Origin of the sequence: Cellulophaga baltica (assembly GCF_018861125.1) — a bacterium.
Classification (GTDB): Bacteria; Bacteroidota; Bacteroidia; order Flavobacteriales; family Flavobacteriaceae; genus Cellulophaga; species Cellulophaga baltica_A.
In genome coordinates, this window is record NZ_JAHKQN010000020.1 from 322,276 (window position 1) to 437,618 (window position 115,343).

General features: G+C 32.1%; 96 protein-coding genes and 2 tRNA genes (2 of these 98 only partly in view). 40 read left to right on the top strand and 58 right to left on the bottom strand.

Annotated elements, in window-relative coordinates:
• From KO500_RS11790 to KO500_RS11825, 8 genes are all read right to left on the bottom strand, one after another.
• Positions 1–621, bottom strand: the 5' portion of a protein-coding gene (locus tag KO500_RS11790) for a sensor histidine kinase (protein WP_215956745.1). Its footprint begins 447 nt before the window's first position; 621 of the gene's 1,068 nt are visible here — the first part of the coding sequence; it begins with the start codon at positions 619–621; the stop codon falls past the left edge of the window.
• Between the two features lie 343 nt (positions 622–964).
• Positions 965–1,102, bottom strand: a complete 138-nt coding sequence (locus tag KO500_RS11795; RefSeq protein ID WP_215956746.1) for a hypothetical protein — start codon at positions 1,100–1,102, stop codon at positions 965–967.
• A 203-nt stretch (positions 1,103–1,305) separates the two neighbouring features.
• Positions 1,306–1,695, bottom strand: coding sequence for an ankyrin repeat domain-containing protein (locus KO500_RS11800; protein WP_215956747.1), 390 nt, complete (start codon positions 1,693–1,695; stop codon positions 1,306–1,308).
• A 221-nt stretch (positions 1,696–1,916) separates the two neighbouring features.
• Entirely contained in the window at positions 1,917–2,306 is a 390-nt protein-coding gene (locus KO500_RS11805) for an ankyrin repeat domain-containing protein (protein WP_215956748.1), read from the bottom strand.
• A gap of 209 nt (positions 2,307–2,515) precedes the next feature.
• Entirely contained in the window at positions 2,516–2,878 is a 363-nt protein-coding gene (locus tag KO500_RS11810; protein ID WP_215956749.1) for a hypothetical protein, read from the bottom strand.
• Positions 2,879–3,020: 142 nt separating this feature from the next.
• Positions 3,021–3,542 carry a DUF4136 domain-containing protein gene (locus KO500_RS11815; protein WP_215956750.1) on the bottom strand — a complete coding sequence of 174 codons (522 nt, stop codon included), beginning with the start codon at positions 3,540–3,542 and terminating at the stop codon, positions 3,021–3,023.
• Between the two features lie 66 nt (positions 3,543–3,608).
• Positions 3,609–4,610 carry a GTPase ObgE gene (gene obgE / locus KO500_RS11820; protein WP_215956751.1) on the bottom strand — a complete coding sequence of 334 codons (1,002 nt, stop codon included), beginning with the start codon at positions 4,608–4,610 and terminating at the stop codon, positions 3,609–3,611.
• Positions 4,611–4,652: 42 nt separating this feature from the next.
• Positions 4,653–5,762, bottom strand: a complete 1,110-nt coding sequence (locus tag KO500_RS11825) for an adenylate kinase (protein WP_215956752.1) — start codon at positions 5,760–5,762, stop codon at positions 4,653–4,655.
• 122 nt (positions 5,763–5,884) lie between these two features.
• Here KO500_RS11825 and KO500_RS11830 point away from each other — a divergent pair, with 122 nt between their 5' ends.
• From KO500_RS11830 to KO500_RS11920, 19 genes are all read left to right on the top strand, one after another.
• Positions 5,885–7,057, top strand: a complete 1,173-nt coding sequence (locus KO500_RS11830; protein ID WP_215956753.1) for a 5-(carboxyamino)imidazole ribonucleotide synthase — start codon at positions 5,885–5,887, stop codon at positions 7,055–7,057.
• A gap of 6 nt (positions 7,058–7,063) precedes the next feature.
• Positions 7,064–7,552 carry a 5-(carboxyamino)imidazole ribonucleotide mutase gene (purE, locus tag KO500_RS11835; RefSeq protein ID WP_215956754.1) on the top strand — a complete coding sequence of 163 codons (489 nt, stop codon included), beginning with the start codon at positions 7,064–7,066 and terminating at the stop codon, positions 7,550–7,552.
• A 65-nt stretch (positions 7,553–7,617) separates the two neighbouring features.
• Positions 7,618–9,633, top strand: coding sequence for a M3 family metallopeptidase (locus KO500_RS11840; RefSeq protein ID WP_215956755.1), 2,016 nt, complete (start codon positions 7,618–7,620; stop codon positions 9,631–9,633).
• Between the two features lie 409 nt (positions 9,634–10,042).
• A complete protein-coding gene (locus KO500_RS11845) occupies positions 10,043–10,801 on the top strand; it encodes an alpha/beta hydrolase family protein (RefSeq protein WP_215956756.1) in 759 nt (252 codons plus the stop codon).
• Between the two features lie 115 nt (positions 10,802–10,916).
• On the top strand, positions 10,917–11,651 hold the full coding sequence (locus KO500_RS11850; protein WP_215956757.1) for a CPBP family intramembrane glutamic endopeptidase: 735 nt from the start codon (positions 10,917–10,919) through the stop codon (positions 11,649–11,651).
• Positions 11,652–11,733: 82 nt separating this feature from the next.
• A complete protein-coding gene (locus KO500_RS11855) occupies positions 11,734–12,003 on the top strand; it encodes a hypothetical protein (RefSeq protein ID WP_215956758.1) in 270 nt (89 codons plus the stop codon).
• Positions 12,004–12,128: 125 nt separating this feature from the next.
• Positions 12,129–12,818, top strand: coding sequence for a TapB family protein (locus tag KO500_RS11860; RefSeq protein WP_215956759.1), 690 nt, complete (start codon positions 12,129–12,131; stop codon positions 12,816–12,818).
• 103 nt (positions 12,819–12,921) lie between these two features.
• A complete protein-coding gene (locus KO500_RS11865) occupies positions 12,922–13,359 on the top strand; it encodes a hypothetical protein (protein WP_215956760.1) in 438 nt (145 codons plus the stop codon).
• 69 nt (positions 13,360–13,428) lie between these two features.
• Positions 13,429–14,304: a YegJ family protein gene (locus KO500_RS11870; protein WP_215956761.1), complete on the top strand. Its 876-nt coding sequence runs from the start codon at positions 13,429–13,431 to the stop codon at positions 14,302–14,304.
• An 89-nt stretch (positions 14,305–14,393) separates the two neighbouring features.
• A complete protein-coding gene (locus KO500_RS11875) occupies positions 14,394–15,587 on the top strand; it encodes an MFS transporter (protein WP_215956762.1) in 1,194 nt (397 codons plus the stop codon).
• A 207-nt stretch (positions 15,588–15,794) separates the two neighbouring features.
• Positions 15,795–19,031: a S41 family peptidase gene (locus KO500_RS11880; protein ID WP_215956763.1), complete on the top strand. Its 3,237-nt coding sequence runs from the start codon at positions 15,795–15,797 to the stop codon at positions 19,029–19,031.
• Between the two features lie 108 nt (positions 19,032–19,139).
• Positions 19,140–20,090 carry a sugar phosphate isomerase/epimerase family protein gene (locus tag KO500_RS11885; protein WP_215956764.1) on the top strand — a complete coding sequence of 317 codons (951 nt, stop codon included), beginning with the start codon at positions 19,140–19,142 and terminating at the stop codon, positions 20,088–20,090.
• A 137-nt stretch (positions 20,091–20,227) separates the two neighbouring features.
• A complete protein-coding gene (locus KO500_RS11890) occupies positions 20,228–21,250 on the top strand; it encodes a YHYH protein (protein WP_215956765.1) in 1,023 nt (340 codons plus the stop codon).
• A 41-nt stretch (positions 21,251–21,291) separates the two neighbouring features.
• On the top strand, positions 21,292–22,065 hold the full coding sequence (locus KO500_RS11895; RefSeq protein ID WP_215956766.1) for a HipA family kinase: 774 nt from the start codon (positions 21,292–21,294) through the stop codon (positions 22,063–22,065).
• Positions 22,055–22,438 (top strand): DUF3037 domain-containing protein, encoded by a 384-nt coding sequence (locus tag KO500_RS11900; RefSeq protein WP_215956767.1) that lies wholly within the window; start codon positions 22,055–22,057, stop codon positions 22,436–22,438. The genes KO500_RS11895 and KO500_RS11900 overlap by 11 nt, the downstream gene beginning before the upstream one ends.
• A gap of 105 nt (positions 22,439–22,543) precedes the next feature.
• On the top strand, positions 22,544–23,554 hold the full coding sequence (locus KO500_RS11905) for an LLM class flavin-dependent oxidoreductase (protein WP_215956768.1): 1,011 nt from the start codon (positions 22,544–22,546) through the stop codon (positions 23,552–23,554).
• Positions 23,555–23,686: 132 nt separating this feature from the next.
• Positions 23,687–24,289, top strand: coding sequence for a TetR/AcrR family transcriptional regulator (locus tag KO500_RS11910; protein ID WP_215956769.1), 603 nt, complete (start codon positions 23,687–23,689; stop codon positions 24,287–24,289).
• Positions 24,290–24,298: 9 nt separating this feature from the next.
• A complete protein-coding gene (locus KO500_RS11915; RefSeq protein ID WP_215956770.1) occupies positions 24,299–25,117 on the top strand; it encodes a haloacid dehalogenase type II in 819 nt (272 codons plus the stop codon).
• Between the two features lie 45 nt (positions 25,118–25,162).
• Complete coding sequence (locus KO500_RS11920; protein ID WP_215956771.1) at positions 25,163–26,086, top strand: ketopantoate reductase family protein; 924 nt, start codon at positions 25,163–25,165, stop codon at positions 26,084–26,086.
• 13 nt (positions 26,087–26,099) lie between these two features.
• On the opposite strand, the gene KO500_RS11925 is transcribed toward KO500_RS11920, so the two are convergent.
• A complete protein-coding gene (locus tag KO500_RS11925) occupies positions 26,100–27,299 on the bottom strand; it encodes an esterase-like activity of phytase family protein (protein WP_215956772.1) in 1,200 nt (399 codons plus the stop codon).
• Between the two features lie 122 nt (positions 27,300–27,421).
• On the opposite strand from KO500_RS11925, the gene KO500_RS11930 reads away from it, so the two are divergent.
• The 3 genes from KO500_RS11930 to KO500_RS11940 are packed head-to-tail and all read left to right on the top strand — an operon-like array spanning position 27,422 to position 29,320.
• Positions 27,422–27,925: a GbsR/MarR family transcriptional regulator gene (locus KO500_RS11930; RefSeq protein ID WP_215956773.1), complete on the top strand. Its 504-nt coding sequence runs from the start codon at positions 27,422–27,424 to the stop codon at positions 27,923–27,925.
• Positions 27,926–27,979: 54 nt separating this feature from the next.
• Positions 27,980–28,420 (top strand): hypothetical protein, encoded by a 441-nt coding sequence (locus KO500_RS11935; protein ID WP_215956774.1) that lies wholly within the window; start codon positions 27,980–27,982, stop codon positions 28,418–28,420.
• A 12-nt stretch (positions 28,421–28,432) separates the two neighbouring features.
• A complete protein-coding gene (locus KO500_RS11940; protein WP_215956775.1) occupies positions 28,433–29,320 on the top strand; it encodes a methyltransferase domain-containing protein in 888 nt (295 codons plus the stop codon).
• Between the two features lie 24 nt (positions 29,321–29,344).
• Here the strand turns inward: KO500_RS11940 and KO500_RS11945 are convergent, their stop codons facing one another.
• Positions 29,345–29,710, bottom strand: a complete 366-nt coding sequence (locus KO500_RS11945) for a rhodanese-like domain-containing protein (RefSeq protein ID WP_215956776.1) — start codon at positions 29,708–29,710, stop codon at positions 29,345–29,347.
• Positions 29,711–29,787: 77 nt separating this feature from the next.
• Between KO500_RS11945 and KO500_RS11950 the strand changes: the two genes are divergently transcribed.
• Both KO500_RS11950 and KO500_RS11955 read left to right on the top strand, forming a co-directional pair.
• Positions 29,788–30,348, top strand: coding sequence for a sigma-70 family RNA polymerase sigma factor (locus KO500_RS11950; RefSeq protein WP_215956861.1), 561 nt, complete (start codon positions 29,788–29,790; stop codon positions 30,346–30,348).
• A complete protein-coding gene (locus KO500_RS11955) occupies positions 30,345–30,581 on the top strand; it encodes a hypothetical protein (RefSeq protein ID WP_215956777.1) in 237 nt (78 codons plus the stop codon). The genes KO500_RS11950 and KO500_RS11955 overlap by 4 nt, the downstream gene beginning before the upstream one ends.
• A gap of 8 nt (positions 30,582–30,589) precedes the next feature.
• Here the strand turns inward: KO500_RS11955 and KO500_RS11960 are convergent, their stop codons facing one another.
• Positions 30,590–31,414 carry a hypothetical protein gene (locus KO500_RS11960; RefSeq protein ID WP_215956778.1) on the bottom strand — a complete coding sequence of 275 codons (825 nt, stop codon included), beginning with the start codon at positions 31,412–31,414 and terminating at the stop codon, positions 30,590–30,592.
• A gap of 138 nt (positions 31,415–31,552) precedes the next feature.
• On the opposite strand from KO500_RS11960, the gene gcvP reads away from it, so the two are divergent.
• The 3 genes from gcvP to KO500_RS11975 all read left to right on the top strand — a co-directional run bounded on the left by gcvP (position 31,553) and on the right by KO500_RS11975 (position 36,168).
• Positions 31,553–34,405 carry an aminomethyl-transferring glycine dehydrogenase gene (gene gcvP / locus KO500_RS11965; RefSeq protein ID WP_215956779.1) on the top strand — a complete coding sequence of 951 codons (2,853 nt, stop codon included), beginning with the start codon at positions 31,553–31,555 and terminating at the stop codon, positions 34,403–34,405.
• A 171-nt stretch (positions 34,406–34,576) separates the two neighbouring features.
• A complete protein-coding gene (locus KO500_RS11970) occupies positions 34,577–35,635 on the top strand; it encodes a 3-oxoacyl-ACP synthase III family protein (protein WP_215956780.1) in 1,059 nt (352 codons plus the stop codon).
• Between the two features lie 11 nt (positions 35,636–35,646).
• On the top strand, positions 35,647–36,168 hold the full coding sequence (locus KO500_RS11975; protein ID WP_215956781.1) for a methyltransferase: 522 nt from the start codon (positions 35,647–35,649) through the stop codon (positions 36,166–36,168).
• 69 nt (positions 36,169–36,237) lie between these two features.
• Here KO500_RS11975 and KO500_RS11980 read toward each other — a convergent pair whose 3' ends face one another.
• The 3 genes from KO500_RS11980 to KO500_RS11990 form a co-directional block, all read right to left on the bottom strand.
• Positions 36,238–36,867 carry a response regulator transcription factor gene (locus tag KO500_RS11980; protein WP_215956782.1) on the bottom strand — a complete coding sequence of 210 codons (630 nt, stop codon included), beginning with the start codon at positions 36,865–36,867 and terminating at the stop codon, positions 36,238–36,240.
• Positions 36,868–37,677: 810 nt separating this feature from the next.
• A complete protein-coding gene (locus KO500_RS11985) occupies positions 37,678–39,468 on the bottom strand; it encodes a PorP/SprF family type IX secretion system membrane protein (protein WP_215956783.1) in 1,791 nt (596 codons plus the stop codon).
• 70 nt (positions 39,469–39,538) lie between these two features.
• Positions 39,539–40,747 (bottom strand): cell envelope biogenesis protein OmpA, encoded by a 1,209-nt coding sequence (locus tag KO500_RS11990; protein ID WP_252732488.1) that lies wholly within the window; start codon positions 40,745–40,747, stop codon positions 39,539–39,541.
• Positions 40,748–40,992: 245 nt separating this feature from the next.
• Here KO500_RS11990 and KO500_RS11995 point away from each other — a divergent pair, with 245 nt between their 5' ends.
• Complete coding sequence (locus KO500_RS11995; protein ID WP_215956784.1) at positions 40,993–41,844, top strand: glycosyltransferase; 852 nt, start codon at positions 40,993–40,995, stop codon at positions 41,842–41,844.
• On the opposite strand, the gene pafA is transcribed toward KO500_RS11995, so the two are convergent.
• Positions 41,845–43,536 (bottom strand): alkaline phosphatase PafA, encoded by a 1,692-nt coding sequence (gene pafA / locus KO500_RS12000; protein ID WP_215956785.1) that lies wholly within the window; start codon positions 43,534–43,536, stop codon positions 41,845–41,847.
• Between the two features lie 155 nt (positions 43,537–43,691).
• Here pafA and KO500_RS12005 point away from each other — a divergent pair, with 155 nt between their 5' ends.
• Complete coding sequence (locus tag KO500_RS12005; protein ID WP_215956786.1) at positions 43,692–44,429, top strand: MlaE family ABC transporter permease; 738 nt, start codon at positions 43,692–43,694, stop codon at positions 44,427–44,429.
• Positions 44,429–45,196, top strand: a complete 768-nt coding sequence (locus KO500_RS12010) for an ABC transporter ATP-binding protein (protein WP_215956787.1) — start codon at positions 44,429–44,431, stop codon at positions 45,194–45,196. The genes KO500_RS12005 and KO500_RS12010 overlap by 1 nt, the downstream gene beginning before the upstream one ends.
• Here the strand turns inward: KO500_RS12010 and KO500_RS12015 are convergent.
• The 10 genes from KO500_RS12015 to porV all read right to left on the bottom strand — a co-directional run bounded on the left by KO500_RS12015 (position 45,193) and on the right by porV (position 55,117).
• The gene (locus KO500_RS12015; protein WP_215956788.1) at positions 45,193–46,707 is read right to left on the bottom strand and encodes a DUF389 domain-containing protein; all 1,515 of its coding nucleotides are present in this window, start codon (positions 46,705–46,707) and stop codon (positions 45,193–45,195) included. The two genes, KO500_RS12010 and KO500_RS12015, sit on opposite strands and share 4 nt — an antisense overlap.
• Before the next feature lie 3 nt (positions 46,708–46,710).
• Entirely contained in the window at positions 46,711–47,790 is a 1,080-nt protein-coding gene (locus KO500_RS12020) for a mannose-1-phosphate guanylyltransferase (protein WP_215956789.1), read from the bottom strand.
• A 5-nt stretch (positions 47,791–47,795) separates the two neighbouring features.
• Complete coding sequence (locus KO500_RS12025; protein WP_215956790.1) at positions 47,796–48,398, bottom strand: SprT-like domain-containing protein; 603 nt, start codon at positions 48,396–48,398, stop codon at positions 47,796–47,798.
• Between the two features lie 85 nt (positions 48,399–48,483).
• Entirely contained in the window at positions 48,484–48,705 is a 222-nt protein-coding gene (locus KO500_RS12030; protein WP_215956791.1) for a hypothetical protein, read from the bottom strand.
• A gap of 70 nt (positions 48,706–48,775) precedes the next feature.
• On the bottom strand, positions 48,776–49,456 hold the full coding sequence (locus KO500_RS12035) for an SDR family NAD(P)-dependent oxidoreductase (protein WP_215956792.1): 681 nt from the start codon (positions 49,454–49,456) through the stop codon (positions 48,776–48,778).
• A 2-nt stretch (positions 49,457–49,458) separates the two neighbouring features.
• The gene (locus tag KO500_RS12040; protein WP_215956793.1) at positions 49,459–50,466 is read right to left on the bottom strand and encodes a M28 family metallopeptidase; all 1,008 of its coding nucleotides are present in this window, start codon (positions 50,464–50,466) and stop codon (positions 49,459–49,461) included.
• An 81-nt stretch (positions 50,467–50,547) separates the two neighbouring features.
• Positions 50,548–52,155: a pyruvate dehydrogenase complex dihydrolipoamide acetyltransferase gene (locus tag KO500_RS12045; RefSeq protein ID WP_215956794.1), complete on the bottom strand. Its 1,608-nt coding sequence runs from the start codon at positions 52,153–52,155 to the stop codon at positions 50,548–50,550.
• Positions 52,156–52,159: 4 nt separating this feature from the next.
• Complete coding sequence (gene pdhA / locus KO500_RS12050; RefSeq protein WP_215956795.1) at positions 52,160–53,158, bottom strand: pyruvate dehydrogenase (acetyl-transferring) E1 component subunit alpha; 999 nt, start codon at positions 53,156–53,158, stop codon at positions 52,160–52,162.
• 194 nt (positions 53,159–53,352) lie between these two features.
• Positions 53,353–53,835 carry a cytidine deaminase gene (gene cdd, locus KO500_RS12055; protein ID WP_252732489.1) on the bottom strand — a complete coding sequence of 161 codons (483 nt, stop codon included), beginning with the start codon at positions 53,833–53,835 and terminating at the stop codon, positions 53,353–53,355.
• A gap of 133 nt (positions 53,836–53,968) precedes the next feature.
• Entirely contained in the window at positions 53,969–55,117 is a 1,149-nt protein-coding gene (gene porV / locus KO500_RS12060) for a type IX secretion system outer membrane channel protein PorV (protein ID WP_215956796.1), read from the bottom strand.
• Between the two features lie 417 nt (positions 55,118–55,534).
• Here porV and gldJ point away from each other — a divergent pair, with 417 nt between their 5' ends.
• Positions 55,535–57,196, top strand: coding sequence for a gliding motility lipoprotein GldJ (gene gldJ, locus KO500_RS12065; protein ID WP_215956797.1), 1,662 nt, complete (start codon positions 55,535–55,537; stop codon positions 57,194–57,196).
• A gap of 68 nt (positions 57,197–57,264) precedes the next feature.
• Positions 57,265–58,542 (top strand): UDP-N-acetylmuramoyl-tripeptide--D-alanyl-D-alanine ligase, encoded by a 1,278-nt coding sequence (locus KO500_RS12070; RefSeq protein ID WP_215956798.1) that lies wholly within the window; start codon positions 57,265–57,267, stop codon positions 58,540–58,542.
• Between the two features lie 2 nt (positions 58,543–58,544).
• Here KO500_RS12070 and KO500_RS12075 read toward each other — a convergent pair whose 3' ends face one another.
• The 8 genes from KO500_RS12075 to nhaB all read right to left on the bottom strand — a co-directional run bounded on the left by KO500_RS12075 (position 58,545) and on the right by nhaB (position 64,691).
• Positions 58,545–59,282 (bottom strand): SDR family oxidoreductase, encoded by a 738-nt coding sequence (locus tag KO500_RS12075; RefSeq protein ID WP_215956799.1) that lies wholly within the window; start codon positions 59,280–59,282, stop codon positions 58,545–58,547.
• Positions 59,279–59,689 carry a DoxX family protein gene (locus KO500_RS12080; RefSeq protein ID WP_215956800.1) on the bottom strand — a complete coding sequence of 137 codons (411 nt, stop codon included), beginning with the start codon at positions 59,687–59,689 and terminating at the stop codon, positions 59,279–59,281. The genes KO500_RS12075 and KO500_RS12080 overlap by 4 nt, the downstream gene beginning before the upstream one ends.
• Before the next feature lie 127 nt (positions 59,690–59,816).
• Positions 59,817–59,891: transfer RNA gene (locus tag KO500_RS12085), tRNA-Val, on the bottom strand.
• Between the two features lie 81 nt (positions 59,892–59,972).
• The gene (locus KO500_RS12090; protein WP_215956801.1) at positions 59,973–61,184 is read right to left on the bottom strand and encodes a bifunctional folylpolyglutamate synthase/dihydrofolate synthase; all 1,212 of its coding nucleotides are present in this window, start codon (positions 61,182–61,184) and stop codon (positions 59,973–59,975) included.
• 4 nt (positions 61,185–61,188) lie between these two features.
• The gene (locus KO500_RS12095; RefSeq protein WP_215956802.1) at positions 61,189–62,076 is read right to left on the bottom strand and encodes an energy transducer TonB; all 888 of its coding nucleotides are present in this window, start codon (positions 62,074–62,076) and stop codon (positions 61,189–61,191) included.
• A complete protein-coding gene (locus KO500_RS12100; RefSeq protein WP_215956803.1) occupies positions 62,076–62,462 on the bottom strand; it encodes an ExbD/TolR family protein in 387 nt (128 codons plus the stop codon). The genes KO500_RS12095 and KO500_RS12100 overlap by 1 nt, the downstream gene beginning before the upstream one ends.
• Before the next feature lie 11 nt (positions 62,463–62,473).
• Positions 62,474–63,166 carry a MotA/TolQ/ExbB proton channel family protein gene (locus KO500_RS12105; RefSeq protein ID WP_215956804.1) on the bottom strand — a complete coding sequence of 231 codons (693 nt, stop codon included), beginning with the start codon at positions 63,164–63,166 and terminating at the stop codon, positions 62,474–62,476.
• A 49-nt stretch (positions 63,167–63,215) separates the two neighbouring features.
• Positions 63,216–64,691 carry a sodium/proton antiporter NhaB gene (nhaB, locus tag KO500_RS12110; protein ID WP_215956805.1) on the bottom strand — a complete coding sequence of 492 codons (1,476 nt, stop codon included), beginning with the start codon at positions 64,689–64,691 and terminating at the stop codon, positions 63,216–63,218.
• A 439-nt stretch (positions 64,692–65,130) separates the two neighbouring features.
• Here nhaB and KO500_RS12115 point away from each other — a divergent pair, with 439 nt between their 5' ends.
• From KO500_RS12115 to KO500_RS12125, 3 genes are all read left to right on the top strand, one after another.
• Entirely contained in the window at positions 65,131–66,273 is a 1,143-nt protein-coding gene (locus KO500_RS12115) for an acyl-CoA dehydrogenase family protein (protein ID WP_215956806.1), read from the top strand.
• Positions 66,274–66,601: 328 nt separating this feature from the next.
• Complete coding sequence (gene gltB, locus KO500_RS12120) at positions 66,602–71,110, top strand: glutamate synthase large subunit (protein ID WP_215956807.1); 4,509 nt, start codon at positions 66,602–66,604, stop codon at positions 71,108–71,110.
• 9 nt (positions 71,111–71,119) lie between these two features.
• Complete coding sequence (locus KO500_RS12125; protein ID WP_215956808.1) at positions 71,120–72,589, top strand: glutamate synthase subunit beta; 1,470 nt, start codon at positions 71,120–71,122, stop codon at positions 72,587–72,589.
• 76 nt (positions 72,590–72,665) lie between these two features.
• Here the strand turns inward: KO500_RS12125 and KO500_RS12130 are convergent, their stop codons facing one another.
• From KO500_RS12130 to KO500_RS12150, 5 genes are all read right to left on the bottom strand, one after another.
• Entirely contained in the window at positions 72,666–74,012 is a 1,347-nt protein-coding gene (locus KO500_RS12130; RefSeq protein ID WP_215956809.1) for a DUF4302 domain-containing protein, read from the bottom strand.
• 12 nt (positions 74,013–74,024) lie between these two features.
• The gene (locus KO500_RS12135) at positions 74,025–74,906 is read right to left on the bottom strand and encodes a substrate import-associated zinc metallohydrolase lipoprotein (RefSeq protein ID WP_215956810.1); all 882 of its coding nucleotides are present in this window, start codon (positions 74,904–74,906) and stop codon (positions 74,025–74,027) included.
• A 19-nt stretch (positions 74,907–74,925) separates the two neighbouring features.
• The gene (locus KO500_RS12140; protein ID WP_215956811.1) at positions 74,926–76,404 is read right to left on the bottom strand and encodes a RagB/SusD family nutrient uptake outer membrane protein; all 1,479 of its coding nucleotides are present in this window, start codon (positions 76,402–76,404) and stop codon (positions 74,926–74,928) included.
• Between the two features lie 11 nt (positions 76,405–76,415).
• Positions 76,416–80,030 carry a SusC/RagA family TonB-linked outer membrane protein gene (locus tag KO500_RS12145; RefSeq protein WP_215956812.1) on the bottom strand — a complete coding sequence of 1,205 codons (3,615 nt, stop codon included), beginning with the start codon at positions 80,028–80,030 and terminating at the stop codon, positions 76,416–76,418.
• A 173-nt stretch (positions 80,031–80,203) separates the two neighbouring features.
• Complete coding sequence (locus KO500_RS12150; RefSeq protein WP_215956813.1) at positions 80,204–81,367, bottom strand: FecR family protein; 1,164 nt, start codon at positions 81,365–81,367, stop codon at positions 80,204–80,206.
• Positions 81,368–81,514: 147 nt separating this feature from the next.
• Here KO500_RS12150 and KO500_RS12155 point away from each other — a divergent pair, with 147 nt between their 5' ends.
• Positions 81,515–82,021 (top strand): RNA polymerase sigma-70 factor, encoded by a 507-nt coding sequence (locus tag KO500_RS12155; RefSeq protein WP_303488678.1) that lies wholly within the window; start codon positions 81,515–81,517, stop codon positions 82,019–82,021.
• On the opposite strand, the gene queG is transcribed toward KO500_RS12155, so the two are convergent.
• From queG to ruvB, 3 genes are read right to left on the bottom strand one after another with little or no spacing between them, the layout of a single operon-like run.
• Positions 82,022–82,942: a tRNA epoxyqueuosine(34) reductase QueG gene (queG, locus tag KO500_RS12160; protein WP_215956814.1), complete on the bottom strand. Its 921-nt coding sequence runs from the start codon at positions 82,940–82,942 to the stop codon at positions 82,022–82,024.
• A 2-nt stretch (positions 82,943–82,944) separates the two neighbouring features.
• A complete protein-coding gene (locus KO500_RS12165) occupies positions 82,945–84,273 on the bottom strand; it encodes a cytochrome P450 (protein ID WP_215956815.1) in 1,329 nt (442 codons plus the stop codon).
• Positions 84,273–85,295, bottom strand: a complete 1,023-nt coding sequence (ruvB, locus tag KO500_RS12170) for a Holliday junction branch migration DNA helicase RuvB (RefSeq protein WP_215956816.1) — start codon at positions 85,293–85,295, stop codon at positions 84,273–84,275. Before ruvB ends, KO500_RS12165 begins: the two co-directional genes overlap by 1 nt.
• Positions 85,296–85,378: 83 nt before the next feature.
• Here ruvB and KO500_RS12175 point away from each other — a divergent pair, with 83 nt between their 5' ends.
• Positions 85,379–87,646, top strand: coding sequence for an acyl-CoA dehydrogenase family protein (locus KO500_RS12175; protein ID WP_215956817.1), 2,268 nt, complete (start codon positions 85,379–85,381; stop codon positions 87,644–87,646).
• Between the two features lie 3 nt (positions 87,647–87,649).
• Here the strand turns inward: KO500_RS12175 and KO500_RS12180 are convergent, their stop codons facing one another.
• From KO500_RS12180 to KO500_RS12220, 9 genes are all read right to left on the bottom strand, one after another.
• Positions 87,650–88,498 carry a GIN domain-containing protein gene (locus tag KO500_RS12180; RefSeq protein WP_215956818.1) on the bottom strand — a complete coding sequence of 283 codons (849 nt, stop codon included), beginning with the start codon at positions 88,496–88,498 and terminating at the stop codon, positions 87,650–87,652.
• A gap of 157 nt (positions 88,499–88,655) precedes the next feature.
• Positions 88,656–90,485, bottom strand: a complete 1,830-nt coding sequence (locus KO500_RS12185; protein WP_215956819.1) for a cytochrome c oxidase subunit I — start codon at positions 90,483–90,485, stop codon at positions 88,656–88,658.
• A gap of 39 nt (positions 90,486–90,524) precedes the next feature.
• Positions 90,525–91,586: a cytochrome c oxidase subunit II gene (locus KO500_RS12190; protein ID WP_215956820.1), complete on the bottom strand. Its 1,062-nt coding sequence runs from the start codon at positions 91,584–91,586 to the stop codon at positions 90,525–90,527.
• Positions 91,587–91,613: 27 nt separating this feature from the next.
• On the bottom strand, positions 91,614–92,963 hold the full coding sequence (locus KO500_RS12195) for a quinol:cytochrome C oxidoreductase (protein ID WP_215956821.1): 1,350 nt from the start codon (positions 92,961–92,963) through the stop codon (positions 91,614–91,616).
• Positions 92,964–92,979: 16 nt separating this feature from the next.
• Positions 92,980–93,540: a c-type cytochrome gene (locus KO500_RS12200; protein WP_215956822.1), complete on the bottom strand. Its 561-nt coding sequence runs from the start codon at positions 93,538–93,540 to the stop codon at positions 92,980–92,982.
• A gap of 11 nt (positions 93,541–93,551) precedes the next feature.
• Entirely contained in the window at positions 93,552–94,073 is a 522-nt protein-coding gene (locus tag KO500_RS12205; RefSeq protein WP_215956823.1) for a DUF3341 domain-containing protein, read from the bottom strand.
• 4 nt (positions 94,074–94,077) lie between these two features.
• Entirely contained in the window at positions 94,078–95,826 is a 1,749-nt protein-coding gene (gene nrfD, locus KO500_RS12210; RefSeq protein WP_215956824.1) for an NrfD/PsrC family molybdoenzyme membrane anchor subunit, read from the bottom strand.
• Between the two features lie 41 nt (positions 95,827–95,867).
• Positions 95,868–98,987, bottom strand: coding sequence for a TAT-variant-translocated molybdopterin oxidoreductase (locus KO500_RS12215; protein ID WP_215956825.1), 3,120 nt, complete (start codon positions 98,985–98,987; stop codon positions 95,868–95,870).
• A gap of 36 nt (positions 98,988–99,023) precedes the next feature.
• On the bottom strand, positions 99,024–100,355 hold the full coding sequence (locus KO500_RS12220) for a cytochrome c3 family protein (RefSeq protein ID WP_215956865.1): 1,332 nt from the start codon (positions 100,353–100,355) through the stop codon (positions 99,024–99,026).
• A gap of 233 nt (positions 100,356–100,588) precedes the next feature.
• On the opposite strand from KO500_RS12220, the gene KO500_RS12225 reads away from it, so the two are divergent.
• Positions 100,589–100,948 (top strand): SPOR domain-containing protein, encoded by a 360-nt coding sequence (locus tag KO500_RS12225; protein ID WP_215956826.1) that lies wholly within the window; start codon positions 100,589–100,591, stop codon positions 100,946–100,948.
• Between the two features lie 80 nt (positions 100,949–101,028).
• On the opposite strand, the gene infB is transcribed toward KO500_RS12225, so the two are convergent.
• From infB to KO500_RS12245, 4 genes are all read right to left on the bottom strand, one after another.
• On the bottom strand, positions 101,029–103,887 hold the full coding sequence (gene infB / locus KO500_RS12230; protein ID WP_215956827.1) for a translation initiation factor IF-2: 2,859 nt from the start codon (positions 103,885–103,887) through the stop codon (positions 101,029–101,031).
• Between the two features lie 43 nt (positions 103,888–103,930).
• On the bottom strand, positions 103,931–105,163 hold the full coding sequence (gene nusA, locus KO500_RS12235; protein ID WP_215956828.1) for a transcription termination factor NusA: 1,233 nt from the start codon (positions 105,161–105,163) through the stop codon (positions 103,931–103,933).
• 12 nt (positions 105,164–105,175) lie between these two features.
• Entirely contained in the window at positions 105,176–105,637 is a 462-nt protein-coding gene (gene rimP, locus KO500_RS12240; RefSeq protein ID WP_215956829.1) for a ribosome assembly cofactor RimP, read from the bottom strand.
• A gap of 188 nt (positions 105,638–105,825) precedes the next feature.
• Positions 105,826–105,897: transfer RNA gene (locus KO500_RS12245), tRNA-Gln, on the bottom strand.
• 167 nt (positions 105,898–106,064) lie between these two features.
• Here KO500_RS12245 and KO500_RS12250 point away from each other — a divergent pair.
• A complete protein-coding gene (locus KO500_RS12250; RefSeq protein ID WP_215956830.1) occupies positions 106,065–109,412 on the top strand; it encodes a glycosyltransferase family 117 protein in 3,348 nt (1,115 codons plus the stop codon).
• Between the two features lie 54 nt (positions 109,413–109,466).
• Here the strand turns inward: KO500_RS12250 and KO500_RS12255 are convergent, their stop codons facing one another.
• From KO500_RS12255 to KO500_RS12265, 3 genes are all read right to left on the bottom strand, one after another.
• Positions 109,467–109,763, bottom strand: a complete 297-nt coding sequence (locus tag KO500_RS12255) for a thioredoxin family protein (protein WP_215956831.1) — start codon at positions 109,761–109,763, stop codon at positions 109,467–109,469.
• A gap of 90 nt (positions 109,764–109,853) precedes the next feature.
• Positions 109,854–111,083, bottom strand: coding sequence for a metallophosphoesterase (locus KO500_RS12260; protein ID WP_215956832.1), 1,230 nt, complete (start codon positions 111,081–111,083; stop codon positions 109,854–109,856).
• A 58-nt stretch (positions 111,084–111,141) separates the two neighbouring features.
• Complete coding sequence (locus KO500_RS12265; protein WP_215956833.1) at positions 111,142–111,867, bottom strand: copper homeostasis protein CutC; 726 nt, start codon at positions 111,865–111,867, stop codon at positions 111,142–111,144.
• Positions 111,868–111,990: 123 nt separating this feature from the next.
• Here KO500_RS12265 and polA point away from each other — a divergent pair, with 123 nt between their 5' ends.
• Complete coding sequence (polA, locus tag KO500_RS12270) at positions 111,991–114,825, top strand: DNA polymerase I (RefSeq protein WP_215956834.1); 2,835 nt, start codon at positions 111,991–111,993, stop codon at positions 114,823–114,825.
• A gap of 57 nt (positions 114,826–114,882) precedes the next feature.
• Here polA and KO500_RS12275 read toward each other — a convergent pair whose 3' ends face one another.
• Positions 114,883–115,343, bottom strand: the 3' portion of a protein-coding gene (locus KO500_RS12275) for a hypothetical protein (protein WP_215956835.1). 1 nt of this gene lie beyond the right edge of the window; only the last 461 of its 462 coding nucleotides appear in the window; the start codon is cut by the window's right edge — 2 of its three bases fall inside, at positions 115,342–115,343; the stop codon is at positions 114,883–114,885.

A 115,343-nucleotide genomic window follows, 5' to 3' on the forward strand; every position in this document is an offset into this window, starting at 1 on the left:
TTCTGATAATGTAGTTAACATTTCTCTTGAAGCTGTAACATCTTCTAGCATTAAGCCTTTGATATTATTTAATGATGTAAATACAAATTGAGGGTTTAAATGACCTTTTAAAGTATTTATTTGTGCTTGTTTCAACTCATCTTTAAGTCTTAAACGCTTTAGACGTTCTTGATTTGATTTCCGAAGTAACTTAATAATGTAAAAGAAGATAGTCCAACCAATTAATATAATACCATGTATTAAATATTTAAAGAATCCTATTGGGTCTTTCGCTGGTAGATCATCAACATCAAGGTCTATTTCTAAAATTCTAGATATTCTTCCAAATATATAACCTAACCAATATAACACCTCAGGAATTAATAATATGACAATAACTATAAAACCTAATACTTTTAATACGCTGATAAAATTAAAAGTATCTAATGGCGCAAACTTATTTAGGGCTAATCGTAATAAAGAACTGAGACACAAAAGAGTTGAGGTATACACTAATGCAATAATTAAAAGGTCTGCTAATGGCATATGTTTTTTAGCTACCAACCCTATAAAGCCCGAAAAAGAAAGCCAACCTATTAATTGAAGAATCCAAAATAAATTTTTAGAAATAAATTTTTGCATTATTTGGTTTGTATGGTAAAAGGGCTAGTAAGTATTTAGTTTTTAAAAATAACTAAATATTATTGGATTATAACATTGATTACAATTTCTATAATGATTTTGACGAGTACAATCATGATGGTCTTTTTTTGTTTAGAATTATTTTTTAAAGCTATTTAAAAATTTACATGCATAACCGTGTAATATGCTAAACGGTAAAATTGAATTAGTGAACGGTTTTAGACAAATTTATTCGGTTTAAAATAAAGACGCCTGTAGAATTCAATGCAATTATTGTCTACATTATAACTTATATATTTCATAATTTTACTGGTTTAGTGGTTATTATTTTTTGTTCTTTATTTTAAAATCCTAATTGAAATAATAGCTTTCCAACGTAATAGCCGATTACAAATAGTAATGCAGAAGCCAAAACGCCTCCAATTATTACATACGGTATTTGTTTAGACTTAATAACATATTTACTTTTTAATAGTGCCATGACTTCTTTTTTTTTGATTATATGATAAATATAAAGAGCTAATTATCCTTTTTAAATCAATATATGACCAACGGTAAAATTTCAATACTGAACGGAAATACATATACAGCAGTTTTAATTCTCATCATCTAAATTTAATTTTTAGACACAAAAAAAGCGAGTCTTTAGACTCGCTTTTATAAGATTGATTGATGAAATATATTTTACATACTCAAGTATGCTGTAGCATCATTTGCTCCTGATAATTTTGCATAATCTAAAGCTGTATATCCTATTTTAGATTTTGCTTTATCATCTGCGCCATTTGCTATTAACACTTTTAATAACTCCACATTATTATAACGTGCTGCATACATTAAAGGTGTCATTCCGTTTGCTGCAGATTTTACTTCTAAGTTTGATCCGAACTCGATAAATTTCTTAACCGTTGCAACATCGTTTTTGGCAACTGCTATACTTAAAGGAGCTACATTTTTAATACTCGTGGTTTCAATTTTTTTAGCTACTTCCTTTGTTGGTGTAACATTTGCATTTGCAACGTTTGCTACTGTCATACTAATAATAAGTCCGAATGTAAAGATTGATTTTCTCATGATGTTTATTTTTTAATTATTGATGATTGATTATTAATTACACTGTAAAGATATACTGATTATCAAGGTTTTGAAACTATAATATGACCAACGGTAAAATTTCAATACTGAACGGGAGAGCATAATTGATGAGTTGAAAATCATCCTTTTATAAAAACATAACGCATAAAAAAAGCGAGTCTGTAGACCCGCTTTATAATGATTGATTGATGAAATATATTTTACATACTCAAGTATGCGGTAGCATCATTTGCTCCTGATAATTTTGCATAATCTAAAGCTGTATATCCTATTTTAGATTTTGCTTTATCATCTGCGCCATTTGCTATTAACACTTTTAATAATTCTACATTATTATAACGTGCTGCATACATTAAAGGTGTCATTCCGTTTGCGACAGATTTTACTTCTAAGTTTGATCCGAACTCGATAAATTTCTTAACCGTTGCAACATCGTTTTTGGCAACTGCTATACTTAAAGGAGCTACATTTTTAATACTCGTGGTTTCAATTTTTTTAGCTATTTCCTTTGTTGGTGTAACATTTGCATTTGCAACGTTTGCAACTGTCATACTAATAATAAGTCCGAATGTAAAGATTGATTTTCTCATGATGTTTATTTTTTAATTATTGATGATTGATTACATGACAAACTTAAAATAACTATTAGGGTTTTAAAATGATTTTATGACCAACGGTAAAATATGATTACCGAACGGGAATCAATAAATGATGAATTGAATTTTACTGTAGTATGAAAACACAACGCATAAAAAAAGCGAGTCAATTGACTCGCTCTTAACATTTTACTACAAATTGATTACATGGATATATGCCATATAATCTCATATAATTTTAAACCTACCATAAAACCTAAGGATAAACCTAAAACGATTACAAGTACAAAAATACTTGTTACATTTTGTCCTTTTCTATAATCTAAACTAATAGGTAAGCTATTTTTAAGAATTTTCAAATCTTCTTTTTTAAAACTAAAAAAACGTCTTTTTAATTGGATGTAATAATTCTCTCCGTGAATAGTTAAATAATGCTCTGGGTTCAAAAAAGAACGCTTTTCTGATACTGTATTACCATTTAACAACACACGTTGTTTCCCCCCTATTAAGGAATTAAATATTTCAATTTTATTTTTGTCTAAATAAAATTCAGCAGCTTTCTTCATTTCAATTTACTATAGCTTAACACATTAGCCATTGTAACATAATTTGTAGGTAATAAAATTTGGTTGAGGGGTTAATTATATACGACCGATATTAAAATTTGGATTTTAATATTTTTTAAATTCTAGCAAATTTAATATTATCTTAACTTTTAGGTGGATATTTCTCAAATACTTTATTAACAATCTCTTGCAATTTCTTCTCTTTAGCTTCAGGTGAAGCGTTTTCGTTATAATTACTAGTACTTGTTGCCTGCCAAAATAAAGATTCTTTGTGACTATCAACCAAATCAAAACTAATTTGACGTTCTTCACCAGATTGTCCTAATGGTAAACCTATAGAAATTCCGCCACCAAGATTACGGCCTCCGCCACCTAAACCAACACCTACTGTACTGTTTTGTGGTGTTCTGTAAGCATCACTAATAATATTAATATAAAAATCTGGCTCTTCAGAAAATCGTATACCTTTTATTTGCATTGTAGCATCTACCGCTGCAATAATACGATTGGTATCAAATTCCGATAAACCTGTTTGCATGTCAGGGTAATAGCCATATGTACTATAATTTGAATAATTTGTAGTGCTATCATAATCGTAATTTACACGAACAGCACTACAAGACATCAAAAAAACAACTGATAAAAAGGCAACTAACTTTTTCATTACTTAATATAATTTAAAGTAAAACTATAAAAAAATAAAAAATTAGAATATATAATTAACACAACGTTAATCATTTAACATGCTCCACAGCTTATCTTTCAATTCGGTAAGTCCTAATTGCGCAACAGATGATATAAACAAATAAGGTACTCCTTTTAAATCTTTATCAAGTTCAGTTTTCATTTCCTCTTTTAGTTCATCATCAAGCATGTCACTTTTTGATATCACTAGCAAACGCTCTTTATCAAGCATTTCAGGATTGTAACGTCGTAACTCATCTAAAAGAATCTCATACTCTTTCTTAATATCCTTACTATCAGCAGGAATTAAAAACAATAAGGTAGAATTACGCTCAATATGTCTTAAAAAGTAATAACCTAAGCCTTTACCTTCCGCTGCACCTTCAATAATACCGGGAATATCAGCCATTACAAAACTCTGAAACTCACGATATTTTACAATTCCTAAATTAGGTTTTAAGGTTGTAAACTCATAATCAGCAATTTTAGGTTTTGCTGTAGTTAAAACAGATAATAAAGTAGACTTACCTGCATTAGGGAAACCCACTAAACCTACATCGGCAAGTAGTTTTAGCTCCATAATTATAGACAATTCACCACCAGGAATTCCTGGTTGCGCATATCTAGGGGTTTGGTTTGTTGATGTTTTAAAGTGCCAATTACCACGACCACCTAAACCACCAGGTAGTATTACTTTTTCTTCACCATCATAGGTGATTTCCATAAGTACTTCTTCTGTATCTGCATCTTTTATAACAGTACCTAATGGCACTTCTAAATACACATCTTCACCATCAGAACCAGAGCTTCTGCTCTTAGCTCCATGCCCACCGTGACCTGCTCTAAAACTACGTTTAAATTTATAGGTCAACAGTGTCCATAAATCTTTACTACCTCTAATAATAACATGACCACCACGGCCACCATCACCACCATCAGGGCCACCTTTGGTAATAAATTTTTCGCGGTGTAAATGCACAGATCCTTTTCCGCCATTACCCGATTCTAAATTTATCTTTACATAATCTACAAAATTACCTTCCGTCATGTGTATCTATTATTGGTACTACTTGCTACTGTTTATTGATTGTTATAGTTTATCAATAACAGTCTTTATTCTTTCTGTAATCTCAGCTATTTCGCCAATACCATTTACGCTGTAAAATTTGTCTTTACCTTCGTAATACGTAATTAACGGAGCTGTTTTTTCATTATACTCATCAAAACGGTTACGTATTTTAGCTTCATCTTGATCGTCTGATCTTCCGCTTACTTTACCACGTTCTAACAAACGCTGAATCAAAACCTCATCATTAGCTTCTAATGCAATGGTTGCATCTATTTTCATGTCTTTAGATTCTAAAAAAGTATCCAAAGCTTCTGCTTGCGCAGTAGTTCTTGGGAAACCATCAAAAATAAAACCGCTTGCATCTGCATTTTTCTCAACCTCGTCTTGTAACATTTTTATAGTAACCTCATCAGGTACAAGCTCTCCTTTATCAATAAATGATTTTGCTAAAGTGCCTAATTCTGTTCCATTCTTAATATTATATCGAAAAACATCTCCTGTAGAAATATGCTTTAAATTGTAAGCCGACTTTAAAAACTCCGCTTGTGTGCCCTTGCCAGCACCTGGTTTTCCGAAAATCACAAGATTAATCATAGTATTTATGTTTAATTGATAAACTTCTTTTAAATTTCTTCCTAATTCGTTGTAATCTAAACCGTAACCTACAATAAATTTATTCGGAATATCCATTCCTATATAATCTATTTTGTACTCGCCATTATAAACTTCTGGCTTATGGAATAATGTTGCAATTTTAAACTCTTTTACATTTGTATTAGAGAATAGATGTATTAATTCTTTTAATGTACGGCCTGTGTCAATAATATCTTCTAAAATAATAACGCTTCTACCTTCAATTACATCTTCAGGTACATCTAATAAAGTTTCTACAATACCTGTTGATGTTAAACCGCTATACGAGCTCAATTTTACAAAAGAAACTTCACAAGGGTGTTCGTACTCTTTTAATAAATCGGCCACAAACATAAATGAGCCATTTAAAACCCCAACAAATATTGGTGTTTCATCTTTGTAATCCTTCGCAACTTCAGTGGCAACTTTTTTAACTGCTGCTTGTATTTGCGCTTGACTTAAATAAGGTTTGAAATATTTGTCGTGTAGCTTTATCACCGTTATTTTTTTTGAAGTGACAAATATAGCGTTTTTGATTTCTCTTTTTGTAACTAAGATAAGTTGGTTTTAAGAATTCGGTGTATTTTTGTATTTAAAGCATAATTACATACTAGAATACTATGTCTCATCACAATACAAAAAACTATTTTTCATCAGATTTTAAACTCGGAATACTTGGAGGCGGACAATTAGGAAAAATGTTACTGTATGAAACTCGAAAGTTTGATATACAAACTAAAGTACTTGAAAAATCTACCGATGCACCTTCAAAAATTGCATGTGACGAGTTTATTTTAGGTGATCTAATGAATTTTGATGACGTATATAACTTCGGAAAAAAGGTTGATGTTTTAACTATTGAAATAGAAAACGTAAACCTTGACGCTTTAGAAAAGCTTGAAGGTGAAGGTTTAAAAGTATATCCACCAACAAAAACACTAAAAACTATTCAAAATAAAGCAACTCAAAAATTGTTTTATGTGGATAATGACATTCCCACAGCTCCATTTTCTCGTTTTGCTTATGCTAGTGAAATTAAAGATAGTATTGAAAATGGCGGGTTAGAATTCCCTTTTGTGTGGAAAGCGGCTCAATTTGGTTATGACGGACAAGGCGTAAAAGTGGTTCGTTCTTTAGCTGATTTAGAAGGTTTGCCTGATGGTGAATGTATTGCTGAAAAAATGATACCATTTAAAAATGAATTGGCTGTAATTGTAGTACGTAATCCAAGTGGTGATGTTGTTACATACCCAGTAGTTGAAATGGAATTTCACCCAGAAGCAAACCAAGTAGAATATGTTATTTGTCCTGCACGCATTGATGCTTCTGTTGCAAAAAAGGCTAATGATATTGCATTAAAAGTATCAGAAAAAATGAATCATATTGGTATTCTGGCTGTTGAAATGTTTCAAACTATTGATGATGAAATTTTAATAAATGAAGTAGCTCCTCGTCCACACAATAGCGGTCATTATAGTATAGAGGCTAGCTATACCAACCAATTTGAACAACACATTAGAGCCATTTTAGACATGCCTTTAGGTAGTACCGCAAGTAAAGTTGCGGGTATTATGGTAAACTTAGTTGGTGCCGAAGGTTATACTGGTGGTGTTGTTTATGAGAATATGGAAAATATTATGCGCCTTGAAGGTGTTACACCACATATTTATGGTAAAAAACAAACACGTCCTTTTCGTAAAATGGGACATGTAACTATTGTAAATAAAGATATTAGCGTTGCCCGTAGTATTGCGCAACAAGTAAAAGAAACGATTAAAGTTATTAGTAAATAAAAAAACATGAGTAAAGTAGCCGTGGTAATGGGAAGCACAAGTGACCTTCCTGTAATGCAAGATGCAATTGATATATTAAAAGGTTTTGATATTGAGGTTGATGTAGATATAGTTTCTGCTCACCGTACACCAGAAAAACTTTTCGATTTTAGTAAAAATGCTCACATTAGTGGGTATAAAGCAATTATTGCTGGTGCTGGCGGCGCTGCGCATTTACCAGGTATGGTAGCATCAATGTCTCCACTACCTGTAATTGGTGTTCCTGTAAAAAGCAGTAACTCTATTGATGGTTGGGATTCTGTTTTGTCTATTTTACAAATGCCTGGTGGTGTACCTGTAGCTACTGTTGCCTTAAACGGAGCTAAAAATGCAGGTATATTAGCGGCTCAAATTATTGGCGCAAGCGATAAGTGTGTTTTAGATAAAATTATACTTTATAAAGAAGGGTTAAAAGCTAAAGTTATCGAAGGTGCAAAATCTGTGAACGGTAAATAGTGATACTAAAATTCACTACAACTCTTCTATTTTAATAATTAATAACATTTAGACATTCATACATTATGAATCCATTATTATCCCCATTTGATACTGCCCCATTTTCAGAAATAAAGAATGAGCATTTTATGCCTGCCATTACGCAAGCAATTGCTGATGCACGTGCCGAAATAGATGCTATTACAAACAATACGGAAACTCCAACTTTTGAAAATACTATTGCAGCACTTGACTACTCTGGTTATCAATTAGACCGTGTATCTAGTGTTTTTTTCAATCTAAATTCCGCAGAAACAAATGAAGAGATTCAGAAAATTGCACAAGAAGCTTCTCCGCTATTATCAGAATTTGGAAATGACATTACATTAAATGAAGCTTTGTTTAAAAGAGTAAAAGCAGTTTACGATCAAAAAGATAGTTTAACGCTTACTATTGAAGAACAAACGCTGTTAGATAAAAAATATAAAGGTTTCAGCCGCAATGGAGCTAATTTACCGGAAGATAAAAAGGTACGTTTACGTGAGATTGATGCACAACTCTCTAAACTAAGTTTAAAATTTGGAGAGAATGTATTGGCTGAAACTAATAAGTTTGAGTTACATATTACCGATGAGGCTGATTTAGATGGCTTACCTGAAGGTGAAAAAGAAGCTGCCGCTCAAATGGCAAAAGCAAAAGATAAAAGTGGCTGGTTGGTAACTTTAGATTACCCTAGCTATATTCCTTTTATGAAATACGCTACTAATAGAGCGTTGCGTAAACAACTATCATTAGCTTTTGGTAGCAAAGCTTTTCATAACGATGAGCTAGACAACCAAAACAATGTTCTTGAAATTGCAAAATTACGTTTTGAGCGTGCTAACCTTTTAGGCTATAAAACGCACGCACATTTTGTATTGGAAGAGCGTATGGCACAAACACCAGAAAAAGTGCACGAGTTTTTAAATGAATTGCTTGAAAAAGCAAAACCTGCTGCACAAAACGAATTTAAGCAACTAGAAGATTTTGCTAAAGAATTAGATGGTATTGACCGACTTGAAAAATGGGATAGCGCTTATTATTCTGAAAAATTAAAACAGAAATTGTTTGATTTAGATGATGAAAAACTAAAACCATATTTTAAATTAGAAAATGTAATTGCAGGTGTATTTAAAGTAGCAGAAAAATTATTCGATTTACAGTTTGAAGAAGTTTTTGATGTAGATAAGTATCATGAAGATGTAAAAACATACCGTATTTACGATGCTGCAAAAAACTTTATCGCTTTATTTTATGCCGATTTTCACCCAAGATCAGGCAAACGTGGTGGCGCCTGGATGACCTCTTTTAAATCGCAATTTGTATTGGAAGGTGAAAATGTACGTCCGCATATATCAAACGTATGTAATTTTACTAAACCGACTGAAAGCAAACCATCATTATTAACATTCAATGAGGTAACTACATTATTTCATGAATTTGGTCATGGCTTACACGGCATACTTGCAAATACTGTTTACCCAGGTTTATCGGGGACTTCAGTATATTGGGATTTTGTTGAATTACCAAGTCAAGTATTAGAAAACTGGTGTTACCAAAAAGAAGCACTTTCGCTTTTTGCTACGCATTATAAAACTGGAGAAGTTATTCCGATGGAATTGGTACAAAAAATAAAAGATTCTGCCACTTTTCAAGAAGGCATGCAAACCTTACGTCAATTAAGTTTTGGACTATTAGATATGTCTTGGCACGGAACTGACCCTACTGCGGTTAATGATGTAAAAACGTATGAGGAAAAAGCTTTTGCTGGCACTAATTTATATCCTGACACTCCAGAAACATGTATGAGTACATCATTCTCACATATTTTTCAAGGTGGTTATTCTTCAGGATACTACAGTTATAAATGGGCAGAAGTTTTAGATGCTGATGCATTTGCTTACTTTAAAGAAAAAGGAATTTTTAATAAAGAAGTTGCTACAAAGTTTAAAGACTTTGTGCTTTCAAAAGGTGGTACTGAAAACCCTATGGAATTGTACAAAAAGTTCAGAGGTGCTGAACCAAAAATAGAACCTTTATTAGAACGTGCTGGTTTGTTGTAAATAATGCAACAAAAAATTATAAAACAGGAGTTTGAATTTTCATGCTCCTGTTTTTTTGTTTTAAACTTTACGACTATTTACAAAATGTTTATCATATCAATTTACTACCTCGGTAAAGGTAAGCGTGATACCAATCTAAAATTATTTACGTACAATAAGCACTTTAATTATAATGATATTATCGATTTAAACAATAAAAATTTACTAGGAAGATTTGTAATCTAAATTATTGAATTGAATGAAAAAACATATTACAAACCTCTACATTTTCAGTTGCTTCGTAAAATAAGCTTAACTTAAATTGTTTTAATCTGTATTATAAATAACTAAATAATTTTTATTTTGTGAGTTTCTTACGATACTAACGACCAACAAATAAGTTGTTGTAAAATCATAAAAAATTAGCAAGATGAAAAACCAAAAAATAACTTTTAAAAACAACCGTGGGCAACAATTAGCAGCAAGAATTGAGTTCCCCGAAGAAACACCTAAAAGTTATGCCATTTTTGCGCATTGTTTTACTTGCAACAAAAACTTAACTGCTATTAGAAATATCATTAGAATATTAAACAAAAGTGGTATTGCTGTTTTGAGTTTTGATTTTACGGGTTTAGGTGAAAGTGAAGGTGATTTTGCTGATACCAACTTCTCATCTAATGTTGACGACTTAATTGCAGCCGCTACTTTTTTAAAATCTAACTTTGTTGCTCCTTCCATTTTAATAGGTCACTCTCTTGGTGGTGCCGCTGTTATTTTTGCTGCAAAACAAATACCAAGTATTGAAGCTCTTTCAACTATAGGCGCTCCATCAAACCCTAAGCATGTATCACATTTACTAAAATCTGGTATTGATGAGATTAATGCAAAAGGTGAAGCTGTTTTAGAAATTGGTGGTCGTGAATTTAAAATACAGAAACAATTTTTGAATGACATTAACGAGCAAAATATGACCAAAACTTTAAAGGAATTAAAATTGCCGTTGCTAGTTTTTCATTCCCCACAAGACGCTACCGTTGGTATTGAAAACGCAGCACAAATCTATAAAGCTGCATGGCATCCAAAAAGTTTTATTTCACTAGATGGCGCTACACACATGCTTACAAATAAGAACGACTCCATTTATGTTGGTAAAATGATTGCTAATTGGGCAGATCGTTATATTAATTAATATAGATTTAAGCATTTTAAAATAACATCATTAGACTAACACATTTTTTTTAAAATTTTAAGTAACAAAAAACACATTACTTCGTCTTAAAAGAACAACCAACAAAATATCTTTTATGTCATTACTTACGCCATTAATTTGGCTAGCTATTAGTATTCCTCTTTTAATTATTGCGTATTTTACTTCAAAAGAAACCAACTTTAAATATATTTTACTTTTCGGAGCTTATTTTTTAGTAGACTGCTATGCCAGAATTTTAGGGTATGAGTATATAAAACTTGATTTTATGGGACTAAAAGGTAATTGGAGTGGTAATTACTTAAGCTTTATTATTGCGCTAATATTTATACTTTATCATAAAAAAGAAATTAGAGAAGCTATGGGTTTCACAACCAAATTTACTAAAAAAACGGTAGTAATTGGAGTGTTATTCTTTTTAGTATTTCTAGTTTTTGATTTTATTTTTAAAATGAATATCTACCCAAAAGGCGGTCAATTTGATTTACAATCGTTTCTATTTCAAGCCACAACTCCTGGCTTAACTGAAGAAATTGTTTTTAGAGGTATATTATTATGGATTTTAAGCAAAGCTTTTGTTCCTAAAAAGAAAATTAAAGGTGTTGCCTTTGGCTGGGGTTTTATAATCGTTACTTTTTTATTCGCAATGATTCACGGAGTAATCTTAACCAAAAACATGAATTTTATGGTTGACTATGTGACCATTATTTATTTAACACTAGTAACCTCTTTAAGCTTAGGTGTATTACGAAAGTTCTCTGGTAATTTAATTTTACCAACTTTAGCACATAATGTTGTAAACTTAATGAACTTCTTTATTAGATTGTTATAATATTGACATTTAATGTTAATTATTTACTTTATTGTAACATTTTACACAAAATTACGACCCATGGTATATAGACTATAATATTATGAGTGGAGCAGGACAGATGTTGCATGCATTTAAAAGCATAAAATTTAATAGAGATCAATTCAAAAATAAACGCTCTGAGAAGAAAAATAGCTTCACAATTTCTAATACTCGCAAAACAAAATTTAAAAAAGTTAGTCCGGAAGAATTAGAAATTATCACTTTAGAAATTAAAGAAGATGCCAAAAAAGAATTTAAAAGAGAAATAATTTTTTATGGCAGTATTACATGTTTTACTATTGCAATCGCTGTTTTAGTATTCTTACTATAACCGATAAACCAAAAATTGCCCATACTGAAACTATCTATTTTACATTTTGTATATTTTTGAAAATGAGATTTTTACCAACAAAATCTTTTTTTTAACATAACTTTGGACTATAAACACTCAAAGTCATGAAAATTAAATTATTAATACTAATATTAGGTTTTTCAATTCAGGGAATAATTTCTCAAAATTGTGAAGCAATTTCTCCTTATAAACAAGGCACTACTTTAGAATACACCAATTACAATAAAAAAGGCAAAGTAAAATCGGTTGATAATTACACCGTAAAATCTGTTACAACAGAAAATGGTGAAATGCTTATTACTATTGACACTACTACAAAAAATAAGAAAAACGATTCGGCTACTAATACACAAATACTTAGGTGTGTAAATGGTGATTTTTATGTTAGCTTGTCTGATTATTTATCACACCAGAATGATAATCAAGAAAGCACTTTAGAACTTAAAGCTGAGGGTGATTTTGTAGAATTCCCTGATGATATTAAAGAAGGTTATGAATTAAAAGATGCTACAATTGATTTAAAAATGGGTGGTGGTGATGATACTTCTGGGGTTTCTTTTGCCAATATGGAAGTAAGAAACAGGAAAGTTTTACAAGAAGAAAATTTTACAATAAATGACTACGAATTTAATGCTTACAAAGTTTCTTTCGACTATGTATTTACAATGAGTATTCTTAAAATAAGAGGTTCAGGTATTGAGTGGTATGTAAAGGGAGTTGGCATTGTAAAAACAGAAAGTTATAGCAAAAAAGGCAAATTAAAATGGACTAGAGAATTAACTAAATTAAATTAGACCCAAACTTAAAATTACCAATATTATTTAACCAAAAGACATTACAATTTTACTATAAAATTATCGTTATAAATTTTAAAACTCAACCATTAAAAGTTATAAAATGAGTAAAGTTCTATTTGGTTTTATTATTACTTTTTTACTATTATCATGTTCATCTGACGACACTACTCAAACAGAAGAAACAAATGTTTTAGACGGAATATGGTATTTTCAAAGATATGAAACTGGCACCTGTACAGAGGAAGATTCTTCCGGCTGTGGAAATGCCTATGAGTTTCAATTTTTAACAGACAACACTATTGAATTTACTGAAGAAAATGCACAAACATACTCTCAGTATAGTTTTGATGGCGACATTTTAAATCTAGAAATAATTTACATGACAAATGTTCGCATCTACCAACATATTGGTATTTACAGTTATTCTGAAACTGATGACAGTTTTTCCGGAACCTTAGAAATTATTGCTTACGATGGCTTTACTACTGATGCTGAAGTAAACTATACTTACGAAGAAGAAACAATCATATTTAGATGAAAACCAAAATATATAGAGCTATCAAATAACTTGATGGCTCTTTTACACCTATAAACTATACAACCACACATGGGATTTTTAAATAAACTATTCGGCAAAAAAGATAATGTTAGAAAACGTAAAGGAAACCCTGATGTTTATGATATGCCAAATGAAAATGAACGAATGAATTGGGCTATGGAAAAAGCGCGATTAACATTACATTATTTTAAAAAATGTTTAGCGAACCCAAAACCAAGTCAAGACTACTTTTCTGTAAAAGCAAAAATAGAGGACGGCACAAAAGTAGAACACATATGGCTTATGAATCCAAGTTTTGATAATGAAGGAAATGTCTACGGAACTATAGGAAACGAACCTATTGATGTGAAAAATGTAAGTATAAATGAGAAAATAGGCATTCCGTTTGAAAAGGTATCTGATTGGATGATTATTGAGCAAGGAAGATTAATTGGCGGTTATACTATTAGAGCAATTAGAGAGGGTTTAAGCGGTGAAGCTATAACAAACTTTGACAACACAATTGGTGGTTTACACATTGATGATGGTGAAGATTACTTTTTATCCAATCTTGATACTCCTGAGGGTGCTATTCTAATGTTAGAAGATGCCTATGACAATGATGATTTAGAAAAATGCATTAGCTGTAAAGACTTTAACAAAGAAGCTGAATTTATGTTAAAAAAAACGGTGTCAGTAGATATTGATACTAAAATTATAAACAGCACTGCCGAAGTACTCAAACTGTCATTTATAAAAAGTATGCAAGAGCATGGAATGCCAAAATTTAAAGGTATTAAAAGAGCATTTAAAAGACAGAAAATATCAAACGAACATTATATCATAACAGAAATTTGTTATTACCCTGATGGCGGAATATCAAATCAAAAACTTAACACTTACAAAGTAAATAACCAATGGAAAGTTTTAGGACTTGAAAATTAAAAAACAGGCTTTTGTTTTTTTAAAGTAATGAAGCATCTTTTTTATCGACACTTGTATAGGAAACAACCTTTCTATACAAATTCAGATTCATGAGTTCTCAAAAATTAGTTTTACCCATAATTGTTTTAGCTCAATTCTGCTGTACTTCACTTTGGTTTGCTAGTAACGGTGTCATGGGTGATCTTATTACTAATTTTAATCTTGACACTAACGCATTAGGCAATTTAACTGCTGCAGTGCAATTTGGATTTATATCAGGAACATTAATCTTTGCTATTTTTACAATTGCAGATCGTTTTTCACCCTCAAAAGTATTTTTTATAAGTGCATTACTAGGTGCTTTTCTTAATAGCTGTATTATTTGGGAAGGCAATAGCTTAAGTACATTATTAATATTACGTTTTTCAATTGGGTTTTTTCTGGCGGGCATTTATCCTATCGGGATGAAAATAGCCACTGATTATTTTGAAAAAGGCTTAGGAAAATCATTAGGTTTTTTAGTTGGCGCTTTAGTTATTGGTACTGCGTTCCCTCATTTATTAAAGGAAATTACAGGCGATTTTTCTTGGAAAACTGTAATTATCACAACATCGCTACTTGCTATTTTTGGTGGTTTACTCATCTTTTTATTAGTACCTGATGGTCCGTTTAGAAAAGGTAGCACCAATTCAGATGCAGGTACATTTTTTAAAGTATTCAAAAACAATAAATTTAGAAGTGCTGCTTTTGGGTATTTTGGGCATATGTGGGAACTATATACCTTTTGGGCTTTTGTACCGTTAATGCTAAAAACATATAACGAACTGCATGCAAGCACATCATTCAACATACCCTTATTATCCTTCGTAATTATTGGTTCTGGCGGGTTAGCTTGTATTGTAGCTGGTTTTATTTCTGAAAAAATAGGCGCTGAAAAAACAGCTTTTATAGCCTTACTCCTTTCTTGCTTTTGCTGTTTAATATCAGGTATGATTTTTAGCAGCACTTCTGATATTTTATTTGTCGCATTTCTAATTTTCTGGGGTATTGTTGTTGTTGCGGACTCTCCCCTATTTTCTGCACTCGTAGCTCAAAATGTACCTGCAGAAGCTAAAGGAACTGCTTTAACTATTGTAAATTCTATTGGTTATTTAATCACAATTATTAGCATTCAACTTATAAGTTTAGTGAAAGAATTTGCACTTTCAAACAATATTTATGTGTTACTCGCAATCGGCCCTATTCTTGGTTTAATTGCATTATCAAAAAAGAAAATGAATAAAAAAATACAGTTTAAAACATAAGCTAAGAATGAAAAAACCAGTTTATTTGAGGTTATGATTTTCATTCTAAAGAAATTAAATACATAGCGCATATTGCGCTAAAAGCAAAAAAATAGTAACACTCTTCTGCTTTCTTAAACACTTAATAAAAACGTAAATATGTAAAAAATATATACTTTTAAAATCAAAAAAAACAAACTGCTAACATTCACTAAACTCATCTTTATCATGAAAAATTTAATACTATTTTTTTTTATTTTTTGTTTTGCGCTACATGCACAAAATGAAGACTATCTTGTACACAATCCAACTATAAGTCATCAAGGGAATCAAATTGCTTTTTCATATCAAGGTGATATTTGGATGGCAAATAAAGATGGATCAAACCTAAAAAGACTTACCATACATGAAGCTTATGAAGGTAATCCATATTTTACAACAGATGATGCAAATGTTGTTTTTCAAAGCAACAGATTTGGAAACAATGACATCTTTATAGTTTCTATAGATGGAGGGATTCCAAAACGTCTAACTTATGCTTCTTCTAATGATATTATTACAGATGTAACACCTACAAGTGTTATTTTTAATACTAGAAGAGATTTTGTTCAGGTAGAGGCTGATCAAGAAATATTTGAAATACCTTTATCTGGAGGAACGCCAAGCCGATTATTAAATAGTTTAGGATTTGATGCTACTATTTCACCCAACGGTAAATTGGTAGCTTTTACTAGAGGTAGTTGCCGTATAGCAAGAGAAGAATACCAAGGGTCTGCAAATAGAGACATTTGGCTTTATGACATTGAAAAAGATAGCTATCAACAATTAACCACTTTTAAAGGGAATGATTTTTATCCTTATTGGTCAGGAAATAATACTATTTATTTTCAATCTGCATCAACTGGTAAATATAATGTTCATCGTGCTCAATTAAATAATGATAATTCATTAAATAAAACAGAAGCGATTACCAATTTCACTGATTTGGGTATTTTTTCTTACCATATCGGAGATAACGGTAAAACTATTATTTTATCACAAATGGATAAGTTATTTCTAATAGATACTAAATCAAACAAAACTACTCAAATAAAACTCAATTTAAGTTCTGATTACAAATTCTACCCTGAAGAGAATAAAACATATACAAGCGATGTTAGAAATATTGTTCCTTCACCTAATGGAAAATATAGTATTTTAAATATTAGAGGCGAATTATTCCTAACTGAAAATAACAAGGAACAAAAAAGGACAATCAATTTATCTAACTCGCCATATAGAGATCAAAATGCATTTTGGTTAAATGACGAGACTATAATTTTCACCTCTGATCGAAATGGGGTTCAAAACTTATTTAAGGTCACTTCTTCTGACCCTAAACAGAAAGATATTTTCTTCTCGTTAAAACATAGTATTACACAAATTTCTAATTCTAAAGCTAAAATAGATAATCCCGTTTTATCTCCTAATAGAAAATCACTTGCATATACTATTGGCCGAGGACAATTAAATGTTGTTAATATATCTGAAACTGGCAATCTATCTAAAAAAGTAACTCTAAATAAAAATGGATGGTCATTACCTTCTGGTTTATCGTGGTCTCCTGATAATAAGTGGATAGCTTATAGTATTCAAGATTTAGAGTTTAATGCAGAAATTTTTATACAAAAAATAGACAATTCAGCTCCAGCAACAAATATTTCAATGCACCCAAAAGCTGATCGCAATCCAATTTGGTCTGATGATGGAACAAAAATCGGTTTTACATCAAACAGAAATAATAGTGATTACGATGTGTGGTTTGTATGGTTACAAAAAGAGAATTGGGAAAAAACACCTTTAGACTGGAAAGAGACTACTTTTGATAAATTTAAAAAAGTAGATAACTCTGATAGTAAAAGCAAAAAAGAGGAGAGTAAAGAAAAGGAATTTATTCCTATATCGATTGACCTAGACAAAATCTATGAACGCCAAGTTCAAGTTACACGATATAGTGGTGGTGAATTTTTACAAGGTATCTCTAAAGATGGTGAAACCTTCTATTACACTACAGGCAATGGCACTCGCACCAATATTGACGTAAGCTCTGATCTATACAAAATAAAATGGGACGGTAAAGATAAAGAAGAGATTACAAAAGGAGACACTGACCCTAATAGTATATCACTAGACAATAAAAAAGAATACCTTTATTATACTGCATCAGGAAAACCAAAACGCATAAAACTTGCTAAATCTTCAGATAAACCAGAGCCTATTCTATTTACGGCAAAGATGAAAATCAATTATTCAGAAGAAAGTAATCAAATTTTTGAAGAAGCTTGGAGTGCCATTAATAATGGCTTTTATGATCCAAATTTTCACGGTCATGATTGGAGTTTATTAAAATCTCAATTTAAACCTTTGGCAATAAAAGCATCGACTAGAAATGATTTCACCTTTATTTTTAATTGGATGTTAGGTCAAATAAATGCTAGCCACATGGGGTTAAGACAGGGTGAGAAAAGAGAAGACATTCAACATGAGCGCACAGGACAACTAGGAATAGAGGTTTCTCCTTTAGAAAATGGTAATGTAAAAATTACTGCCAAAACGATAAATATGCCAGCTGACAAAACAACTAGTTTTTTAGAAATCGGTAGTGTTATTACTGCTGTAAATGGTGAAAAATTAACTCCTACCACCAATTTTTACAGCTTACTAAATGGCATGGTAGATGAGAAAATTTATCTTTCTACCAAAACACCCAAAGGTAAAGTCAAAGAAGTTGTGATTAGACCAAGCCAAACTAATAGAGCAGAAAATTATCTGACTTGGGTAAACGAACGTAAACGCCTTACAGATAAATATTCAAATGGTGAATTAGGATATATACATATTCAAGGAATGAATTGGCCCAGTTTTGAACGTTTTGAAAGAGAGCTAACTGCTGCTGGCTATGGAAAAAAAGGTATTGTGATTGATGTTCGCTATAATGGAGGTGGATGGACTACTGATTATTTGATGTCTATTTTAACTGTAAAACAACATGCTTACACCATTCCTAGAGGTGCCTCTACAGATTTAAGTAAAGACCACACCAATTTCTCAAAAACCTATCCTTACAGCGAAAGGTTACCCTTGGCTGCTTGGACAAAACCATCTATTGCTTTAATAAATGAACGAAGCTATTCTAATGCAGAAATATTTGCACATGCTTATAAATCCTTAAATATTGGTACGCTAGTTGGTCTACCAACTTTTGGGGCTGTGATTTCGACTGGCTCACAACGCCTTATCGACGGATCTACTGTAAGAATGCCATATAGAGGATGGTATGTTAAAAACACAGGATTAGATATGGATTTTCAACCTGCTACTCCAGATATAACAGTGGCTAACACACCTGATTATAAAGTAAAAAAACAAGACAAACAACTAGAGACTGCTGTAAAAGAACTATTAAGACAATTAAATTCTAAATAGATTTTTTCGAGTATAAAATATATGCTGTCAACGATAATTTATCGCTTGACAGCATGTATTGTTTATAACTAGTTTATTTTGTGTATTTATAGATATAAAAGAGTTACCATGAAAAAATTAGATAACTCAAGAAGAGATTTTATTAAAAAGTCTGCTATGGCTAGCTCAAGCTTAGTTTTACCTACTAATTTAGTATTTAAAAAGCACGTTACTGAAAATAACATTCCAAAGGTTTATATTTTCTCAAAACAACTTCAGTTTTTAAATTATATTGATATGTGCGATGCAACCAAAGAAATGGGTTTTGATGGTCTTGATTTAACAGTAAGGGCAAAAGGGCATGTTTTACCTGAAAAAGTTGCTGATGATTTACCTAAAGTTACTGAAGTAATGCATCTTTATAAGCTTACACCACAATTAATCACAACCAAAATAAGTGATACACAATTGCCTAGCACCAAATTGTTATTAAAAACTGCAAGTGATTTAGGGTATACGCATTACAGACCATCTTATTTTAAATATAAAAAAGACACTCCTGTCTTAAAAACTGTTGAAACAGTTCAAAATTCTTTCATACAACTTGAAAAACTCAACAATAAATTTTCAATAAACTTGGCTTACCAAAATCATTCTGGTCATTATTTTGGCGCTTCTATTTGGGATTTACACCAAGTGTTAGCTAAAATGACGGTTAATAATATAGGTAGCCAGTATGATATTATGCATGCTACAGTTGAAGGTGGCAAAAATTGGGAAGTAGGTTTTCACCTCATCAAACCTTATATAAATTCTGTTGTTCTTAAAGATTTTAAATGGGTAAAAACAAATAATAAATGGGAGATTAAATACACACCTTTGGGTGATGGAATGGTTGATTTTGATCGTTTTTTCAAGCTTTTAAAAGAAAATAAAATTAATGCTCCAATATGCTTGCATGCAGAATATGATTTGGGTGGTGCAGAACATGGGAACACTCCTAGCATATCACAACAGGAAGTCTTTAAACGATTAAAGCAAGACTTAAATTTTATTAAAAGAAAATGGAATCATATTTAATAATCCTCTCTTTACTGATTAAAAGTTATATTCTAATATAAAGCCTAATTCTTTCACTTAAAAAGAAAGCTAATTGAATACAAACGAAGCCATTAAAGCATAGTATTCATTAATTTTGACTGTTTAAAATTTGAAAAATGAAAGCCTTAAAAAATTACTTCCTATTAAGTTTAAGTATTCTCTATATTAGTTGTGGTTCATCTTCAAAAAAAAAGAAAATAAGCGTAGATTCAGATGCTAATATTTCAAATATTGATTTTACGAAAAGTTATGATATTTCGAGCAAAAAATATGGAACTGAAACCCATATGGTAGTAAATGATTCTACACGTATTTTAAAAACAAATTCGTTACCTAATCATGAAATAGGTGTATTTCCTAACCCAGGAAACCCTAACAGTATTAAAGCACAAGACATTACCTATACATTCCCCTTAGTTCCTAAATTAACTGGTAAATCAAGATGGGCAAGACAACCTGGTGTGGCAGTTAATGGTATTAAATTTGAACCAGAAACAGCTGAGAGGTTTGTATGTGAAACCGGTGAGGTATACAGAATTGAAGCTTTTCAAGATATCGTAGATTTTGGACTGGATGAAAATAATGCACATGTACAACCTACAGGAGCATACCACTATCACGGTGTACCAACAGAATTAATAAAAGAACTTGATAAAGGTGAAGACCTAATTTTGGTAGGCTACGCAACTGATGGTTTTGCAATTTACTACTCAAAAAGCGGTAAATATAAGCCAAGTTATAAGTTAGGGGTAACACCAAGAACTGGTGAAGTTTGTGAATACAAAAAACCAGGATTTACCACTGAAAAAGAAATTAACAATACAAACCCCGATGGCACTTTTGTTTCTGATTGGTCTTACGTTAAAAACTCTGGAGATTTAGATGAGTGTAATGGTATTGAAATTGATGGAGAATACACTTATTTACTTACCGATGAATATCCATATGTAGGTCGATGCCTTAAAGGAGAGTTTGTTGAGCACCACGGCGGTGGTGGCAGTGGACCAAGACCTAGAGGTGGCGGTGGCTCTGAAGGAGGAGGCAGACCAGAAGGCGGAAGACCGGGTGGCCCAGGCGGACCTGGAGGTCCAAATGGAGATAGACCAGAAGAAGAACACTCACATGGTGGAGGACAATAACTTAATCGTTAAATTTACATTTCAAAACTTAATGTAAGTACATGAATGCAATTAGAACAGTAAACGTTGTTCAATACATAAAACCTTTGCGCGAAGGCGGATCTATGCCTGCAATAGTTAAAGCTGATGATGAGTTTTTATATGTTCTAAAGTTTAGAGGTGCTGGCCAAGGTAAAAAGGCTCTGATTGCGGAACTTATCGGTGGTGAACTAGCTCGCCTTGTTGGTTTAAAAGTACCTGAATTGGTATTCATGAACTTAGATGACACTTTTAGTAAAACTGAACCTGATGAAGAAGTTCAAGATTTATTAAAGTTTAGTGTTGGGTTAAATTTAGGTTTACATTTTTTAACAAGCGCTATTACGTACGATCCGTTAGCTTCTAAAATAGATGCGCTTACTGCTTCAAAAATTGTATTACTTGACAGTGTTATTAGTAATATTGACCGTACTGCAAAAAACACCAATTTATTAGATTGGAAAAATGAATTATGGGTTATTGATAACGGCGCAAGTTTTTACTTTCATCATAACTGGAATACGTGGGAAAATCATTTAACAAGAACATTCCCTTTAATAAAAGACCATGTGCTTTTACCAAAAGCCAAACAATTAAAAGAAGTTTCTGAAATATTTAAAAAAATAATTACTCCTGATAAAATTGCTGAAATTATTAATATAATTCCTGAAGATTGGTTGTTGAGTGATGAAGATACTTTCTCTCCTTCAGAGATAAGAACGGCATATAATACGTACTTAAAGGCAAAATTAGAAATGATAGATTCACTTGTAAAAGAAGCTCAAGATGCAAGATAGAATCAAATACGAATATGCCATTGTACGCGTACTACCCAAAGTTGAACGTGAAGAATTTTTTAATGTTGGAGTTATACTTTTCTCTAGACAAAAAAAATTCTTAAAAATAAAATTTCATATTGATGAAGCTAAACTTTCTTGTTTCTGTTGTGAAAAAGACAGCTCTGGTTTAAAGGATTATTTAAATGCTTGGCAACAAGTTTGTGAGGGCGAACCAAATGGTGGAGCAATAGGTAAATTAGATTTATCTGATAGATTTCGTTGGTTAACAGCTTCACGAAGTACTATTATACAAAGTTCACCTACACACACAGGTTTATGTATAAATCCTGAAGAAGAATTAGATAAAATATTTAAAAACTGTGTTTTATAAAGCAACCGTTAAGCATTCCTTAATACGGTAGAACATTAAGTTTCCTTTAAGTAATTTTGCCTCTTGTTTTTCGTCTAATTAGTACGATAAAAAATAAAGAGACTTATGAAATCAACATATAAATATTCAGTTCTAGATTTAGCTATTGTATCAAAAGGAAACACATATAATGACACCTTTAAAAATAGTGTTGCCCTAGCTCAAAATGCTGAAAAAAATGGTTTTTTCCGTTATTGGTTAGCCGAACATCATAATTCAGATCATATTGGTAGTGTAGCAACTTCAGTTTTAATAGGTCATGTTGCTGAAAAAACAAATACTATAAAAGTTGGTTCTGGTGGTATAATGCTACCCAACCACTCCCCTTTAATTATTGCAGAACAATTTGGAACCTTAGGTACTCTGTACTCAAATCGTATAGATTTAGGCTTAGGTAGAGCACCAGGAACAGACCAAGAAACTGCTCATGCAATTAATCCAAATCATAATCATTCTGCAATTTCATTTCCTTCAGAAGTAACAAAAATTCAAAACTATTTTTCTGAAGCTAATTTAAATGGAAAAGTAAGAGCGAATGTTGCCGAAGGTGTAAATGTTCCTTTATATATTTTAGGATCTAGTGCAGATAGTGCACATTTAGCCGCTAAAAAAGGATTACCCTATGCTTTCGCAAGTCATTTTGCTACCGCTAAATTATTTGATGCTTTAAAAATTTATCATGAAGAATTTGCACCATCTGAAGTGTTAGAAAAACCATACACTATGTCTGGTGTAAATATTATTGTTGCTGACACAGACGAAGAAGCTGAAAGAATTTCAACCTCACTAGTAAAAGTAATTGTTGGGCTTTTAACAGGAAAAAGAGATTACATGCAACCGCCTACCGAAATGACTCCAGATTTAAAAGAAATGTTCAAACATCCTGCGGTTGATCAAATGCTTAAATACTCATTTATTGGTAGTAAAGCAACCGTAAAAAATCAAGTAGAAGACTTTTTAAAGCAAACCCAAGTAGATGAACTTATTGCTGTAACTAATATATATTCGCATACTGATCGCATTAAATCATACCAATTATTTGCTGAAATAATGAATGAAATTAATAATGAGAAATAGTCTATTTTTCTATTAATCTATTTTACTCATAATTAGAAACCCAATTAACTAAAGTAATTTTAGCGAATTGGGTTTTATTATTGTTTTGTTAAAAAACATACTATCTAGTATGTTTTTTTATAACTTTAAGGCATGGATCAAAGAATAAAGTCTGAACATACACGACATTTAATCATCGAGAAGTCTTTTTTACTGTTCTATGAAAATGGTTTTAAAACTACTAGTGTTGATACGATTATGAAAGCTACAAAGCTTACTAAAGGTGCTTTTTATCATCATTTTAAAAATAAATCTGAGATAGGCCATGCCGTTATTGCACAAAAAGTGCAAAAGCGAATTCATGATAGTATGATTAAACCGCTTTATGAAAATAAAAATGCTATTGAACTTTTAAAGACAACATTTTCAAACCGATTAAAATCGTTCTCTTCATTTGAGAAAGAACATGGTTGCCCTGCAAATAATTTGATAAATGAGATTGGTGATACAGAAGAAGGTTATCAACTTGCCTTAAAAGAAATTATAAATGACTGGAAAAAAGCCTTAATTCTTCTTATTGAAAAAGGAAAAAAAGAAAATGAGATAAAGAAAAATATCAATAGCGAAGCTACTGCGATATATCTGATAAGCTCTTTTGAAGGTGTTAGGGGTATTCGAAAACTATATAAAGATGATACAATTCTTGATACATACATAACAGGACTCACACATTATATAGAACAATTAAAAAAATAAAATTGCAATATGAGTAACGACAACAAAAACAGAAGAAATTTTATAAAAAAAGGAGCCATTTTAGGAATGACTGGCATGGCTTTGCCAAATAACATGTTTGCTAATAAAACGGCAACAACTATAAACACAAATACATTTGATATGAATATAAGACCTAAAGTATTATTTTTTGACGTAAACGAAACTTTACTTGATTTAACAACAATGAGAAAAAGTGTTGGTGAAGCATTAGGTGGAAGAGAAGATCTATTATCGCTTTGGTTTACAACCATGCTACAGTATTCATTAGTAAACACGGTTGCAAGACAGTATGATGACTTTGCTGTTATTGGTACTGCTGCATTACAAATGGTAGCTGCTAATCATGACATTACACTAAGTGAAGAAAAAGCAAAAACAGCTATTGTAACCCCTTTACGTTCAATCCCTGCACATCCTGAAGTTAAAGATGCATTGAAAGCTTTAAAAGCTGACGGTTATAAACTAGTTTCATTTACGAACTCTTCAAACATAGGTGTTAAAACTCAATTTGAAAATGCTGGTTTAATTGAATTATTTGATGAAAGATTGAGCATTGAAGATATAGGTAAATACAAACCAGATGCGGATGCTTACCAATGGGCGGCACGTAAATTGGAAGTACAACCTAATGAGTGTTTTATGATTGCTGCACACGGCTGGGATATTGCGGGAGCAGTTTGGGCAGGATGGCGCGCTGCTTTTATCAGCAGACCAGGTGCACAACTTTATCCGTTAGCTCCAAAACCAGAAATGAATGAATCTGACTTGAAAAAGATTGCTGAAAAGTTAATCTCTCTGAAAAAATAGTAGTTATTAAATAATAATTTTTGATAAACCATTAAATAGCATAGAATGAGAATAGGAATTTTAGGATTAGGTGGGATCGGCGGCTTTATTGGAGCCAAACTTGTTGAAAATTACAAAGACAACCCAGAAATTAAAATCGTTTTCATCTCTCGTGGAGCAACAAAAACCGCTATTTTAAACAATGGCTTATCATTAAATTCTGGAGGTGAGACAGTTAATATAAAACCTAATTTAGTAAGTGATAACTCAACAGAAATTAGAGTTTTAGATATTTTAATTATTACTACAAAAGCTTATTCACTTACAAATGTGATAGAGCAATATAAAGATTGTATTAGCGACGAAACAGTTATTATACCTTTACAAAATGGGGTAAACTCTAAAGATGTTATTGTTGAGAATAGTGATATTGAAGCTACAAATATTCTTGAAGGTTGTATTTATATAGCTTCAAACATATCTGAGCCAGGTGTTGTTAATCACGTTGGTGGACCCGGTAAAATAGTTTTTGGTAACAGTGATGACAAAGATTTTTATTGGGTACAAGAACTTTTAGAAAAAGGCGGTTTAACTATTAAATACACCAAAAGCATTAAAGAGGTTTTATGGAAGAAATTCTTATTTGTATCTCCACTTGCTACTATGACCACAGCACTGAATGTAACTTTTGGTGAAGTACTTGATAGTGATGAATTAATGGCTACTCTTAAAAGTTTAATGATTGAAGTACAACAACTCGCCAACAAATTTGAAGTAACTATTACAAATGAAAATATTGAAGAGTCATTAGCAATGCTTTCAAATTTTCCTTCAAATTCAAAATCTTCTTTACAATTAGATTTTGAACAAAAAAATGAGAAAAATGAGAAATCTATTTTTGTAGATTATGTTATTAACAACGCAAATAAATACGGCATTAGTGTTGAATATTACAAAACAATGAATACAAAAATAAGCGCTAATAATTAACGCTTATTTTCTTTTACTCTTGAATAAGTTCAAAAGCGATAAACTGATTTAGTTGTGGCGTAATTGAACTAAAATTATTATCTGAAACCACAACAATTGATTTGTTTCCATTTTCTAAATCTGGACCAAATGTTATTCCTTCAATATTATCAACAATATGATCATCTCCCCCCGATATTGTTGATAATTGCGATCGAATATATTCAAAATCTAACACCAATGTTTTTTCTACTGCGGTATATGAAGCATCTGATAAAGCTGCTATTTCTGAAACATCAGTAGCGTTAGAACTATCTACATCATAAATTTTTAAAGTAATACCTCCATCAGTTGTTCCTGTTGTAAAAGAACGCTCCATTACTAAAAATTTATGCTCTTCATACTGCAAAATATCAGTAACACCATTTACAGTAAACACCCCAGAATCAGAATCTACTTTTCTAGCAACTTTATCCAATTCGTAAGCAATTTGTGTTTGAAAAGTTCCTGTAGCTTTATCAATATATAAAAAACGTACTGGAGAATCAGTCTCATTTTCAAAAACTGGTTCTTCTCCATCTTGTATTAAAGGTAATTCTGTAGCCACCCAATAACCAGTATCATCATAGCTTAATGACAAACCTTCAAAAACTCCGTTTGCTCTTGGCCCCGCTGAAGCAGTGGCATCAGCTTGAAAAATTGAAGGTATTTCAAATTCGTTCAAAAATGTACCATCTATGTTAGCCGTTCTAACAAAAGGATTTAAACCATCATTTGCATAACCTTCACTAGACCAAACTATACTGTTTGTGGCAACATCATAAATTATAGATTCTGGATCAGCCATATTAGCCTCAAAAGAATTCCCCTCTTTATCTAATAATTCAATTTGAGCAGTAATTTCAACACTTGAAAAACTATTAGCATCAAAAATCAATTCAGCCTTATAATACCTTATTGGACTAACATGACTATCACAAATCAAATAATATGCACCATTTTTATAATCAATACCCGACAAACCACCGACAAGTTCACCATTAAACATTTCACCATCAGGTATAATTTGTTCGCCAATAAATTTTAGTGATAGCGTTTTAGCTTCACTAATAACCTCTTCATCTATAGGAAGTTCAGTAACTAAGTCATCAACCACATCTTTTTCTGTCTTACTACTACTGTCACATGAAAATACTCCTAGACTAATTACTACAATAAAAAAATACTTCAACATCACTCCTCTTTTTTAGGTTTGTAAGGTATAGAATTTCTTAGTTAAATTCTAAAATTATAATAACAACAAATAAACTTTCAATAATTACTGAAAGTTTAAAAACTTTAATATACATTTGTATTATGGAATTTGAAGAAGCAAAAATAAAATTTATTAATACTTGGGGTAGTTTAGGTACACTGTGGGGTATTAACAAAGCAATGGCACAAATACAAGCTTTGTTATTTATTGCAACAAAACCACTTTCTACAGAAGAAATTATGGCAGAGCTTCAAATATCCAGAGGAAATACAAGCATGAACGTACGCCAGCTTATTGAATGGGGAATTGTAACAAAAGAACTAATACCTGGTGAACGAAAAGAGTATTTTTCAACGGAAAAAGATGTACAGGAATTAGCGCGTGTGATAGCTAAAGAACGGAGCAGAAGAGAGATACAACCAGTTATAAAAACGCTAAAAGAAGTATCATCAATTAAAGACGATGGTACTCAAAAAACAAAAGAATTAATTAAACAAACTAAAGCTTTACATGAATTAGCTGAAACAGCTGATACTATGCTTAACAAACTTGTAAGTCAAAATCAAAATTGGTTGACTAAATCATTACTTAAAATGTTTAAATAAAAAAATTTAAAATATACTTTCAATATTTTCTGAAACTTTAAAAATATTAAAATTATGAAATATCATATTCCAAATTGGATAATTATTCTTGGTGGTTTAGGTCAAATTTTTACTGCATTAATTTACCCCTATATAAGACATAAAGTTTTTGATTGGTATACTGATGTAAAAAAATTAAAACCTTTAAACCAAGAGATTGCAAAAACCTATGGTAGGTATATTCAAGGTTTAAATTTTTCATTTGGCTTAATTGCTATTTTGTTGACAGCTGAGCTACAAAACGGAAGTAAGCTCGCTATAGCAATAACAACACTAATAGCGGCTTATTGGATTGGAAAAGTAGCAACACAAATAGCATATTACCCTATGTATGAAATTCCTAAAAAAATGATTTTTAAAATTGGCGGGTACTTTATGAATCTACTCTTTACAATTTTTGCACTAGTGTATACTTGGCTATTAATAAGCAATTGCTTTCAATATTTTAATCTATAAAACTTATCAACTATGGAAACCACAGCAATAAATATTTCTAAAAATTTAGACAGAATAGCTAACGAGAATAACATTGAAATGACTGATTTTTACAATGAAGCTACCGAAGATTATGAGTTTTGGAGTAAAGATTTTAATATGCATTTTGGATATCATATTCCTTTTAAAACAAATATTTTTAAAAGAGATGCTATGCTTAATGAAATGAATAAGCAAGTAATAAAAAGATTATGTATTAATAACAGACCAGCAATACTTGCCGATTTAGGATGCGGTATGGGTGGCACTATGCGTTATGCTTTAAAAAGCAATGAGTACTTAACTGCTTTTGGTGTTACACTATCTGATTTTCAAGTAAAAAAAGGAAATGAGTTATTAAAAAATAAAAATGGGATTATTCTTAAAGAGAATTATAATATAACCTCATTTAAAGCCAATCATTTTGATGCAGCAACAGCAATAGAAAGTTTTTGTCATTCAGGTCATAGTAAAAATTCATTTAAAGAAGCTTTTAGAATATTAAAGCCCGGAGGAAAATTAGTCATTGCCGATGCATTTTTGAAGAAAGATGAAAACGAATTATGTTACGGTGGTGCATATGCTTATAAAAAACTATGTAATCATTGGAGCCTAGAACGCTTAGGGAATATTGAAAATGTAACCACTACATTAAAAAGTATTGGTTTTTCAAAAGTTAATATAGAAGATATTTCTTTTAAAGTTGCCCCTTCAGTATTGCATGTGCCATTTGCAATAATTGGTTTTACATTAAAAAAATTTTTTAAAAATCAAGGCTTAAAATTAGAAAGTTTGCACAACCTAAAAGGCTCATTTTTTGCATTATTATCTGGTTTACATATGCAAAGTTTTGGCTATTACGTAATCACTTGCACCAAATAAAAAAAAACAAAAAGCTATTGAAAGTTATTTTTCTTCTTCAATAGCTTTTTTAAAAGCTAAATAACCTCCTAAAAGATCAACTACTGAAAAACCTAAAGAATCAATTTTTTTAGATGCTTTAGCACTTCTTCTACCTGATTTACAGTACACAAATACTTTTTTATCTTTTGAAACCCGTGAATTTACTTGAGCTACAAAATTTTCGTCAAACAAATTAATATTCAACGCATTAGGCAAATGGCCTTCTTCAAATTCCTCAGGTGTTCTAACATCAAGAAGTGTTACATTTTGAATATCATTTTGTGAAACTTCTGTGATAGGTTTTGTTTTTATTTGTGAATATCCAAATTGGATAAACAACATAAATACTAAGATATTGTGATACTTCATAAAATTGACTTAAACGTTAAAATTACAATATTTTGTTTTCAAAAAAATAAGTAAATTTGAAAAGATATAAAACTCATATGACCTCTCATACTTTAAATCCTGATATTTGGGTTGACCAATATGCAGATTACTTATTCAATTATGCCGTTGGTAGAGTTAGCGACGCTGAAATTGCCAAAGATATTGTTCAAGAAACTTTTTTAGCTGGTTTAAAATCTGCTAAAAATTTTAAAGGGGACGCCTCTGAACGTACATGGCTCATTGCAATTTTAAAAAGAAAGGTCATAGATCATTATCGAAAAATAAACTCAAACAAAGGCAAAGCTGAAGTTAGGATGTCTTACAGTTCTAATGTTGATAGCGAAGGTGATTGGCTTGAAGAACAAGTTGCAGACCCATTTAGTCTATTAGAAAATGATGAAATTGAAAATGAAGAGTTAGGCTTAGCTATTCAAGATTGTATTGTTAAATTACCAAAAAAACAAGCACTCGTTTTTCAAATGAAAACTATTCAAGGTATAAGTACTGAAGATATTTGTAATGAACTAGGAATAAATCCGTCAAACTTATGGGTAATGATCCATAGGTCTAGGGGGGCGCTAATGGATTGCCTTAATAAAAATTGGTTCAGCATATGAATTCTTGTGAAAAAGCAGCTATTATTTGTAATAAATCACAATACAATGAAGCTACATTTATTGAAAAAATTAAATTAAAACTTCACATACTTATTTGTGATAAGTGCCTTAAGTTTTCTAAGAAAAATGGAGAACTTACTAATCTTTGTGATAAAGCGAAATTAAAAAGTCTTTCTATAAATGAGAAAGAAGCATTAAAAGAGAAATTAAAAAATATTGATGATAAATTTTAGGAATTTGGTCATAGTTGCAATATAGTTATGTGCAAAATAATTAACCAAAATATTGGAATTGCTTCTACCCAAAAAGAAGCAAAATATTTTTTTTGATCTCTTCTTGTAAAAAACATTAAAAAACCTAAGCTTAAGAAAAGTGTCCCTTTTCCTATAATATCAATAATTAATATTTCCTCTTTTAAGAAAGTAAGGGTGTAAAAAACTATGGTTGTAAAAGAACCGAATAAAATAGTTTTTGTTACGCCATATCGCTGTGGAAGGGTCCTAAGTGAAGGGTTGTCATAAGCCAAATCACGAATTTCAAACGGCACTAGTAAAATTAGCACTAGTAAAAAACGTTGTAAACTTTCTATTAAAATATCTCTTGAAATTGGCGTTAATGATTCTACAGCAGGAAGTATTACTGTAGCTCCAGCCCATACAAAAGCAACAATAAAAATTTTTAAACCACCTAAACTTCTTAAGTTTTTAGCTTTTGGTAACACTGGTATTGCATACAGAGCTGTCATTATAACTACAACAGCCATAAAGATCAATGCGTTTTTATGTAAAAAAAACACATGATACATAGCAATCACTAAAGCAATGATACTAACTATTTGAATTTTTTTATGATTTTTATTTGAAACCATAACGTACTTTTTAGCCTCAACACCATATTTAACAAAATTGTAAGCCGCAACAGTACCAAAAAAAACAAAATAATTTAAATGATAATCAAGTTCAATATTTAAAAGTATATCTGTAGCATATAATAATGACAGTACTGATAATGCGACATGAAAACTAGCATCTAAATAAAAATTAAAAAGCTGTTTTATTACCTTCATACCGCTAAAATAAGTAAACTGTTCATAAACTCTATTTTAAGTTAAAAACTTTAGCTCCTAGGCTCTTTAAATTGAATAAAAAAACGATAATTAATCGTTATTTTTGCTTGACTAAATTTACGAAAAATTACTTGCTTAATGAAGACAGACGTTTTTGCATTGCGCCACATCGGTATAAGAGAAGAAGACCTTCAACATATGTTAAAAACAGTTGAAGTTGATGATCTTGATCAATTAATATTTGAAACAATTCCTGACGATATTCGTTTGAAAAAACCCTTAAACTTAAACAAAGCTTTAAGCGAATATGAATTTTCAAATCACCTACAAGAACTTGCTAATAAAAATAAAGTTTTTAAAACTTATATAGGCTTAGGATACCATGAAAGCTTAACACCCGCAGTAATTAAAAGAAATATTCTTGAAAACCCAGGTTGGTATACTGCTTATACACCGTATCAAGCAGAAATAGCGCAAGGTAGGCTCGAAGCTTTACTTAATTTTCAGACAATGGTTTGTGACCTTACGGGTATGGAGTTAGCAAATGCATCACTTTTAGATGAAAGTACTGCTGCCGCTGAAGCTATGACTATGCTTTTCGAAGTTCGAAGTAGAGAACAGAAAAAAAGTAATATTGTTAAGTTTTTTGTTTCTGAAGAAATACTACCACAAACATTGTCATTATTACAAACAAGGTCAACACCTTTAGGCATAGAACTTGTAGTTGGCAATCATGAAGATTTTGATTTTAGTACTGATTTTTACGGAGCTATTTTACAATACCCTGGTAAACATGGTCAAGTAAATGATTATGCTAGTTTTGTATCTCAAGCAAATAAAAACAATATAAAAGTTGCTGTTGCTGCTGATATTTTAAGTTTAGTATTACTGACACCTCCTGGTGAATTTGGTGCTGATGTTGTGGTAGGTACAACACAACGTTTTGGTATTCCATTAGGTTATGGTGGGCCACACGCTGCTTTTTTTGCTACAAAGGAGACTTATAAAAGAAATATTCCTGGTCGTATAATCGGTATTACAAAAGATACTGATGGCAACCCTGCATTACGTATGGCATTACAGACTAGAGAACAACATATAAAAAGAGATAAAGCCACTTCGAATATTTGTACAGCTCAAGTTTTACTAGCTGTTATGGCAAGTATGTATGCCGTATATCACGGACCTAAAGGCCTAAAGTATATTGCAAATAAAGTTCATACCACTACTGTTACTTTAGCTAATGCTTTAGAGAAAGTTGGTTTATACCAAATCAATTCTTCTTATTTTGATACTATTGTTATTAAAGCTAATGCAATTAAGGTAAAAGAGTTAGCAGAAGGTCAAAAAGTAAACTTTTTATATATTGATGATGAAACAATCGCAATTTCTGCTAACGAAGCTACTTCAATAAATGATGTAAAACAGATTGTTGCTATATTTTCTAAAGCTTTAGGTAAGAATGATTTTATAATTGAAGAACTACTAGAGAACAATACTATTCTTAATGGAGTAACAAGAACAAGTCCTTTCTTAGAAAACGAAGTATTCAACTCGTATCATTCTGAAACAGAAATGATGCGTTATATTAAAAAACTAGAGCGTAAAGATTTAGCATTAAATCATTCAATGATTTCATTAGGTTCTTGTACCATGAAATTAAATGCGGCTTCTGAAATGTTACCACTGAGTAATGCAAATTGGGGTAACATTCACCCTTTTGCACCTATTGATCAGGCCGAAGGTTATCAATTAATGCTTAAAGAGCTTGAAAAAGACTTAAATATAATTACTGGTTTTGCTGGCACATCATTACAACCAAATTCTGGTGCTCAAGGTGAATATGCTGGTTTAATGGTTATTAGAGCATATCATGAATCTAACAATGAAGCGCATAGAAACATCTGTTTAATCCCTGCTTCGGCACACGGTACCAATCCTGCATCAGCAGTAATGGCAGGTATGAAAGTAGTAGTTACCAAAACTGATGACAAAGGTAATATTGATGTTACTGATTTAGAAGACAAAGTTGTTAAATATTCTGATAATCTTGCTGCTTTAATGGTAACTTACCCTTCAACTCACGGAGTTTTTGAATCATCAATAAAACACATTACTAAACTTATTCATGATAACGGTGGTCAAGTGTATATGGATGGTGCAAATATGAATGCACAAGTAGGACTTACAAACCCTGCTACAATTGGTGCTGATGTTTGTCACCTAAATCTACACAAAACATTTGCTATACCGCATGGTGGAGGTGGTCCAGGTGTTGGTCCTATCTGTGTAGCACCTCAACTCGTACCATTTTTGCCAAGTAACCCTGTAATAAAAACAGGAGGAGAACAAGCAATTTCGGCAATTTCTGCAGCTCCTTGGGGTAGCTCTTTAGTATGCTTAATATCTTACGGATACATAAAAATGTTGGGAGAAAAAGGATTGAAAAACTCTACTATAAATGCCATTTTAAATGCTAATTATATTAAAAATCGATTAAAGGGCAGCTATGATGTGTTGTATACTGGCGAAAAAGGTAGAGCGGCTCATGAAATGATTATCGATTGCCGACCATTTAAACAAAAAGGCGTTGAGGTTACTGACATTGCTAAACGATTAATGGATTATGGTTTTCATGCTCCAACAGTATCATTCCCTGTTGCAGGAACTTTAATGATAGAGCCTACAGAAAGTGAAGGTTTAACAGAATTAGATCGTTTTTGTGATGCAATGATTGCCATAAGAAAAGAAATTAATGATGTAACTGATACCAGTGACACTGACAATATTTTGAAGAATGCACCGCACACTTTAAAAATGCTTACAGGTAGCACATGGGACTTTCCATACACTAGAGAAAAAGCTGCTTTTCCATTAGATTATGTATCTGAAAATAAATTTTGGCCATCAGTAAGAAGAGTTGATGATGCCTATGGAGATCGTAATTTAATGTGTACTTGTGCTCCAATTGAAGCCTACGTAGAAAATTAAAAACCTCAATAAAATTAACAGTTATACCCGCTTTTTTCATTAAAAAGCGGGTGTTTATTTTTAATAGATTTCACTATACACCTAACTGAACATCGTTAAAATTATTATGCACGCATAACAACTATGCTTTAAATTCATACATTTATATATAATTACTCGAAGAATAAAAAAATGAAAATTGGAATTACTGGAACAGGTTCATATATACCTTCTGTTTTAACTAAGAATGATAGTTTTTTAAACCACAACTTTTTAAATAACGACGGTTCTACATTTGCTTATACAAATGATATTATCATAGAAAAATTTAAAGCCATAACTGGCATAGCTAACCGAAGGTATGTAACTGATGATTTGAACACTTCCGATATTGCTTTTTTTGCAGCTGAAAAGGCTATTGCTGATGCAAATATTGATAAAGAAACTCTAGATTATATTATTGTTGCTCATAATTTTGGTGATGTTGATCATGGCCAAAATCAAGGAAATACATTACCTAGTTTGGCAACAAGAGTTAAGCATCTTCTAAAGATCAAAAATCCTAAATGTGTAGCTTACGATATTCTCTTTGGTTGCCCTGGTTGGGTACAAGGAATAATACAAGCTAATGCATTCATAAAAAGTGGTATTGCAAAAAAATGTTTAGTCATTGGTGCTGAAACCTTATCAAGAGTTGTTGATGATTACGATAGAGATACTATGATTTATTCTGATGGTGCAGGCGCTACTATTCTTGAAGCAACAGAAAGTGACGGTGAAATTATCGCCCATGCATCAGAAACATATGCTTATGATGAAGCCAATTATTTATTCTTTGGAAAATCATATGCTAAAGACGATACATCAGGCACAAAGTACATAAAAATGTTTGGCCGTAAAATTTATGAATTTGCGGTTACAAATGTTCCTAAAGCCATGAAAGAATGTTTAGATAGTAGTGGTATTGACATTCAAGAAGTTAAAAAAATATTTATTCATCAGGCAAATGAAAAAATGGATGAAGCTATAGTAAAACGTTTTTACAAAGCCTATAGTTTACCAATGCCTGAAGGAGTTATGCCAATGAACATTAAAGATTTAGGAAATAGCTCTGTAGCCACCGTTCCTACCCTATTTGATATGGTAAGACATGGAAAATTAGAAAACCAGAGTATTACAAAAGGAGATGTTGTTATATTTGCAAGTGTTGGCGCAGGTATGAATATAAACGCCATAGTTTATAGATATTAACACACTTTTTAATGTACGAAAATAATTTTCCGAGTAAGCGTTTTAAACATACATTACAATTTCTTGAAAAACATATTACAACTGAGCATTCAATTTTAGATTTAGGTGTTGAAAATCCTTTTTCAAAAATAATGACAGAAAAAGGATATGCTGTTGAAAATACAAAAGGAGAAGATTTAGACCTCAATTTTTCATCAGTATTAAACTCTAATGCCCAGGTAGTTACTGCTTTTGAAATATTTGAACATCTGATAGCACCTTTTAATGTTTTAAGGGAAATAAAAGCTAATAAATTGGTCGCTAGTATACCTATGCGTTTATGGTTTTCACCTGCTTACCAAAGCAAGACTGATAAATGGGACAGACATTATCATGAGTTTGAAGATTGGCAGTTTGATTGGCTTTTAGAAAAAGCTGGTTGGAAAATAATTGATCGCGAAAAGTTTACCAATCCTACAAAAAAAATAGGTGTAAGACCTTTACTTAGAAAGTTTACACCTAGATATTATATTGTTTATGCTGAAAAAATATAAAAAAGCCTTTCCGAGCATTTATGGCCAAATACTCAAAAAAGCAATTTTCAACTGAAATTAATATTTTAATTAAAATGCCTCAAGCTCTCTTAATTTTATTAAAGCTTCAGATTTTGAGTTAACATTTAACTTCAAATAAATATTTTGAATATGAAAATTAACTGCACTTGCCGTAATAAATAAGCTTTCAGCAATAGATTTATAAGTACCACCTTGGCTTAAAAAATCAATAATTTGATTTTCTCTTTTTGAGAATGATGCATAATTTTTACGCTGAAACATTGCCATTATTTTTTTTGCGATATCACTACTTATAGCCGCTCCTTCTTCTTTGACGCCCTCTAAGGCACTATAAAGCCTATGCTCGTTGATTGGTTTAGATAAATAACCATTTGCACCATTTTTAAAAGCTTTTTTTACTAGTTCAAAATCATTATTTGTACTTAACATTACCACTTTTACACTTGGGTCTAATTTCTTAAATTGATGTATAGCCTCAATACCGTCGACATCAGCTCCGGCAACTTCTGTTAGTATTATATTTGGTTGTACTTCATTATAATGTAATAACGCTCCATTAACTGAAGTATACATACCAGCTAATGAATAATCTACATAATTATTGAAATAGGTTTGATAATTTTGGTGAAAACTTAGATCACTATCTATTACCATAATTTTAAGGTTACTTGATTTCATAATGTGGGGGATTTGGTCACTATCACAACTACACTAAAATAGCATGACAACAACATTAATAATAAAATAAATTACTTAAAATCAAGACAATAGAATCTAAGGTCAGCATCGAACAAAACGCTAACTAAAGAAAATAATATACTACAGCACATATAAAGATATTGGACCGATACCTTTTTATGACTTGCTATAAAATTAGATTATTTATTGTCTTTGATTTACAAAAACTATTGATCTATTTAAAAGTTAAAGGGATTAACTTGATCAATATTATCTTTAAAAAGTTCTAAAGATTTTTTCTTTTTTAGAAAAAGAATTTGGGATTCTTTTTTTAGGTTTCGAGGGGTAAGATTTTTCATAATTTGGGGTTTTGGGGTTTTGGGTTAAAATTCTGTAATTTTTTACTATACGCTCTTTTTGTAATTAATTATTAAACTGTTTACTATTAAATTTAATTGGTCTTATTAATATTAGTAACAAGACTTATTATCTATTTAATATTGAATAAAATTAATAAAATAGTCGTATTCTCAAAACAAAAAAGGTAAGTTTTTTCTTACTGATATATTTTTTGAAGAAAATACGTACGTAGTTCATCTATACAGCAAAGCTATACAACGGCTTATAGATGAAATTCAAAGGCTTACCGTTCATCGAAAAGTTTTTAGGCAAAATCTTAAAATCCCAAAAATTCGCTAAAAAACATCTAAATAGCTAAATACTATTATTGACGTTCTAGCGAATTTTTACCAAACCAACCTAATTAATTAGTTCCCATAACACTAATTAAATTCATAAATATTATTATTACTAATCTTCATACATATTTGATGCTGTAGCAGTGCCAAGGTTATCAACTTGCATAATCCACTTTTCATCGTTGTATTTCCCATTTAAATTAGTTCCATAAGCCATTTCTGCATCTTGTCTAAAATCAAAATCTGCCAAGTAAACATAGTATAAACCGTTTTCTTTATTGTAGAACTGCTTAGCGTTTAAGCCTTTCTTCTTTAAATTGTCCATAAAAGCAGTTAAATACTTTTTAGTCTTATACACATTTGCAATTACATAATAACCTGATTTTACCCCAATAATATCAGATTGATTAAGCACTTTTATTGGTAATTTCTCATATACCTTAGTTGGTGCATTGTTTTTAGTGTTATTCAAAGTGTAAGACTTTTTGTTTCCTTGATTAGATGCAATTGTAGAACTAGCCCCCTGCTCTTTCTCTTTTGCACTCTTAATCTCGTTTTTCAAGATGCGTACTATAGCTTCAAATCTTTGATCAAATTCTTCATTTCTAGCAGCTTCAATAGAATCTTGTCTTAATAAGATTTCATCTAAAATTAAGCTGTTACGGTATGCCAATGAATTATGATCTTCAGTAACATTAGTATCATTGCTAGCAACTCCAACCCCAGAGTTTCTGCTAGGCATAGATCTAGTGCCTCTTCTTCTCTTTTTATGTGTTTTCGGCGTACTCTTTTCAATTGGTTCTGTAGAAATAGTTTCTTTTACTTCTGGTTGTACTTCTTCTATATCATTACTTTGCTTTTTTTCTTCCATTAACCTTAATATCTGCTCTTCATAGTTTCTAATGATAGCGTCAACTTTACTATCTTGAGAACTATCAGCATAATCTGCTAAGGTTTTCTTGTTATTTTTAAATGTATATGCTACAGATATTTCGTGGTTCCATCCTAAATCAGCCTCTTCTTCAACAACATCTTTCTCCATTAAATATCCTAAAGACATTTTATTACTTAAGTTAAATCCAAAACCCATTGATAAACCATATTCATCATCTAACGTAGTTTGTAACCAACCAAATTCAGGCATTTCTAAGACAACAGAACCTACATAAGCAATACTATTATTTTCACTACCACTAATTTGTAATAATGGTGTTAAACGTGCATTAGCAAACAAACCTCTTGTTGCGCCAAACATATGAGTGTATTGTACTGATGCCTGTACGCTTTGTGTAGAAAAATTTGTTAAAAATTCATTTGTTGTTTGATTATACTTGAATAAATCTTGCGCATAAACACTAAAGTCAAATTTACCTACTGACAATGTTACTCCTGGTTGAATAGCAATTTTACTTTGCTTTTCGGCATTTGCTAAAGCAGGATCGCTCGGATCTGCCACCACACGGTTACTATCTAAACCATCACTAAAATATGTTACATTAGTACCAAAAGTTAAAGAACTATTGCTACTTAATTGAACTGCAGTTGCATAGTTGGCATTAAACCCAAACTCTTGAACAACACCAGACCACTGACTGTAAACACCTAAACCTAAAGCCGTATGATCATTTAATTTATTACTAAAACCTATAAAGTAGTTTTGATTATTATCATCAAAAGTCGTGTATTGGTTTCTATGTAAAATATTAATGTATGACTTGTTTTCTCTAACCAATGAGAATGTAGGGTTAATTAAAAACCTGTTAAAAAACAATTGGTTATGGTATGTAGTCTTAGTACTAAAATCTGAAGCTGTTTCTTGCGCAAATATAGTTTGCATACTAAACAATAATCCTAAAGCAAGTAGTATGAAAAATTTATTCGACTGTGGGGCTGCGTTGTTCATGATTACAAATTTTAATGTGAGAATGTATTTTATAATTACCAGTTATAGTTGTGGGGCAAAAATTTCTGGTTTATTTATCTTCAAAAACTGATGTTGAATATTTAATATTAGCATCCATATTTAAAGCCTCAAGACTGTTATAATCTTTACGGTTATCATTTGATTTAGAGTATGCATAGCTAACCTTTTCAGCTACACCATTATCTTTACCTCTATTCAGTTGTACATAACCTACACCTTTTTCATTCATTATATCTAGTGAAAAATCATCTTGATTACTATTGATGGGACTTCCAAGGTTGACACTCCAGCCAACCTTGTTCTTTGCTACTTCAGCCAAATAGACATCTAGTCCCCCATAACCTTTATGTCCATTTGATGCGAAGAATAGCGATGTCCCTCCCACAATATTTGGATACAAATCGTCCTCATTTGTATTCACTTTTTTACCTAAATTTTTAGCTACACCAAAACTTCCATCTCTTTTAATATCAGCAACGTAGATATCAAACTTACCAAAGCTACCAGGCATATCAGAAGCAAAAAACAATCTTTTACCATCTTCGGAAATTGCGGGGTGCATTGAAGATGAATTCGTAGGACTAAGTGCAACCTCAGCAACGGTTTGCCACTCTCCTGCTCTTTTTTCTGCTTTAAATATTTTATGAACTGTTTCTTTTTTAGAAAACACCCCGTATAAAGGCTTAATCTTTACTGCTTTAGTGTAGTATGCAGTTCTACCGTCAGGTGTTACAGCAATTTGGGCTGTATTTTCATTCATCTTTTTTGATGTCTTTTTAACTTCATTAGCAACAAATGCTTCTAAGTCTTCTGTTGAAAAACTATTACCAGCATCTAATGGCTTAAATTTTGAAGGTTTTTTAACTTTATAATCAGATTTCATTTCTGCTAACCAATCACCAGTATCTTTGCTGTTACCAAATACTGTATTACTTACCACTTGCTTTGCATAATTGAAACGTTTGTAATAACCTTCACTAATTGTATCATCATTATTCATTTCAAATAATTTCATATACCAGTATACTGAAGCTTCATAATTTTCACTTAAGAAATTTGCATTACCTAAATCTTCATATATTTCTTTTTCTTTATAGCCCAATTTTTTAAGCTCTAAATAGTTCTGTTCTCTTTTTTCTCTCTCAATAATCTCTGCTCTTGTTAATGAAGCTTTGTGAGAATTTTGTGCTAAAATAGCTGTATTACAGCTTGTAATAAATGCTATTAAAATCATGGGATACTTAAATAGGTTTTTCATAATAATATCGATAAAGGGGTTAATATCTGGGACAAAATTCACTAAATATTTCTGAGTAATCCCTATTAATATTTCATAGGTTTTATCACAAAAAGTGTATTTCATCGAAAAAATACACCTTTAAGCGGATATTTTAACAAAAAACAGCCTAAAACTGAGCAAAAAACTGGTGATTTTTAAATTAATTTCATCGATTATACACAAAAACAGTTGTTTCATATATATCTTTGATTTTTTATATAAATATGGACTATTATATCATTATTCCCGCGCACAACGAAGAAGCTTTTTTAGAAGGTGCTTTAAATACTATTTTATCGCAAACGCTTGCTCCAAAAAAAGTAATATTAGTTAATGACAATTCTACTGATTCTACCGAAGCTATTATGGATAAGTTTATTGAAAAAGCTTCTTTTTTCAATAAACTAAACACTACTTCTTCAACAGAACATATGCCAGGAAGTAAAGTTATTAATGCCTTTAATAAAGGGTTAAACCTACTTGATGATAATTTTGACTTTATTGTAAAGCTTGATGCTGACATTCTTTTACCTGATAATTACTTTGAAACTATAGCTACAACTTTTAAATTAAATAAAAACGCAGGTGTTGTTGGTGGCTTTATTTATGAGAAAAACAAAAAAGGAGAATGGAAACTTAACCACCCAATGAACAAAGATCATGTTAGAGGTGCTTTTAAAGCATATTCTAAAAAATGTTTTAAAAGTATTGGTGGTTTAAAAAATGCTATGGGTTGGGACACTGTAGATGAACTTTTAGTTCAGTACCATGGATATAAAATAGTTACACTTGATAATTTACATGTAAAACATTTACGCCCAATAGGTGGTGCTTACAATAAAAAAGCAAAACTATTACAAGGTAAAGCTATGTACACTATGCGCTATGGCTATTTAATTACACTTATAGCTTCAATTAAAATGGCAGTTAAGCAAGGAAAAACAAATGCTTTTTTTGATAATATGAATGGTTTTAAAAAAGCTAAGAAAGAAAAAGCCCTCTATCTAGTTACACCAGAAGAGGGCCAATATATTCGCAACCTTCGTTGGAAGGGTATTAAAAAGCAAATTTTTTAATTATTTTATAACCTTGCTAATTGGGTTACCTGTTGTTCCACTAGGAAATTCAACACCCAACAATGATGCTATAGTTGGTGCTATATCAGGAATTTCGGTACGCTCATAAGTCTCCCCTTTATTTATTCCTTTACCAAAAAACAATAATGGAACATGTGTATCATAAGAGTAAGCAGAACCATGTGTTGATCCTGTTGTTGAATAACTAATATAATCTGGCTTATAAACTAAAAGCACATCACCTGATCGTTCTTGGTTGTACCCCATTTGCAGTATTGAAGGTATTCCTTTAGTATATTCATTATTCCACATTTGCTCACCTGTGTAAACTCTATTACAAATACCATACGACATAATTTCTTTGGCCAATTGCTCTTCAATCTCACTCAACGATAAATCTAAGTTTTTTACAATTTTATGATCTAAAAATATTTGACCATTTGAAATGTTTTTAACAATGTCAGTAGTTCCATAATTATATTTTACGAACTCATCTAACTTTGCTTTTATTTGATTATTATCAACATAACCCGCAGGTACTTTTTGATCTTTTAAATAAGAAGGCACATCAACAGCTCCGTGATCTGCCGTTAAAAAAACGGTGTATTCACCTTTACCTACTTTTTCATCTAAAGTATTTAAAATTCTTTGTAAATCAACGTCAAGCCTTATATAAGTGTCTTCTATTTCTTTAGAGTTTACACCAAATTTATGCCCTACATAATCGGTACTTGAAAAACTAATTGCTAGAAAATCTGTAATAGCATCAGTTCCTAATTTTTCACCTTCTAAAGCAGCCAAAGCAAAATCAGCAGTAATACTATTACCATATGGTGTCGCCTTAATAATATCAAACTGACCATTTTCTTCCCATAAGGCCGGTAAATCATGCGGAAATGCAGAATTAGCTTCACCTTTAAAAAGCCCTTCGTAAGCATTAGAATCTAAACCACTATCCGTATAACTTGCAATGTTTTTTAAAGTATTCCAAGGTTTTTTATAGCCTTCTGCCACATTAGAATTATTAAAGTCTTTCACCCATTTTGGTAATTCATTCATATAAAATGAGCTTGTTACCCAATTACCTTCATTTTTTCCGTTAAACCAATAAGCACCATTTGCCGTATGCCCCCCTGGTAAAACTGCTCCTCTGTCTTTTATTGCTACAGCAATAACCTTACTTTTCATTTGATTATGTAATCTCAACTCATCAGTAATTGTTGTAACATTATTACGGAACGGAGACATTTTACCTGCATCAGTTTCTGTTCCAACAGAATTAAATGAATCATCTTGGACACAGTACACACTTTCATCTAATTTTTTATCATACCAATTATTAGCAATTATACCATGTGTTGCTGGAGTAGTACCAGTATAAACCGAAGCATGACCAGGACCTGTATATGTTGGCGCATAATTAAAATGATTGTTCTTACAATTAAAACCATCATTCACTAATCTTTTTATACCTCCATCACCGTATTGATCCCAAAAACGAGTAACATAATCAAACCTCATTTGATCAACAATAATACCTACCACCAATTTTGGTGAGGTATATGGTGCTGTTTTTGTTACCGCGACAACCTCTTCTTTGTTCTTTTTCGATTTACGTTGCGCTTGTAATGAAGCACTAGTAATAAACATAAACGCAGTTACAAATAATACTGCAAAATTATTCTTATTCATGAAATAGATTTTATGTGCTAAAATTAGTTAATTATATACATTCGTAATTGAATAAATAGTTAAATGAATTTTAATAGTTGCTGTTCTTTTTAATAATTAGAACACACTTACGGTTTAATATTATTATTTTTACAATAACTAGATTAATTTTACCAATGAACTACCTAGCATCTATTGGGAGTTATTTTATTATGATTCGTGAGGTTTTTAAAAAACCTACGAAATGGAGAATAATGAAACCCCTTATATTAAAAGAGATAGACGAGTTAATTTTTGGCTCTCTTGGCATCATCATATTTATTTCTTTCTTTATTGGAGGTGTTGTATCTATACAAACAGCATTAAATATCACAAATCCTTTAATACCTAGAAATTTAATAGGTTTTGCCACAAGGCAATCTGTTATATTAGAATTTGCACCAACTTTCACTTCTATTATTATGGCTGGTAAAGTAGGCTCATACATTACATCAAGTATTGGTACAATGCGAGTTACTGAACAAATTGATGCTCTAGAAGTAATGGGCGTAAACTCACTTAATTACCTAGTTTTTCCTAAAATTATAGCTCTTTTATTTTATCCATTCGCGATAGCTATAGCTATGAATGTTGGAATATTTGGTGGTTGGGTTGCCGGTGTTTTTGGTGGTTTTAGCACAAGTGCTGATTTTGTTGAAGGTTTGCAATTAGATTTTATTGCTTATCACGTTACATACTCTTTTATAAAAAGTATATTATTTGCGCTTATTATTGCAACTATACCTTCATACCATGGTTATTATATGAAAGGTGGTGCTTTAGAAGTTGGTAAAGCGAGTACAACATCATTTGTTTGGACGAGTGTTGCTATTATTATTACAAACTATATACTAACTCAACTTTTATTAGGCTAATGATTCAAGTAAACGATTTACATAAATCTTTCGGAGAAAATAAAATTTTAAAAGGGGTTACCACTTCTTTTGAAAAAGGAAAAACAAATCTAATTATTGGACAGAGTGGATCAGGTAAAACTGTTTTCTTAAAATGTTTGCTTGGTTTGTTTGAGCCAGAAACTGGATATATTTGTTATGATGACAGAACCTACTCTAGCCTTTCTGCTGATGAAAAACGTGATTTACGCCAAGAGATGGGAATGGTTTTTCAAGGGAGCGCTTTGTTTGATTCTATGACTGTTGAAGGTAATGTAATGTTCCCGTTAGAAATGTTTACGAAACAATCAAAATCTGAAATGCAAGACAGAGTGAATACTGTTTTAAAACGTGTTAATCTTGATAATGCTCATGAAAAATACCCGGCAGAAATATCAGGAGGTATGCAAAAAAGAGTTGCTATTGCCAGAGCGATAGTAATGAACCCAAAATATCTTTTTTGCGATGAACCAAATTCTGGCTTAGATCCTAAAACAGCTATATTAATTGATAACCTTATTCAAGAAATTACAGAAGAATACGACATTACCACTGTGATAAATACACATGATATGAATTCAGTTATGGAAATTGGCCAGAAAATATTATTCTTAAAGAATGGCCATAAAGAATGGGAAGGCACAAACAAAGAAATATTTAAGACGGATAATGAAGCTGTAACTGACTTTGTTTATTCCTCTGAATTATTTAAAAAAGTAAGACAAATGTATATTGAAGAACGCAACTAGTCTGTTACTTCTCTTACCTGAATTTTATTGTTTTTCAACCTTAATTTTAACCACTCAGATATTTTTTTAAGGTCAGCGTCTTTATCTTTTCGTTTTGTTTTTTCTTTCCAATTAATTTCAAAAACCGGAATAGTATCCATTTTTTCAAAATCTGTTCTTATAGTGTATGAATACCCCATTGAAGCTAGGCTTTCATAATTAGCTTTAGCTTCTACACTAACATCTTTAAATGGTATTTGTGTTGAAACTAATTTCTTTAGCTGGACTAATTCTTTTTCTAACAAAACAATTTTTTCTTCCTTACCTAACAATTCCGATTTCTTAGATTGGTAAAGTTCTTCAACATACTTCATTTGATCTATTTCTTTATTTTTAGATCCTTGAATTATCTTGAGTTTAGTATTTTTTAATTCTTTATACTTTTCATTTTTAGCATCATTCCAAGTAGAAATTATATTATCTGGGACTAATTCTTCACCCATAAACATTACCTCAATAACCGATTGCTTTTTTTCTTCATCACTACCAAAAATCATTTCGTATAACGATTGATCTCCACCATGATATTGAATATTAGTTAAATTATCCAAATACAAACCATTACCTGAAAACTGATATTTAGCAATATTTTCTGAAATAAATTCCCTGGCTTGACTTTTATAATTTGACTCTTTCCAAGCTTTATAAAAAGTCCAACTTGCAGGAACCATAACTAATATTGCAACGAGTGAGGCTACTCTACTAATGAACCTACGACGCTCTGAATTAGCATAACGAACCATTGGAAAACGCAATATTTTTATTACTAAAAACGTAGCTAAACCAATAAATATAGTATTAATAGTAAACAAATACATAGCACCACTCGCGTAATCCCAATTGCCAATTGCCAGTCCAAAACCAACTGTACATAAAGGTGGCATTAAAGCTGTTGCAATTGCTACACCAAAAATAACACTCGCTATTGTTCCTTTTTTAGCACGAGCAATTACCAATGCCAAACCACCAAAAAAGGCAATTAAAACGTCACGAATATCCGGTGCTGTACGTGCTAACAACTCAGAAGATTCGTCTCGTAAAGGAAAAAACTTAAAAAATAAAAATGCAGTTAGGATACTTAAAACTACCATTACACCAAAATTCTTTAAAGAACGTCTTAGCGTATCAATATCATTGATTGCTAATGACAACCCCATACCTAAAATAGGCCCCATTAGTGGCGATATAAGCATGGCTCCAATTACCACTGCTGTAGAATTTGCATTTAAACCTATAGATGCAATAAATATAGAACAAATCAAAATCCAAGAGGTGTGTCCTTTAAAAGGTATATCTGCTACTATAGATTCTCGTGTAGCTTCTTGATCTGTATTATTTCGAATATCTAATAATTCAGAAAGAAACTCTTTTGTAGATTCTATTAACCCCTTAAAGTCCTTTTTTACCTCATCACCTTTAGCTTTTTCATCGCTATTCGGCGTGATATGATCTTTATCTAATTTTTTATTCATTTTTTAGGTATACTGTTTCCCAAATTTATCCTTTACCTTTACAAGTACTTGCTTAATATCTTGCTCTTTAGACTTTGGGTATATTAACAAAACGTCCTCTTTATCAACTATAATGTAATCGCTTAAACCATCAACAACAACAACTTTGTCTTTCTCTGATCTAATCATATTACCATTAGCATCTTCAGTTAATAATTTACTGTTTACTACAGCATTATTAGCATCGTCTTTATCTAACTTATCATAAAGAGAACCCCAAGTACCTAAATCGTTCCAGTCAAATGTAGCTGGCTGCACATAAATACTTTTTGAATTTTCTAAGATTGCATAATCAATAGAAATATTTTCTGCTTTAGGATAGTTTTCATTTATAAACGCCTGTTCTTCACTTGTATTGTAAACCGGCAATCCTTTTTCAAATAATTCAAACTGTGAAGGTTGGAAATTTTTAAAAGCATCAACAATAGTTTTTACACTCCACATAAAAATTCCTGCATTCCAAAGAAAATTACCTTGTGCTAAAAAATCTTTAGCAGTTTCATAATCAGGTTTTTCTCTAAACTGATTTACTTTCTTTAAACTATCTGTACTGTTTTTATCAAATTCAATATAACCAAAACCTGTATTAGGAAAAGTTGGTGTGATACCCAAAGTGCATAATGAGTTTTCTTCTTCACACTTATCAAAACAAGCTTTTACATCGTTCGCAAAAGCAGTTTCATCCTCAATCCAGTGATCACTTGGTGCCACAATCATTACAGCATCAGGATTTTGTTTTTGTATTTTTAATGAAGCATATAAAATACAAGGAGCTGTATTACGCATAGCTGGCTCTAAAACAACTTGCTCTTGTTTTACCATTGGTAATTGCTCTAAAACTAAATCATTATAACGTTCATTCGTAAGAATTAAAATGTTTTCAATGGGAACAAATTTATTTAAACGTTGAAAGGTTTTTTGAATTAAAGTATCACCAGTACCCAACATATCATGAAATTGTTTAGGGTATTCTGATGTACTTATAGGCCAAAATCTTGAACCTACTCCACCTGCCATTAAAACTGCGTAATAATTCTTATTCATAACTTTTAGTTTTTTATCAATTCTACTTCTGCATTGGGTTGAAACAAGTAGGTTTTACCTGAATTTACTTCAACACATTCATATCGTTTAATTTTTCTATTTCCTTTTTGAAATATTCGTCCATTATTAATTCTAAAAATACTACCAATGGGCAATTCAAAAACATGCGTACTATCTTTATAGGTTGCATCATATTGCTTTAAAGCTAATGACAATTTTGCATCTGTATCGCTACTTGCAGATGGGTTTCTAAAATGATTCGCTACTAATGGTAATACTTTACTAGGAAAAACTTCAGGATGTATTAAAGGCAACATTAATACTTGAAAAGTTTTTTTCCACTCTAAACCGTGGGGTTTAATAGTTCGTCCGTATTTTTCAAAAGCAACTAAGTGAGCTATCTCATGAACCAATGTAATTAAAAACCGATACTTATTTAAAGATGAGTTTACTGTTATTTTATGTGTACCATCGGGTAATCTTCTATAATCACCATGGCGCGTAACACGTTGATTTACAATTTTTAAATTAACACTATTTTCCTTTATTAATCCAATGCATAAATCTACAGCTCTTTCAGGAAGGTATTTTTCAAGTGTCCTACGCATAAAACAAAAATAACATAAATATCAAATAATAAGCGATATACATTTTATTTAATATAAATATAATAATAGACTTCTTTGACTCGGTTTAGTTATTGTAAAAGCGGACTAGAACATAACCATTCTTTGTTTTTCTATAATGATTTCCGTTCCAAAAATAGTATCGTTTTCCTTTTACTTTTACAACCTTATAAACTGTAGGCCTGTTTTTAATTACAACTCTGTTTGTTGAAGGTGATGCAACTCTTTGAGTACATGAAGCTAAACCTATTACTAATAAACTAAAAACAGTTATTACATAAATTTTCATTATATAAATATTTAATTTTTAAACACATATACCAAATAGCATGTGAAGTTTTAAAATGATTTTTATTTTACTAAGGAGTTGTACTACTTACTTGTAGCATTTTACCATTATAAAATTTATTTCCTGTTAAAGCAAATTCTTTTATATAAGATGCTATTTCTAATGCTGTATTGGGTGCTTTATAACCAGGGAAAGCTTCTTCTAACATTTCAGTTTGAACAGCGCCTAAGGCTAACACATTAAATGAAGGCCCATTTTCTTTAAATTCTTCTGCCCAAAGCTCTGTGAGCGTAATAACAGCTGCCTTACTAGAGCTGTAAGCTGTTAAACCAGGAAATTTCATACTACCTTGAACACCCCCCATAGAACTTATAGTTACTACATGTCCTGTTTTGGGCATATTCGGTAATACAAGTTGTGTAACATTTGCCACACCAAACACATTAACCTTATACACTTCTTCAAATTCTGAAGGGGAAATTTCTAAAAATGGTTTATTTAATAATTTACCAGCATTATTAATTAAAACATCAACTTGTTTCCAATTTTCAGATACATAATTTTGAAGCTTTTGTAAATCTTCTTGTTGCGATAAATCAAAAGAAAAAGTATGAATATTTTTATGATTCAAACTTAAAATAGGTTTTTCATTTCTTGATAATGCTAAAACCTGGTGCCCATCATCAGCGAAAAGCTTTGCCATTTCAAAACCAATTCCTCTACTTGAACCTGTAATAATAATATTTGCCATTCTTAAAATTTAATTTCTTTTGTTGGTGCATTCGTAATTCCTTCAACCATAGGAATCACCTTATTTACCAAGCCAGCTATAAAAGAGAAATCCATAAGCTCAACCTCATCATCAACACCATGATAATGGTTGAAATTTGTAAAATCAAAAGTACAAAATGTTTGAGAAGGCACGTTAAATGCACTATAAAATGGATAATTATCTGAACGCTTGAATAAATTATACTTTTTTGCTTCTGGCAAAAAACCTACTAATTTACCTTTAGCATATTTATTAGCAATAGCAGCCATATTTGATTCTTCATAACCTGTCAAATACATGGTGTAACTTTTATTTACTAGTGGCACCCCAACCATTTCAAAATTGAGCATCACATATAAATCTAAATTTTCTTCTTTTAATTTTTTAGACAGGTGTTTTGACCCCAAGAGCCCTTTTTCTTCTGCACTAAACAAAGAAAAAATCAATGTTCTTTTATTTGTTTTTGTATTGCCAAAATAACGAGCTAATTCCAATACTGTACTTGTTCCTGATGCATTATCGTTAGCTCCATTTGCAATATCATCTCCATTAACAGCTTTAATATGACCGATATGATCATAATGAGCACCAATAATTATAACCTCATTTTTTAAAACTGGATCATTACCTTCTATTACACCAACAACATTATATGATGTCTTATTATAATTAGACAAAGTGTCTTTATAGATTTTAAAATAAGGCTTTACATTATTTTCTTTAAAAATATTTTCAATAAAATTAGCCGCTTTCTCTATTCCTTCGCTTCCCGAGTCCCTACCTTCTAAATCATCAGAAGCTAAAAAACTCATCAACTCTTCAATTCTATCTGAGCTTGAAAATTGTACTTCATTAGAAGATATTGCCACAGGAGTTACTTTTTCTTTTTCTGTTACCGGTGTGATATCAGCCAGATTAGTTTCTTTCATTTTTACAGTTCCGCAACTTAAAAACAAAGCTAATGGAATAGTACAGATTAATGTTTTCATATAAATCATTTAAGAATTAAAGATAAAAAAGCACCCTAATTACTTAGGATGCTTTACATATAAATTCGCTTTTATTATTAATTACGCCAGCATTGTCACTGGGTTTTCAATAAATGCTTTTAATGTTTGTAAAAATTGAGCTGCTGTTGCACCATCAACTGTTCTATGATCACAAGCTAAAGTAAGTTTCATCGTGTTACCTACAACAATTTGACCATCTTTAACAACAGGCTTTTCTATAATAGCACCTACTGATAAGATTGCAGAATTTGGTTGATTGATAATAGAAGTAAAACTTTCAATACCGAACATACCAAGGTTAGACACTGTAAATGTACTACCTTCCATTTCTGCAGGAGTCAACTTTTTATTACGTGCTTTACCTGCTAGCTCTCTAACAGAACCTCCAATTTGAGATAATGCCATTTGATCTGTAAACTTGAGTACAGGAACAACTAAACCATCTTCTACAGCTACAGCTACACCAACATGAACATGCTTATTGAACATAGTTGTATCACCTTTCCAAGAAGTGTTTATTTGCGGATGCTTAATTAAAGCCATAGCACATGCTTTAACCACCATATCATTAAATGATACTTTAGTATCTGGCAAGCTATTAATTTGAACTCTTGAAGCTTTTGCATTATCCATATCCACCTCAATGTTAAGGTAGTAATGAGGAGCCGTAAATTTAGATTCACCTAAACGCTTAGCAATAACCTTACGCATTTGGTTGTTCTTAACTTCTTCAAAACCTTCTTGACCAACAGGAACTGCAACAGAAGCTGATGCACTTGCAGTAGGAGTTGCTGGTGCAGGAACAAAGTTCTCAACATCTTTCTTTACAATTCTTCCATTATCACCAGTTCCTTTAACTTGAGTTAAGTTTACTCCTTTTTCAGAAGCTATTTTTTTAGCTAATGGCGAAGCAAAAACACGTTGTCCGTCATTAGTATTAACAGGTGCTGTCGCAGCAACTGTTTCTGCTTCTTTTTTAGCCGGAGCACTAGGTGCATCTGTTTTTGCTGGAGCTTCTTTTTTAGGAGCTGAAGCCGGTTTTGAATTTAAAATAGCATCAACATCTGTTCCGTCAGGACCAATAACAGCTAAAACAGCATCAACAGGTGATGATTCACCTTCTTGAATACCTACGTATAATAAAGTACCAGAGTAGAAAGATTCAAACTCCATTGTAGCTTTATCAGTTTCTATTTCTGCAAGAATATCACCTTCTTCAACTTTATCACCTACTTTTTTCAACCAAGTAGCTACAGTACCTTCTTCCATAGTATCACTAAGGCGAGGCATTTTAACAACTTCAACTCCCTCAGGAATTTCAGTTGTAGCTTCAGATGAAGTAGTTTCTTCCGCAGGAGTTTCTTCTTCAGCAACTTCTGGTGTTTCAGCAGGAGCACTAGCACCATTAATTAATGCTGAAATATCTTCACCTTCTTCACCAATTATAGCTAAAAGAGTGTCAACTGGCGCACCATCACCTTCTTGAATTCCGATATGCAGTAAAGTTCCTTCTTGAAAAGATTCAAACTCCATTGTAGCTTTATCTGTTTCAATTTCAGCTAATATGTCGCCTTCTTCAACTTTATCTCCTACTTGTTTTAACCACTTAGCGACTGTACCTTCTTCCATGGTATCACTAAGTCTTGGCATATTAATTATTTCAGCCATCTAACTATAATTTATGTTGTAAAAATGGATAATCTTCTTGTTCGTAAACCATATCGTACATTTGGTTTACCGGAGGGAAATCTGATTCTTCTGCAAATTTCTCACATTCAGAAACTAAAGATTTCACTTTTTTATTGATTGCTTCAATTTCATCTTCAGAAGCATATTTTTTATCTTTAATTACATCAAGTACTTGAGTAATTGGATCTATTTTTTTGTATTCCTCAACTTCATCTTTAGTTCTATAATGTTGAGCATCTGACATAGAATGACCTCTATATCTATATGTTTTCATTTCTAAGAAAGTTGGTCCGCCACCAGTTCTTGCTCTTTCAATAGCTTTACTCATTTCTTTTGCTACAGTTACAGGGTCCATTCCGTCAACTGGCCCACATGGCATTTCATAACCAAGACCTAATTTCCAAATATCTGTAGAATATGATGTTCTTGCTACTGAAGTACCCATTGCATAACCATTATTTTCACAAATAAATACAACTGGCAACTGCCATAACATTGCTAAGTTAAAAGATTCGTGTAATGAACCTTGTCTTACAGCACCATCACCCATGTAGCACAAAGTAACAGCATCACTTTTTTTGTACTTATCAGCAAAAGCTAAACCAGCTCCTAATGGAATTTGACCACCTACAATACCGTGACCTCCATAAAAACGGTGTTCTTTAGAGAAAATATGCATAGACCCCCCCATACCTTGAGAAGTTCCAGTAACTTTTCCAAATAATTCCGCCATAACTCTTTTAGGATCCACACCCATACCAATTGGCTGTACGTGATTTCTATAAGCAGTTATCATTTTATCTTTAGAAAGATCCATTGCATGAAGTGCTCCTGCTAGAACAGCTTCCTGACCGTTATAAAGGTGTAAAAAACCTCTAACTTTCTGTTGAATATAAACAGCTGCTAGTTTGTCCTCGAACTTTCTCCAGAACAACATATCTTCATACCATTTTAGGTAGACCTCTTTTGTGATTTTTTCCATTAAATGCGAATTTTTATAGAACTTGAATTACTTCTATTTCAACTTTAGAAGCAAAGATTGAAAACAAAAATACACATAGTAAATCAATCAGTGAAAAAAATTATTGAAAAACCGCTTCAACAATTAGAAAATAAACGAATCCTATAAGAAAAGTGAAAATTCTACTTAGAAATAAACAGCTAATTATAAAACACTTACAAAAAGCTATTATCAAAAGCCAAAGGAAGTATATCTGAAAGCGAATTAAACTTAATTACATTTCCTTTTTCCCCCATCATTAAAATTTTTACAGGCGTTTTTTGTTTTTGCTCATACTCTATCATTGCCTGCCTACAATTACCGCATGGTGCAGCAGGCTCATCAACTACGAAGTTTTTTGAAGTCGCTGTAATTGCGATAGCTTTAATTGTTATCCCTGGAAATTTAGCTCCTGCATGAAAAATTGCTACACGCTCAGCACACAATCCTGATGGGTACGAAGCATTTTCTTGATTATTACCTATAATAACTTCGCCATTTTCTAACAAAACAGCTGCTCCTACTTGAAAATTTGAATATGGTGCATATGCATTTGACCTTGCTCCAACAGCTTGCTCCATAAGAGTAATATCTTCTGACTCCATATCACTTAAAGTAGCGTACACATTATAGTCAATTACTATTTGATGTTTTTTCAATATTTCTATATTTAATTTTTTTGGATAGGAAAGTTAATGATTTTTATGTTTCATAAAACCATGTTAAATAAAAAAATCCAAATTCGAATATTAAAATTCAAATTTGGATTCTTGTTTTATAGCTTTTTAACTCTTAATCATTATATAATTCTTCACCTAAATTAAAGGTTAAACCAAAGCGAAGTGTGTTTTCTAACGGACTAGTTACATTAGACGTTGAGAACAAATATGATAAATCCACTTGTGCCGCCTTAAATTTAAACCCTGCACCTAAAGAAAAGAACTTTCTTGCTCCTTTTTCTTCACTCTCGTTGAAATACCCTGTTCTTAACATAAATGCATCTTGATATACGTATTCCGCACTTAAAGCCCATGTTGTTTCTTTTAACTCTTCAGAAAAACCATCTGGCGCATCACCAAAAGATTTAAAAACACCTTCTAAAAATCCTATTTGTTGGTATTCAATATTATCTTCAGAGTCAATAACACCATCCTCATCAAAATCTTGAGGTGTTGGCACTAATAATTTATTAAATTCTGATGTAATTGCAATGGCATTATCAGCATCAAGTATAAAATCAAAACCAACCCCAAATCTTAAATTCGTTGGCATAAAGTTTTCTTGACCACCTTCATCATAAGAAAGTTTATTTCCTAAATTAGAAACATTAAAACCCGCTCTCCATCGACCATCAAAATTATTATACGCAATTTCTCTTGAACGATAAAAACCTGCTATATCAACCGTAAAACCAGTTGCCGCTTGCGCATCTACATTCGCTTGATCTTGAAATTTTAAATTTGAACTAATGAAACGACCTGCTACCGCCATTGAAAAGGTTTCATTCAACTTTAAAGAGTAAGAACCGTCTAAAGCCAATTCATTTGGCTTTACAATACTACCTTCTTCACCTGCAGTTTGCCTTAATTCAATCTCACCTAACGTAAAATATCTTAAACTTACTGCAAAAGCACTTCGATCATTAATTTTATTATAAAAGTTTGCACTTAACAAACCTATATCATTTACTATACTTTCTAAATAAGGTGTATAACCAACACTTATTCCCATTTCTTGTTCTGCAAAAGCAAACTTTGCAGGGTTCCATTGTTGTGAGAAAGCATCAACAGATGTTGCAACACCCATATCTCCCAAACCTGCTGAACGTGCGTCCGCTGCAATTGTTAAAAATGGAACTGCGGTTGTTATGGCTCTATCATCATCTTGAGCAACCATTTTAGACGCAATTAATAATAAGGTAACTAATGCTATTTTTTTCATTTTTATAATTGTGAAACTTCAAAAAAATCATAGTGCAAGAAATACACTACAAATCTTGGTGAATCATTTATAAACTACATAACGGTGATTTTACAAAAAACTTGTACTAATAAAATAAAAAATTATCATTTATTAAAAGAGCCAACTTATTGAGCTTATAATGAGTGTTTGCCGCGTCCTAAATTTTATCTATTAAAAATAGGTTCAAACTATACTAAGCTATATTTTTATGCGTTATTTTAAATGTAAAAGCAGTTTTGGCTCTCAACGATAAAAATATTTCAATTTTATAGCAACTAATGAAATATTTAAACAAATTCATCGTTTTAATGCCGAAAGCAATATTTGCAAACCCAAAAAATTGAATTACTAGACTACAAAATATGTAGTTTATTTTATTGAAATCAAGTTCTAATTATGAAAAAACAATTCATCAAAGTTGTACTCTCTTGCGCTGTAATAGCTGGCGGATTTAGCAGTTGTAAAAACTCTTCGTCATCTAAAAATACATCTAGAGCTACAGGTTGGAAAATAAATGCTAAGGAAGGTGGTTTTCAACACAATACAGATTATAAAGAACAAGAAACTGCTCCTGGTCTTGTATTTGTTGAAGGTGGTACTTTTACAAAAGGAAAGGTGCAGGATGATGTTATGCATGATTGGAATAATACACCTACACAACAACACGTACAGTCATTCTACATGGATGAAACTGAGGTAACAAACTCTATGTATTTAGAATATTTAGATTACCTTAAAAGTGTTTACCCACCAGAAGACCCAAGGTATTCTAATATTTACTCAGGCGCTTTACCTGATACATTAGTTTGGAGAAATCGTTTAGGTTTTAACGAAACAATGACCAATAACTATTTACGTCACCCTGCATATGCAGAATATCCTGTAGTTGGTGTAAACTGGGTTCAAGCAGTACAATTTGCTGAGTGGAGAACAGACCGTGTAAATGAAATTATGTTAGAAAGAGAAGGTTATCTTTCTAGCGAAGCTAAATACAAAGCCTTAAATGGTGAAGCTGAAGGTACTTTTAGCACAGAAGCTTACTTAAACAGACCAGAATCTGTATATAATGGTCAAATTGACTCATTACAAGGTAAAATGAAAAAAGATTCTGTATCTAATTTCGCATCAAGAAGTACTGGTATTATTTTACCTGAATACAGATTACCAACTGAAACTGAATGGGAATATGCAGCTCAAGCTCAAGTTGGATCTAGAGAATATAATAATTATAGAGGTAGAAAAAAATATCCTTGGGAAGGTGATTACACGAGAAACGGTCAAAGACTTGGTCGTGGTGATCAATTAGCTAACTTTAAGCAAGGTAAGGGTGATTATGGCGGAATCGCAGGTTGGTCTGATGATGGTGCTGATATTACTGCAGAAGTTAAATCATACAAGCCTAATGATCTTGGTTTATATGAGATGGCTGGTAACGTTGCTGAATGGGTTGCTGATGTTTACAGACCTATTGTTGATGATGAAGTAAGTGACTTTAACTACTATCGTGGAAACATCTATATGAAAACCGCAATTGGTGAAGATGGTAAAGTAAACGTAATTAGAGATTCTATTATGTATGACACATTACCAAACGGAAAAATCGTAGCGGTAAATTTACCAGGAGAAATTAAAATGGTTCCTGTTGATGAGCAAGAAACATACTTAAGAACAAATTTCTCTTCAAGTGATAACAGAGGTTATAGAGATGGCGAACCTGGTTCTTCTAGATTCTATGATCAATTTAATGACGAAGAAGATGAAGAGAATAAAAAGAAAATGTATAACTCTCCAACTTTTAAAGTAGAGCAAGATTCTACAGGGTCAATGAAGAGAGAATATGACAAATCTAACTACAGAACTACATTAATTAACGATGAAGTTAGAGTTTTCAAAGGTGGTTCTTGGAGAGACAGAGCTTACTGGCTAGATCCTGCACAACGTAGATTCTTACCACAGTATATGGCTACAGATTACATCGGGTTTAGATGTGCAATGTCTAGAGTTGGCTCTAAATCTAAAACAAAAAACAAAACTGTTAGAAGCAAAAAAGTGAGATAACAGTAAATAAATAGAATTCTTTAAAAGTCCTGATGCAACCATCAGGACTTTTTTTATACTTTAGTTTCATGAAAATAGAAGAACTACACAAACTGTTTTTACAGTTTCCCACAATTTGCACTGATACTAGAAAAATTACCCCTGATTGTATCTTTTTCGCTTTAAAGGGAGATAATTTTGACGGAAATAAATACGCAAAACAAGCCATAGAGAAAGGTGCTAAATATGCCATCGTTGATGATGAAAAATTTTCAATTGATGATAACACTATATTTTTAGTCTCCGATGTTTTAAAAACACTACAAGAATTAGCTAACTTTCACAGGAAACACTCCAAAGCAAAAGTAATTGGCTTAACAGGAAGCAATGGTAAAACTACAACTAAAGAGCTTATAAACTCTGTTTTATCCACTAACTACAAAACTATTGCCACACTTGGCAACCTCAACAATCATATTGGCGTTCCTTTAACTTTATTATCTATTAAAGCTGATACTGAAATAGCTATTGTTGAAATGGGTGCTAACCATCAGAAAGAAATAGAATTTTTATGTAGTATAGCCGAACCTGATTTTGGATACATAACCAATTTTGGAAAAGCACACTTAGAAGGTTTTGGTAGTGAAGAAGGAGTTATCAAAGGAAAGAGTGAACTTTATGATTTTCTAATCTCAAATAACAAACACATTTTCTTTAATGCTGATGACACTATTCAATTAGACAAACTAAAATTTTACATAAAAAAATATGGTTTCAGTGAGTCGAACTCTAAATTCTATCAAATTAAACTACAAACCGCAGATCCGTTTGTAACCATTTCTGTAGAGGGTAAGTTGATTACATCAAACCTAATTGGAGCTTACAACTTTATTAATTGCGGCGCCGCAATTATTATGGGCAAATACTTTAATGTATCGCTAGACAATATTCAATTAGGAATCGAAAACTACACTCCAACCAACAATCGTTCACAAATAATTGAAAAAAATGATCATAAAATTATATTAGACGCTTACAATGCAAATCCAAGCAGTATGACTGTGGCGTTAGAAAATTTCAACAACTTAAATGCTTCATCTAAAATTGTCTTTTTAGGCGATATGTTTGAATTAGGAAGTGTTGCCGAAACCGAGCATCAAGCTATAGCAGATTTAGCATCATCAATGAATTTTAATAAAACTTTTTTAATCGGCGAAAATTTCAGCAAAACAAACACTCAAAAAAATGTATTTATTTCTTTTGACAGCTTGGCTTCTTTTTTAAAAAACGAAGATTTACCTAAGAGCACAATTTTAATAAAAGGTTCTCGCGGCATGGCTTTAGAACGAATTTTAGAGCTATTGTAATATTAAACAATAGCTCCGTTTACAGGAAGTATTTGACCTGATATCCATTTAGACTCGTCAGAGGCTAAAAACAAAATAACATTTGCAATATCACTAGGCTCACCAATACGATTAAAGGCACTCATAGATTTTAATTTATCTATAAACTCTTCTGATTTTCCTTTTGTAAAAAGCTCTGTATCTACTGGGCCTGGAGCTATTGCGTTAACTGAAATATTCCTACCTACTTCTTTAGAAAAAACTCTTGTCATCTGCTCTACTGCAGCCTTAGAAGACGAATACAATGAATATCCCGGCAACATCATCTTAACCGTACTAGAAGACACATTTATAATATTACCGCCATCAGATAGCTTTGAATAAGCCTCTTTCATTGTATGATACACACCTTTTGCATGGATATTATACACTTTATCAAAATCATCTTCCGAAGATTCTGATAATTCTTTCATATCCATCACACCTGCATTATTAACAAGAACATCTACCCTACCAAACTGATGAATAGTTTCATCAAAAAGCATTGCAACCTCATCTTTTTTACTTACATCAGCTTTTACAGCTATAGCATTACCATTTTTGCTTTTAATTAAATCGACAGTTTCTTTAGCCTCTTTTTCACTGGATGCAAAATTAACTACAACCTCAGCGTTATTTTCCGCTAACAACAATGCCATTTCTCTACCTATACCACGAGATGCTCCCGTAACAATTATTACTTTATTTAGTGGTTTAATCATTTTATTATTTTTTTCAAATTATTATCAAGCGCCAAATAATTATAGTTGATAGTAATTAACAACCCTGAAAAAACAAGTGCATGGATTAACTGAGAATCAATAATACTCCAATTCTCTATCATTGTACTACCGAAGACCAAAGCTATCATTAGAACACAACCAACAACTAGAGCTTGCTTTGTAAAAAAACCTAAAATTAGTAATACACCTACCACAAATTCAATTATTGGAATACTGTACGCAAAAGGCGTTGTCAAAAAACCAGGAATCATCGAATCTTTAAAGTTACCTACAATATGACTTACAAAGCCTGAAAGTTTTGGCAGTCTCACTAATCCGTGACCAAACATACTAACACCTATAGCCAATCTAATTAATAAATAAGCTAAATTGTAATTTTTACTCATAACTTTTTATTCTTAAAATTAAGAGGACAAAATTGATTTACAAGCCAATATCTTGTTAAAAGATCTTTTAAAGAATTACATAAAAACAAAAAAGACTTTCAAATTAATGAAAGTCTTTTTGTTACTGTGGGCCCTACTGGATTCGAACCAGTGACCCCCTGCTTGTAAGGCAGGTGCTCTAAACCAACTGAGCTAAGAGCCCGATTTGCTAAACGTTGTTTTGCTAAGCGAGTGCAAATATATAACAGTTTTTCATTTCTCCAAAATAAAAAACAATATTTTTTTATAAAATTTCTGCAACGACAAATGTGCTTCCTCCAACATAAATAAAATCGTTTGAATTTGACATTTTTTTAGCGGAATTAAACGCTTCATTTACAGAGTCATAACACACACCATTGAAACCATAAGCCATACTTTTACTTTTTAAAAGATGAACATCTAAACCTCTTTCTATTGAAGGTGAACAATAATAATAAATTGCATTTTTTGGTAGCAAAGCTAAAACAGCGTCTAAATTTTTATCTTTTACAAAACCTAAAACCATATGCAGTTGGTCAAATTCTTGCTTTTTTAATTGCTCTACTATTAATTTTATACCCTCAGTATTATGCGCTGTGTCACAAATTATAGTTGGTCGTTTTGACAATACCTGCCAGCGACCTAACAAACCTGTATTTTCAACTACTTTTAAAAGGCCTGCTTTTATATGCTTTTTTTTAATTTTAAATGAATTGAGTTGCTTTATTACCCCCAATACACCTTTTATATTCTTAGATTGATATATGCCTAATAAGGATGTTTTATAGTCATCTTCAACAACTGTATCCGCAAAAGTTATTAAAGCGTTCTTTCTCTCTGCTATTACACTAAAGACAGGTTCTGTTTCTTTTTGTGTTTCACTAATAACAACAGGGACATTACTTTTAATTATACCTGCCTTTTCTGAGGCTATTTTTTCTAAGGTATCACCAAGCATATCAACATGATCAAAACTTATATTGGTAATTAGAGATACTTCTGGTGTGATAATATTTGTAGAATCTAATCGACCACCTAGACCAACCTCAACAATTGCTATATTAACATTCTGATTTGCAAAATAATCAAAAGCCATACCCACTGTCATTTCAAAAAAAGACAATTCATTTGCTTTTAAATAAGGTAAATGTCCTTCTATAAAGTTCACTACTTCCTTTTCAGAGATACAATTACCGTTAATTTTAATTCTTTCTCTGAAATCTTTTAAATGAGGTGAAGTATATAACCCGACCTTATAACCTGCTTCTTGTAAAATGGAAGCAAGCATATGACTGCTCGAACCTTTTCCATTAGTTCCTGCAACATGTATACTTTTAAATTTTTTATGTGGATTTCCTAAAAAAGAGGAAAGTTCAATAATTGCATCTAATTTACCTGAATGAGCTAATTTACCTTTTTGTTGATACATAGGCAATTGTACAAACATCCAGTCTAAAACCTCTTGGTAAGTCATTTATTTACTCGCGTACTTTAAAGTTAACAACGACAAAGCCGACTTGTTGACTAGGCGCATTAGCATCAGCTTTCCATGTATGAGAACGAGCAGTTAACTCTGCTGGTTTCAATAAACAAGGACTCGTATTGGTCGTCCCTTTTACTCCTGGAGTAGCTTTAATTACTTTTCCACTTCTATCAACTACAATTTGCACCACTACTCTACCCTGTTCATTACAGTCTGGCTGCACAGAACCTTTACCAGCTAAAGTACGACCATTTAAATAACCACCAGAACCGCCACTTCCTGAGCCTGGAGCTCCATAATATGTAGTAGAATATGGATTCCCGTTGGGACTACCCTTATCCCCTGATTTATTAGCGTCATCACCTTCACTGCCTGAAGCCGTCCCAGTTGATTTGTTTAGACCACCCATAAGCTCATCAAGCTTTTTCTTTTTAGCGTCTTTTTCTCTTTGAGCTTTCTCTTGTGCTTCTTTCTTTTCTTTTGCAATTTTATCCGCCTTAGCTTTTGCTGCTTTTTCCGCAGCTTCAGCTTTACGTTTAGCTTCTTGTTGCTTTTTAATAACAACAGACTCTTCATTATCTTGAGTAACTACTTCCTCCGCAACTTCACTTGAGGCAGCAGTTTCCGGAACAACTTCTTCAATTTTTTCTTGCTGAACAGGAGGAGTTATTGGCCTATTTAAAGGTTCTGACCGTATACGCTCGGTAGGTTGCACGCGACCACTACCATAATCTGTAGTTCCAAAATTTATTGAAATACCATTTTCTTCAGGAGGATCAAGATAAGTAAGACCTACATAAAATAGCAAAACCAGCAACACACTTAACAATATAGTTGTAAGTGTAAATGATTTTTTCTTGTGTTTTGTGTCTAGTAATGACATTAATTAGGGCGCACAGCTAAAATTACCTTGTAACTATTCTTATTTGCTATATCCATAACATGAACTGCTTCTTTTATAGCAACACTTTCTTCTGCTCTAAGAATAATTGTAGGGCTCTCTTGTCCTTCTAGTGCTTTTTTTAATTCAATTTCAATATATTCTCCGTTAATTTTCTCACTATTTACGAAGTATTCTAAATTTTTATTAATACTAACTGATACATTTTGCGTATTAGTAGATTTACCTTTTGCTTTTGGCAATAAGAGATCTAATGCATTTGGCGAATTTGATGTCAACATGAAAAACACCAATAACAGAAAGACAATATCTGTCATTGAAGACATACTAAAATCTGGACTTACTTTATTTCTACCTTTTAGTTTCATAGCTAGAAATATTAAAGTGGTTCATTTAATAAATCTAAAAAGTCAACTGCATTTGCTTCCATTTTATGAACAACTTTGTCTGTACGGTTCACTAAATGGTTATACCCGATATAAGCAATAATACCTACAACTAAACCAGCTACCGTAGTTGTCATAGCTGTATAAATACCTGAAGCCAATGACCCCATTTCAGCCTGACCTCCACTTGAAGCCATTTCATGGAAAGCAAGTATCATACCAATCACAGTTCCTAAGAAACCAATCATTGGTGCTGCACCTGAAACTGTTGCCAATATACTTACATTCTTTTCTAGCTTATACACTTCAAGCGTACCTGCATTTTCAATTGCTTTATTGATATCTTCTAAAGGCTTCCCTATACGAGAAATACCTTTTTCCGTTAAACGAGCAACAGGAGAATCTGTTTGCGCACAAAGAATTTTAGCCGCATCTAATTTACCATTTGTAACATGATCTTTAATTTGATTCATGAAATTTTTATCAATCTTAGACGCCGCCTTTATAGCAAATATTCTTTCAAAATAAATGTATAATGCTACAAATAGCATAACGAATAAAACCAATATAATAATAATACTACCCGTACCTCCATTTACAATTAAATCAATAATTGAAAGTGTTTTTTCTTCAGGTATAGCCTCTCCAATTTGAGCTTCCTCTACAAGGTCTTGAAACAATAACATATAATTCTCCTATTTAAGTTGCCTTTATAACGCAGTTTTTGTTAGAAAATTATACCAATATTAATTTTACCATCAAATAACCTAATCCACCTAAAACAATAGTATAAGGTAAAGCCATTTTTACCATTTTACCATATGATAAATTAATTAACGGAGCCAAAGAAGAAGTTAACAAGAATAAGAAAGCCGCTTGACCATTTGGCGTAGCAACACTAGGTAAATTAGTACCTGTATTAATAGCAATCGCTAATTTTTCAAAATGTTCTTTATCAATTGCTCCACTCTTAAATGCCGCTTGCACCTCACCAATATATACTGTAGCAACAAATACATTATCACTAATAGCAGACAATACTCCATTAGCCATATAAAATAAACCTGGTTGTGTTTGAGGATCTTGCTCTAATGCCCAGTGAATAATTGGACTAAACAAATGCTGATCATGAATCATCGCAACAATTACAAAGAATACCACTAATAAACCTGTAAACGGTAATGCCTCTTCAAATGCGTGACCTAAACTATGCTCATCAATAATACCCATAAATGCTGTTTGTACAATTATAAGAGCTAAACCAATAAAACCCACTGGCGCAACATGCATTGCCAAACCTGCAATTAATAATAAAGCAGCCACTCCTTGAACTACTAAAGCATATTTTTCTTTATCACTTCTTTTAGCATCCTCTTCAATAGTATAATTTTCAATTATATCAGCTACAACCGGTGGCAACTTATCTCCAAAACCAAACCAACCTGTCAACTCTAAAACAACAGTTGTAATTAAACCTCCAAATAATACTGGAATTGTTATAGGAGCCATTTTTAAGAAAAACTCAATAAAATCCCAACCCATTCTTTCCCCTATCAATAAGTTTTGAGGCTCACCTACTAATGTACAAACACCACCTAAAGCAGTACCTACAACACCATGCATAATTAAACTACGTAAAAAGCTACGGAACTGCTCTAAAGTCTCTCCACTTAATTCTTTTCTATCCGCAACACCAGAATCATCATAATCTGCCGTTTCACTTGAGTGAATTTTGTGATAAACACCATAAAAACCAACAGCAACACTAATTAATACAGCTGTTACCGTTAATGCATCTAGAAACGCTGATAATACTGCTGATAATATTACAAACAGTAATGATAACACTACCTTTGATTTAATCTTAGTAAACACCTTACTAAAAATATACATCAATAAAGGTTTCATAAAATATATACCTGCTACCATGAATACTAATAATAGCACTACTTCAAGGTTTTGATCAACCTCATGATATGCATTTTCAGGACTCGTTAACCCTAGAAGAAAAACCTCAATTGCAAGCAAACCTCCTGATTGTAATGGGTAACACTTCAATGCCATTGCTAAAGTAAAAATAAACTCAGCAATAAAAAGCCAAGATGTTACAGTTTTACCTAAAATGAATAATGAAAAAATATTAAAGATTAAAAAACTGATCATGGTTAACTTGAACCATTTTGGACTGTTACCTAAAAAATACTTTAACATATGTGTTTATTTTAAATTAATTGTTTTTAAAAGCGTTATAAAACGCAGTTTTATATAAATGTTCAGTTGTTGAATTTTGTTCAAATATATTTAAAAATGATTTCTTATTTGTTGTTGACCTATCATTTAATATTAATTCATTATTTAATGATGCCATATCTTAAATAAAACAAGCAAATATGTAGTTATCTGTTGTATAATATTAGATTACCAAAACTTATTATATTTTCAAAAAATCAATTTCTAAAACGATTGAGAAAAAATCATCTAGCAAATATAAAAATATTGTTCTGCATCTATTTAAACTAAATATGAAATTTAAGACTTATAGCTTTCCAAAAGCATAATTAGCAAATTCATTAAATTGGGTGTATAATTTTACAACAAAAGCAATATTTAGCTATATTTGATGTAGTTTTTTATTTAAACTGTAATTAATATGAATTTTAAATTATCAGAAGAACAATTAATGATTCAGCAAGCGGCAAAAGATTTTGCTCAAAATGAATTATTACCGGGAGTTATAGAGCGTGACGAAGAACAAAAGTTCCCAGAAGAGCAAGTCAAAAAACTAGGAGAATTAGGTTTTTTAGGAATGATGGTGGATCCAAAATACGGAGGAAGTGGTCTTGATACCCTTTCTTATGTTATAGCTATGGAAGAACTTTCTAAAATAGATGCTTCTGCTTCTGTAGTAGTTTCTGTAAACAACTCATTAGTTTGCTGGGGTTTAGAAGAATTTGGCAATGAAGCTCAAAAAGAAAAATATTTAACCCCCTTAGCTTCTGGAGCTAAACTTGGCGCCTTTTGTTTATCTGAACCTGAAGCTGGTAGTGATGCAACTTCACAAAAAACTACAGCAATAGAAAAAGATGACCATTATATAGTTAACGGAACTAAAAATTGGATTACGAATGGTGGCACAGCAGATTTTTACTTGGTTATCGCTCAAACGCATCCTGAAAAAGGACATAAAGGTATCAATGTTTTAATACTTGAAAAAGGAATGCCTGGTTTTGAAATTGGTCCTAAAGAAAATAAGTTAGGTATTAGAGGTAGTGACACACATTCTTTAATGTTTAATGATGTAAAAGTTCCAAAAGAAAATAGAATTGGTGAAGATGGCTTTGGTTTTAAATTTGCCATGAAAACTTTAGCTGGCGGAAGAATTGGAATTGCAGCTCAAGCATTAGGAATTGCTGCAGGAGCTTACGAACTTGCTTTAAAATATTCAAAAGAACGTAAATCTTTTGGTACAGAAATATGTAATCATCAAGCAATTGCATTTAAACTTGCAGATATGCATACACAAATTGAAGCCGCTAGACATTTAGTTTACAAGGCCGCTTGCGACAAAGATAATAATGAAAATTATGATTTATCTAGCGCAATGGCCAAATTATATGCCTCTAAAGTTGCAATGGACGTAACTGTAGAAGCAGTACAAATTCATGGTGGCAATGGGTTTGTAAAAGAATATCATGTAGAACGATTAATGCGAGATGCTAAAATTACTCAGATTTACGAAGGCACATCTGAAATACAAAAAATAGTGATTTCAAGGAGTATTTTAAGAGATTAATCTAAGTTAAAATTCAACAAAATTAAAATCAACCCCAAAAAAACAGGGGTTGATTAATAAAAACAATCGCTTTACATCACTAACCCCTATTATTTACCCTTAATTAACTTAAAATATAATCTTTTAGCAAAAACACCCCTAAACTACTGAGGGTATAACCAAAACTAATAGATAGCAATTATCATAATCTTAAATTAACATTAACATAAAATTAAATATTGATAATTTTTATCAATTTATTCCAAACGCTACTTTTTTTGTGAAATTAAGGTAGATACTTTATATATAGTTCAACAAAAGTGATATTTTTGAGGAAATACAATATTATATGGCGTTGAAAAAGCAAGGGTTATACCTACCGGAATTTGAGCATGATAACTGTGGAGCAGGATTTATTTGCAGCCTTAAGGGAAAAAAATCTAACGATATTATTCATAAAGCTCTTGAGATACTTGAAAAACTAGAACATAGAGGTGCTGTTAGTTCTGATGGAAAAACAGGAGATGGAGCTGGTATTTTAGTAGATATTCCTCATGATTTTTTTAATGAAGTTTGTGAATTTGAACTTCCTGAAGCTGGTGAATATGCAACCGGTAATATCTTTTTACCTCAAAAAGATAACCAAAGAGATTTTTGTGTTTCCGTTTTTGAAGAAAATATTAAAAAACAAGGTTTAAAACTATTAGGTTGGAGAGATGTTCCCATAAACAAATCTGTGCCTGGTAGAATTGCAATGGAAACTGAGCCATTTGTAAAACAAATCTTTGTTGGCAAAGAAAATGCAGATCAAAGCTACTTTGAATTCAACTTAAAATTATATATCGCTAGAAAAACAACAGAACATACTATAATTGACTCTAAGTTATCAGAAAATAAATTCTTTTATGTTCCTAGTTTATCTACCAAAATAATTATTTTCAAAGGTTTATTAATGCCAGAAGATATTAGTCTTTACTACAAAGATCTAATGGATCCTAGAGTTGTAACTAGACTAGCCTTAGTACACCAACGTTTTTCAACAAACACGTTCCCTACTTGGGATTTAGCGCAACCATTTAGATACATGTGTCATAATGGTGAAATAAACACTTTAAGGGGTAACGTTAGCCGTATGCGTTCTCGTGAAGAGTTATTAGCTAGTGATTATTTTAATGATGAAATAAAAAATATACTACCTGTAATTTTACCAGGTAAATCTGATTCTGCTACTATGGACATGGTAGTTGAATTATTATTGATGACAGGAAGGTCATTACCAGAAGTAATGATGATTTTAGTACCTGAGGCTTGGGAGAAAAATCCTGAAATGTCTGAAGCTAAAAGAGCATTCTACGAATACAATTCTTGTCTATCTGAACCATGGGATGGTCCTGCATCTATACCATTTACTGACGGTAATTATATTGGTGCTGTACTAGACCGTAATGGTTTAAGACCTTCTCGTTACACTGTAACCAAAGATGGTTATGTAATTATGTCATCAGAAACTGGTGTTGTAGATGTTGAACCAGAAAACATTGAACTTCATGGTCGTTTAGAACCAGGAAAAATGTTTTTGGTAAACATGGAAGAAGGCCGTATTATCAATGATGAAGAAATCAAAGAAAATATTGCTAAAAAACATCCTTATAAAAAATGGTTAGATAATAACCTAGTTCATTTAAAAGATATCCCTTATAATGATTGTCCTTTATTTTTAAATGAAGCTTCGTTAGAAAAGAGAAAAGCTACATTTGGTTATACTATTGAAGATATTAATACTATAATCTTACCAATGGGTAAAACTGCTAAAGAGCCATTAGGTTCAATGGGTAGTGATACACCAATTGCCATATTATCTGAACGCCCACAATTAATATACAACTACTTTAAACAATTATTCGCTCAAGTAACAAACCCACCATTAGATGGTATTCGTGAAGAGTTGATTACAGATATTAGTTTAACATTAGGTAGTGACCATAACGTTTTTGACTTTACAGAATTACACTGTAGAAAGTTAAAAATCCAGAATCCTGTAATATCTAAAGAAGATTTAGACAAGATTAAAAATTACGACGCAAGTCCGGATTATAAAGTAACCTCTATCCCTATTTTATATGAAATAAATAAAGGGAATAATGGTTTAGAAGATGCATTACAATCAATTTTAGACCAAGCTAGCAAAGCTATTGATGAAGGCACAAATATTATTATTCTTTCTGATAGAAATGTTAGTAAAGATATGGCTCCAATACCAGCTTTACTTGCTTGTTCATTTGTAAATAGTGGTTTACAAAGACTTAAAAAGCGTTCTAAATTAAGTGTTATTATAGAATCTGCAGAACCAAGAGAAGTACATCACTTCGCTTTATTGTTTGGTTTTGGCGCAAGTGCGATTAACCCTTACTTGGTTAATGAAATTATTGCTGAGCAAATTGAAGAAAATAATATTACTGAATTTACTACTGACGAAGCTATTAAGAATTACAACAAAGCTGTTGGAAAAGGAATTCTAAAAGTAATGAACAAAATAGGAATTTCTACTCTTAACTCTTATAGAGGTTCTCAATTATTTGAATGTATTGGTATTAACACTAAGGTGGTTGAAAAATACTTCCCTAATACTGCTACGAGAATTCAAGGAATTGGACTTTATGAAATAGAAAAAGAAATTGCTAAACGTCATAAAAAAGCATTTAATAGTCATGATGTAGCTGCCAATTTAGATTTAGAAATGGGTGGTGAATACAGATGGAGAAGAAATGGTGAAAAACATATGTTTAATCCATTAACAATTGCTAAGCTTCAAAAATCTGTTAGAAATAACGAACCAGAATCTTATAAAGAGTTTTCTAAAATGGTTAATGAGCAATCAAAAAGCTTAATGACTATTAGAGGTTTATTTGAATTTTCAAACTACGATCCAATTCCTTTAGACGAGGTAGAACCATGGACCGAAATTGTAAAACGTTTTAAAACGGGTGCAATGTCTTACGGGTCTATTAGTAAAGAAGCACACGAAAACTTAGCAATTGCAATGAACCGTATTGGCGGTAAGAGTAATTCTGGTGAAGGTGGTGAAGATGCTGAACGTTTTTACAAGAGCCAAAATGGAGATTGGAGAAACAGTGCAATTAAGCAAGTTGCTTCGGGTCGTTTCGGTGTAACATCAAACTTCTTAACTAACGCAAAAGAAATACAAATTAAAATGGCTCAAGGAGCCAAGCCTGGTGAAGGTGGTCAATTACCTGGCCCAAAGGTGAATCCTTATATAGCTAAAACAAGAAATTCTACACCTTATGTAGGTTTAATTTCTCCTCCTCCGCATCACGATATTTATTCTATTGAAGATTTATCTCAATTAATTTTTGATTTAAAATCTGCAAATAGAGAAGCTAGAGTTAATGTAAAACTAGTTTCTGAAGTTGGTGTTGGCACGGTTGCAGCAGGTGTTGCAAAAGCAAAAGCTGATGTAATTTTAATTTCTGGTTTTGACGGTGGTACTGGAGCATCTCCATTAACATCATTAAAACACTGTGGTTTACCATGGGAACTTGGTGTTGCTGAAGCACAACAGACATTAGTAATGAACGATCTTAGAAATAGAATTGTTCTTGAATGTGATGGCCAACTTAAAACAGGTCGTGATGTAGCTGTTGCTTGTTTATTAGGTGCTGAAGAATTCGGTTTTGCAACTGCGCCATTAGTAGCTTCTGGTTGTATTATGATGCGTGTATGTCATTTAAATACTTGCCCAGTAGGTATTGCAACTCAAAATCCTGATTTACGTAAGAAATTTAAAGGTAAGCCAGAGCACGTAGTAAACTACATGTATTTTGTTGCGCAAGAGCTTAGAGAGATTATGGCACAACTTGGTTTCAGAACTATTGAAGAAATGGTTGGTCAGGTTCAAAAATTAGATCGTAAAAAAGCGATTCAACATTACAAAGCTGCAGGAATTGATTTAACACCAATTTTATATAAAGTTGATGTACCTGCAGGAACTAAATTTTACAATACGCAAAAACAAGACCACAATATAGAAAGCTCAATTGAGTTTGACATTATTGCAAAAGCTCACCCTGCATTATTTAGAAAAGAGAAAATTAGCATTGACTCTCCTATAAATAATTTAGACAGAGCTGTAGGTGCAATTATAAGTAATGAAATTTCAAAAATTTACGGTGCCGAAGGTTTACCTGAAAATACTTTAAAATTAAACTTCACAGGTTCTGCTGGTCAAAGTTTTGGAGCATTCAGTACAAAAGGTATTACTATGGTTGTAAATGGTAATACTAATGATTATTTAGGTAAAGGATTATCTGGAGCCAAATTAATTATAAAAGTACCAGACAAAGCTACTTTTAAACCAGAAGACAATGTGATTACTGGTAACGTAACTTTATATGGTGCAACAACTGGTGAAGCATACATTAATGGTAAAGCCGGTGAACGTTTCTGTGTTCGTAACTCAGGAGCCAAAGCAGTAGTTGAGGGAATTGGAGATCATGGCTGTGAATACATGACTGGTGGTATTGCAGTTATTCTTGGTGAAGTTGGTAGAAACTTTGGTGCAGGTATGAGTGGTGGAATTGCTTATATCTTTGATGAAAACAAAACTTTTGAAAAGAACTGTAATAAAGAAGCTTTAAATCTTTTACCAGTTGACGAAGATAAAGATATAGCGGAATTAAGAGCATTGATTGAGAATCACTATAATGCTACTTTAAGCCCACTAGCACAGAGAATATTAGAAAACTGGGAAGATTCTCTTTCTAAATTCATCAAAATATTCCCTGAAGAATACAAGCAAGCGTTGATACGTTTAGAAAATGAAAAATTAGAAACTATTTAAATCGAAATTATGGGAAAGACAACAGGATTTTTAGAATTCGATAGACAAGTAGAAAAGTACGAACCAGTAGAAGATCGTATAAAGAACTATAAAGAATTTACGATTCCGATGGAATCGAAAGAAGTTAAAGAACAAGGTGCAAGATGTATGGATTGTGGAATTCCATTTTGCCATAGTGGTTGCCCGTTAGGAAACTTAATTCCTGACTTTAACGATGCTGTTTACAATGCTAAATGGGAAAAAGCAGCAACTATATTACACGCTACAAATAATTTTCCTGAGTTTACAGGTCGTTTATGCCCTGCACCATGCGAAGAAGCTTGTGTATTAGGTATTAATGAAGACCCAGTTACAATTGAAAATATTGAAAAAAACATAGCAGAAACTGCTTTTGAAAAAGGATGGGTTGTTGCAAATCCTCCTGCTGAAAGAACAGGAAAAACTGCTGCTGTTGTTGGCTCTGGGCCTTCTGGTTTAGCAGCTGCTCAACAATTAAATAGAGCTGGCCACTTAGTTACTGTTTTTGAACGTGATGAAAAAGCCGGTGGTTTATTACGTTACGGTATACCTGATTTTAAATTAGAGAAAAGTGTAATTGATCGTCGTTTAAAAGTATTAGAAGAAGAAGGTATTATTTTTAAAACAGGAGTTCATATTGGAATTGATATAAAAGCAGATGATCTTAAAAAAGATTTTGACGCTATTGTACTTTGCGGTGGTGCTACTGTTAGAAGAAATTTACCTATAGAAGGTGCTGACTTAAAAGGTGTTGTTCAAGCAATGGATTTTCTTGCTCAAAATAACAGACGTGTAGACGGTATTAAAGATTTAGGCGAAGAAATAAAAGCGACAGGTAAAGATGTTGTTGTTATTGGCGGTGGTGATACAGGTTCAGATTGTATTGGTACTTCTTTCAGACATGGTGCTAACTCAGTATCAAATTTTGAAATTATGGCTAAAGGTACTCCTGAGCGTCCTGCAGACCAACCTTGGCCTTTCTGGCCAATGCGTTTAAAAACGAGTACTTCTCATAAAGAAGGCGCTGAGCGTTTCTTCAGTATATCAACTAAAAAATTCTTAGGTGATAAAGATGGTAATTTAAAAGGATTAGTTACCACTCAAGTTGAATGGATTAAAAAATCAGGACAACGCCCAACCCTAAAAGAAGTTGAAGGAACCGAGAAAGAATGGAAATGTGATTTAGCTTTATTGGCTTTAGGTTTTACTGGTTCAGAAATGACTATTGCAGAGCAATTAGGCTTAGAAGCTGACCCTAGAACAAACATAAAAGCATCTGCTAAAAACTATATGTCTAACGTACCAGGCGTATTTGTTGCGGGAGACCAAAGAAGAGGTCAATCATTAATTGTTTGGGCTATCTCTGAAGGTAGACAAGCAGCACATCATATTGACACATATTTAATGGGAACAAAATCAGAATTACCACTTAAAGGTGATGGCGATTTACCAAGAATATAAGCTTAAAAGAACATCTAATAAAAAAGTCCCATTTCAATAAGAAATGGGACTTTTTTAGTAACTTATTTATATTTTCCTACTGAAAAGCATATGTAGTCATTCTAAAACTAGGATCTTCAGCACTTGTAAAAGTAAATATTGTATTTGAAAACGTAACATTAAAGTCTTCCTCTTTAACATATAACCCCTCTGTATTTAATAAATTATCATCAAGGGCTGATAAAAAAGTTGCGAAAGCAGGAACATCCCAACCATTATCACTTAATTTCAACTTATTATCGACCGTTTCATAAGTAACATAATGTGTAACTGTACCTACTGTTGAACCATCAGTTACATCACCTAATAAATAACCTATAGAACTAACATTAGAGTCACCTCCTACATTAAAATTAAAAGTTGCTCTTAATAGAAAGTAACCTATTGATTCTAGCTGCACATTTACCTCATCAACACTTTTTTGAAAATTTGATGAACTGCTTTGCGCATCATATAAATATTGATCAATAAAACTATAACTATTTACTGCACTAACCACCAATGCATTATCATTAGTTGGGTTAGATGGTGCATTTAAAAATGCTATTTCTGCAGTATTACCCAAGCCTAAATCAGCAATAAATTTATCAGTATCACTATCATAAATAAATTCTGAGATTTCCTGTCCGCTAATTTCAATTGCAGGACTTACCACAAAGCCTTGTTCGTTATAAGCTATTCCAAAAGAATAAGATTCTGTATCATTATTAACCTCAACAAATCTTCTATTTATATTTAAAGAAAAATCAAATATTTCAGTATCTCCATCCACATTTAACACTAAATTTTGATAAACAGATTTTTCAGAATCAGTCAACTGATCAAATATAATTCGGCTATTAATAATATTTTCAACTTCATTGGTAGCTGCTTTTGTAAATCGTAATTCTTCTTGGGTTCTATTGGTTCTGAAAATTATATCTCCTGTAACCTCATCAATACCATAATAAAGAAACTCAAAATCTCCCAAATAGCCTTCACCTAATAAATCAGCATCAGGTGGGTTTGCTGAATCTGACAATTGATGAATATCATTTTTAGTAGTAAAAGATAATTTTATTGTACTACCTAAAACTATATCATACTTACTTTGTAATAATGAGAAATCGTCATCAAAATCCGAAGTCATTTCTACAGTTTCATCATCAAGAAAATTAAAAAAGAAGGTAAAGCCACCTAATTCTTCCGGGCTCGTAAAATACACTGCTTTCCATCCAGTTTCGGAGGATAGCAACACTGTTCTCAACTCTTCTTTCTGAGCATTTATTCGTTCTATTGGACTCTCACTAAAAACTTCAGAGCTATCATCCTCTGAACAGTTCGTTAATAAAAGCACACTCAATATTATTAGTATATGGTGTATTATATTACTACTATTTTTCATTTTGACATCTAATTAATTTATTACTTCTTGAGTATTTCTCGCAGTTACTTCTTGTAACTCATAAATATCTATTGCCCATTGTTTCAAAAAATAATCAGCAACAATCGCTTCTTTAGCTCTAATATTTTCTTTAGCCTCTTCATTGGTAATAGCATCTATAAGTGCATTATATTCCTCATTAGAATTTATCAGCATATAGTTTACCATTTCAGCAAAGTCTTCAATAACACTACTTCTAGCATAATCAGAAATAAAACCTAATTCTCTAGCGTCAGCAATACTTGTATTAAACCATTGCGCAGTATATTCTGATGGAGTAATCTCTCCATAACCATCTTCATCAAAAGGAATTGTTTGGTTTAAAATGTGACAATATTCGTGTTGAATTGTAGACAAGAAACGTGTTATATTTTCCTTATCAGTAAGATCTACTAAATCGGTTTCAAAAAGTGTAATTCGTTTTCCTCCTTCTGCTAGACCCAAAAGAATAGTTCCTGATTGATTATAATTTCTACCTCCAACCAACAACAACTGCCTTGGAGCTACTAATTTTACAAAGTTCTCACCTCCTATCTCAGTATAAGAATCTAACCAAATTTTTTCAACAACTTCTAAAACAGGTTGAACATTATCTTCAATTGGCGGAAATAAATATCTATTGTTATCAACGATAGTTTCATCCCATTCATAAAGCACATCAATATTATATTTAGAAACATAATTACTTCTAATATAAATGTCTAACTCTGTTAAATTTGGCGTTGTTGTATCTAACACACTTTCAGTTAACGAATCCTCTTCTTCTCCACATGCAACTAAGCATAAAACAGTAATAATCATTACCACTGTTTTTGACCAGATTACACTTATTATATTTTTAATATTATTAATCATTATTATTTTAATTTAAAGTTTAACGTGGATTTTGTTCTAAACCTCTTTCTAAAGCAAAATTTGGAATTTGCAATTGGCGCCTTGGATCCCCTTTTGTTAAGATAAAATCTCCTTCGCCAATAATAGTATGAGTCACCTCTAAATCAAACCTTCTTACATCAAACCAACGTAAGCCTTCATGATAAAACTCTCTTCTTTTCAATTCTGCAATAGCTTCTATAAACGAGGTTTGATCAAGATCTAAGTTATAAAACGGGGAATATTCATTGGCTTCCTCAAGATATGCGTCAACCAAATCTTGTTTAACCAAAAGATCTGTACTCGCGTCGTAATTTTCGGTTCTTAAAGAGTAAAACATATTAATATCTAACAATGCAGAATCAAAATCATTCATCATCGCAAAAGCTTCAGCTCTATTTAGTAAAACCTCATCAGTAGAAAACAATACTAGACCTACGTAAGGGTCGCCAATACCTGCATTTATATTTGTATATCTGAAAAATTCATCAAATTTTGGTAGATTATAAAATGCCTCAGTACCAAATACGGCATATGCCCAGTTTTTTTCTAAAATATTTCTATCAAAGAACAATTTATCTCCTTTATCTATATTAAGTCCAAAATTATTACTTGCAAAAGTTCTTGCATATATAGAGTTTGCCGAAACTACTAATAAATTAGCTGGGTCTGCTTCACTGGCATATAGAGCTGTACGCTCTGAATATTCTAGAGCATCATAAGTACCTAAATAATCTCTTAATTGTTCTTCCGGGTTAGTAATAACTTTTGAACTATATTCTATTACACTTTCCCATTCACCCTTAAACAAATAGAACCTAGTTGCAAATGCATAAGCGGCATTTTGTGTAAAGTGAAACACAGGTTGATCATAATCATTAGTAACTAAATCTAAACCTTCCAACAAATCACTTTCAATAAAATCATAAACTTCTTTAACCGTATTTCGTGAGTAGGTAACAATAAAATCATCTTCAGGTTCTAAAACATAAGGAATACCTAAATCTGAGTCAGCTGTATTAGGGTTATAATGTTTTCCCCAAAAATTAACCAACATAAAATGACTGTAAGCTCTTGCCAATAAAGCCTCTCCTTTTTGAGGTGCTAGTTCATCTAAATCCCCAAGTTCTTGTATTGATGCTAAGGCTTGATTTGCTTGAGCTATTGCTTTGTAACAAGCATTCCAATACGTAACTCTATAGTCTAAATCATCAATATTATTATCTTCCCATTTATAATTTGCTAAATTCAATTCACTAGGTAATTCACTATTTTTATCCGAAACATTATCAGACATAGTTTCTGCAAAATCCATATAATTTGCTTCAGGATAAGCAATAACTAATAATTCAGAAATTTTTTCTGGACTATCAATTTCAGTTCTATTATCTGGGACTTCAGACAAATAATCTTCACAAGAAACTATTGTTAATGCAAAAATAAGTAGCATCCCTATTTTTGTTCTATATAATTTTTTCATCTTTTATATTTTTAAAACCCTACATTAAGTGAAAGTGTAAATTGTCTTGTAATTGGTTGAGAAACCCCACCAGATCTAAAAAACTCTGGATCTTGACCATTTAAACCCGAATCAGAATAAATCATAAATGGATTTGTAGTAGACAACTTTAAATTAAATGTATTTAAGCCTAAATTCTTTTTTAAGTCAGTTGGAAAATCAAATGCAACACTAATATTTTTCATTCTTACAAAACCACCATCTACAACACGTATATTAGAATAATTATATGCATTGTATGCTCTAAATAAATTTGGAATTTCATTTAAAAGTCTTTGACTAGCTATTACAGGAACATTTGTAAAATTTTCATCTCCTGGAGAAATCCAACGATTTGTAAACTCAGATGTAAACACGTCTAAATCTGTATAAGAATCGGAAAACTTAGGATCTAGTCTGATTTTATTACCTCCTGAAGCGGTCACTAAAAGACTCAAAGAAATACCTTTATATTTAAAAGTATTTGAAAAACCAGCTGTTTTAGTTGGCTCAATACTTCCTTCATATTTAAGATAAGAGGTAATATCTTCTACATCTTGAAAATCAGCACCTGTAACACTATTTTCTTCATTACTCAAATCTTCAGGAAGTAAATAAGTTGGCAAACCTCTATCATCTAAACCAGTAAACTGAAAAGAAAATAGTGACTGCCTAGGAAAATCAACAACATTACCTCCTGTTTGATCGACTAAATCTAACACATTTGGTTTATTCTCTAATGCCGTTATTTTCTGATCTAAAACCGAAAAATTAAGTGTAGAAGTCCATTTAAAATTTGAAGTTTTGATAGGATCAACAGTTAAAGAAACTTCTAATCCTTTTGTTTCCATGTCAGAATTATTACCTTGCTTAATAAATTCTCCACCAATACCTGAAGAGCGAACAAAATCAATTAAATCAAAACCATTTCTCTTATACACATCAGCGGTAAACAGCACTCTATTTTCATATAGTCCAAAATCTAGCCCTATGTTTGTCTCATACTGCTTTTCCCAAGTTAATTCTGAATTTTGTAACTCTTCAATATCTAAATAACGCTCTCTTGAATCAAAATCTAATCGATTAGTAATGTCATTTCTAAAAATTGCTAACGAATTAGTTGCTGGTCCAGCCGTTGCAGTCAATCCATAGGAAGCTCTTAAACTTAATGAATTAACAAAGTCTGCATTTTCTAAAAACCTTTCTTGCGTAATATTCCACTTTCCACTTATTGTACCTGTAGGTAACCACCTAGATGATGTGCTTCTACCTTGTCTATTAGAACCATCGTAACGCCCCGTTAGTGATAGTATATATTTACTATCATAGGCATAGGTTAATTTAGAGAAAACACCTATTGTACGTTCTTTTTCGCTTTCAATTCCAAAATAATCATTTGCTTCTCCTAAAGTTTTTGAAAATATATCAGGATCAGTGAAAGGAATTAATCCTCTATCGTATTGAAGACCATAACCAACAAAATAATCTTCTTCACGATCAATATACCTCATTTCCTGGCCTAACAACCCACTAACCTCATGTTTATTATTAAAAGTATTCGTATAATTTACACTATTTCTAACATAATAATTGGTAAGTTCATTATTGGTATTTCTATATATACCTCCTTCTGGTAAAACTGATACTGGTGGAGCAGTTGGATTATCAGGATCTGTATATAAAAATACATTTGCATTACGTACAATTGTGGTTTCTTGAGACCTATAAGCTTCAGCTACATTTGATAGTTCAGTTACATTGTGGTCCCTGTTTGAAACAACGTACCTTACTGAGCCTAAAAAATTATAATTTAAATTTTTATTTATCTTATATTCACTATCTAGCTGAAAACTAATATCTTTTACTTTCAACTCAATGTAATTGTTTTCCAGCTCATGAAAAATATTGAATGGAGCCCAATTAGACCTATAATACTCTAAGTTACCCTCATTATCCCTTGGTCTAATGGTTCTATTTATTGAGAGTGCATAATTAAATGGATTTATATCAAAAACTCGAGACACATCACCTCTAAAACTATCTTCCTCTCGATCAAATGTACCCGGAGCTTCTTGATCTCTAACTGAGCCATTTGCTCCTAATGTAAGCTTAAACTTATCAGATAAATAATAGGTGTTTTTAAGTTTATATGTAAATCTATTTACCTTATCTGCAATTGTCCAACCAGGATCATTATAGAAACTTAATGATGCGTAAAAGCTATTATTTTCACCACCACCTGAAAAACTTAATGTATGATTTTGAGTAATAGACGCTCTAAATAGCTCTCTAAACCAATTTGTATTTGCTTGTTCATATTGTTGTAAAAATTGATTTCTTGCCTCAACAGTATTTGCAACACCAAACTGACCCATAGTTTCATCATAAGCATTCAATTGTTGTGCTAATATTGTATAAATACCACCATTTCTATTTTGTGCTACGCTAGGAAAATCTAAAAATCCTTTTGCTTCTAATTCTTGAAAAATACTTACAGTTTCTTGAGAATTTAGAATATCATAATTTGCGTATCTAGGGATATCACGAACAGTTTGCTCTAATACATAATTAACTTTCAATTTAGATTTTCTTTGCCCACCTTTGGTTGTAATAACGATAACACCATTTAAAGCTCGAGCCCCATATAATGATGTTGCCGAAGCATCTTTTAAAATATCTATTTTTTCAATATCATTTGTATTTATTCCTGCAATAGAAGAGCTTATTAAGGTTGAAGCATCACCTGAAATTAAAGCATCAAAATCAGTATTAACAATATCTTCTTGTATAACGCCGTCAATCACCCACAAAGGCCTTGTATCACCAAAAACAGAAGACGCACCACGGATTGTAACTTTAGGGCCAGAACCAAAAGTTCCTGTAACATTTTGAATATTAACACCTGCGGCTCTACCTTCAAGCATTTGACTAACATCAACAAGGCCATCAATTTTAAAATTTTCAGAGACAATAGAACTAGAAGCTCCGGTAAATATTCTCTTTGAAGTTTTATCATAACCAGAGACTACTACTTCTTGCAAAGTCTCTATATCCTCATTTAAAATAACAGTTATTGGTTTTTGATCTTGTATTTCAACTTCTTTAGTTTTAAACCCTAGAGCTTTAATTATTAAAAAATCACCAATATTTGCTTTTATAGTAAAATTACCATCAAAGTCAGTAACAGTACCTACAGTAGTATTTTTAATTAAGATGGAAATTCCCAAAAGAGGTATTCCGTCGGTATCCAAAACACTCCCTTCAAAGGTGATTTTATCCTGTAAGGGTATTGAGCTGTTAATTTTAGGCTTAGATTGTTTTAATATAATTTGTTTTCCTAATACCTGATACGATATATTTTTACCTTCGAATACTTCATCAAGTATCTCCTCTACGTACTTATTATTAACATTAACAGAAACAATATTTTTAGAATTAATTTCAGAGTTTTTAAAAAAAAATTTAAAATCTGTTTCTTTTTTTATCTCCTTAAACAATTCTTGATAAGTTACTTCGTTTAAGTTTAATGTAATTTTTGTGTTTTGAGAATATATACTAGCACTTACTCTACAAAGAGAGAGAATAAGCATGATTGCTGTAAGTTTCATTTTCAAACTGAATTTTAATAGATTACCACAACTATGGTAATTATTATGTTGTTTTTTCATACTTTTAATATGATTTTAGAGATTTCGCATTTTTAAAATTTTAATTGTGAATCGAGGGATGCTGGAACATCTCTCGATTTTTTACTTCATTTTTCATTTTACTTCATATAAATTCAACTATTTAAAGGGTTTATGGTTATTTTTCTGTTCTCAATTTTAAAGTTAAACGGCACTGTATTATTGAATGTTTTTAATACTTCTTCTATCGTTTCTAAATCAAATTGTCCCGTAAACTTTTCATCTACTAATGAATCACAATTATTTTCAATAGATACATTATAAAACCGTTCTAGTTTTTTAGAAATGGAATTAAATTTTTCATTTTCAAAAAGCAAAACACCATCTAACCATGCAATATAATTTTGCACATCGACAATATTTACTTTCGCTATTTTGTCTTTAGAATATTTAAATTGCTCCCCTGGTTTTAAAATAAATTCACCTTGAGTATTAAAATTTACTTTTACAGAACCTTCTATTAGTACAATATCATTTGCAGTATCAGTAGTATACGATGATATATTAAATTCTGTTCCCAAAACAGTCGTTTGAAAATTCTTGGTATGAACTACAAACCTATTTTTTTTATCTTTTTTAGCTACATCAAAATAAGCCTCTCCTTTTAACTCAACTACTCTTTCTTCATTTGAATTAAAATAAGTTGGATACTTAAAAAAAGAGCCTGAATTTAAATATGCACGAGTGCCATCTGATAAAACGACTTCCATTCGTTTACCATATGGAACATAAATTTCATTAAATTCAGGTTTGGTAATTTCCTCTTTATTATCAGAATAATTATAAAGTATGCTATTTCCTTTTTGAACAGCTACTACTTTACCTTCTGTATTATATATTTTATTAGATTTAGATTCGTCTAATGCTTTTTCTTCTCCTGAGTCAAGTTTCAAAACAATTTGATTAGAAACCTCTAACTCACTTGAATATCCATAATTAAAATAAATCAAGATTGACAGTGCAAATAATAAACAAAAGCTTGCTGCTACATATAAGTAAGTTCTATTTCTACTAAAAAAAGAATTTTCTAAACTTGAATTATAATCAATTTTTCTTGCTAAAAATTTTTCAAAAGCTACATCAGAATCAAAACTTTGAGCTTCAACTTCAATTAAATGATTTAAAACAAAATATTTTTTTAATGCTTCTAGATTATCGGCAACAGTTAATTTATTTTTAAAAGCTTCCAATTCACTTGGTGTCATTGCGTCTTTTAAAAATTTAGAAATTTCGCTATTACTTAACTGATTATTCTTCATTGATAAGTTGATTCTTTATAGAAAGACTCAAAAAATATAGAATACCCTTAGTTTTTTGTTAAGATATTTTAAAAAAAATGTTAATTTTAAAATACGATAGTACTCTCTAAAAAAAAACATCTGAAAAAAGAAACCCAAAAAACTGAAATTAAAAACCTTAAAAAAGGTGATAATGAAGCATTTAAACTTCTTTATAAAGAATACTATAAAAGTTTATGTGTTTACACTTATGGTATTTCAAAAAATAGAACTTTAGCCGAAGATATTGTGCAAAATGTTTTTTTTAACTTATGGAAAAACAGAAATAAAATAGAAATAACAAACTCTATATCTTCTTACTTATACAAATCATGCTACAATGAATTTATAAATCATTACAAAAAACAACAGAAAAAAGTAGATTATCTAACTGAGTTTAGAATATCGGCTATGGATTTCTTTATAGAAGATTCTATAGAAACTACAAACGAAGATAAAATAATATCAATAAGAAAAGCTATTGAAAAATTACCTAATAAATGTAAAGAAGTTTTTATAATGATAAAGATAGAAGGATTAAAGTACAAGGAAGTAGCTGAAAATTTAAAAATATCTATTAAAACTGTTGAAGCTCATATGACATTAGCAATGCGCAAAATTAAAGAGGAGATTTAACTATTTTAAAAAACCAATATTTCTATTCAACCCTGCGTACTTTGTTCTTTTTACAGCAGATTTCTGAAATACTTTTCTAAAAACATCTTCTGTTATTTCTTCCCAATCTTTTTTAGTAAGTGATAATAAATCTGGATGTGGATTAAAAAGAGGTTCGTTATGTGGTTTTGAAAAACGATTCCAAGGACAAACATCTTGGCATACGTCGCAACCAAATGCCCAATCATCAAACTTACCCTTTACTTCTAACGGTAATTCGTCTTTTAATTCAATTGTAAAATAAGAAATACATTTACTCCCATTTACTACACATGGCTCGACAATTGCTTGCGTTGGGCATGCGTCAATACAAGCTGTACAGGAACCACAATGGTCCGTAACTGCATGGTCATATTCTAAATCTAAATCTAAAATCAACTCTGCTATAAAATAAAAAGAACCAACTTTCTGAGTTAATAAATTGCTATGCTTCCCAATCCACCCTAAACCACTTTTAGCAGCCCAAGCTTTATCTAATACAGGTGCAGAATCAACAAAAGCACGCCCACTCACCTCTCCTATTTCTTCAGATATAAATTCTTGTAATTTTCTTAATTTACCTTTTATTACATGATGATAGTCTTGTCCATAGGCATATTTAGAAATTTTATACGTATCATCATTTTGTTGTTCTTCTGGATAATAATTAAGTAATAGAGAAATTACAGACTTAGAGTCATCAACTAGCAAACGAGGATCCAAACGTTTATCAAAATGATTCTCCATGTATTGCATTTTGCCATTCATGTTATTCTTTAACCACTTTTCTAATCTTGGTGCTTCTTCTTCTAAAAAACCTGCTTTAGAAATACCGCAAGACATAAAGCCTAATCGCTTAGCTTCATCTTTAATTTGTTTTGTGTATTTCTCTTTTAAATTCATTATTATATTCTAGCTGTAAATTTCAATTCAACATTAAGTGGTTTTAATGATATCAACGGATTAATATCTAAAGTTTTTAAATTAGTAGTTATTCGGTACTTTTTTAATATTTCAGTTACTGCTAAAATCATTTCATACATTGCAAAATTATTACCCACACACATTCTTGGACCTGCTCCAAAAGGGTAATAATAATCTTGATATTTCTTTTTATCGAGGGTTTCGAATCTTTCAGGAATAAAATCATTTGGTAGCTCCCAAAATTGCTCATACCTATGCAATTCATAAATACTCATTAGTACCATTGTATCTTTTGGAATTTTCAAATCATCGATTTCATCATTTTCTAATGAAACTCTGTCAATAATATATGCTGGCGGATATAAACGCATTGTTTCTTCAATACAATGCTGTACATATTTTAACTTTAATATCTCAGGTAAAACATCTTCTGAATCTAAATCAACAAGCTTTACCTCTTTATAAGCCTTCTCCTGCATTTCAGGATGTTTTGCAAGTAAAAAAAATAAAAAACTAAGAGCATTTGCTGTAGTTTCATGACCTGCAGTAAATAAAATCAATACTTCATCTATCAATTGCTTTTGAGACATTGCCGTTCCATCTTCATAACGGGCTTGCAACAACATATCAAGCAAATCATCTTTCTCTATTTTTGATTTTCTCCGGCTTTCTATTAAATCGTTTAAAAGTTCTTGTCCATCTTCTGCAAGTTTTAAATGTTTTTTAATCGTTCCATTTAAATTAAACCACCATTTTAAATAAGGTTGACGCATTTCTTTTATCAACATTCGCTGATTAACCTCAGTTATATGCTGAAGTTCTTGCATTTTTTCACGAATATCTTCGCTACTAAAAAGTGATTTCGCTACTACTTGAAAAGCAAGATTACTCATTAATGGATATGCATTCAAAATAACACCGGGCTTAATATCTTCTAATTCAACTTTAATAGCTGAACGAATTGTGCCCATTAAATTATGCAACTTTTTTTTATGGAATGCAGGTTGTACCATTCGCCTATGTGTACGCCAATGTTCCCCATTAGATGTTAAAATACCATGACCAATATACTTTGCAAGATCTACTGTTTGCAAAGTTGATTTCTGATATTTTTTATGTTGTTTTTGGAGTATATGTTTTACGATTTTAGGATTACGAGTAAACACAATCTCACCTTCGAAGGCTACTGAAACACGAAATAAATCTCCAAATTTCTCAAAATTTTCGCGATGAAAAGGCAAGGGGTTTTTTAGAATACGTTTGCTATTCTTTATAACTTCTAAACGTGATACTAAAGGTAGTTTTTGCATTAAAATAATTCTCCTTGACTCGTTCCTTTTATCCTTCCTAAATGTTTGTAAGCTAAATCTGTTACTTCACGACCACGGGGTGTTCGCATAATAAAACCTTGTTGAATCAAAAATGGTTCATAAACCTCTTCTATCGTTTCAGCACTTTCTGACACTGCAGTAGCTAATGTTGTTATACCAACTGGGCCACCTTTAAATTTATCAATAAGAGTCATCAAAATCTTATTATCCATTTCATCTAAGCCATGAGCATCTACATTTAATGCCTTAAGGGCAAATCTTGAAATTTCAATATCAATTTTACCATTCCCTTTTATTTGAGCAAAATCACGAACTCTACGCAATAATGAATTACATATACGAGGTGTTCCTCTACTTCTACCTGCAATTTCAATTGCTGCTTCATTTGTAATTGGCATTTTTAATATCTCAGAACTACGTTCAACAATGGTTGACAATAACTCTGTAGAATAATATTGCAACCTACTTTGTATTCCAAAACGTGCTCGCATTGGTGATGTTAACAGACCAGATCGTGTAGTTGCACCAATCAATGTAAACGGATTTAAATTTATTTGAACAGAGCGTGCATTTGGCCCTGTTTCTATCATAATATCAATCTTATAATCTTCCATTGCAGAATACAAATACTCTTCTACAATTGGACTTAAACGGTGAATTTCATCAATAAATAAAACATCACGTTCATCTAAATTTGTAAGCAAACCTGCTAAATCTCCAGGTTTATCTAATACCGGACCCGACGTAATTTTAATACCTACACCCAATTCATTTGCTAAAATATTAGCCAAAGTAGTTTTACCAAGTCCTGGAGGTCCATGAAAAAGTGTGTGATCTAAAGCTTCACCTCTTAAATTAGCTGCTTCTACAAAAACCTTTAAATTCTCCAGTATTTGTTCTTGACCCGTAAAGTCTTCAAAACTTATAGGCCTTAATGCTTTATCTATATCAAATTCTTCTGGAGAAAAATTTTGATTTGTTGGATCTAGATTTTCATTCATATATAACAAATATAGGGCAAAATAATATTACCTCTAAAGCATTAAATTCTAATTATAGCCTTTAAAAATTGTATTTTCATACCATGAAAAAAATTAATTATACTTCAGGTATTATAGCATACATACCATTTTTTTACGTGATATGGTCTGATGATCTTTTAACCGCCTCTGAAATAAATGTAGTTAAAACTGCTATTGCAAATGACAGCAGTTTATCTAAAGAAGAAAAAAATATCTTAAACAGTTGGTTAAATACAAAAGATTCACCTAGTGATAAAACTATTAAATCTTGGAAACAAGCTATATTAAATTCAAACCTAAAATTAGTAGAAAGTAGTAATTACCCTCTTTCAATTTTCAGTCAAGAATTATTAAAACACTATGGTAATGAACTACCTATTAATGAACAACTAAAACATATTGAACTTAACTTAGGCATACAACCTAATCACTACAATCATTTATTTAATGTTGAAATAAATTTTGATAGTACACTAAATTATTATAACCCTAAGGAAATAAACAAATTAGTAAAAGGTGAATATTTTTCAATAGTTGAAGATTTTCATAAAGTATTAAAAGATCCAATATTTAATTGTAAAGTAGAAAGAAAAAAAGAAGATTTTAGAACAACCGTTTTAGAACAAGTTAAGTTTTTAGCATCAAAAAAATATGGTGCAATGGCCTACCCAAATGAATATGGTGGCATTGACGATATGCCAGCCTATGCATTCATTTTTGAAAATATGATGTATGTTGGCGGAAGTTTATCTATAAAATTTGGTGTTCAATTCGGTCTCTTTGGAGGAAGCATTCAAAAGCTTGGCACTAAAAAACATCATGATCAGTATTTAACTGAAACTGGTGATGCAAAATTACTAGGTTGTTTCGCTATGACTGAGACAGGACACGGCTCTAATGTGCGTGGAATAAAAACTACAGCAACTTACGAACAAGAAACTGATAGCCTAGTTATTCATACTCCTGGAAGAAATGACAACAAAGAATATATTGGTAATGCCTTAGACTCTAAAATGGCTTCTGTTTTCGCACAATTAATTGTGAATGGAAAAAACGAAGGTGTTCACGCAATTTTAGTACCTATCCGAGATGAAAAGCACAAGCTTTTACAAGGTGTAAAAATAGAAGATAATGGCTATAAATTAGGATTGAATGGCGTTGATAATGGAAAAATTTGGTTTAATCAAGTTCGAGTACCTCGTGGAAATTTATTAAATAAGTACGGAAGCATCAAAGATGATGGAACTTATTTTTCTGAAATTGAGAATCCAAATAAGCGATTCTTTACTATGTTAGGGACTTTAGTTGGTGGTAGAATATGTGTTGCCAGAGCTGGTTTAGGTGGTGCTAAAAAAGCATTAACAATTGCCGTAAAACATGCTTTAAAAAGAAGACAGTTCAATGACAGTATAAAGATTCAAGAAGATTTGTTGATGGATTACCCTACTCATCAACTTAGACTTACCCCTGCAATTGCTAAATCATATGTTTATGATGTTACATTACAACAAATAATGAAAGAGTATAGTGATGTAAACAAACCTGACAAACGAAAAATTGAAACTCAAGTCGCAGGCTTAAAATCAATCATAACTTGGTTTGCGAATGAAACCATTCAAGAATGTAGAGAGGCATGTGGTGGAAAAGGATATTTAATAGAGAATCAAATTGCAGATTTGAAAGGCGATGTAGACATTTTTACAACCTTTGAAGGTGATAATACCGTTTTATTACAATTAGCGGCTAAAGGTGTTCTTTCTGACTTTAAATCAGAGTTTAATAGCGCAGGATTCACTTCTGTGCTGAAACTCTTGAGCACGCAAATAAATGATAAGTTAACTACAATTAATCCGTTATACATTAACAACGTTGATATAGCACATTTGTACGATTCAAAATTTCATAAAAATGCTTTTGAATATAGAACTAGAAGATTAACATACACTGCTGCTATGAGAATCAAAAACTATATCAAAAAAGGAGTTCCATCTTACCAAGCATTTTTAAAAGTACAAACTCATTTATTAGCTTTAGGTAAAGCATATAGCTGTGAATTAGCATACAATACATTTATTGATTTTACTGATAAAATTAATGATGATAAAAACAAAGCACTATTTGTAAAACTTGCAAACCTCTATGCTTTACAGGAAATTAGAACTAATGCAACTTGGTATTTAGAACAAGGTTATATTGGCACTACAAAATCTAAAGCAATAAGACAACGAATAGAAAGATTGTGTACTGAACTACGACCACACATAGGTAATTTAGTAGATGGTTTTGGAATTCCTGATGATTTACTCAATGCTCCAATTGCTATAAAATAAGTACTAGTCTTTAATCTTAAGCACGTCATCTCTTTTATTTAGTTGTGACGTGTTTAAAAATTCGATAATGTTAATAGCTCCGTTACCATAAAAATAGGTATTTGCACTATCAGAAGAGCTTAAATTTAGTACTTCTTTTGCTCTAACATAAGCGTTAGCATTTTTTTTAATAAATAAATTTGTATCTGATGTATCAAAATTTTCAGCTTTCAGATCAGAACTATCAAATAAATGGGCATTTAAAACTTCAGCCTTACCCTTCAATTTTAATTCTGAATTCTTTTTAAGATTAACATTAGCAGTTTTAGCATCTGCATAAATACGAGCATCTGCCCTATCTTTTAAAGAAACATTTAAAGAATCTACATTTACAATTAGGTTTGCAAAGCTATTGTCACTCATATCAACTTCTAATAAATTTACATTTGCATTAAGTGATATTTTAGAAGAATTAAAAGAAGTAACATTTAAGTAATCCGTTTCTATAACGTCTTCAATATTAATTTTACCATCACGTAGAATTAAAGAATGTATTTGATTATAAAAAACAGTAATTTCTAGTTTCTTTTTAGCAGTAATATTATAATAAGAATCAATCGATAAAACATGATCAACAACTCTAAACTCTAAAACATCAACTAAATTATCATCAATAACTAAGGATAAACCATAATCAGCTGAAGCAACAAAATTTATATCTAAATCATGCTCTAATTCTATACTATCAAAAGGTTCTAAATCTTTATGAACTTCAACAACAACCTTACTTCCTCTTATCTTCGGTTTACGTTGAGAAAATGCGAACGAACCAATTAAAAAGCAAATAATAAATACACCAAATTTAATTTTCATAAGTGAAATCTTGAATAAATTGTAAAACGATTTTAGTGGTTGAAATTGATTATACAAGATATTATAAATATCTAATAATATAAAAAACAAAAAGAATTAATCACAAAAAAACCCTTTGTAATACAACAAAGGGTTTAAATTATATTTATAAGAAAAATTAATGCTGTAATTCTTCTTCATTCTCTTGCAGAGGAACATGTTGTGGTACAAAATCTTGTCCTGGCAATATGTATTCACCATCTTCACGAGTTTTACTATAGTCATAAGCCCAACGGTGAACTTCAGGAATTTCACCTGGCCAGTTACCATGAACAGCTTCTATTGGAGTAGTCCACTCTAAAGTAGTAGCACTCCAAGGGTTTTGAGAGCCTTTTTTACCGTAGAAAATACTACTTACAAAGTTGTAAATAAATATCAATTGAGTAAATGCTGTAATAATAGCAAATACAGTAATTAAAATTTGAACATCAGTTAAATCATCAAACATTGGAAATGCTGTATTCTGGTAATATCTTCTTGGGACACCTGCCATACCAACAAAATGCATTGGGAAGAAAATACCATAAGAACCTACAGCAGTAATCCAAAAGTGAATATAACCTAAATTTTTGTTCATTAACCTACCATGAAACATTTTAGGGAACCAGTGATAAACACCTGCAAACAAACCATAAAGTGCAGATATACCCATTACTAAGTGGAAGTGAGCAATAACAAAATACGTATCGTGAACATTGATATCCAAAGTACTATCTCCTAATATAATTCCAGTTAAACCACCAGAAATAAAAGTTGATACCATTCCTATTGAAAATAACATCCCAGGATTTAATTGCAGGTTACCTTTCCATAATGTAGTTATCCAGTTAAAAGATTTTACAGCAGATGGAATCGCAATTAATAATGTTGTAAATGTAAATACAGAACCTAAAAACGGATTCATACCAGAAATAAACATGTGGTGACCCCAAACGATAGTTGATAAAAATGCAATTGCAATGATAGATGCAATCATCGCACGGTAACCAAAAATTGGCTTACGAGCATTTACTGCCATAACTTCTGACACGATACCCATTGCAGGAAGAATTACAATATAAACCTCAGGGTGACCCAAGAACCAAAATAAATGTTCATATAATACAGGAGAACCACCTTGGTAATGTAATACTTCACCTTGAATGAAAATATCTGATAAAAAGAAAGATGTACCAAAGCTTCTATCCATTATTAACAACAATGCTGCTGATAACAAAACAGGGAAAGAAACAACACCAATGATAGCAGTTACAAAGAAAGCCCAAATACTCAAAGGCATTCTAGTCATAGACATACCTTTTGTTCTAAGGTTTAATACTGTTACAATATAATTTAAAGAACCCATCAACTGAGAAGCAATAAATACAGCCATAGAAGCCAACCAAAGTGTCATACCTAAACCAGAACCAGGTTGCGCCATTGGCAAAGCACTCAAAGGAGGGTATACCGTCCAACCTGCTGCCGCAGGTCCCGCTTCTATAAACAATGAAGAAATCATTATTATACATGATATAAAAAACAACCAATAAGAAACCATGTTTAAAAAGCCTGAAGCCATGTCGCGTGCACCAATCTGCAAAGGAATAAGTAAATTACTAAACGTACCACTTAAACCTGCTGTAAGTACAAAAAACACCATTATAGTACCATGAATAGTAACTAATGCTAAATAAATATCAGCATCCATTACACCATCAGGTGCCCATTTTCCAAGAACAGCTTCAAAAACAGGAAAAGATTCTCCTGGCCAAGCTAATTGCATTCTAAATAAAATAGACATTGCAATACCAATAACACCCATGATCAAACCAGTAATTAAATACTGCTTTGAAATCATTTTATGATCTTGGCTAAAAATATATTTAGTTACAAAAGTCTCCTTATGATGATGCCCGTGATCGTCGTGTGCATGATCATCTAAGTTTGCATGTGCTGTAGCTACTGACATATTCGAAATCTATATTTTTTATTATTTTTTAACTTAAATTTATTCTGCTGAAGCAACCATTGAAGAACCGAAAGTTTTTTGCTCAGCAATCCACTTATTATACTCTTCTTCTGTTTCAACAATAATTTTCATTTGCATGTTGTAATGTGATTTACCACAAATCTTATTACAAAGTAAGATATAATCAAACTGCCAAGCATCAGAATTATCTTCACCATTTAAAGCTCTTTCAGCTCTAATAGCATTAATTCTTTTTTCCTTGTCAATAATATCAGGATTTTGACGCATCTCTTCTGTAGTATATATTGGAGTATATGAGAATTCCGTAATCATACCAGGAACACAATTCATTTGAGCTCTAAAGTGAGGCATATAAGCTGAATGCAATACATCTTGAGAACGCATTTTAAAGTTAACTTTTCTACCTACAGGAAGATGTAATTCTTTAACAATAATGTCGTCAGAAGCATTTGGATCAGCTTCATCTAAACCAAGTACATTAGCTTTATCAATATCAATCATTCTAACGTTAGCATCACCTAATACATTATCATCACCACTATATCTAGCTGTCCAGTTAAATTGTTGCGCATATAATTCAACAATTATAGGATCATCATCATCATTAACATCCATAATGCTCGTCCAAGTATACAGACCCCAAAGAATTAAACCTGATAATACGATCACAGGAATAATTGTCCAAATAAACTCCAACTTATCGTTATCAGCAAAGAACAAAGCTTTTTTTCCCTTCTCTCCTCTATATTTAAATCCGAAATAGAATAATAAAAATTGAGTTAAAGTTTGAACAACAAAAATAAGAATAAATGAAGTTAACATTAAACTATCGTAATCAGCACCATGAGCAGAAGCTGCTTCAGGAAGTAAAACTTTAGTATATTTCCAGAAACTGAAAATTGTTATTCCATAGATAAAAATCAAGAAAGCGAATAGTAAATATCCATTTGTCTTGTTATCCTTATCATTAGCGATTTGCGAATTCTCTGCCTTGATTTGAGACAATTCAAAAATTTTGGTCATTTGCCAAATAGCAATTGCCACTAATACTAAAACAGCTATAATTAAAAATGCAGTCATTGTATGATTTAATGTTATTTTTTTATACTAGTAATGAAAATGCTTACTCTCTTCTATAAAAGGATTACGCTTTGGTTGAAGCGGTGCCTTTGATAATGCTCTAAATATCCAGAATATAAATATACCTGCGAAAAATAATACAGAACCAATTTCTGGAATACCAATGAACCATTGATCACCAACAGTAGACGGCATAATTGCATTAAATATATCTAAATAATGACCACCTAATATTACAACACCAGCCATGATTACAAACCAGTTTAATCTTTTATAGTCACTATTGATTAATAATAATACTGGGAATAAGAAATTCATCACAATCATTCCGAAGAATGGTAATTTGAAATCAGCTATTCTCGTAACATAATATGTAACCTCTTCAGGGATATTAGAATACCAAATCAACATAAACTGAGAGAACCATAAATATGTCCAGAAAATACTAATCCCGAACATAAATTTAGCTAAATCATGAATATGACTATCGTTAACATCTTGTAATAATCCTTTCGATTTTAAATAAATAGTTACCATTGCTATTACAGTAATACCTGAAACAAACATACTAGCAAAAATATACCAACCAAATAATGTACTAAACCAGTGTGGATCTACACTCATAATCCAGTCCCAAGACATCATAGACTCAGTCACTAGATAAAATACTAAGAAAGCAGCAGATGCTCTAAAATTCTTTAAGAAATTAGAATCATCACTAGCTTCATCTTGAGCTAAAGATAATTTTCTAGAATATTCTCTATAGAAAATCCAACCTGCCAAAAAGATAACAGCTCTTATTAAAAAGAAAGTACCATTTAAGAAACCAGATTTACCTTGTATTAATTCATCATGAGCAACAACTTCAGGATCCATCCAAACAAATAAGTGGTTCAAATGTGCAACTGAACAAGCTAATAAAACAAACATTATAATTCCACCTGGAACTAAATATGAAGTAATACCTTCCATAACTCTAAAAAGTAATGGAGACCAGCCTGCCTGCGCTGCTCGTTGAATAGCATTAAAAGCTAAAACACCTAATGCAATCATAAAGAAAAAGAAAGCAGCTACATATACTGCAGCCCAAGGTCTATTTTGCAATTGGTGTAATAAATGCTCATCATGAGAACTATCATGATGTGCTTCTGAATCACCATGCGCTTCAGCATTTCCGTGATGTGACTCTGCAACTCCATGATGCTCTGTAACATTTTCAGCATGCGCATCACCGTGCCCTTCACCATGAGAAGCAATCATCTCTTTTGCTTCTTCTGCAGTGCTAGGAGACGAACCGAAACCGATACCAATTCCTATGGCTCCAAGAACCATTAAAATAATCGAAGCAATTTTTAATCTATTTGAAATAGTGTACATATCTAAAATCTATGTATTATTTTATTAAATCTTGTTTTAACTTAATTACGTACTCTGCAACTTGCCAACGCTCTTTATCATTTAATTGATTAGCATATGAACCCATAGAGTTTAATCCGTAATATATTGTATGATGCGTACTTCCAACTGTAATATTTCTACCAGCATCAGAATAATTAGGCACACCTAGTATTTTTTCACGACTTACTAAAGTACCATTACCATCACCTTTATTACCATGACAAATAGCACAATAAATAGTGTAAAGCTCAGCACCAACTGCTAAATTTTCTTCAGACTTTAAAGAATCTAAAGGACTAGCTTGAACTCTTGCCAATTCTTTATCTTCTAAAGTATTGGCAAACTTATATGGCATATGACCACGAGATATTGTATTTTCAACAGGTAAACCTGCTTCAACACCACTTGGCAAAAACTCAACTTTTTGGTAGGTTTCGTATCCTACAGATTTGTACATATTTGGCATGTACTGGTAATTTCTATCATTCTTGTTAAAACAAGAAGAAAAAGTTACCAAAACCAAAACTATAGCTATAACTTTTATAAAACTCTTCATATCTCTATTGACTACTTTTCTGAAATATTGATCTCCACTGCACCAGTTTCAGACAATAACTTTCTTAATTCATCCTCGTTATCATGAATCTCAATTTCCATAAGAAAATGATCATCAGTTGTTCTTTTATCAGGGTTCTCAGCTTCTTTAAAAGGCCATAATTTACTTCTCATATAAAAAGTAATCACCATTAAATGGGCTGCGAAAAATACTGTAAGCTCAAACATAATTGGAACAAAAGCAGGTAAGTTTTCTAAAAAACTAAAACTAGGCTTCCCCCCAATATCTTGTGGCCAATCCTCAATCATGATAAAATTCATCATAGTAATTGCTACTGTTAGACCAACACACCCATATAAAAATGATGTTATTGCTAATCTAGTTGTAGCTAAGCCCATTGCTTTATCTAGTCCATGAACTGGAAAAGGACAATAAACCTCTTCAATATGATGTTTAGCTTCTTTGACTTTTTTTACAGCGTGCATTAACACATCATCATCTGTATAAAGCGCATGTATAACTTTAGATGCCATATATCTACTTGTTGTTATTTAAAATCTTTGCTTGACCTGCCCAATCATCTCTTTGTGCTCTTCCTGGAAAAGAACCTGTAATAGAATCTAACAAATCATATTCTTTTTCGGTCATTTTACTAACTTGAGAAAACTTAAATATACCAATCTGGTTTAAAGTTTTTTCCATTTGGGGACCAATACCTTTTACTTCTTTTAAATCATCTGGAGTATCAACTGCAGGATCAAAAGAACCTAATGAATTAAGTAATGTAGAAACTTGCTCTGTACTTTTTTCAACTATTGGAGCATCTTCAGCAGGAACAATCTCCTCAACTGGTTCAACAACTACATTTACAGGAACAGTTTGTTTTACTTCATAAAGAGGCTTACCTGCGTCTCTTAATAACTTATATTTCTCACCAGAAGATTTCATAATAGATTTTACTTCTGCCTGCGCAATTACAGGAAATGTTCTAGAATATAGTAAGAAAAGAACAAAGAAGAAACCAATAGTACCTATAAATATACCTATATCAACAAATGTTGGAGAGAACATCGTCCAAGATGATGGTAAGTAATCACGGTGTAATGACGTTACGATAATTACAAAACGCTCAAACCACATCCCGATGTTTACAACAATGGATATAAAGAAAGAGAATAATATACTTGTACGTAATTTTTTAGACCACATAAACTGTGGAGAAAAAACATTACAAGTCATCATTGACCAATATGCCCATGCGTAAGGACCAGTTGCTCTATTCAAGAATGCATATTGTTCATATTCTACACCTGAATACCAAGCCATAAATAACTCCGTAATATAAGCACAACCAACTATCGAACCAGTTAACATAATTACTATGTTCATTAATTCAATATGTTGTAATGTTATATACTCTTCCATATGACACACTTTTCTCATTATAATAAGAAGTGTATTCACCATTGCGAAACCAGAGAATATTGCACCCGCAACGAAATAAGGTGGGAAGATAGTTGTATGCCATCCAGGTATAACTGATGTAGCAAAATCAAAAGATACAATCGTGTGTACAGAAAGTACAAGTGGCGTAGCTAAACCTGCTAACACTAATGACACCTCCTCAAAACGTTGCCAATCTTTTGCTCTACCAGACCAACCAAAACTAACTAAACTATATATTTTTTTCTGAAAAGGACGAACAGCTCTGTCTCTAATCATTGCGAAATCTGGTAATAAACCTGTCCACCAAAACACTAATGATACTGAAAGGTAAGTTGAAATTGCAAATACATCCCAAAGAAGTGGCGAGTTAAAGTTAACCCATAAAGATCCAAATTGATTAGGAATTGGCAATACCCAGTAAGCTAACCAAGGACGCCCCATGTGAATAACAGGGAATAAACCTGCCTGAACAACAGAGAAGATTGTCATCGCCTCAGCCGAACGGTTAATAGCCATTCTCCATTTTTGACGGAATAATAAAAGTACAGCAGATATAAGTGTACCAGCGTGACCGATACCTACCCACCATACAAAGTTTGTAATATCCCAAGCCCAACCGACTGTTTTATTTAATCCCCAAGTACCAATACCCGTAGATACGGTATAAATAATACAACCTATTCCCCAAAGGAATGCAACCAATGCAATTGAAAAAACAATCCACCATTGTTTATTTGCTTTACCTTCTATAGGAGCAGCAATATCCACAGAAATATCATGGTAGCTTTTATCTCCAAGTACAAGTGGTTTTCTAATAGGTGCTTCGTAATGCGACGCCATATTCTAAATTAAGTTATGTTCTTCTTTTTTTTATAGACTGATTATACTTCTTCAGTATTTCTCACTTTAACATGATAAAACACATTAGGTTTCGTACCTACATGTTCTAATAAATGATACATACGATCACTTTCTTTAAGCTCAGCTACTTTACTATGCTTATCATTTACATCTCCAAAAATCATTGCTCCACTACTACAAGCCGCAGAACAAGCTGTTTGGAATTCACCATCTTTAATTACACGTCCATCTCTTTTAGCATCAAGAATAGTTTTCTGTGTCATTTGCATACACATTGAACATTTTTCCATAACACCTCTAGAACGAACAGTAACATCAGGGTTTATAACCATTTTACCTAAATCGTTATTCATGTGATAATCAAACTCATCATTGTTATTATACAAGAACCAGTTAAACCTACGAACTTTATACGGACAGTTGTTTGCACAATATCTTGTACCAACACATCTGTTATATGCCATATGGTTTTGACCTTGACGACCATGTGAAGTTGCAGCAACAGGACAAACAGTCTCACAAGGAGCATGGTTACAATGTTGACACATTACAGGCTGGAAAGCAACTTGAGGATTAGAAGCTGGATGCTCCAATTCACCAAATCCGCCTAAAGAACCTTTATCACCAGTTAAGCCATCAAACTCATCTTTCTTAACATTATCTTCTTCAAAAGTATCTTCAGAAGAATAATATCTATCAATACGCAACCAGTGCATATCTCTTGACTTTCTAACTTCATCTTTACCTACAACAGGTACGTTATTCTCTGCATGACAAGCAATAACACATGCTCCACATCCAGTACAAGCATTTAAATCTATTGACAGATTAAAATGATGCCCAATTGTACGATCAAAGCTATCCCATAAATCCACAGAAGTAGCAGCAACCTCTTGGTGATCTAAAGATACAACTGGCTGAACATTCCATTCTTCCGCATCTTTAGTATTAAATATTTCAAGGGTGGTTTCTTTAATAATATCACCTCTACCCATTAATGTTTTATGCAACTGAACACAAGCAAACTCATGATTACCTTCAGACTTTTCAATTGAAACAGATTGTACATTTGAAAAATTCTGATATAAAGGATAAGCATTAACTCCGGTTTGCATTTCAGCTTTCATCCCTGCTTTCTTACCATAACCAAATGAAAGCCCAATTGAACCAACAGCTTGACCAGGTTGAATAATTACAGGAACCCTATCAACAGAAACACCATTTACAGTAATTTTCGCATAACTACCATCTAAACCACCGTTTGCAACATTCTCATTTACAAAACCAAGTTTATCTGCATCAACTTTAGATACTGTAACATAGTTATCCCAAGAAACTCTAGTAATAGGATCAGGAAATTCTTGCAACCATGGATTATTAGCCATTTGACCATCACCCATTCCAGTTTTAGAATATAAAGTCAATTCCATTTCTGAATTAGATGCATTTGCCAATGCACGTAATGAAGATGCAATAGGAACAACTGCCGTTGTTTCTTCAACAACAGGCGCTAAAGCAACATCAACCAACTCTTCAACAGAAGAAGGTTGAGATTTCACATAAAAACCATCATGTAAAGCCTGATTCCATTCACTTTCTCCTAAAACAGAAGAAGACCAAGTTTCTTTTATATATTCATAATACGACTTATCACTACCCATCCATTGCAATAATGATGATTGTAATTGACGCGTATCAAATAATTCTTTTATTGTAGGTTGCGTTAGCGCAAAATGACCTTTTTTAATCTCAACATCACCCCAAGACTCCAAATAGTGAGAAGCAGCAGCAACATATTGCGAAACAGCAGTAGTTTCATTCTCATTAGTCGAGAAATTTACAGATAGAGAAACATTTTTCAACCCTTCTTCAAAATCAACAGCATTTGGCAATGAATAAACAGGATTAACACCATCAATAAAAATAGCCCCTACTCTACCAGACTTCATAGCGTCAATTAAAGCATTTACAGCCTTAACATCACCTTGCCTTGTAAGAATTGGCTGATCAGCATTAAAAGCATCACTACCTAACATTTCATTAATAGCTAAAACAACCGACTGAGCATCCTCATCATCTAAACCTGTTACAACTACAGCTTTAGAACCTGCTTTCTTAATTTTAGCAACTGCTAAGTCCAAAGCACTGTTTACACTTTCAGAAAGCTCACCACCAACTGATGAGTTATTTAATTTAGCATATAGTTTTGCCAAAGCAACCTTCTGCTCACTTGGTTTTAATGGAATTCTATTATCTGCGTTTGCACCAGACAAAGACATATTAGCTTCAAACTGAATATGCTTAGACATTTTTCCTTTTTGAGGTATACGTCCTTTAGAATATCCTGCATCAAAACCACCACCTTGCCAATCACCTAAGAAATCAGCACCAAAAGAAACAATTACCTCTGCTTTGGAAAAATCATAATCAGCTAAAGCTCTTATACCTTTTCTCTTTTCAAAAGCATTTAAAGCAGCTTCTTCTGAAATTGCATCATAAGTTACATGATTCACATTTGAACCATATGTATTTTTAAACTCAGCAATTAACCTACTTGTCGAAGGACTTGCGTAAGTCTGAGTCAACAAAGCTATTTGCTTACCAGAACCTTTAAGAGATCCTAATTTAGCTTTTACAGCATTATCTAAATCATTCCACTCTATAGCCTCTCCATTCAAAGTAGGACCCTGCAAACGAGTACTATCATAAAGATTCAATACAGAAGCATTAACTCTCGCATTAGCACTTCCGTTGGTTTTAGAATCTGTATTATTTAAAACCGATATTGGCCTACCTTCTCTAGTACGAATTAACACACTAGCAAAATCAAAACCATTTGCAATAGTAGTTGCATAATAATTTGCAACACCAGGAATTATACTTTCCGGTTGCACAACATAAGGAATAGACTTTGTAACAGGTCCCTCACAAGCCGCTAAAGTAGCAGCAGCTGTACTAAAACCAACATACTTCAAGAAATCTCTTCTATTTGTTGACGAAGAAGCTAAATTATCTTTATCTCCTAAAAACTCATCAACAGGAATATCCTGAACAAACTCATTATGTCTTAGCGTCTCAACAATGGAATCGTTAGGATTTAACTCCGCTTCGCTTTTCCAATATTTTTTGTTTGATGCCATACGTTTATCTCTGAAATTATCTTCTTTGTTAACCTATTAATAGTGACACTTACCACATTCTAATCCACCCATCTGAGCAGCAGTAAGATTTTCTACACCATATTTTTTTGAAAGTTCAGCATGAATTTTCTCGTAATACTCATTCCCCTCAACTTTAACATTTGTCTCTCTATGACAATTAATACACCAACCCATTGTTAATGGAGAATACTGCTCCATAATTTCCATTTCCTCCACAGGTCCATGACAAGTTTGACACTCAACACCTGCAACAGAAACGTGTTGCGAATGATTAAAGTAAGCAAAGTCAGGCAAATTATGAACTCTAACCCATTCTACCGGTTTACTTTCACCTGTATAACTTTGAGTAGACTCATCCCAACCAACAGCTTTATATAATTTTTTAATCTCACCAGTATAAAAATCATTAGTACGACCGTTCGCTAAATCTTCTTGTGAAGGCCCTTCAGGATTACCCGCATACTCAGAAATAGATTTATGACAGTTCATACAAACATTTAATGACGGTATACCTGAAGTTTTTGAAACACGAGCAGAAGAGTGACAATATTTACACTCAATCTTATTATCACCTGCGTGAATTTTATGAGAATAATGAATAGGTTGTACAGGAGCATAACCCTGATCAACACCAACCTGCATCATATAACCATATACAAAATATGCACCACAAAGTATTAAGACCAAAGCACTAACCAATACCAAGAATTGATTTTGAACAAATGCCTTCCAAATTGGCGTTCTTTTCTCAGAAGCCTCTTTTTCCAAAACAACACCATTTGCCTCAGCAATTCTACGCAATGTTTTGTTTACCATAAACAACAACATCACCAACATTGCAAATACTAAAATAAGAGCACCTAACACCAACTCATTAGACAAACCACCCGAAGAAGCTGTTTCGGTTCCCGGAACCGAAGCAACGGGTTTCGCTGGTGCTGGAGGCGGAGCTGCAGTATAAGCAAGAATATTATCTATATCCTCATTAGACAATGTTGGAAAAGGAGTCATAGCTGCTTTATTATACTCATTGTATAATTTATTAGCATAAGCATCACCTGACGCTATAACACTAGGACTATTCTTAACCCAAGCATAAATCCATTGCCTATCCAAACCTTCTTCTTCAAGACTCGCCTCAACATTAGCAAGAGCAGGACCCGTCATTCTCTTATTTAAAGAGTGACAAGCAGCACAGTTCTGGTTAAATAAAGATTTACCCTTAACGGCGTCACCTGCAGAAGCACTTTCATCCTGCGAAAAAAGATTTGCTGAAAATAACAGACAAACTACTAGACTAACACCTAAAACTTTAGAAAATTGATTGCGGTACGTAACCTTTTTCATATTAAAAATTGTTTCTTTTGATTCTTTTGGCACGATTCTTTCTCCTGTAAAAGAATACAACAAATAAACACCTCTGAATCGAAAGCAAAAATACGACATAGACTTTATTTGAGAAATGTTAAGTTCTCTATAATTCACAATTTATATTAATTCTAAATAAAATAATTTTAGTTTCTCTAACCATTTAAAATATACTTTTGTCAAACACATTAAAACGTAAATTAAAAACAACTATGAAAACACTTTTTAACGTATTGATTTTTACTATTTTCATACCAAACAGTAACGCCCAAGAAGCAGAAACAAACATAAATCAAGATTCAAGAATTAACAATTTAGTTCAGTTATACCAGAACGAAAGTGAAAACTCAGAAGACTATCAAATTCAAATTTATAACGGATCATTAAGTAGCGCAAACTCAAAAAAGAATAATTTAGACACTGATTTTCCGAATTGGGAGACAAAAATTAAGCATGTTGATACAGATTACAGAGTACGAATTACAGGTATTAAAACTGCCTTAGAAGCCGAAAGAAAATATATAGAAGTGAGAAAAAAATACCCAGGCGCAATTATCATTACCCCAAACTAATTATCTTAAAAAATGGAACACAAAAAAAGGGATTCAATTTAAATTGAATCCCTTTTTTTATACCACAATAGTCTCTACAACTATTTCAACTTCTTTTTAACAGCAACTTCTTGAAAACCTTCAACAATATCCAACTCTCTAATATCATTGTAGTTCTTAATTTGAAGACCACAGTCATACCCTTTAGAAACTTCTTTAACATCATCTTTAAATCGTTTTAACGAAGTTAATTCTCCTGTAAACACAACTACACCATCTCTAATAAGACGAATGCCTGAACTTCTAAGTATTTTACCACTAGTTACCATACAACCCGCAATAGTACCTACTTTAGATATCTTAAATGTTTCTCTAATTTCAGCAGTACCCGTAATCTCCTCTTTCATTTCTGGAGACAACATACCTTCCATTGCATCCTTAAGATCATTAATTGCATCATAAATAATAGAATACATTCTGATATCTATTTCTTCATTATCCGCAATTGTTCTAGCATTACCCATTGGTCTTACATTAAATCCGATGATAATTGCATCAGAAGCCGAAGCTAACAACACATCTGATTCTGTAATAGGACCAACCGCTTTATGAATAATATTCACTTGAATTTCAGCAGTAGATAATTTTTGGAAAGAATCAGTTAACGCCTCAACCGAACCATCAACATCACCTTTAAGAATAATATTTAACTCTTTAAAGTCTCCAAGAGCAATTCTACGACCAATTTCATCAAGCGTAATATGACGTTGCGTTCTTACAGATTGCTCACGTAATAATTGACCTCTTTTCGCTGCAATTTGTTTCGCTTCACGTTCATCTTCAAGAACATTAAACTTATCACCAGCCTGTGGAGCACCATCTAAACCTAAAATTGATATTGGAGTTGACGGACCTGCTTTTTTGATATTCTTACCACGTTCGTCTTGCATTGCCTTAATCTTACCACTGCAAGTACCAGCTAATACATAATCACCAATTTTTAAAGTACCCGCCTGAACTAGTACAGTAGAAACATAACCTCTACCTTTATCTAAAAAGGCTTCAACCACTGTTCCTGTAGCTAATTTTTCAGGATTCGCTTTCAATTCTAAAAGCTCTGCCTCAAGCAATACTTTTTCTAATAACTCATTAACACCTAAACCTGTTTTAGCAGATATATCATGAGATTGAATTTTACCACCCCAATCTTCTACTAACAAATTCATTTGCGCCAAACCATCTTTAACTTTTTCTGGGTTAGCCGTAGGCTTATCAACCTTATTAATTGCAAAAACAATAGGAACACCCGCTGCTTGCGCATGACTAATCGCTTCTTTTGTTTGAGGCATTATATCATCATCTGCCGCAATAACAATAATTGCAATATCCGTAACTTGAGCACCACGTGCACGCATAGCCGTAAAGGCTTCGTGACCAGGTGTATCTAAAAATGCTATTTTTTGACCACCATCAAGTGTTACTCCGTATGCACCAATATGTTGCGTAATACCACCACTTTCACCGGCAATTACATTTTCTTTACGGATGTAATCCAACAAAGATGTTTTACCGTGATCGACGTGACCCATTACCGTAACAATTGGAGCTCTTTCAATTAAATCTTCAGGAGCATCAACTTCTTCCTCAATTGCTTCTTCAATTTCAGCAGAAACAAACTCCACCTCATATCCGAATTCATCAGCAACAATAGATAATGTCTCGGCATCTAAACGCTGATTCATTGTTACCATTATACCTAATGACATACAAGCAGATATAATTTGAGTTGTAGAAACATTCATCATCGTAGCGACTTCATTAGCCGTTACGAATTCCGTCACTTTTAAAATTTTACTTTCAAGCTCTTGTTGCTCTAAGTCCTTTTCAGTTTGTTGACGGTGTTGATCTCTTTTATCTCTTCTATACTTAGCCCCTTTACCTTTTTTAGATTTACCTTGAAGCTTCTCCAAAGTTTCTCTAACCTGCTTTTGCACATCTTCTTCAGAAGGCTCAACCTTAGGCGCTTGGTTAAATCTAGGATTAGGACCCCTTCTTGGACCGTTATTATTACCCGATCTACCACGAGGACCATTGTTATTACCAGGCTTAGAACCACCGGTATTATTATTACTTACTATTCTTCTTCTACGCTTCTTCTTATCAGCATCACCAGATTTTGGAGCTTCTTTTTTCTTCTTAGGTTTTTCAAACTTAGTAAGATCAATTTTGTCTCCTGTAATTTTAGGACCTGTAAGCTTCTTGTATTGCGTAGTTAATGTTTTAGGCTCAGCAGGTTTTTCTACTTCAGCCACAGGTTTTGGAGCTTCAGTTTTTGACTGTACCTTTTCATTTTTAACAACAGGAGGTTTACTTTTTTGATTCGCCTCAACTTTTTTAGGTACTGGCTTAGCCTTATCCCTAGACTTTGGTTTAGTTTTAGACAAATCAATTTTATCTACAACTTTAAACTTAGGTCTATCAGAGGCTGCCTTGACAACTTTTTGCTCCGCTTTAACAACTTCCTTTTCAGGTGCTTTCTCCTCAATTTTCGGCTTTTCAGCAGTAGGCTCAGGCTTTTCAGCTTCAGCTTCTTTTTTACCTAAATCTATTTTACCAACAGTTTTAGGTCCAGACAATTCAGCTTTAGCCTTAACAACTTGTTCCGCCGCAGCTCTACGCTCTCTTTCGATTCGCTTATCTTCCTGCTCCTGCTCTAATTTTTGCCTTAAAGCTTCTTTTTCTTTTCGCTTCTCTTCACCAACTTCCTTAGATGCAACCTTTTTGCTCATATCTGTTTGGAATTCATCCAACAGAACCTGATACACCTCATTTGAAATTTTAGTGGTAGGCCTTGCGTCCACATCGTGACCTTTGGAACCCAAAAAGTCTACCGCTCTGTCGAGTGAAATGTTCAATTCGCGTAGGACCTTGTTAAGCCTTATTGTTGCATTATCTGCCATAAATACCTGTTACTATACTTAAAATTTCTTGCTAATATATAGCTTAATCTGCTAATTCTTCTTTTAAGATACGAACAACTTCAATAATTGTTTCCTCTTCCAAGTCAGTTCGCTTTACTAAATCGTCAACATCTTGCTCTAATACACTACGAGCAGTATCCATTCCGATCTTCTTAAATTCTTCTATTATCCATGCATCGATCTCATCAGAGAATTCTGTTAACTCAACATCCTCTTCAACACCTTCACGGAACACATCTATTTCATAACCAGTCAATTGACCAGCTAATCTTATATTATGACCACCTCTACCAATTGCTTTTGAAACCTCTTCAGGCCTTAAATACACTTGAGCTGTCATTTTCTCATCATTCAACTTTACAGAAGAAACACGAGCTGGACTTAACGCTCTAGTCACTAACAACTGAGGATTACTTGTCCAGTTGATAACATCTATATTTTCATTACCTAATTCTCTAACTATTCCATGAATACGAGAACCTTTCATACCAACACATGCTCCTACAGGATCAATACGATCATCATAAGAGTCAACCGCCACCTTAGCTTTTTCACCTGGTATTCTAACTACTTTCTTAACCGTAATTAAACCATCAAAAACCTCAGGTATCTCTTGGAAAAATAATTGCTCAAGAAAAGCTGGTGCAGTTCTTGACATTATAATTACAGGCTTATTACCTTTTAACTCAACACTTTCAATAACACCACGCACATTATCACCCTTTCTAAAGAAATCAGCAGAAATCTGCTTTTCTTTTGGCATAATAATCTCATTACCTTCATCATCAAGCAAAATAACTACCTTATGACGTATATGATGCACCTCAGCAGTATATATTTCTCCTTCAAGCTCTTTGAAATGCTTATATATAGTTGTATTGTCATGCTCATGAATTTTTGAAATTAAATTCTGACGCAATGCCAATATAGCTCTTCTACCTAATTGTATTAACTTAACTTCTTCAGAAACATCTTCACCAACCTCAAAATCTGGCTCAATCTTACGTGCCTCTGTTAAAGAAATTTCCTCGTTTGGCTCTTCTACTTCACCATCTTCAACAACAACTCTATTTCTCCAAATCTCTAAATCACCTTTATCAGGGTTAATAATGATATCAAAGTTATCATCAGAACCAAACTTTTTCTTTAAAGCGTTTCTAAAAACATCCTCTAAAATCGCCATTAGCGTTACCCTGTCTATGAACTTATCGTCTTTAAATTCCGAAAAAGATTCGATCAGCGCAATATTTTCCATGTTGATCTACAATTAAAATTTTATAATAACTTTTGCCTCTTCAATGTCAGAATAGACAAACACTTGTTTTTTCTGAACTGTAATTTTACCCTTACCGATTGGCTTTGGCTCACGAGCTTTCCATTCTAAAGTAATCCCCTGATCAGTTGCTTCAGTTAATTTTCCTTCAAATTTAACACCTTGAGACCTGACTTCCAATTCTCTACCTATATTCTTTTTATATTGCCTAGGCATCACCATTGGAGAAGTTGCTCCTGCTGACGCTACCTCAAGAGAAAAATCTTCTTCTTCCCTATCTAAATTATTCTCGATCACTCTACTAAAAGTAATACAATCATTTAAAGAAACACCCTTATCACCATCTAAAGTAATATTGATTTTATTACCAGGCGCCAACTTAAAATCAATCAAAAAAATTGAAGGATTTTCAGCCAGTGTAGTTTCTAACAACGCTAATACTTTTTCTTTAAACATAATTTTAAGCAATAAAAGAGGGGACAAAATGTCCCCTCATATATACTATCTTTTCTTACAGCGTTGCAAATATACATTTTTTAAACATACAATACATACTTAACAACATAAGATTTAACATGTGAAACAAATTCTTTTTAAACAAAAATCCCTGCTCTTTTAAAAAGCAGGGATTTACAAAATATTTGTTGGTCCACAAGGACTCGAACCTTGAATGTCGGTACCAAAAACCGGTGTGTTACCAATTACACCATGGACCATTACCTCTAAAAGAGCTGCAAATTTAAAACAATGTTTTATATCTGCAAACATTTTTTGAAAAAAATTAAAAAAAAATTACCAAACCTCTGTTAAAGGTTTATAAAAAAATGAAACTCATATGTATATAAATTAGTAAATTCGCCATAATTGTTAAACTACAACATAGATGTTTTCTAAGAATTTTGAAAAATGGGATTCCATCACAGGATGGTTTGTTTTTTTTATTGCAATAATAACGTATTGGATTACCGTAGAACCAACGGGGAGTTTTTGGGATGCTGGTGAATATATTGCCACTTCAGCCAAACTACAAGTTGGCCACCCACCAGGAGCTCCACTTTTGCAAATGATAGGTGCATTTTTTGCGATGTTCGCTTTTGAATCTAGTCAAATTGCCCTTATGGTCAACTATGTTTCAGGCGTATCAAGTGCCTTTACTATATTATTCATGTTTTGGACAATTACCAATCTAACTAAAAAAATGGTTGCTAAAGACGAAGTTATTACAAATAGCAAAGCTTTAGTTATTTTAGCAAGTGGTTTAGTTGGATCTTTAGCTTTCACTTTTTCTGATAGCTTTTGGTTCAATGCTGTTGAAACCGAAGTGTACTCAATGGCAAGTTTTATTATGTCATTACTACTTTGGATGGGATTAAAATGGGTTGACAATTTAAATGAACCCAGAGGTAACAAATGGCTTGTTTTAATTTCTTTTATTGTTGGTTTAACATTCGGAATTCAATTTATGGGATTCTTAGCCATCCCATCAATAGGTTTGTTATATTATTTCAAAACCTACAAAGAAACTACCATCAAAAACTTTTTACTTGCAAACATTATATCAGTAGCAGTATTAATGCTTGTTTACAAATTCTCACTCACCTATATATTAGTAGCATTTGGCTGGAGTGAAGTATTCTTTATTAATACAATAGGTTTACCTTTTAACTCTGGGTCAATTATAATGGGAATTATATTTGTTTCTGTATTTTTCTTTGCTTTACGCTACACAAGAAATAACAATTACAAAACTACAAACACTATTGTTTTGTGCTTAATGTTTCTTTTTTTAGGATTTTCATCTTGGTTAATGTTGCCAATTAGAGCAAATGCCAATGTTGTTATTAATGAAAACGATCCTTCTGATGCACGTTCACTCTTAGCATATTACAATAGAGAGCAATACCCAGGCGTAGATAGTCCTTTTTACGGTGCTTATTACTCAAATGCTTTTGCAGGACCAGGAGCAGATAAAGATGACAAACCTAAATATGAAAAAGACGAAAAAACTGGCACATACATTATCGTAAATAAATACAAAAACGCCACACAAGGACCGAACAAAAAACACGTTGGCTTGTTACCAAGAATGTGGAGTGAACAAACCATGGAAAATTACATGCGTTATTTTGGTCCATTAGATTTTAAAACAAAAACTAATAGCGAAGAGTTACAAAAAGCAGTTTCTCAATTAAGAACTGGTTATGCTAAAGGTGAAATTGGAGAAGACCAATATATTCAATTCTTAAATCGCTTTGGAGATTATATTGAAGTTCAGCCACCAACTTTATGGCAAAACATAAAATACATGTTTGAATTTCAATTCGGTTATATGTACTGGCGTTATTTTATGTGGAATTTCACCGGAAAACAGAATGACAAACAAGGAAGATATGATGAGAATGGCAATTGGCTAAGTGGTATAAATGCAATAGATTCTATCCGTTTAGGAAGTCAAGAAAACCTACCCAGTGATGTATTAAACAACAAAGGAAGAAACACGTACTTCTTTTTACCATTAATATTAGGCATTATCGGAATATTATTTCAAATTGGAAAAAACCCTAAGCATTTTTGGGTACTTTTTGTTTTCTTCATATTCACTGGTATTGCAATTCAATTTTACACCAACCCATACATATTTCAACCAAGAGAACGTGACTACTCCTTAGTAGGCTCATTCTATATTTTTGCAATTTGGTTAGGAATTGGGGTTTACGGTTTATTCGACGCACTAAAAAAATACATCACCCCTAAAATATTAGCACCAGCAGTAATCGTAATATGTTTTCTTGCCGCACCATTTTTAATGGCTTTTCAAAACTGGGATGACCACGATAGATCAAATAGATTTACAGCTAAATCTACAGCAATTGACTACTTAGAGTCCACTCAAAAAGATGCCGGCTCAATACTGTTCACTATAGGTGATAATGACACATTCCCATTATGGTACGCGCAAGAAATTGAAGGAATAAGAACTGATGTCCGTATAGTCAACACAAGTCTTTTTGCTACAGATTGGTACATTGACCAAATGAAGAAAAAGGCTTACACTAGCGAACCTATACCTTCGCAATTGACTCACAAACAATATCGAGTAGGTTCTCGTGATGCTGTTTACTACCAAAATGTAGACCAACTTTACAACAAAAACATATCAGAATCTAGATGGAATATTAAAGACTTCATGGATTGGGTTGGTAGCGACAAACCACAAACAAAACTTAGAAGCGTTATTGAATCATCACAAGATCAAGATGTATCCGAATATCCTGAAAACACATTAGACATTGTTTTTTACCCAACTAACCATATTCGTGTTCCTGTAAACAAGAAGAATGTTTTAGAAAGTGGCATCGTAAAAGCTAAAGACTCTGCTTTAATTGTAGATTATATAGATATAGAATTACCTAAAAGTGCTTTACCCAAAAACAGACTTTTAATGCTTGACTTATTGGCTAACAATGACTGGAAACGACCTATTTACTTTTCAGGCGGAAGTTTTGATAGTGGTGAATATATTTGGATGAAAGAATATTTACAATTAGACGGACTTGCCTATAAATTAGTACCTATTAAAACTGTGAATGATAGTTCATATGAAATGGGTCGTATTGATAGCGAATTAATGTACAATATCGTCAAAAAATGGAAATGGGGCAACTCAGGTAGCTCAGAAATTTACCATGACACACAAACTCGCATTCAAGGCTTATCATTTAGAGGTAACATTGCAAGGTTAGTTGAGCAATTGATTAATGAAAACAAAATTGAAAAGGCAAAAGAAATGATTGACATAGCTATGAAAAATATGCCTGTTGATTATTTTGAATACTACACATTTGTTGAACCTTTTGTTGACGGTTACTATAAAGTTGGAGAAACTGAAAAAGCGAGAGCACTTTTCTCTCAATTAAAAACTAAATATCAAGAGCGTTTAGAGTATTATACTAGCATGCCTTTAGATGAGCAATACGAAAAACTAAATGAAATTATTGGCGACATGGAAGCTTATAACAGAAATGTTGATATTCTGATAAGAAATGGAGATAGAGAAATCGCCGAAAAAGAAACTTTAATATTTAATGAGTACATTGATAAGTTCAGCAGATTTGTAGATGGCAGTGAAGATCCTTTGATTCAAGAACCAGAAATGGAAGATCCTGATTTACAAGGCACAAATCAATTAGACACATCACAACAACAAGAAGCAACAAATACTGAAGAATAAAAATAAAAAAAACCGAGATTAGCATCTCGGTTTTTTTACTTTCTTTTGCTTCAACTAAACATAGCCACTAAGGATGCCAATAAGTGTATTAGCATCTTGCGAACCACTTTGTCGCCAAACCATTTCTCCTTTTACATATATCATTAATGTAGGTAAACCTTTTACTCGTAATACCTGAGAAAGCTCTTTATTCTTATCTACATCAATCTTAATAACTTTACCTCTATCTCCTAAAGCCGATGCAACATCACGCAACACAGTATGCATTGAGGTTGATTGTTCATTCCATTCTGCGTAAAAATCAAGCAAAACCGGAACGTTAGATTCTATTAATTCTCCAAATTTAGACATACACTAATGTTTATATTCGCTACTCAAAAGTAGTAAAAAATGTTAAATCAAGGTTTTTTACATTATTTAAACGTTAAAACGCACTAATATTTAACTAAGCTCCTTCTTTTTTAATGTGATAACGGTTATTTCTGGCCAAATACCAACTCTACCAGGATATCCTAAAAAACCAAAACCCCTATTTACGTTTATATATTGACCTAGCTCTTTATAAATACCTGCCCAGTATTTATAGCGCCATTTAATAGGACTCCATTTTACCCAACCTGGAATTTCTATTCCAAATTGCATACCATGTGTATGACCACTAAGTGTTAGGTGATAATGATAATCATCATGAATAACTTCATCTTCCCAATGGCTTGGATCATGACTCATTAATATTTTAAAATCATCATTAGTAATATTATTAACTGCTAATTTTAAGTCGCCAGCTTTCTTAAAACCACCTCTACCCCAATTTTCAACACCAACTAAAGCAATTCTACTTCCTTCTTTTTCTAAATAACGACTTTCATTAAGTAGCAAATCAAACCCCATTTCTTTTTGGAGGAATTTCAAATCGTCTAAATTTCTATCTTTTTCTTCTGGAGAATTCCAATCTACATAATCACCATAATCATGATTACCTAAGACAGAAAACTTACCATCTTTAGCTTCTAACTTTGAAAATAAATCTTTCCACGGCTTCATTTCAGAAGCCTTATTGTTAACCATATCTCCTGTAAACAATAGAATATCGCTTTTTTGCTCATTTATAAGATCAATAGCATATTCTATTTTTTTACGATTATCAAAACTCCCACTATGTACATCAGAAATTTGGGTTATCTGATAACCATTAAACTCCTCAGGCAAATCATCATATTCTAAAGTATATTTTAAAACCTTAAAATTATATTTACCCTTATACATACCGTATAGTAATGCTCCAAAAGGTATTGCCGCAATACCTAAACCAATCATACTTAAAAATCGTCTTCGCTCCGGAAGAATAAATTGCTTAGATACACCAAAAAACTTTTTATAGGTAGCTACAAAAAACCTTATAACATCTTCTGAAAAAAGAAATAGAACTGTAAATAAATTAAAAACTAACACTATTAAAAAGAAACTAAATGCGTAACTTTTTGGTTTCGTTAGAACACGACCTTCATCAGCACCAAAAGTAAACTGATATATAAAATTACCCAACACTAATGCTGTAATAGCTATAAAAATATAATAAACCCATTTGAATTTAAACACCGTTTTTAATGCCTGCGTAGCATAGAAAGCTAATACAACATACAAAAAGATAAAAATAATTGATCGAACCATTTAACAAACTTTTATTTACAAAGGTATTTTTAATTAAAAGAAGAAGTATCTCATTTAATTATAATTTAACCTTGTTTACAATATGCGATACAGTAGTCGCACTTGATACTATTCGCTTACTTTCATCTAAAAAAGGCAAATAACTCATTGACAATTCTGGTCTATTTAAATTTATTTCTCGAATTTCAGAACCCGACAAATGCACCCATTCAAAATTCCTTGTTGCAAATTCAGAAACATTTGCGCTATTTATTCCAGCACCTGGCATTACTATACAATTTCTTGATTTTGATTGTAATTGAGAGAGAAAATCAATACCTGCAACAGCAGATTTCTTTTGCCCAGAACTTAACAGGTAGTTTACACCTAAATCTTCTAAAACCTCAAACGATTCTACTGGATTATTAACCCAGTCAAATGCACGATGAAAAGTAAAATTCATCTCTTTAGAGGCTTCAATAAGCAGTTTTGTACTTTTTATATTAATTGTAAAATCAGTTTTTAAAATTCCTGAAACAATACCCGCAAAACCAAACTCTTCACAAAGCTTAATATCACTTAACATAATTTCTAATTCATTATCTGAATACACAAAATCACCACTTCTAGGTCTTATTAAAATGTGAACCGGAATACTAATGTGCTCTTTAATAGTTTTAAGCAAACCATAAGTTGGTGTAAGACCTCCTAAACCCAACTCCATACAAAGTTCAATTCTACTAGCCCCACCTTTTTCTGCATTTAGAGCTGACTCTAATGAATTTGCACAAACTTCAACGAACATAAACTAATATTTTAAAGGTTACAAAACTTAAAAAGTAATAATAACGGTTCATATTTTAAATGTAATTACAAAGATAAAATTAGATAATCTTCGTAGTTTTGAAACTCTTGAATCGAAAATAAAATGTCAGATAAAAAAAAATTATTTCTACTTGATGCCTATGCATTAATATTTCGTGGTTACTACGCATTAATAAAAAATCCTAGAATAAACTCTAAAGGAATGGACACCTCTGCAATTATGGGGTTTATGAATTCTCTTTTAGATGTCATTAGAAGAGAAAAGCCTGATCATTTAGCCGTATGTTTTGACAAAGGTGGTAGTGCTGAGCGTACCGAATTATTTCCTGAATATAAAGCAAATCGTGACGTAACACCCGATGCTATCAAAATAGCAGTACCTTATATACAAGATATTTTAAGTGCCATGCATATCCCTGCAGTTGTTTTAGAAGGCTGGGAAGCAGATGACATTATTGGAACCTTAGCAAAACAAGCCGAAAAAGAGGATTACCAGGTATACATGGTTACTCCTGACAAAGATTTTGGACAACTTGTATCTGAAAATATATTTATGTATCGCCCAGCACGTATGGGTAACGGTATTGAAATTTGGGGAATTCCTGAAATTCAAAAACGTTTTGGTGTAGAACGTCCTGAACAGGTTATTGACTATTTAGGTATGATGGGTGATGCTAGTGATAATATTCCTGGCTTACCTGGCGTTGGCGATAAAACGGCTAAAAAATTCATATCTGAATTTGGTTCTATGGAAAATCTTTTAGCCAATACCGATAAATTAAAAGGTAAAATGAAAGAAAAAGTTGAGCAAAACGCTGAGCTAGGTTTACTTTCTAAAAAATTAGCAACTATTTGTATTGATTGTGATGTAACTTTTAATGCTAATGATTACGAACTAACTGAACCTGATGCCGAAAAAGTTCAAGTTCTTTTTGAAGAATTAGAATTCAGAAGACTAAAGGATCAGTTTTTAAAGTTATTTTCCAAAGAAGAAGAAAAAACAAACTCAGAACCAACAACGGATAAAACAAAAAAGAAAGCAACCGAAGCTGGTGTTGGACAATTCTCTTTATTTGGAGGTGACCCAAGTACTGCTTCTGGCAGCCCTCAAGAATATTCGAGCAGAAAAACAATCAAAGACATATCCCATATTTACCAGAGTATTGCACCTGGCATGGCTATGAAACTTTTTCTTCAAAACTTAATGAAACAAACTTCTGTTTGCTTTGATACGGAAACAACAGGCTTGAACCCATTAACAGCAGAATTAGTTGGCATTGCCTTTTCATGGGAAGCATCAAAAGGTTTTTACATTCCTTTTCCTGAAGATAAAAATGAAGCCCAAGAATTAATTGAACAATTACGACCTTTTTTTGAATCTGAAAGTATTGAGAAGATTGGTCAGAATTTAAAATATGATATTAAGGTTTTAGATAAATATGACATTACAGTAAAAGGCACTTATTTTGATACTATGCTTGCGCATTATCTTATAAACCCTGATATGCGACATAATATGGACGTGCTTGCTGAAACATATTTAAACTACACACCTGTTTCTATTACCGAGTTAATTGGCAAAAAAGGAAAAAACCAATTAAGCATGCGTGATGTACCTGTAGAAAAACAAACAGAATACGCTGTTGAAGATGCTGATATTACATACCAATTAGCAACACACTTTAAACCTGAATTATCAGAAGCAAAAACAGAAGATTTATTTAATAATATTGAAGTTCCTTTATTACGAGTTTTAGCCGCAATGGAATTAGAAGGTATTAAATTAGATAAAGAGTTTTTAGATTCTCTTTCAGATGATTTAAATAACGACATTAAAACATTAGAAGAAAAAATATATACAGAAGCTGACGAAGAGTTCAATATTGGATCGCCAAAACAACTAGGGGAAATTCTTTTTGAAAAACTAAAACTAGTTGATAAACCTAAAAAAACAAAGACAGGTCAATATTCAACTGCAGAAGATGTTTTATCTTATTTAGCAAAAGATCATGAAATTATTCAAAATGTATTAGAATATAGAGGTCTTGCTAAACTTAAAAGCACCTATGTTGATGCACTACCAAATCAAATAGAAGAAAGTACCGGTAGAGTTCATACAGATTATATGCAAACTGTTGCCGCGACTGGTCGTTTAAGTAGCAATAACCCTAACCTACAAAACATACCCATTAGAACAGAGAGAGGAAGGCAAGTTCGTAAAGCCTTTGTACCTAGAAGTGACGAGTACACTTTGCTTGCTGCAGATTACTCTCAAATAGAACTTAGAATTATTGCTGCTCTAAGTGAAGAAACCACAATGATTGAAGCATTTAAAAATGGAGAAGATATTCACGCTTCAACTGCTTCAAAAGTTTTTAATGTTCCCTTAGAAGAAGTTACCAGAGAACAACGTAGTAATGCTAAAACTGTAAACTTTGGTATTATATATGGTGTTTCAGCTTTCGGGCTAAGTAATCAAACAGAATTATCAAGAGCAGAAGCAAAAGAATTAATTGACACTTATTACAAAACATATCCAAAACTAAGAAACTACATGAGCGAGCTAGTTGATTTTGCCCGCGAAAATGGCTATGTACAAACTGTACTAGGCAGACGTAGATATTTAAAAGGTATTAACGGTAGTAATGCAATTGTTCGAGGAGCTGCAGAGCGTAATGCTGTAAACGCACCGATACAAGGTAGTGCCGCCGATATAATAAAAATTGCAATGATAAATATTTACAATAAATTAGAAAAAGGTAACTATAAAACAAAAATGCTACTTCAGGTACATGATGAATTAGTTTTTGATGTATACAAACCCGAACTAGAAGAAATAAAAGTGCTTATTAAACACGAAATGGAAAACGCTTATAAATTAGAAGTTCCATTAGACGTTGAAGTAGGCTTAGGTAATAATTGGCTTGAAGCTCATTAACAATAAAAAAGCCCTTTGTATTTTCAAAGGGCTTTTTTATGACAAAGGATAACATAATTATTCTTTTGTAAATATAAGACTTGAACCTGGCAATAAATCAGCCACATCTTCACCTTCAAAGACTTCAGAAGGAACAATTAATGTATATTCGGTTAACTCAATAGTAATAGTCTGTGTAGTTAATTCCTCATCAACAAAAGATAATTGGTCGCCATCTAATTTCCAAACGGTAGTTTCTGAAGCTACTTCTTTAGGACACTCGGTATAACTTTCTTCATTTTCAAAAAGTGCCACAGTGGTTTCTAAAGTCATATCATTATTAAAATCTAAAGTCGCAATATCACAACCACTTTCAACTAAACCTATAATTGCAGCTTGGACAAACACACTTTCAATCGTAGTACTAGAAGTTTCAATATCTGTAAATTTCCAAAAACCTATGATTGGAGATTCTTCAACAGCTACATCATCATCTGAATTATTATCAGTAGAACAAGAAAACACTAAAAAAAAAAACA

What these genes read in the sequence shown, in the direction of transcription:
- gltB (WP_215956807.1), top strand. Translation starts at nt 66,602, where the DNA reads ATGGCGTTGAAAAAGCAAGGGTTATACCTACCGGAATTTGAGCATGAT.
- KO500_RS12115 (WP_215956806.1), top strand. Translation starts at nt 65,131, where the DNA reads ATGAATTTTAAATTATCAGAAGAACAATTAATGATTCAGCAAGCGGCA.
- KO500_RS11935 (WP_215956774.1), top strand. Translation starts at nt 27,980, where the DNA reads ATGAAATATCATATTCCAAATTGGATAATTATTCTTGGTGGTTTAGGT.
- nrfD (WP_215956824.1), bottom strand. Translation starts at nt 95,826, where the DNA reads ATGGCGTCGCATTACGAAGCACCTATTAGAAAACCACTTGTACTTGGA.
- KO500_RS12075 (WP_215956799.1), bottom strand. Translation starts at nt 59,282, where the DNA reads ATGATTAAACCACTAAATAAAGTAATAATTGTTACGGGAGCATCTCGT.
- purE (WP_215956754.1), top strand. Translation starts at nt 7,064, where the DNA reads ATGAGTAAAGTAGCCGTGGTAATGGGAAGCACAAGTGACCTTCCTGTA.
- KO500_RS12135 (WP_215956810.1), bottom strand. Translation starts at nt 74,906, where the DNA reads ATGATTAATAATATTAAAAATATAATAAGTGTAATCTGGTCAAAAACA.
- KO500_RS11915 (WP_215956770.1), top strand. Translation starts at nt 24,299, where the DNA reads ATGAGTAACGACAACAAAAACAGAAGAAATTTTATAAAAAAAGGAGCC.
- KO500_RS11925 (WP_215956772.1), bottom strand. Translation starts at nt 27,299, where the DNA reads ATGTTGAAGTATTTTTTTATTGTAGTAATTAGTCTAGGAGTATTTTCA.
- KO500_RS12095 (WP_215956802.1), bottom strand. Translation starts at nt 62,076, where the DNA reads ATGTCATTACTAGACACAAAACACAAGAAAAAATCATTTACACTTACA.
- KO500_RS11955 (WP_215956777.1), top strand. Translation starts at nt 30,345, where the DNA reads ATGAATTCTTGTGAAAAAGCAGCTATTATTTGTAATAAATCACAATAC.
- KO500_RS11980 (WP_215956782.1), bottom strand. Translation starts at nt 36,867, where the DNA reads ATGAAATCAAGTAACCTTAAAATTATGGTAATAGATAGTGATCTAAGT.
- KO500_RS11830 (WP_215956753.1), top strand. Translation starts at nt 5,885, where the DNA reads ATGTCTCATCACAATACAAAAAACTATTTTTCATCAGATTTTAAACTC.
- KO500_RS11800 (WP_215956747.1), bottom strand. Translation starts at nt 1,695, where the DNA reads ATGAGAAAATCAATCTTTACATTCGGACTTATTATTAGTATGACAGTA.
- KO500_RS11895 (WP_215956766.1), top strand. Translation starts at nt 21,292, where the DNA reads ATGAATGCAATTAGAACAGTAAACGTTGTTCAATACATAAAACCTTTG.
- KO500_RS12030 (WP_215956791.1), bottom strand. Translation starts at nt 48,705, where the DNA reads ATGAAAATTTATGTAATAACTGTTTTTAGTTTATTAGTAATAGGTTTA.
- KO500_RS12200 (WP_215956822.1), bottom strand. Translation starts at nt 93,540, where the DNA reads ATGAAGAGTTTTATAAAAGTTATAGCTATAGTTTTGGTTTTGGTAACT.
- KO500_RS12105 (WP_215956804.1), bottom strand. Translation starts at nt 63,166, where the DNA reads ATGTTATTGTTTCAAGACCTTGTAGAGGAAGCTCAAATTGGAGAGGCT.
- KO500_RS11945 (WP_215956776.1), bottom strand. Translation starts at nt 29,710, where the DNA reads ATGAAGTATCACAATATCTTAGTATTTATGTTGTTTATCCAATTTGGA.
- KO500_RS11970 (WP_215956780.1), top strand. Translation starts at nt 34,577, where the DNA reads ATGAAAATTGGAATTACTGGAACAGGTTCATATATACCTTCTGTTTTA.
- KO500_RS11810 (WP_215956749.1), bottom strand. Translation starts at nt 2,878, where the DNA reads ATGAAGAAAGCTGCTGAATTTTATTTAGACAAAAATAAAATTGAAATA.
- gldJ (WP_215956797.1), top strand. Translation starts at nt 55,535, where the DNA reads ATGAAAAAACAATTCATCAAAGTTGTACTCTCTTGCGCTGTAATAGCT.
- queG (WP_215956814.1), bottom strand. Translation starts at nt 82,942, where the DNA reads ATGAATTTAAAAGAGAAATACACAAAACAAATTAAAGATGAAGCTAAG.
- KO500_RS11985 (WP_215956783.1), bottom strand. Translation starts at nt 39,468, where the DNA reads ATGAACAACGCAGCCCCACAGTCGAATAAATTTTTCATACTACTTGCT.
- porV (WP_215956796.1), bottom strand. Translation starts at nt 55,117, where the DNA reads ATGAAAAAAATAGCATTAGTTACCTTATTATTAATTGCGTCTAAAATG.
- KO500_RS12215 (WP_215956825.1), bottom strand. Translation starts at nt 98,987, where the DNA reads ATGGCATCAAACAAAAAATATTGGAAAAGCGAAGCGGAGTTAAATCCT.
- KO500_RS12090 (WP_215956801.1), bottom strand. Translation starts at nt 61,184, where the DNA reads ATGACTTACCAAGAGGTTTTAGACTGGATGTTTGTACAATTGCCTATG.
- KO500_RS11855 (WP_215956758.1), top strand. Translation starts at nt 11,734, where the DNA reads ATGAGTGGAGCAGGACAGATGTTGCATGCATTTAAAAGCATAAAATTT.
- KO500_RS12265 (WP_215956833.1), bottom strand. Translation starts at nt 111,867, where the DNA reads ATGTTCGTTGAAGTTTGTGCAAATTCATTAGAGTCAGCTCTAAATGCA.
- KO500_RS12040 (WP_215956793.1), bottom strand. Translation starts at nt 50,466, where the DNA reads ATGAAAACATTAATCTGTACTATTCCATTAGCTTTGTTTTTAAGTTGC.
- KO500_RS12125 (WP_215956808.1), top strand. Translation starts at nt 71,120, where the DNA reads ATGGGAAAGACAACAGGATTTTTAGAATTCGATAGACAAGTAGAAAAG.
- KO500_RS12145 (WP_215956812.1), bottom strand. Translation starts at nt 80,030, where the DNA reads ATGAAACTTACAGCAATCATGCTTATTCTCTCTCTTTGTAGAGTAAGT.
- polA (WP_215956834.1), top strand. Translation starts at nt 111,991, where the DNA reads ATGTCAGATAAAAAAAAATTATTTCTACTTGATGCCTATGCATTAATA.
- KO500_RS11870 (WP_215956761.1), top strand. Translation starts at nt 13,429, where the DNA reads ATGGGATTTTTAAATAAACTATTCGGCAAAAAAGATAATGTTAGAAAA.
- pafA (WP_215956785.1), bottom strand. Translation starts at nt 43,536, where the DNA reads ATGAATAAGAATAATTTTGCAGTATTATTTGTAACTGCGTTTATGTTT.
- KO500_RS12130 (WP_215956809.1), bottom strand. Translation starts at nt 74,012, where the DNA reads ATGAAAAATAGTAGTAATATAATACACCATATACTAATAATATTGAGT.
- KO500_RS11990 (WP_252732488.1), bottom strand. Translation starts at nt 40,747, where the DNA reads ATGAAAAACCTATTTAAGTATCCCATGATTTTAATAGCATTTATTACA.
- KO500_RS12185 (WP_215956819.1), bottom strand. Translation starts at nt 90,485, where the DNA reads ATGTCAGTAGCTACAGCACATGCAAACTTAGATGATCATGCACACGAC.
- obgE (WP_215956751.1), bottom strand. Translation starts at nt 4,610, where the DNA reads ATGACGGAAGGTAATTTTGTAGATTATGTAAAGATAAATTTAGAATCG.
- KO500_RS12195 (WP_215956821.1), bottom strand. Translation starts at nt 92,963, where the DNA reads ATGTACACTATTTCAAATAGATTAAAAATTGCTTCGATTATTTTAATG.
- KO500_RS12260 (WP_215956832.1), bottom strand. Translation starts at nt 111,083, where the DNA reads ATGGTTCGATCAATTATTTTTATCTTTTTGTATGTTGTATTAGCTTTC.
- KO500_RS11875 (WP_215956762.1), top strand. Translation starts at nt 14,394, where the DNA reads ATGAGTTCTCAAAAATTAGTTTTACCCATAATTGTTTTAGCTCAATTC.
- KO500_RS11845 (WP_215956756.1), top strand. Translation starts at nt 10,043, where the DNA reads ATGAAAAACCAAAAAATAACTTTTAAAAACAACCGTGGGCAACAATTA.
- KO500_RS12205 (WP_215956823.1), bottom strand. Translation starts at nt 94,073, where the DNA reads ATGGCATCTAAAGTTATACATGCGCTTTATACAGATGATGATGTGTTA.
- KO500_RS11840 (WP_215956755.1), top strand. Translation starts at nt 7,618, where the DNA reads ATGAATCCATTATTATCCCCATTTGATACTGCCCCATTTTCAGAAATA.
- rimP (WP_215956829.1), bottom strand. Translation starts at nt 105,637, where the DNA reads ATGTTTAAAGAAAAAGTATTAGCGTTGTTAGAAACTACACTGGCTGAA.
- infB (WP_215956827.1), bottom strand. Translation starts at nt 103,887, where the DNA reads ATGGCAGATAATGCAACAATAAGGCTTAACAAGGTCCTACGCGAATTG.
- KO500_RS12220 (WP_215956865.1), bottom strand. Translation starts at nt 100,355, where the DNA reads ATGAAAAAGGTTACGTACCGCAATCAATTTTCTAAAGTTTTAGGTGTT.
- KO500_RS11950 (WP_215956861.1), top strand. Translation starts at nt 29,788, where the DNA reads ATGACCTCTCATACTTTAAATCCTGATATTTGGGTTGACCAATATGCA.
- KO500_RS11920 (WP_215956771.1), top strand. Translation starts at nt 25,163, where the DNA reads ATGAGAATAGGAATTTTAGGATTAGGTGGGATCGGCGGCTTTATTGGA.
- KO500_RS12070 (WP_215956798.1), top strand. Translation starts at nt 57,265, where the DNA reads ATGAAAATAGAAGAACTACACAAACTGTTTTTACAGTTTCCCACAATT.
- KO500_RS11805 (WP_215956748.1), bottom strand. Translation starts at nt 2,306, where the DNA reads ATGAGAAAATCAATCTTTACATTCGGACTTATTATTAGTATGACAGTT.
- KO500_RS12005 (WP_215956786.1), top strand. Translation starts at nt 43,692, where the DNA reads ATGAACTACCTAGCATCTATTGGGAGTTATTTTATTATGATTCGTGAG.
- KO500_RS12025 (WP_215956790.1), bottom strand. Translation starts at nt 48,398, where the DNA reads ATGCGTAGGACACTTGAAAAATACCTTCCTGAAAGAGCTGTAGATTTA.
- KO500_RS11975 (WP_215956781.1), top strand. Translation starts at nt 35,647, where the DNA reads ATGTACGAAAATAATTTTCCGAGTAAGCGTTTTAAACATACATTACAA.
- KO500_RS12190 (WP_215956820.1), bottom strand. Translation starts at nt 91,586, where the DNA reads ATGACTGCATTTTTAATTATAGCTGTTTTAGTATTAGTGGCAATTGCT.
- KO500_RS12010 (WP_215956787.1), top strand. Translation starts at nt 44,429, where the DNA reads ATGATTCAAGTAAACGATTTACATAAATCTTTCGGAGAAAATAAAATT.
- nhaB (WP_215956805.1), bottom strand. Translation starts at nt 64,691, where the DNA reads ATGTTAAAGTATTTTTTAGGTAACAGTCCAAAATGGTTCAAGTTAACC.
- KO500_RS12140 (WP_215956811.1), bottom strand. Translation starts at nt 76,404, where the DNA reads ATGAAAAAATTATATAGAACAAAAATAGGGATGCTACTTATTTTTGCA.
- KO500_RS11850 (WP_215956757.1), top strand. Translation starts at nt 10,917, where the DNA reads ATGTCATTACTTACGCCATTAATTTGGCTAGCTATTAGTATTCCTCTT.
- pdhA (WP_215956795.1), bottom strand. Translation starts at nt 53,158, where the DNA reads ATGGAAAAAATCACAAAAGAGGTCTACCTAAAATGGTATGAAGATATG.
- KO500_RS11905 (WP_215956768.1), top strand. Translation starts at nt 22,544, where the DNA reads ATGAAATCAACATATAAATATTCAGTTCTAGATTTAGCTATTGTATCA.
- KO500_RS12020 (WP_215956789.1), bottom strand. Translation starts at nt 47,790, where the DNA reads ATGAATAAGAATTATTACGCAGTTTTAATGGCAGGTGGAGTAGGTTCA.
- KO500_RS11880 (WP_215956763.1), top strand. Translation starts at nt 15,795, where the DNA reads ATGAAAAATTTAATACTATTTTTTTTTATTTTTTGTTTTGCGCTACAT.
- KO500_RS11885 (WP_215956764.1), top strand. Translation starts at nt 19,140, where the DNA reads ATGAAAAAATTAGATAACTCAAGAAGAGATTTTATTAAAAAGTCTGCT.
- KO500_RS11860 (WP_215956759.1), top strand. Translation starts at nt 12,129, where the DNA reads ATGAAAATTAAATTATTAATACTAATATTAGGTTTTTCAATTCAGGGA.
- ruvB (WP_215956816.1), bottom strand. Translation starts at nt 85,295, where the DNA reads ATGAATGAAAATCTAGATCCAACAAATCAAAATTTTTCTCCAGAAGAA.
- gcvP (WP_215956779.1), top strand. Translation starts at nt 31,553, where the DNA reads ATGAAGACAGACGTTTTTGCATTGCGCCACATCGGTATAAGAGAAGAA.
- KO500_RS11940 (WP_215956775.1), top strand. Translation starts at nt 28,433, where the DNA reads ATGGAAACCACAGCAATAAATATTTCTAAAAATTTAGACAGAATAGCT.
- KO500_RS12080 (WP_215956800.1), bottom strand. Translation starts at nt 59,689, where the DNA reads ATGAGTAAAAATTACAATTTAGCTTATTTATTAATTAGATTGGCTATA.
- KO500_RS12100 (WP_215956803.1), bottom strand. Translation starts at nt 62,462, where the DNA reads ATGAAACTAAAAGGTAGAAATAAAGTAAGTCCAGATTTTAGTATGTCT.
- KO500_RS12015 (WP_215956788.1), bottom strand. Translation starts at nt 46,707, where the DNA reads ATGAATAAAAAATTAGATAAAGATCATATCACGCCGAATAGCGATGAA.
- KO500_RS11995 (WP_215956784.1), top strand. Translation starts at nt 40,993, where the DNA reads ATGGACTATTATATCATTATTCCCGCGCACAACGAAGAAGCTTTTTTA.
- KO500_RS11900 (WP_215956767.1), top strand. Translation starts at nt 22,055, where the DNA reads ATGCAAGATAGAATCAAATACGAATATGCCATTGTACGCGTACTACCC.
- KO500_RS11815 (WP_215956750.1), bottom strand. Translation starts at nt 3,542, where the DNA reads ATGAAAAAGTTAGTTGCCTTTTTATCAGTTGTTTTTTTGATGTCTTGT.
- KO500_RS12035 (WP_215956792.1), bottom strand. Translation starts at nt 49,456, where the DNA reads ATGGCAAATATTATTATTACAGGTTCAAGTAGAGGAATTGGTTTTGAA.
- KO500_RS11865 (WP_215956760.1), top strand. Translation starts at nt 12,922, where the DNA reads ATGAGTAAAGTTCTATTTGGTTTTATTATTACTTTTTTACTATTATCA.
- nusA (WP_215956828.1), bottom strand. Translation starts at nt 105,163, where the DNA reads ATGGAAAATATTGCGCTGATCGAATCTTTTTCGGAATTTAAAGACGAT.
- KO500_RS12255 (WP_215956831.1), bottom strand. Translation starts at nt 109,763, where the DNA reads ATGTCTAAATTTGGAGAATTAATAGAATCTAACGTTCCGGTTTTGCTT.
- KO500_RS12165 (WP_215956815.1), bottom strand. Translation starts at nt 84,273, where the DNA reads ATGCAAAAACTACCTTTAGTATCACGTTTAGAAGTTATAAAGAATAGC.
- KO500_RS11960 (WP_215956778.1), bottom strand. Translation starts at nt 31,414, where the DNA reads ATGAAGGTAATAAAACAGCTTTTTAATTTTTATTTAGATGCTAGTTTT.
- KO500_RS12175 (WP_215956817.1), top strand. Translation starts at nt 85,379, where the DNA reads ATGAAAAAAATTAATTATACTTCAGGTATTATAGCATACATACCATTT.
- KO500_RS12250 (WP_215956830.1), top strand. Translation starts at nt 106,065, where the DNA reads ATGTTTTCTAAGAATTTTGAAAAATGGGATTCCATCACAGGATGGTTT.
- KO500_RS11910 (WP_215956769.1), top strand. Translation starts at nt 23,687, where the DNA reads ATGGATCAAAGAATAAAGTCTGAACATACACGACATTTAATCATCGAG.
- KO500_RS12045 (WP_215956794.1), bottom strand. Translation starts at nt 52,155, where the DNA reads ATGGCTGAAATAATTAATATGCCAAGACTTAGTGATACCATGGAAGAA.
- KO500_RS11795 (WP_215956746.1), bottom strand. Translation starts at nt 1,102, where the DNA reads ATGGCACTATTAAAAAGTAAATATGTTATTAAGTCTAAACAAATACCG.
- KO500_RS12150 (WP_215956813.1), bottom strand. Translation starts at nt 81,367, where the DNA reads ATGAAGAATAATCAGTTAAGTAATAGCGAAATTTCTAAATTTTTAAAA.
- KO500_RS12225 (WP_215956826.1), top strand. Translation starts at nt 100,589, where the DNA reads ATGAAAACACTTTTTAACGTATTGATTTTTACTATTTTCATACCAAAC.
- KO500_RS11930 (WP_215956773.1), top strand. Translation starts at nt 27,422, where the DNA reads ATGGAATTTGAAGAAGCAAAAATAAAATTTATTAATACTTGGGGTAGT.
- KO500_RS11890 (WP_215956765.1), top strand. Translation starts at nt 20,228, where the DNA reads ATGAAAGCCTTAAAAAATTACTTCCTATTAAGTTTAAGTATTCTCTAT.
- KO500_RS12180 (WP_215956818.1), bottom strand. Translation starts at nt 88,498, where the DNA reads ATGAAAATTAAATTTGGTGTATTTATTATTTGCTTTTTAATTGGTTCG.